The sequence below is a fragment of the Streptomyces sp. NPDC031225 genome (genome assembly GCF_055570355.1).
In genome coordinates, this window is record NZ_JBVIHJ010000018.1 from 28,795 (window position 1) to 143,458 (window position 114,664).

97 protein-coding genes and 15 pseudogenes (1 of these 112 cut by a window edge) are annotated in these 114,664 nt (G+C 68.5%); 75 read left to right on the forward strand and 37 right to left on the reverse strand.

The genetic code is table 11. The features are described from left to right. Positions 1-169: 169 nt before the first annotated feature. The 4 genes from ACZ48Z_RS28195 to ACZ48Z_RS28210 are packed head-to-tail and all read left to right on the forward strand — an operon-like array spanning position 170 to position 3,843. On the forward strand, positions 170-703 hold the full coding sequence (locus tag ACZ48Z_RS28195) for a hypothetical protein (protein WP_468738693.1): 534 nt from the start codon (positions 170-172) through the stop codon (positions 701-703). After that, positions 690-1,937 carry an efflux RND transporter periplasmic adaptor subunit gene (locus ACZ48Z_RS28200; RefSeq protein WP_468738694.1) on the forward strand — a complete coding sequence of 416 codons (1,248 nt, stop codon included), beginning with the start codon at positions 690-692 and terminating at the stop codon, positions 1,935-1,937. Before ACZ48Z_RS28195 ends, ACZ48Z_RS28200 begins: the two co-directional genes overlap by 14 nt. Then, positions 1,934-2,626 (forward strand): ABC transporter ATP-binding protein, encoded by a 693-nt coding sequence (locus tag ACZ48Z_RS28205; RefSeq protein ID WP_468738695.1) that lies wholly within the window; start codon positions 1,934-1,936, stop codon positions 2,624-2,626. The genes ACZ48Z_RS28200 and ACZ48Z_RS28205 overlap by 4 nt, the downstream gene beginning before the upstream one ends. Further along, positions 2,623-3,843 (forward strand): ABC transporter permease, encoded by a 1,221-nt coding sequence (locus ACZ48Z_RS28210; protein WP_468738696.1) that lies wholly within the window; start codon positions 2,623-2,625, stop codon positions 3,841-3,843. The genes ACZ48Z_RS28205 and ACZ48Z_RS28210 overlap by 4 nt, the downstream gene beginning before the upstream one ends. A gap of 93 nt (positions 3,844-3,936) precedes the next feature. Here the strand turns inward: ACZ48Z_RS28210 and ACZ48Z_RS28215 are convergent, their stop codons facing one another. After that, entirely contained in the window at positions 3,937-4,521 is a 585-nt protein-coding gene (locus ACZ48Z_RS28215; protein WP_468738697.1) for a hypothetical protein, read from the reverse strand. Between the two features lie 187 nt (positions 4,522-4,708). On the opposite strand from ACZ48Z_RS28215, the gene ACZ48Z_RS28220 reads away from it, so the two are divergent. From ACZ48Z_RS28220 to ACZ48Z_RS28235, 4 genes are read left to right on the forward strand one after another with little or no spacing between them, the layout of a single operon-like run. Continuing rightward, positions 4,709-4,891: a hypothetical protein gene (locus ACZ48Z_RS28220; RefSeq protein WP_468738828.1), complete on the forward strand. Its 183-nt coding sequence runs from the start codon at positions 4,709-4,711 to the stop codon at positions 4,889-4,891. A 56-nt stretch (positions 4,892-4,947) separates the two neighbouring features. Next, on the forward strand, positions 4,948-5,304 hold the full coding sequence (locus tag ACZ48Z_RS28225) for a PRC-barrel domain-containing protein (RefSeq protein WP_468738698.1): 357 nt from the start codon (positions 4,948-4,950) through the stop codon (positions 5,302-5,304). 49 nt (positions 5,305-5,353) lie between these two features. Continuing rightward, positions 5,354-5,524 (forward strand): hypothetical protein, encoded by a 171-nt coding sequence (locus tag ACZ48Z_RS28230; protein WP_468738699.1) that lies wholly within the window; start codon positions 5,354-5,356, stop codon positions 5,522-5,524. 55 nt (positions 5,525-5,579) lie between these two features. Further along, entirely contained in the window at positions 5,580-6,092 is a 513-nt protein-coding gene (locus ACZ48Z_RS28235) for a DUF1003 domain-containing protein (protein ID WP_468738700.1), read from the forward strand. Positions 6,093-6,398: 306 nt separating this feature from the next. On the opposite strand, the gene ACZ48Z_RS28240 is transcribed toward ACZ48Z_RS28235, so the two are convergent. Then, positions 6,399-7,751 (reverse strand): glycoside hydrolase family 43 protein, encoded by a 1,353-nt coding sequence (locus tag ACZ48Z_RS28240; RefSeq protein WP_468738829.1) that lies wholly within the window; start codon positions 7,749-7,751, stop codon positions 6,399-6,401. Between the two features lie 170 nt (positions 7,752-7,921). Beyond that, positions 7,922-8,469, reverse strand: a pseudogene (locus ACZ48Z_RS28245) (xylosidase); the annotation flags it as partial. A 787-nt stretch (positions 8,470-9,256) separates the two neighbouring features. Here ACZ48Z_RS28245 and ACZ48Z_RS28250 point away from each other — a divergent pair. From ACZ48Z_RS28250 to trhA, 3 genes and pseudogenes are all read left to right on the forward strand, one after another. Further along, the gene (locus ACZ48Z_RS28250) at positions 9,257-10,699 is read left to right on the forward strand and encodes a non-reducing end alpha-L-arabinofuranosidase family hydrolase (RefSeq protein WP_468738701.1); all 1,443 of its coding nucleotides are present in this window, start codon (positions 9,257-9,259) and stop codon (positions 10,697-10,699) included. Between the two features lie 174 nt (positions 10,700-10,873). Next, on the forward strand, positions 10,874-11,020 hold the full coding sequence (locus ACZ48Z_RS28255) for a hypothetical protein (RefSeq protein ID WP_468738840.1): 147 nt from the start codon (positions 10,874-10,876) through the stop codon (positions 11,018-11,020). Beyond that, a pseudogene (trhA, locus tag ACZ48Z_RS28260) lies at positions 10,987-11,623 on the forward strand (PAQR family membrane homeostasis protein TrhA). The gene ACZ48Z_RS28255 and the pseudogene trhA overlap by 34 nt, the downstream one beginning before the upstream one ends. 68 nt (positions 11,624-11,691) lie before the next feature. On the opposite strand, the gene ACZ48Z_RS28265 reads toward trhA, so the two are convergent. Continuing rightward, on the reverse strand, positions 11,692-12,594 hold the full coding sequence (locus ACZ48Z_RS28265) for an SDR family oxidoreductase (protein WP_468738702.1): 903 nt from the start codon (positions 12,592-12,594) through the stop codon (positions 11,692-11,694). 28 nt (positions 12,595-12,622) lie between these two features. Then, positions 12,623-12,898, reverse strand: a pseudogene (locus tag ACZ48Z_RS28270) (Dabb family protein); the annotation flags it as partial. A 250-nt stretch (positions 12,899-13,148) separates the two neighbouring features. Between ACZ48Z_RS28270 and ACZ48Z_RS28275 the strand changes: the two are divergent. Both ACZ48Z_RS28275 and ACZ48Z_RS28280 read left to right on the forward strand, forming a co-directional pair. Continuing rightward, positions 13,149-13,775, forward strand: a complete 627-nt coding sequence (locus ACZ48Z_RS28275) for a TetR/AcrR family transcriptional regulator (protein ID WP_468738703.1) — start codon at positions 13,149-13,151, stop codon at positions 13,773-13,775. Positions 13,776-13,811: 36 nt separating this feature from the next. Beyond that, positions 13,812-14,012, forward strand: a complete 201-nt coding sequence (locus ACZ48Z_RS28280; RefSeq protein ID WP_468738704.1) for a hypothetical protein — start codon at positions 13,812-13,814, stop codon at positions 14,010-14,012. A 26-nt stretch (positions 14,013-14,038) separates the two neighbouring features. Here ACZ48Z_RS28280 and ACZ48Z_RS28285 read toward each other — a convergent pair. Continuing rightward, positions 14,039-15,164, reverse strand: a pseudogene (locus ACZ48Z_RS28285) (IS630 family transposase). 289 nt (positions 15,165-15,453) lie between these two features. Here ACZ48Z_RS28285 and ACZ48Z_RS28290 point away from each other — a divergent pair. Beyond that, positions 15,454-16,692, forward strand: coding sequence for a PP2C family protein-serine/threonine phosphatase (locus ACZ48Z_RS28290; protein ID WP_468738705.1), 1,239 nt, complete (start codon positions 15,454-15,456; stop codon positions 16,690-16,692). 62 nt (positions 16,693-16,754) lie between these two features. Here ACZ48Z_RS28290 and ACZ48Z_RS28295 read toward each other — a convergent pair whose 3' ends face one another. Both ACZ48Z_RS28295 and ACZ48Z_RS28300 read right to left on the reverse strand, forming a co-directional pair. Continuing rightward, positions 16,755-16,943 carry a hypothetical protein gene (locus ACZ48Z_RS28295; protein WP_468738706.1) on the reverse strand — a complete coding sequence of 63 codons (189 nt, stop codon included), beginning with the start codon at positions 16,941-16,943 and terminating at the stop codon, positions 16,755-16,757. 420 nt (positions 16,944-17,363) lie between these two features. After that, on the reverse strand, positions 17,364-17,468 hold the full coding sequence (locus ACZ48Z_RS28300; protein WP_468738830.1) for a hypothetical protein: 105 nt from the start codon (positions 17,466-17,468) through the stop codon (positions 17,364-17,366). 277 nt (positions 17,469-17,745) lie between these two features. On the opposite strand from ACZ48Z_RS28300, the gene ACZ48Z_RS28305 reads away from it, so the two are divergent. From ACZ48Z_RS28305 to ACZ48Z_RS28350, 10 genes and pseudogenes are all read left to right on the forward strand, one after another. Beyond that, positions 17,746-18,927: an ROK family transcriptional regulator gene (locus ACZ48Z_RS28305; RefSeq protein WP_468738707.1), complete on the forward strand. Its 1,182-nt coding sequence runs from the start codon at positions 17,746-17,748 to the stop codon at positions 18,925-18,927. A 173-nt stretch (positions 18,928-19,100) separates the two neighbouring features. Then, positions 19,101-19,322: pseudogene (locus ACZ48Z_RS28310) on the forward strand (sugar ABC transporter substrate-binding protein); the annotation flags it as partial. 103 nt (positions 19,323-19,425) lie between these two features. Further along, positions 19,426-20,622, forward strand: coding sequence for a Gfo/Idh/MocA family protein (locus ACZ48Z_RS28315; RefSeq protein WP_468738708.1), 1,197 nt, complete (start codon positions 19,426-19,428; stop codon positions 20,620-20,622). A gap of 15 nt (positions 20,623-20,637) precedes the next feature. After that, positions 20,638-21,645: a sugar phosphate isomerase/epimerase family protein gene (locus ACZ48Z_RS28320; protein ID WP_468738709.1), complete on the forward strand. Its 1,008-nt coding sequence runs from the start codon at positions 20,638-20,640 to the stop codon at positions 21,643-21,645. 456 nt (positions 21,646-22,101) lie between these two features. Beyond that, positions 22,102-23,271, forward strand: coding sequence for an inositol-3-phosphate synthase (locus ACZ48Z_RS28325; RefSeq protein ID WP_468738710.1), 1,170 nt, complete (start codon positions 22,102-22,104; stop codon positions 23,269-23,271). 179 nt (positions 23,272-23,450) lie between these two features. Next, positions 23,451-24,422 (forward strand): SCO3242 family prenyltransferase, encoded by a 972-nt coding sequence (locus ACZ48Z_RS28330; protein WP_468738831.1) that lies wholly within the window; start codon positions 23,451-23,453, stop codon positions 24,420-24,422. Further along, positions 24,419-24,613, forward strand: a complete 195-nt coding sequence (locus ACZ48Z_RS28335; protein ID WP_468738711.1) for a hypothetical protein — start codon at positions 24,419-24,421, stop codon at positions 24,611-24,613. Before ACZ48Z_RS28330 ends, ACZ48Z_RS28335 begins: the two co-directional genes overlap by 4 nt. Before the next feature lie 88 nt (positions 24,614-24,701). Beyond that, on the forward strand, positions 24,702-25,865 hold the full coding sequence (locus ACZ48Z_RS28340; RefSeq protein WP_468738712.1) for a sugar phosphate isomerase/epimerase family protein: 1,164 nt from the start codon (positions 24,702-24,704) through the stop codon (positions 25,863-25,865). Positions 25,866-26,018: 153 nt separating this feature from the next. Then, positions 26,019-28,139 carry a PQQ-dependent sugar dehydrogenase gene (locus ACZ48Z_RS28345; RefSeq protein WP_468738713.1) on the forward strand — a complete coding sequence of 707 codons (2,121 nt, stop codon included), beginning with the start codon at positions 26,019-26,021 and terminating at the stop codon, positions 28,137-28,139. Between the two features lie 226 nt (positions 28,140-28,365). Continuing rightward, positions 28,366-29,640 (forward strand): prolyl oligopeptidase family serine peptidase, encoded by a 1,275-nt coding sequence (locus ACZ48Z_RS28350; RefSeq protein ID WP_468738714.1) that lies wholly within the window; start codon positions 28,366-28,368, stop codon positions 29,638-29,640. Between the two features lie 105 nt (positions 29,641-29,745). On the opposite strand, the gene ACZ48Z_RS28355 is transcribed toward ACZ48Z_RS28350, so the two are convergent. Both ACZ48Z_RS28355 and ACZ48Z_RS28360 read right to left on the reverse strand, forming a co-directional pair. After that, positions 29,746-30,666 carry a hypothetical protein gene (locus ACZ48Z_RS28355; protein WP_468738715.1) on the reverse strand — a complete coding sequence of 307 codons (921 nt, stop codon included), beginning with the start codon at positions 30,664-30,666 and terminating at the stop codon, positions 29,746-29,748. Positions 30,667-30,688: 22 nt separating this feature from the next. After that, positions 30,689-31,099, reverse strand: coding sequence for a peptidase inhibitor family I36 protein (locus ACZ48Z_RS28360; RefSeq protein WP_468738716.1), 411 nt, complete (start codon positions 31,097-31,099; stop codon positions 30,689-30,691). 288 nt (positions 31,100-31,387) lie between these two features. On the opposite strand from ACZ48Z_RS28360, the gene ACZ48Z_RS28365 reads away from it, so the two are divergent. Next, positions 31,388-31,819: a helix-turn-helix domain-containing protein gene (locus tag ACZ48Z_RS28365; protein WP_468738717.1), complete on the forward strand. Its 432-nt coding sequence runs from the start codon at positions 31,388-31,390 to the stop codon at positions 31,817-31,819. A gap of 344 nt (positions 31,820-32,163) precedes the next feature. Continuing rightward, positions 32,164-32,520: a hypothetical protein gene (locus ACZ48Z_RS28370; protein WP_468738718.1), complete on the forward strand. Its 357-nt coding sequence runs from the start codon at positions 32,164-32,166 to the stop codon at positions 32,518-32,520. Positions 32,521-33,170: 650 nt separating this feature from the next. On the opposite strand, the gene ACZ48Z_RS28375 is transcribed toward ACZ48Z_RS28370, so the two are convergent. From ACZ48Z_RS28375 to ACZ48Z_RS28385, 3 genes are all read right to left on the reverse strand, one after another. After that, positions 33,171-33,383 (reverse strand): hypothetical protein, encoded by a 213-nt coding sequence (locus ACZ48Z_RS28375; RefSeq protein ID WP_468738719.1) that lies wholly within the window; start codon positions 33,381-33,383, stop codon positions 33,171-33,173. 477 nt (positions 33,384-33,860) lie between these two features. Continuing rightward, positions 33,861-34,289: an ester cyclase gene (locus tag ACZ48Z_RS28380; protein ID WP_468738720.1), complete on the reverse strand. Its 429-nt coding sequence runs from the start codon at positions 34,287-34,289 to the stop codon at positions 33,861-33,863. Between the two features lie 555 nt (positions 34,290-34,844). Continuing rightward, positions 34,845-35,102, reverse strand: a complete 258-nt coding sequence (locus ACZ48Z_RS28385) for an effector-associated constant component EACC1 (protein ID WP_468738721.1) — start codon at positions 35,100-35,102, stop codon at positions 34,845-34,847. Between the two features lie 165 nt (positions 35,103-35,267). Between ACZ48Z_RS28385 and ACZ48Z_RS28390 the strand changes: the two genes are divergently transcribed. Both ACZ48Z_RS28390 and ACZ48Z_RS28395 read left to right on the forward strand, forming a co-directional pair. Then, the gene (locus ACZ48Z_RS28390) at positions 35,268-36,017 is read left to right on the forward strand and encodes an SDR family oxidoreductase (RefSeq protein ID WP_468738722.1); all 750 of its coding nucleotides are present in this window, start codon (positions 35,268-35,270) and stop codon (positions 36,015-36,017) included. A 279-nt stretch (positions 36,018-36,296) separates the two neighbouring features. Continuing rightward, a complete protein-coding gene (locus ACZ48Z_RS28395; protein ID WP_468738832.1) occupies positions 36,297-37,001 on the forward strand; it encodes an NADPH-dependent F420 reductase in 705 nt (234 codons plus the stop codon). A 446-nt stretch (positions 37,002-37,447) separates the two neighbouring features. Here the strand turns inward: ACZ48Z_RS28395 and ACZ48Z_RS28400 are convergent, their stop codons facing one another. Then, positions 37,448-38,350, reverse strand: coding sequence for a helix-turn-helix domain-containing protein (locus ACZ48Z_RS28400; protein ID WP_468738723.1), 903 nt, complete (start codon positions 38,348-38,350; stop codon positions 37,448-37,450). Between the two features lie 172 nt (positions 38,351-38,522). Between ACZ48Z_RS28400 and ACZ48Z_RS28405 the strand changes: the two genes are divergently transcribed. The 23 genes and pseudogenes from ACZ48Z_RS28405 (at position 38,523) to ACZ48Z_RS28515 (ending at position 70,999) form a co-directional block, all read left to right on the forward strand. Continuing rightward, entirely contained in the window at positions 38,523-39,539 is a 1,017-nt protein-coding gene (locus ACZ48Z_RS28405) for a zinc-dependent alcohol dehydrogenase family protein (protein ID WP_468738724.1), read from the forward strand. A gap of 113 nt (positions 39,540-39,652) precedes the next feature. Then, a complete protein-coding gene (locus ACZ48Z_RS28410) occupies positions 39,653-40,549 on the forward strand; it encodes an alpha/beta hydrolase (RefSeq protein ID WP_468738725.1) in 897 nt (298 codons plus the stop codon). A 183-nt stretch (positions 40,550-40,732) separates the two neighbouring features. Then, the gene (locus ACZ48Z_RS28415) at positions 40,733-41,398 is read left to right on the forward strand and encodes an SDR family NAD(P)-dependent oxidoreductase (RefSeq protein ID WP_468738726.1); all 666 of its coding nucleotides are present in this window, start codon (positions 40,733-40,735) and stop codon (positions 41,396-41,398) included. 17 nt (positions 41,399-41,415) lie between these two features. Next, positions 41,416-41,958 carry a cyclophilin-like fold protein gene (locus ACZ48Z_RS28420; protein WP_468738727.1) on the forward strand — a complete coding sequence of 181 codons (543 nt, stop codon included), beginning with the start codon at positions 41,416-41,418 and terminating at the stop codon, positions 41,956-41,958. A gap of 181 nt (positions 41,959-42,139) precedes the next feature. Then, positions 42,140-43,396, forward strand: coding sequence for an MFS transporter (locus ACZ48Z_RS28425; RefSeq protein ID WP_468738728.1), 1,257 nt, complete (start codon positions 42,140-42,142; stop codon positions 43,394-43,396). Positions 43,397-43,482: 86 nt separating this feature from the next. Beyond that, positions 43,483-43,683 (forward strand): annotated as a pseudogene (locus tag ACZ48Z_RS28430) (cupin domain-containing protein); the annotation flags it as partial. Positions 43,684-44,079: 396 nt separating this feature from the next. After that, positions 44,080-44,730, forward strand: coding sequence for a (2Fe-2S)-binding protein (locus ACZ48Z_RS28435; RefSeq protein ID WP_468738729.1), 651 nt, complete (start codon positions 44,080-44,082; stop codon positions 44,728-44,730). A gap of 12 nt (positions 44,731-44,742) precedes the next feature. Beyond that, entirely contained in the window at positions 44,743-45,723 is a 981-nt protein-coding gene (locus tag ACZ48Z_RS28440) for an FAD binding domain-containing protein (RefSeq protein ID WP_468738730.1), read from the forward strand. Then, a complete protein-coding gene (locus ACZ48Z_RS28445; RefSeq protein ID WP_468738731.1) occupies positions 45,720-47,915 on the forward strand; it encodes a xanthine dehydrogenase family protein molybdopterin-binding subunit in 2,196 nt (731 codons plus the stop codon). The genes ACZ48Z_RS28440 and ACZ48Z_RS28445 overlap by 4 nt, the downstream gene beginning before the upstream one ends. 150 nt (positions 47,916-48,065) lie before the next feature. Beyond that, positions 48,066-49,196 (forward strand): XdhC family protein, encoded by a 1,131-nt coding sequence (locus ACZ48Z_RS28450; protein WP_468738732.1) that lies wholly within the window; start codon positions 48,066-48,068, stop codon positions 49,194-49,196. A gap of 1,153 nt (positions 49,197-50,349) precedes the next feature. Next, positions 50,350-51,918, forward strand: a complete 1,569-nt coding sequence (locus ACZ48Z_RS28455; protein ID WP_468738833.1) for an arabinofuranosidase catalytic domain-containing protein — start codon at positions 50,350-50,352, stop codon at positions 51,916-51,918. A gap of 186 nt (positions 51,919-52,104) precedes the next feature. Then, on the forward strand, positions 52,105-54,552 hold the full coding sequence (locus tag ACZ48Z_RS28460) for an RICIN domain-containing protein (protein WP_468738733.1): 2,448 nt from the start codon (positions 52,105-52,107) through the stop codon (positions 54,550-54,552). 84 nt (positions 54,553-54,636) lie between these two features. Next, the gene (locus tag ACZ48Z_RS28465) at positions 54,637-55,770 is read left to right on the forward strand and encodes a ricin-type beta-trefoil lectin domain protein (protein ID WP_468738734.1); all 1,134 of its coding nucleotides are present in this window, start codon (positions 54,637-54,639) and stop codon (positions 55,768-55,770) included. Between the two features lie 84 nt (positions 55,771-55,854). Continuing rightward, a pseudogene (locus ACZ48Z_RS28470) lies at positions 55,855-57,327 on the forward strand (glycoside hydrolase family 10 protein); the annotation flags it as partial. 360 nt (positions 57,328-57,687) lie between these two features. Further along, positions 57,688-59,118 (forward strand): arabinofuranosidase catalytic domain-containing protein, encoded by a 1,431-nt coding sequence (locus tag ACZ48Z_RS28475; protein ID WP_468738735.1) that lies wholly within the window; start codon positions 57,688-57,690, stop codon positions 59,116-59,118. Between the two features lie 53 nt (positions 59,119-59,171). Continuing rightward, positions 59,172-60,773, forward strand: a complete 1,602-nt coding sequence (locus ACZ48Z_RS28480) for a glycoside hydrolase family 27 protein (RefSeq protein ID WP_468738736.1) — start codon at positions 59,172-59,174, stop codon at positions 60,771-60,773. Between the two features lie 30 nt (positions 60,774-60,803). Further along, positions 60,804-62,333: an arabinofuranosidase catalytic domain-containing protein gene (locus ACZ48Z_RS28485; RefSeq protein WP_468738737.1), complete on the forward strand. Its 1,530-nt coding sequence runs from the start codon at positions 60,804-60,806 to the stop codon at positions 62,331-62,333. 29 nt (positions 62,334-62,362) lie between these two features. Then, entirely contained in the window at positions 62,363-64,195 is a 1,833-nt protein-coding gene (locus ACZ48Z_RS28490) for an RICIN domain-containing protein (RefSeq protein WP_468738738.1), read from the forward strand. 57 nt (positions 64,196-64,252) lie between these two features. Next, positions 64,253-66,661 carry a ricin-type beta-trefoil lectin domain protein gene (locus tag ACZ48Z_RS28495; protein ID WP_468738739.1) on the forward strand — a complete coding sequence of 803 codons (2,409 nt, stop codon included), beginning with the start codon at positions 64,253-64,255 and terminating at the stop codon, positions 66,659-66,661. Between the two features lie 57 nt (positions 66,662-66,718). Continuing rightward, positions 66,719-68,701, forward strand: a complete 1,983-nt coding sequence (locus tag ACZ48Z_RS28500; RefSeq protein ID WP_468738740.1) for an alpha-L-fucosidase — start codon at positions 66,719-66,721, stop codon at positions 68,699-68,701. Between the two features lie 130 nt (positions 68,702-68,831). After that, a complete protein-coding gene (locus ACZ48Z_RS28505) occupies positions 68,832-70,169 on the forward strand; it encodes a ricin-type beta-trefoil lectin domain protein (protein ID WP_468738741.1) in 1,338 nt (445 codons plus the stop codon). A 63-nt stretch (positions 70,170-70,232) separates the two neighbouring features. Beyond that, positions 70,233-70,604, forward strand: a complete 372-nt coding sequence (locus tag ACZ48Z_RS28510) for a PaaI family thioesterase (protein WP_468738742.1) — start codon at positions 70,233-70,235, stop codon at positions 70,602-70,604. Between the two features lie 161 nt (positions 70,605-70,765). Beyond that, a complete protein-coding gene (locus ACZ48Z_RS28515) occupies positions 70,766-70,999 on the forward strand; it encodes a hypothetical protein (RefSeq protein WP_468738743.1) in 234 nt (77 codons plus the stop codon). 36 nt (positions 71,000-71,035) lie between these two features. Here ACZ48Z_RS28515 and ACZ48Z_RS28520 read toward each other — a convergent pair whose 3' ends face one another. Then, positions 71,036-71,260, reverse strand: coding sequence for a hypothetical protein (locus tag ACZ48Z_RS28520; RefSeq protein WP_468738744.1), 225 nt, complete (start codon positions 71,258-71,260; stop codon positions 71,036-71,038). A gap of 434 nt (positions 71,261-71,694) precedes the next feature. Here ACZ48Z_RS28520 and ACZ48Z_RS28525 point away from each other — a divergent pair, with 434 nt between their 5' ends. Together ACZ48Z_RS28525 and ACZ48Z_RS28530 are read left to right on the forward strand one after the other, a co-directional pair. Then, positions 71,695-73,119: a non-reducing end alpha-L-arabinofuranosidase family hydrolase gene (locus ACZ48Z_RS28525; RefSeq protein WP_468738745.1), complete on the forward strand. Its 1,425-nt coding sequence runs from the start codon at positions 71,695-71,697 to the stop codon at positions 73,117-73,119. Positions 73,120-73,293: 174 nt separating this feature from the next. Further along, positions 73,294-73,413: pseudogene (locus ACZ48Z_RS28530) on the forward strand (TOPRIM nucleotidyl transferase/hydrolase domain-containing protein); the annotation flags it as partial. A 629-nt stretch (positions 73,414-74,042) separates the two neighbouring features. Here ACZ48Z_RS28530 and ACZ48Z_RS28535 read toward each other — a convergent pair. Continuing rightward, a pseudogene (locus tag ACZ48Z_RS28535) lies at positions 74,043-74,475 on the reverse strand (hypothetical protein); the annotation flags it as partial. Between the two features lie 27 nt (positions 74,476-74,502). Between ACZ48Z_RS28535 and ACZ48Z_RS28540 the strand changes: the two are divergent. Both ACZ48Z_RS28540 and ACZ48Z_RS28545 read left to right on the forward strand, forming a co-directional pair. Beyond that, positions 74,503-74,638 (forward strand): annotated as a pseudogene (locus ACZ48Z_RS28540) (IS481 family transposase); the annotation flags it as partial. 55 nt (positions 74,639-74,693) lie between these two features. Beyond that, positions 74,694-74,876, forward strand: coding sequence for a hypothetical protein (locus tag ACZ48Z_RS28545; RefSeq protein WP_468738746.1), 183 nt, complete (start codon positions 74,694-74,696; stop codon positions 74,874-74,876). 98 nt (positions 74,877-74,974) lie between these two features. On the opposite strand, the gene ACZ48Z_RS28550 is transcribed toward ACZ48Z_RS28545, so the two are convergent. The 7 genes and pseudogenes from ACZ48Z_RS28550 to ACZ48Z_RS28580 form a co-directional block, all read right to left on the reverse strand. Beyond that, on the reverse strand, positions 74,975-76,408 hold the full coding sequence (locus ACZ48Z_RS28550) for a glycoside hydrolase family 43 protein (RefSeq protein WP_468738834.1): 1,434 nt from the start codon (positions 76,406-76,408) through the stop codon (positions 74,975-74,977). Between the two features lie 147 nt (positions 76,409-76,555). Beyond that, the gene (locus ACZ48Z_RS28555; protein WP_468738747.1) at positions 76,556-78,046 is read right to left on the reverse strand and encodes a family 43 glycosylhydrolase; all 1,491 of its coding nucleotides are present in this window, start codon (positions 78,044-78,046) and stop codon (positions 76,556-76,558) included. A 313-nt stretch (positions 78,047-78,359) separates the two neighbouring features. Continuing rightward, complete coding sequence (locus tag ACZ48Z_RS28560) at positions 78,360-78,854, reverse strand: class I SAM-dependent methyltransferase (protein WP_468738748.1); 495 nt, start codon at positions 78,852-78,854, stop codon at positions 78,360-78,362. Continuing rightward, positions 78,854-79,219, reverse strand: a pseudogene (locus tag ACZ48Z_RS28565) (response regulator); the annotation flags it as partial. The pseudogene ACZ48Z_RS28565 and the gene ACZ48Z_RS28560, both read right to left, overlap by 1 nt. A gap of 260 nt (positions 79,220-79,479) precedes the next feature. Further along, positions 79,480-80,133 (reverse strand): FMN-dependent NADH-azoreductase, encoded by a 654-nt coding sequence (locus tag ACZ48Z_RS28570; protein WP_468738749.1) that lies wholly within the window; start codon positions 80,131-80,133, stop codon positions 79,480-79,482. A 138-nt stretch (positions 80,134-80,271) separates the two neighbouring features. Continuing rightward, positions 80,272-80,643: a DoxX family protein gene (locus tag ACZ48Z_RS28575; RefSeq protein ID WP_057582123.1), complete on the reverse strand. Its 372-nt coding sequence runs from the start codon at positions 80,641-80,643 to the stop codon at positions 80,272-80,274. A gap of 256 nt (positions 80,644-80,899) precedes the next feature. Further along, positions 80,900-81,511: an NADPH-dependent F420 reductase gene (locus ACZ48Z_RS28580; protein WP_468738750.1), complete on the reverse strand. Its 612-nt coding sequence runs from the start codon at positions 81,509-81,511 to the stop codon at positions 80,900-80,902. Between the two features lie 184 nt (positions 81,512-81,695). Here ACZ48Z_RS28580 and ACZ48Z_RS28585 point away from each other — a divergent pair, with 184 nt between their 5' ends. The 5 genes and pseudogenes from ACZ48Z_RS28585 to ACZ48Z_RS28605 form a co-directional block, all read left to right on the forward strand. Then, positions 81,696-82,169: a MarR family winged helix-turn-helix transcriptional regulator gene (locus tag ACZ48Z_RS28585; protein WP_266649569.1), complete on the forward strand. Its 474-nt coding sequence runs from the start codon at positions 81,696-81,698 to the stop codon at positions 82,167-82,169. A gap of 277 nt (positions 82,170-82,446) precedes the next feature. After that, positions 82,447-83,118 (forward strand): recombinase family protein, encoded by a 672-nt coding sequence (locus ACZ48Z_RS28590; RefSeq protein ID WP_143606564.1) that lies wholly within the window; start codon positions 82,447-82,449, stop codon positions 83,116-83,118. A gap of 426 nt (positions 83,119-83,544) precedes the next feature. Next, positions 83,545-85,053, forward strand: a complete 1,509-nt coding sequence (locus ACZ48Z_RS28595) for an RICIN domain-containing protein (RefSeq protein ID WP_468738751.1) — start codon at positions 83,545-83,547, stop codon at positions 85,051-85,053. Positions 85,054-85,121: 68 nt separating this feature from the next. Further along, a pseudogene (locus ACZ48Z_RS28600) lies at positions 85,122-85,856 on the forward strand (IS256 family transposase); the annotation flags it as partial. Positions 85,857-86,102: 246 nt separating this feature from the next. Next, positions 86,103-86,369, forward strand: a pseudogene (locus ACZ48Z_RS28605) (transposase); the annotation flags it as partial. A gap of 530 nt (positions 86,370-86,899) precedes the next feature. On the opposite strand, the gene ACZ48Z_RS28610 reads toward ACZ48Z_RS28605, so the two are convergent. Continuing rightward, positions 86,900-87,025, reverse strand: a complete 126-nt coding sequence (locus tag ACZ48Z_RS28610) for a hypothetical protein (protein ID WP_352392256.1) — start codon at positions 87,023-87,025, stop codon at positions 86,900-86,902. A 228-nt stretch (positions 87,026-87,253) separates the two neighbouring features. On the opposite strand from ACZ48Z_RS28610, the gene ACZ48Z_RS28615 reads away from it, so the two are divergent. From ACZ48Z_RS28615 to ACZ48Z_RS28625, 3 genes are all read left to right on the forward strand, one after another. Continuing rightward, positions 87,254-89,269 (forward strand): glycosyl hydrolase, encoded by a 2,016-nt coding sequence (locus ACZ48Z_RS28615; RefSeq protein ID WP_468738752.1) that lies wholly within the window; start codon positions 87,254-87,256, stop codon positions 89,267-89,269. Positions 89,270-89,388: 119 nt separating this feature from the next. After that, complete coding sequence (locus ACZ48Z_RS28620) at positions 89,389-89,529, forward strand: hypothetical protein (protein ID WP_468738753.1); 141 nt, start codon at positions 89,389-89,391, stop codon at positions 89,527-89,529. Positions 89,530-89,778: 249 nt separating this feature from the next. Beyond that, positions 89,779-90,609 carry a patatin-like phospholipase family protein gene (locus ACZ48Z_RS28625; protein WP_468738754.1) on the forward strand — a complete coding sequence of 277 codons (831 nt, stop codon included), beginning with the start codon at positions 89,779-89,781 and terminating at the stop codon, positions 90,607-90,609. A 265-nt stretch (positions 90,610-90,874) separates the two neighbouring features. On the opposite strand, the gene ACZ48Z_RS28630 is transcribed toward ACZ48Z_RS28625, so the two are convergent. After that, on the reverse strand, positions 90,875-91,738 hold the full coding sequence (locus ACZ48Z_RS28630) for a helix-turn-helix transcriptional regulator (RefSeq protein WP_468738755.1): 864 nt from the start codon (positions 91,736-91,738) through the stop codon (positions 90,875-90,877). 131 nt (positions 91,739-91,869) lie between these two features. Here ACZ48Z_RS28630 and ACZ48Z_RS28635 point away from each other — a divergent pair, with 131 nt between their 5' ends. Then, the gene (locus tag ACZ48Z_RS28635) at positions 91,870-92,445 is read left to right on the forward strand and encodes an alcohol dehydrogenase catalytic domain-containing protein (protein WP_468738756.1); all 576 of its coding nucleotides are present in this window, start codon (positions 91,870-91,872) and stop codon (positions 92,443-92,445) included. A gap of 558 nt (positions 92,446-93,003) precedes the next feature. On the opposite strand, the gene ACZ48Z_RS28640 is transcribed toward ACZ48Z_RS28635, so the two are convergent. Next, complete coding sequence (locus tag ACZ48Z_RS28640; protein WP_468738757.1) at positions 93,004-93,672, reverse strand: TetR/AcrR family transcriptional regulator; 669 nt, start codon at positions 93,670-93,672, stop codon at positions 93,004-93,006. Between the two features lie 145 nt (positions 93,673-93,817). Here ACZ48Z_RS28640 and ACZ48Z_RS28645 point away from each other — a divergent pair, with 145 nt between their 5' ends. The 4 genes and pseudogenes from ACZ48Z_RS28645 (at position 93,818) to ACZ48Z_RS28660 (ending at position 97,658) form a co-directional block, all read left to right on the forward strand. Continuing rightward, positions 93,818-94,849, forward strand: a complete 1,032-nt coding sequence (locus tag ACZ48Z_RS28645; protein WP_468738758.1) for a medium chain dehydrogenase/reductase family protein — start codon at positions 93,818-93,820, stop codon at positions 94,847-94,849. A 105-nt stretch (positions 94,850-94,954) separates the two neighbouring features. After that, a complete protein-coding gene (locus ACZ48Z_RS28650) occupies positions 94,955-95,404 on the forward strand; it encodes a hypothetical protein (protein WP_468738759.1) in 450 nt (149 codons plus the stop codon). 106 nt (positions 95,405-95,510) lie between these two features. Continuing rightward, positions 95,511-96,399, forward strand: a pseudogene (locus tag ACZ48Z_RS28655) (IS5 family transposase). Positions 96,400-96,554: 155 nt separating this feature from the next. Beyond that, positions 96,555-97,658 carry an IS110 family RNA-guided transposase gene (locus ACZ48Z_RS28660; protein ID WP_468738760.1) on the forward strand — a complete coding sequence of 368 codons (1,104 nt, stop codon included), beginning with the start codon at positions 96,555-96,557 and terminating at the stop codon, positions 97,656-97,658. Positions 97,659-97,738: 80 nt separating this feature from the next. Here the strand turns inward: ACZ48Z_RS28660 and ACZ48Z_RS28665 are convergent, their stop codons facing one another. Next, positions 97,739-98,236, reverse strand: a complete 498-nt coding sequence (locus ACZ48Z_RS28665; protein ID WP_468738761.1) for a GNAT family N-acetyltransferase — start codon at positions 98,234-98,236, stop codon at positions 97,739-97,741. 251 nt (positions 98,237-98,487) lie between these two features. Here ACZ48Z_RS28665 and ACZ48Z_RS28670 point away from each other — a divergent pair, with 251 nt between their 5' ends. Further along, entirely contained in the window at positions 98,488-98,928 is a 441-nt protein-coding gene (locus ACZ48Z_RS28670; protein WP_468738762.1) for a hypothetical protein, read from the forward strand. Positions 98,929-99,268: 340 nt separating this feature from the next. Here the strand turns inward: ACZ48Z_RS28670 and ACZ48Z_RS28675 are convergent. Beyond that, positions 99,269-100,186: pseudogene (locus ACZ48Z_RS28675) on the reverse strand (transposase); the annotation flags it as partial. 213 nt (positions 100,187-100,399) lie between these two features. Continuing rightward, entirely contained in the window at positions 100,400-101,602 is a 1,203-nt protein-coding gene (locus ACZ48Z_RS28680; RefSeq protein WP_468738835.1) for a glycosyltransferase, read from the reverse strand. Between the two features lie 496 nt (positions 101,603-102,098). On the opposite strand from ACZ48Z_RS28680, the gene ACZ48Z_RS28685 reads away from it, so the two are divergent. Further along, the gene (locus tag ACZ48Z_RS28685) at positions 102,099-102,617 is read left to right on the forward strand and encodes a hypothetical protein (RefSeq protein WP_468738763.1); all 519 of its coding nucleotides are present in this window, start codon (positions 102,099-102,101) and stop codon (positions 102,615-102,617) included. A gap of 123 nt (positions 102,618-102,740) precedes the next feature. Here ACZ48Z_RS28685 and ACZ48Z_RS28690 read toward each other — a convergent pair whose 3' ends face one another. Continuing rightward, entirely contained in the window at positions 102,741-103,223 is a 483-nt protein-coding gene (locus tag ACZ48Z_RS28690; RefSeq protein ID WP_468738764.1) for a hypothetical protein, read from the reverse strand. Between the two features lie 387 nt (positions 103,224-103,610). Between ACZ48Z_RS28690 and ACZ48Z_RS28695 the strand changes: the two genes are divergently transcribed. Then, complete coding sequence (locus tag ACZ48Z_RS28695; RefSeq protein WP_468738765.1) at positions 103,611-104,228, forward strand: hypothetical protein; 618 nt, start codon at positions 103,611-103,613, stop codon at positions 104,226-104,228. Between the two features lie 170 nt (positions 104,229-104,398). Then, positions 104,399-104,746, forward strand: coding sequence for a response regulator transcription factor (locus ACZ48Z_RS28700; protein WP_468738766.1), 348 nt, complete (start codon positions 104,399-104,401; stop codon positions 104,744-104,746). Between the two features lie 298 nt (positions 104,747-105,044). On the opposite strand, the gene ACZ48Z_RS28705 is transcribed toward ACZ48Z_RS28700, so the two are convergent. From ACZ48Z_RS28705 to ACZ48Z_RS28735, 7 genes are all read right to left on the reverse strand, one after another. Continuing rightward, complete coding sequence (locus ACZ48Z_RS28705) at positions 105,045-107,210, reverse strand: MMPL family transporter (protein WP_468738767.1); 2,166 nt, start codon at positions 107,208-107,210, stop codon at positions 105,045-105,047. 525 nt (positions 107,211-107,735) lie between these two features. Further along, entirely contained in the window at positions 107,736-107,909 is a 174-nt protein-coding gene (locus ACZ48Z_RS28710; RefSeq protein ID WP_468738768.1) for an ASCH domain-containing protein, read from the reverse strand. Then, positions 107,906-108,340 (reverse strand): hypothetical protein, encoded by a 435-nt coding sequence (locus tag ACZ48Z_RS28715; protein WP_468738769.1) that lies wholly within the window; start codon positions 108,338-108,340, stop codon positions 107,906-107,908. The genes ACZ48Z_RS28710 and ACZ48Z_RS28715 overlap by 4 nt, the downstream gene beginning before the upstream one ends. A gap of 435 nt (positions 108,341-108,775) precedes the next feature. Beyond that, positions 108,776-109,696 carry an NADP-dependent oxidoreductase gene (locus tag ACZ48Z_RS28720; RefSeq protein ID WP_468738770.1) on the reverse strand — a complete coding sequence of 307 codons (921 nt, stop codon included), beginning with the start codon at positions 109,694-109,696 and terminating at the stop codon, positions 108,776-108,778. Positions 109,697-110,273: 577 nt separating this feature from the next. Then, positions 110,274-110,633 (reverse strand): HGxxPAAW family protein, encoded by a 360-nt coding sequence (locus ACZ48Z_RS28725; RefSeq protein WP_468738771.1) that lies wholly within the window; start codon positions 110,631-110,633, stop codon positions 110,274-110,276. A 480-nt stretch (positions 110,634-111,113) separates the two neighbouring features. Further along, positions 111,114-111,389 carry a hypothetical protein gene (locus ACZ48Z_RS28730; RefSeq protein ID WP_468738772.1) on the reverse strand — a complete coding sequence of 92 codons (276 nt, stop codon included), beginning with the start codon at positions 111,387-111,389 and terminating at the stop codon, positions 111,114-111,116. Positions 111,390-111,746: 357 nt separating this feature from the next. After that, complete coding sequence (locus ACZ48Z_RS28735) at positions 111,747-112,259, reverse strand: GNAT family N-acetyltransferase (RefSeq protein WP_468738773.1); 513 nt, start codon at positions 112,257-112,259, stop codon at positions 111,747-111,749. A 528-nt stretch (positions 112,260-112,787) separates the two neighbouring features. Here ACZ48Z_RS28735 and ACZ48Z_RS28740 point away from each other — a divergent pair. The 3 genes from ACZ48Z_RS28740 to ACZ48Z_RS28750 form a co-directional block, all read left to right on the forward strand. After that, positions 112,788-113,591: a hypothetical protein gene (locus tag ACZ48Z_RS28740; protein ID WP_468738774.1), complete on the forward strand. Its 804-nt coding sequence runs from the start codon at positions 112,788-112,790 to the stop codon at positions 113,589-113,591. A gap of 136 nt (positions 113,592-113,727) precedes the next feature. After that, on the forward strand, positions 113,728-114,342 hold the full coding sequence (locus ACZ48Z_RS28745; RefSeq protein WP_468738775.1) for a GtrA domain-containing protein: 615 nt from the start codon (positions 113,728-113,730) through the stop codon (positions 114,340-114,342). Between the two features lie 183 nt (positions 114,343-114,525). Further along, positions 114,526-114,664 carry the 5' portion of a zinc-binding dehydrogenase gene (locus tag ACZ48Z_RS28750; RefSeq protein ID WP_468738836.1) on the forward strand. The gene runs 125 nt beyond the window's last position, so only the first 139 of its 264 coding nucleotides appear in the window; its start codon is at positions 114,526-114,528; its stop codon lies beyond the right edge, outside the window.

Below are 114,664 nucleotides of genomic sequence, written 5' to 3' on the forward strand. Positions count from 1 at the left end.
CTCTCTGCCCTCTTTTTTTTTCTCCCCCCCCCCCCCCCCAACCACCCCCCCCCCCCCCCCCCCCCCCCCCCCCCCCCCCCCCCCCCGCGGCCGAAGGCTGCGCAGCCCGGCGAACCAGTGCGGCCACAGCACCAGGTCCCGATCCGCCGCGTTGGCCGCCCTCGGGATGGTGGCGATTTCCGTGCTCACCGCGTGCGGTGGCGGATCCTCCGGTGCGGGCAAGGCCGGTGACACCGACGTGGCCTCGATCTCCAGCCCGGCCGCGAGCGCCGGATCGGCCGGGCCGAGCGTCGACCCCGACTCAGGCCGCCCCCAACTGCGCCTGGACGGCAGCGAGGAGGAACACCGGAGGCTCAACAACGCCTGGGTGTCCTGCCTTCAGGACCACGGAGTGAAGACGTACACGAAAGGCTCGGCGGGCGCCGAATGGATCTTCCCGGGCGTGAACGCTTCGGACTTTCCCGCATCGGCGAAGGTCTGCGCCTCGAAGCAACCACTTCAGCCTGTGGAGACGGACCCGAAGAAGAACCCGCATTACGCGGATGACTTCCGCGAATGGATCAGGTGCATGAACTCCAAGGGGCTCAAGGTTGTCGGGCTGCCCGACAACGCGGGCTGGAACTACGCCTCCGACAACCAGCCGGCCAATTCGGATGAGATCGAGGGCAGTTGCCGGCTGGAGGCATTCAGTGCGAAGAAGTGAGCACGCTCAGGCCGACGAGCCGCCCGGCAGCGCGGCGCCGGGGAAAGCGCGGAAACGGGTCGTCATCGCGGTGGCCGCACTGCTCACGGCAGGCGTGGCGGGGGTCAGCCTGGCCGGGGTGAGGAGTGGTGGGAAGCCGTCGGGCGCCGCGGCGAGCGGTGCGCCCCGGGTGAGCACCGTCGCGGTGGTCAGGACCGACCTGTCCAGCACCCTTTCGCTGAACGGAACCCTGGGCTACGGCAGGACCGTATCGGTGAAGGGCGGCAAGGAAGGCCTGGTCACCCAGCTGCCGGCGGTGGGGGCCAAGGTGTCCAGGGGCAGGTCCCTGTACCGGCTGGACGATCGTCCGGTGCCGGTGTTCTACGGGACCACACCGCTGTTCCGACCCCTGGACACCAGGGGCCTCATGGGCAGGGACGTCAAGGTGGTCGCGGACAACCTCAGGGCGCTCGGCTACGACATCGGCGCCCAGCCGGCGTCGGGCAGTTGGGTCGCGCAGCGGCCGGAGCCGACCGGCGCCGCGAGCGCCTCGCCGTCCTCCTCCCCTTCGGCGCCTTCCTCACCCTCGCCGTCCCCGTCGCCGTCCTACGTCCGGGTCAAGCCCGGCGAGGGGGTGCTCACCGCCTCCCTGATCGCGGCGGTCGGGCGGTGGCAGACCCAGGTCGGTATGCCCTCCACCGGGGTCCTCGGCGCCGGCGACGTGGCGGTGCTGCCGGGCGAGGTACGGGTCGGTGCCGTACAGGCGCAGCCCGGCGACCCGGCCACCGGAACGCTGATGTCGGTGACCGGTACCGCCAAGTCGGTGTCGGTGCCGCTGGACGCGACCGACGTCGACTCGATCCAGCAGGGCGACGAGGCGACCGTGACGCTGCCCGACAACTCCGAGGCCCATGGCACCGTCTCGGCCATCAGCACCGATGCCCAGGCCGCCGACCAGGCAGGCGGTGACTCCGGCGGCACACCGCAGTTGGTGGTGACCGTCTCGCTGCCCAGCACGGCGGCGCTGCGCCGCCTCAACTCCGCACCCGTAAAAGTGCAGTTCACCGGGCAGACCAAGAAGGGTGTGCTGGCCGTGCCGGTCGGCGCGCTGCTCGCGCTGAGCGGCGGCGGTTACGCGCTCCAGCTCCCCGGCGGCCGTCTGCTGGCCGTCGAGACGGGGATGTTCGCCAAGGGACTGGTGGAAGTGAGCGGCACAGGCATCACCGCGGGCACCAAGGTGGCAACGGCCTCATGACCGACCGCACACGTCCGGTACTCGCCGTCCGCAACGCGAGCATGGCGTATCCCGGCGGGGTCAACGCGCTGGACGATGTCTCGCTCGCCATCGGGACCGGTGAGCTGCTGGCCATCGTCGGACCTTCCGGGTCCGGCAAGTCCACTCTGCTGAACATCATGGGCACCCTGGACCGGCCGACGAGCGGCACCGTGGAGATCGGCGGCCGGGACGTTTCATCGCTCTCCGACCGGCGGCTGTCCGCGCTGCGTGGCCGCCGGCTCGGATTCGTCTTCCAGCAGTTCCATCTCACCGAGGGGCTCACCGCAGCCGAGAACGTCGCCACCGGTCTGCTCTACGCGGGTGTGCCGCGCGGCCGGCGCCGTCCGCTGGCGCTGGAGGCGCTGGCCCGGGTCGGCCTGGGCCACCGGGCCGGACACCTCTCGCACCAGCTCTCCGGCGGTGAACGCCAGCGCGTCGCCATCGCCCGGGCCCTGGTCAACAACCCCGCGCTGGTGCTCGCCGACGAGCCCACCGGCGCGCTGGACACCGCCAACGGACGGGCCGTCCTTGAACTGCTGACCGAGTTGAACGACGAGGGCACCACCATCGCGATCATCACGCACGACCGGGACATCGCCGAGCGGCTGCCCCGCCGGGTGGAGATCCTCGACGGACGCCTCGTCACCGACACGTATGAGGGGTCATGAACACCACCGTCACCGAGGCGAACAACAGGCCGGTACGGCTGGCCCCGCTGGACCTCCTGGGGCTGGGTCTGCTCGGCATCCGTACCCGCAAGATGCGGGCCGCGCTGTCGGCCCTTGGCATCTCGATCGGCATCGCCACCATGATCGTCGTCACCGGGATCCCGGCCTCCAGCCAGAAGGCTCTGCTGAACGAGCTCTCGGCGATGGGCACCAACATGCTCCAGGCGCAGCCGGTCCCCAATCCGAACTCACCGGTGCTGCTCCCGCCGGAATCGGTGGACATGGTCCGCCGTATCGGTCCGGTCACCATGGCCAGCGCCGTCGCCAACACCCATGCCACCGTGCACCGTTCGGACCGCGTCGACCCCAACGACTACGCCGGACTCACCATCCTGGCCAGCGAGGTCGACCTGCTCCCGGCCATCAACGCCGAGGTGCGGTCGGGCCGCTTCCTCAACGCCGCCACCGAGAGGTTCCCCACCGCGGTGCTCGGTTCGGTCGCCGCCACCCGGCTCGGCTTCGCGAAGCTGAACGACCGGGGTCCGGCCCCGGAGATCTACATCAACGACCGCTGGTTCACGGTCATCGGCATCCTTGCCCGGACCCCGCTCTCCCCTGACATCGACCGCTCGGTACTCGTCGGATGGGACGCCGCCCGCGCCCAGTTGAAGTTCGACGGACACCCCACGGTGATCTACATCAAGGCCAGGGAATCCGCCATGGAGGCGGTCCGGGGCGTGCTGCCCGCCACGGTCTACCCGGAACTGCCCGGCATGGTCCAGATCAGCCGCCCGTCCGACGCGCTGGCCGCGAAGCGCGCCACCCAGACCACCTTCTCCGCCCTCTTCCTGGGACTCGCCGGAGTCGCGCTGCTGGTCGGCGGTATCGGAGTGGCCAACACCATGGTCATCTCGGTCCTCGAACGCCGCCGTGAGATCGGCCTGCGCCGCGCGCTGGGCGCCAACCGGGGCCAGATCCGCGGCCAGTTCCTCACCGAGTCCGTCGTACTGTCCGCGCTCGGCGGCGTGGCCGGTACGGTCCTCGGCGTCCTGGCCACCGTCGGCTACGCCGCCTACCAGCACTGGCCGCCGGTCGTCCCGCTCACCTCGGTGGCGGAAGGGTTCGGCGGCGCCGTACTCGTCGGCATGATCGCCGGTGTCTACCCGTCCATCAGGGCCGCCCGCCTCACCCCCACGGAGGCCCTCGCGTCAGCATGAACGGCATGAACGGCATGAACGGCATGAACGGCATGAACGGCATGAACGAAGGGCGTTGGGCCGTTGGACGGCCCAACGCCCTTGCGTATCCGCCTACTTCTGGAAGGCCTTCACCTGGCAGGCGGTTTCGATCTCGTTGAAGTGCGGAGGATTCGGCTGGCTCGGGTCGAAGGAGTAATCGGAGTCGCCGACCATGGTGGCCCTGACGCCGTGGGCGTTGAGGCACTTCACCATGACCCGCAGGTCGTCGGAGTAGTCCGGATTCTTGGCCGGGTCCAGCTCCGGCGGCGTAATCGGCTGCTTCGACGCGCAGGCCTTCGCTCCGGCCTTCTCGGCCGGGGTGGTCGGCGCACCCTTCAGCGGCCCGCCCTTCGCCTTCAGGCAGGCGTTCCAGCTGTCCCACATCCGGTCGGTCTCCTCGGTGGAGCTGTCCAGCCGGATGACGGGGCGGCCGGCGTCGGGGTCCGTTGTTTGCGTCGGTGTCCCAACTGCCTTGCCCGGGCTCGCGATCGAGGCGACATCGCTGTCGCCGGCACTGCTTGTGTCACTCCCGCTGCCCGAGCCGCCGCCACCGCACGCGGTGAGGACGACGAGGCCCGTTGCGCCGATGGCGGTGAACAGGGCTGCCCGCGCGGAGCGGCCGGGAACCGGCCGGCTGCGATGAGAGGGGTTCGTCATGGCGGCCACTGTGGCCGAACGACATGAGGATCCTGTCAGGTTACTGACAAGGGCCTGTCTGAAACCGGCCGAGCAGCCGGCCCCGGGCCTCCGTACGAATAGTCGGTTGCCGACAGGGAAGGCGCCCGGCAACGGCGTAGCCACCGCGATCGGGCGTGGGCCGCCCACCACCGATGGGACAAGCTTGATGTTGGCTTTCGCGGCGGCTGTGCTCTTGGGCATCGCCTTCATCATCAACGCCACCGAAACGTCGACCGACGTGATCTTCGGTTCGACGAGCCTGCTGTACCTCGGCCTCACGCTGCTCGCCCTGCATGTGGCCGGTGTCGGGACCGGTTGGTCCGGCAGGGGCCGCAGCCGTCGCCGCTGAGCGGCGTTCACCGACCATCACACGGCGCAGGAAGCAGGGAGTGGAGGAGACCGGTCATGATTCACGCGGCGGACGTCCGAGAGTGGCGTAATCACGATGTCGTTGATGACGGCGGGCAGCGGATAGGCGTACTGGAAGCCGTGTACGTGGACACCGCCACCGATGAGCCGTCCATGGCCACGGTCAGGACGGGGCTGCCCACCCGGCGCCGGCTGGTCTTCGTCCCTCTCGACGACGCGATCGTCGGTCCGGGCTACCTCAAGGTCCGGTACGCCAGGGCGCAGGTGCGGAAGGCTCCGTCGATCGGCACGGACGACGTACTCCCGGCCGGGGACGAGGAAGCGATCTTCCTGCACTACGGGAAGAAATACCAGGCGGGTGCGGGGGGCGAACGACAGCTGGCACGCCGCTGATCGCCCGGGTACGGGCTCAGGGCTTCAGATCGAAGGAGGTGTTCGCGCAATGGTGCTTTTCCTGCTTCTCGTCATTGTGGCCGTCGTACTGGGAATCGTCGGCGCGGTCGTCCACGGGCTGGGTTACCTCCTTGCCATCGGCTGCGTGCTCCTGGTGGCGGATGTGGTCTTCGCCGCCGTGCGCTGGTCCCGGCGGACCGCCCGGCGCCCCATCCGGTGACCGCGGCGGACCGGCTGGTGTCGGGGCCGGTGGCACCGTCCGGCACTATGAGCGCATGAGCCCGGTCTCCGATTCCGATGGAAGCCCCTCCCGCGCGCGCAGGACCGCCCGCGTCGCGCACGAGGGGGACGTCTTCGCGCGGATGCGCACCACGCAGGACCGGGTCGCGGACACGATCACCGCGTTCGCCGGGACCATGCTCTTCGTCTACATCCATGCCGCGTGGTTCGCCGTCTGGATCGCACTCAACGAGGGCCTGCTGGGCTCGGCAGGGGTCTTCGACCCGTATCCGTTCGGGCTGCTCACCATGGTCGTCAGCCTGGAGGCGATCTTCCTGTCGACCTTTGTGATGGTGAGTCAGAACCGGCAGGCCGCGCGGGAGAACGTGAGGGCCGACCTGGACTTCGAGACGAACCTGCGCTCGGAGGTCTGGGCGGTGCACATCGGAAAGGCGCTCGGCCTCGACCCGGAGGAGATCGAGCGGCGGGTCCAGGAGATCTCCGCCCAGAGCCGCGCAGGCCTGGACGGCGACTCGAAGGCGTCCCCGGTCGACCCCCGCTCGCTCTAGCCGCTGCGGTACCGGCCGATTCGGCCCGTCCGGCGCTTGAAGGACAACACCGGCGCGCCGCCACGTGAGTGTGCGGCATGAGGGTGAGTCCGCGGGGCGGGGCGGGTTGCGGGGAACCACGGCCGCCGGACTGGCGGCTACAGCCTGCGGAACGCAGGTCGGGCCAGGACTCGTCCCGGCACAGCGCGACGAAGCGGGAAGCCACGGATTCCCGTCCGAAGACTGTGCCGCTGCGCGGCACAGTCTTCGGACGGGAAGGCCGGAATCTTTGGCCTTCAGCCCGAGGCGCAAGTCGACGTGGTGCGGTTACGCGGCGCGGGTGAACTGCCACCAGTTCACGTTGAAGAGGTAGCCGCTGCCGCCGGTGAACTGCAGGTAGAGGTCCTGGGTTCCCGTCGCGCCGCTCACGGGGCAGGTCACCGTGGTCCAGGCCTGCCAGCCGCCGGTGTTCGGCACACTGCACCGGCCCACGACCGTCCCGCTCGGACTGCCCAGGCGCAGCTCGACGGTGCCTCCGCCGGTGGCGGAGGCCACGCGCGCGGTGAAGGAGGAGGCGCCGGCCCCGAAGGCCACGCCCTTGACCTTGATGGAGTCGCCGTTTTCGATCCAGCCGACATCCATTCCGCCGTCACTGGTCCATTCGGTCTCGATCCCGGAACCCCAGGCGATCGTCTCGGCCTCCTGGCGTACGTACGGGTCAAGCGCACCGACCTGGGGTGCACCGGTGCTCGTCATGTTGATCGTCGGGATCGTTCCGTCAGCGCTGTAGGAGAACTTCTCCACCGCGACCGAGCGGGTGAAGCCGCCGCCGCCCGGGAGGGCGCCGTTGTGGTAGAAGAAATACGAGTTGCCCTGAAAGTCCACGATGCCCGGGTGGTTGGTGAAGCTGGTGCCCTGGGCGGGCATGACTGTTCCACGGTAGGTCCACGGACCGGTCGGGCCGGGTGCCGTGGAGTAGGCGATGAACTCCGAGCAGCACCTGGCCGCATACACCATGTAGTACAGGCCGTTGCGCTTGTAGACCCAGGGTGCTTCTTCGTACAGCGTGGGACGGTCGGGGTTGTCGGTGCGGGTGCCGAAGCCCGCGGTGGTGAGCGGGATTTGGACGGGGCTGCCTGCGTAGGACGTCATGTCCGCGTTCAGCTTGACGTACCACAGGTTCGGATTGCCCCAGTACAGGTAGGCCTGGCCGTCGTCGTCGATGAAGACGGTCGGGTCGATCTCACTGTTCTCCACCAGCGGGTGGCCGAGGGCGTCCCGGAACGGTCCGGTGGGGCTGTCCGCCACCGCCACGCCGATGGCCATTCGGCCGGTCGCCCGGGCCGTCACCGGCACGTACCAGTAGAACTTGCCGCCCCGTTCGACGGCCTGGCCCGCCCACGCGTCGGCGGACGCCCAGCTGAAGGTGGCCAGGCTGAGCGGCGAGCCGTGGTCGGTCCAGTTGACCATGTCGGCGGAGGACCACACCCGCCAGTCCTTCATCACGAAGGAGGAGGTGGAGCCGTCCTCGTCGTGCCCGGTGTAGAGGTAGACCCGCCCGTTGTACACCAGTGGGGCAGGGTCGGCGGTGTAGACGTTCTGCACGATCGGGTTGTCGGCCCTGGCCGCGGTGGGATGCACCGCGGCGGGAAGAACGGCGAACGCCAGCAGGAGGCCCATCACCCAGGCGGCTGCCCGCGTGAGTCTCGTACCGGTGGCGGGTGATCTCACTGCGGTCGGGTGAGCCGTTGGCCCGTGGACGGCGGTACTGGCCATGGTGTGGTCCTTCCTGGTGCTGCGGGTCGGGGACTGAGCAGCTGGTCAGGTGCGGGGGAGGAACGTTGTTGCGCTCAGGGCGTGGTCGGCGCGAACCGTGCGATACGGACGGAGATGCCGAGTGTCTGCGTGGCGTGGTTGGAAAGGGCGAAGCGGTAGCCCGTGAAGAACTGCCAGGTGTGGCCCTCGGTGAACGCGGGCCCCAGACGGGTGAAGCCGGTGCCGTCGGTGATGTGGGAGAAGGTTCCTGGGCGGGAGGCGCCGGGGCGGATGCCGGCGGCCGCGCGCAGCCTGATGCGGCCGCCGTGACGTTGGCGCTCGCGACTTCGGCCGGTGGTGCTCCAGTCGCTGTCCGTCGCGGATCGTCGCGTTGTCCAGCTGGGTGGTCGCGTTGGAGGTGGGTCCCTGACTCCGGTGGGTGAGGGTATTGGGGGCCCAGTACAGGTGGTTGGTGGCCGTCGCGGTGCACAGGGCCAGGCCGTTGTTGACGGACCACTTGTCGTGGTCCGGATTGTGGTTCTCCTCCGGTCAGCGGGGTGACCTGGCGGGGTGGGGGCGGCAGGGCGGGGCTGGGGTACGACGTGCCCCAGGCACGGCCTACGAGTTGGACGACGGGCAGGCCGCGCCAGGCCTAATAGGAGGACCACGGCCGCGCGGCACAGGTGCGGGCGCTCCATGGTGCGGGTGACGTCACACGATGCTCCAGGAGGCGATCGGGGCTCGCCGCACGAACGCCGGGTGCACCCTTCCAGGTCCGGGACTTGGCGTGTGGGGGAGAGCCTTAACGGTACGGATGATGGGGGTGCTGTCATGCCCGGCATGTGCTCCATGTGCGAGCCGCTGCGGGCCGGGATGTGTTCGGTATTGCGAACGTGAACCGATCCTTCGGACGGCTTGGATCCTAGGAGTTGAGAGCGGGCAGCACAAGATCCTTGATCGACCCATTCATGCCGAAGGCTGAGGAGTGGGTCGACCGGTCACAGCGCATGGTGCGAGCCGACAAGTTCACGAACGGCTCCAGCTGCTGGGTTCACCGGGGACGAACAGGCGACGCGGCGGGCGGCGCGCGAGCGAAGGGGACGTTGGACCGGGCGGCAACCTTTTCGGGAGCGGCGGCAACCAGTACTGCAACGGTGCCTGTCCAAACCCGCGCCCGCACAGCTACCTGACCCTCAGTCGAAGTCCCGTGCAAGCGCGGGACTTGAAGCCGCCTGGTTTGAGCTTGCGAACGTTTCTGCCACCGGATCTTGCGAGAAGTATTGACGTGATTCATGGGATGTCTAGCATTCTCTCGATCGACACGTCGACCCTTGTTCGTTATGCCGAACATGCGGTCGTATCGCACCGGCATCCGGACAGCCTCTGACGGGGAAGACCGGAGTCGCTTGCTCAAGGATGACGAGGTCCTTATGCGCAGACGTAGTTCCAACCGCAGACGCCCGTCCGCGGTGCTCGGCGCCGTGGTCGCGGCCCTGGCCGCGTTGGCGGCGCTGCTCGTCGCCGGCCCGGCCCAGGCGGCCACCACCAGCGACGTGCGCGGTGTTGATTCCGGCAAGTGTCTCGATGTGTCGGGCGTCAGCCAGACCGACGGTGCGAACGTGCAGATCTGGGACTGCCACGGCGGAACCAACCAGCAGTGGACGCTGACGGACAGCAGCCAGCTGACCGTGTACGGCAACAAGTGCCTGGATGTCCGGGGCGGCGGCACCACGGCCGGGACCCCGGTGCAGATCTGGACGTGCAACGGCAGCGACAACCAGCAGTGGCGGGTGAACCCCGACGGCACGATCGTCGGCGTGCGGTCCGGGCTGTGCCTGGATGTCTCGGGCTGGGGCAAAGTCAACGGCACGGGAGTGCAGATGTGGTCGTGTACCGGCGGCGCCAACCAGAAGTGGACCGGCCTGTCCGGGGCGAGCAACGCGTGTGCTCTTCCGTCGGCCTACCGGTGGACATCGACCGGCCCGCTGGCGCAGCCGAAGGCGGGGTGGGCCTCGCTCAAGGACTTCACCAGCGTCGTCTCCAACGGCAAGCACGTCGTCTATGCCACGACGCACAACACCCTCGCCGGTGACGACGGGCGCTGGGGATTGACGACCTTCAGCCCCTTCACGAACTGGTCCGACATGGCCACCGCCACCCAGAACACGATTCCCTTCGACGGCATCGCGCCGACGCTGTTCTACTTCGCCCCGAAGAACCTCTGGGTGCTCGCCTACAACGGGGGTTGGCCATACAGCTTCTCCTACCGCACTTCGAGCGACCCCACCAACCCCAACGGCTGGGGCCCGCAGCAGGAGCTGTTCACGGGCACCCTTCCGAAGGGCGGCCCCCTCGACGTGACCCTCATCGGCGACGACACGAACATGTACATGTTCTTCGCCAACGACGAGGGCGACATCTACCGGTCCAGCATGCCCATCGGCAACTTCCCGGGCACCTTCGGCTCGTCCACGAAGATCATGAGCGATACGCCGCTCAACCTGTTCGAGGCGCCGGAGGTCTACAAGGTCCAGGGTCGGAACCAGTACCTCATGATCGTCGAGGCCCAGAACTACACCGGGTATGGCCGCTACTTCCGCGCGTTCACGGCCACCAGCCTCGACGGCACGTGGACACCGCAGGCCGGGGCCGACACCGTGACCAACCCCTTCGCCGGCAGTGCCAACAGCGGCGCGACGGCCTGGACCAAGGACATCAGCCACGGCGATCTGGTTCGCACCAACCCCGACCAGTCCAAGACCATCGACCCCTGCAACCTGCAGTTCCTCTACCAGGGGCGCGACCCCAGCACCGACGGCGGGGACTACGGCCTCCTGCCGTACCGGCCGGGAGTGCTGACACTGCAGCGCTAGCCGGTGGCGTGACACAGGTCCGCCTCCGGTGTTCCTGACGCTCGCGGGCAACGACGTACGCCGGACGCCGAACTGGGTGAGCGTCACAGCGAGCGAGCGAGCGATCAGGAAGGAGTGGAGTTGGAGCGGCGGGCTCGGTGCAAGGCCGAGCCCGCCGCCACGTGGAGAACCCGGATGCTGGCGGCCTCGTCCTGGTCGACCGAGGATGTCCTGTTCCTGGAACGGCTCTCGGCCCCCAACTCGGTGATCAACTACATCCGCATCGCTGGGCGCCTGTCCCTGCACGCATCCCCCTGGCCCTGGCCGGAAGCATCGTGCTGATCGCCGTTTCGCGTACGGGCGCGGCGGTGGCGGCCTGCGCGGTCTACGCGGTGTCGGCCTGCCTGTTGTTCGGTACCAGCGTGGTCTACCGCCGTGGAACGTGGGGTCCGCGCGGGGACGCGGCTCCGAGGCGGCTGGACCACGCGAACGTATTCCTGTTCATCGCGGGCACCTACACACCGCTGGCGGTACTGCTTCTGCCCGAAGGCCGGCAGAGAGTGCTGCTGACGGTGGTGTGGGCGGGTGCGCAGGCCGGGATCGCCTTCCGCGTACTGTGGATCGAGGCTCCCCGCTGGCTGTACGCGCCGTGTTACATCGCGTTGAGCTGGGTGGCCACCTTCAATCTGCCCGACTTCGCGCGCACCGGCGGTGCCGGCGTCGTCGTCCTCGTCATCGCCGGCGGTCTGCTCTACACCGGGGGCGCCGTCGTCCACGGACTCAAGCGCTCGAACCCCTGCCCGGCCTGGTTCGGGCGCCGTCGTCCACGGACTCAAGCGCTCGAACCCCTGCCCGGCCTGGTTCGGCTTCCACGAGGTCTTTAACGCCCTGACGGTCGCCGCCTTCGCCGCGCAGTCCACCGCCATCCTCCTCGCAGCCACCTAGTGCCGTGACCAGGAATGTTCACAGTGTCGGCGGCCATGCCGTCGGCCTGCCGGTGTGGCGGTGGGAGTTCAGCCGACCTCGTTGCGGACGGAGGTGTCGAGGTCGGTGGCGGTCAGGCCGAAGGTCTCGGCGGTCTCCGTCGCGTCCATGTGGAACGGCGCGTACCACTGGTAGTCCATCTCGGCCATCTCGCGGGCGATCGGCACGATCAGCCCGGCCGTACGCGTCACGGAGCGCGGTATCTGGATCAGTTTGACCGGTGGCCGGCCTGCCGCGACGGCGTAGCGCCGCGCCAGCTCGCGAATGGTGACGGCCGGTGCGGACGGCACGTGCCAGGGTCGGCCCCACGCGCGTTCTTCCGAGGCCAGCGTGATGAGGGCCTGTGCCATGTCGCCGTTGAAGGTGAAGGTGTGCGGCATGTCCAGGTGGCCGGTGATCCAGGCCGCTTTCCCCTTCTGCAGGGCCGACTTGATGAGCAGGGAGTAGATGCCGTTGGCGTCCTTGCCGATGTAGTCGGAGCCGCGGACCTCGACGGTGCGGATGCTCGCGGCGAGGGCCTGTTCCCACATGCGTCTGCGCAGGCGGCCCTTGTGTCCGGTGGCGGCCATGGGGGTGTGTTCGTTCATCCGGCCGCCGGGCTGCGGGCCGTAGGCGTAGAGGCTGCCGGTCAGCGCGAGGACGGCGTCGTTCGCCTCGGCGGCGGTGATGGCCGCCGTCTGCAGGGGTGGCAACAGGCGCTCCCACACCGTATATGAGGGTGGATTGGCGCAGTGGTAGATCACTTCCGCGCCGCGGGACAGCTCGGTCAGGCGGGACGGGTCGGACGCGTCCGCGGCGACCCGGTCGACCAGCGGGTGCTCGGGGCCGGAGCCGCTGCGGGTGACGATCCGGACGCTCTCGCCGCGCTCGGCGAGCAGACGAGCGACGTTGGTACCGATGGAACCGGCACCGATGATGACGTGCTTGGCCATGACGGTTTCTCCTTCTCCGGGGTATCGGTCAGTTGTCCACGCCGGAGCCGGTATAGGTGGGCACGTCGGCGAGCATGACGGCGATCTGCGGGTTGAGCTCGTTGCGCCGCCGGTGCAGTTCCTGGATCTTGGCGTTCAGGTCAGGGTCGTCGTCGTCACTGACGTCGAAGATCTCCAGCCGTTCGACCAGGTGCAGCCCGAGGTGGTCGGTCTGGTAGGTGGTCGGGTGCGTCAGGTAGGCGAAGAGCCCGTCGAGATGTTCGACGACGAACACCGCGCCGTACGTGTAGTCGCCGCCGTGGTCGCGGCCGACGACGAAGGACTTGACGGCGGGGTTCGACCGGCCCTGATCGCGCCAGCCTCCAGCACCCCCTCGATCTGCTCGGGCGTCGCAGTGGCCTTCATCGTGACTCTGTTGATGTGGTAAATCATGACTTAATACCTGTTTCTAACGCTGTTAGATTTCCTAACGGCGTTAACTATGACGCGCGCCGTCGGCGCGGTCAAGGCGGTGACTAGTGTTCGAGGACACCATCGAAGCGAAGTGACGGACCATGCCGACCAGCACGAGACGGGCCCGCGAACGGGCGAACACCCGGGAGCGGATCATCGAGGCCGCGCTGCACGTCCTCGAGACCGAGGGCATCGCGGCCCTGACGATCCGGCGCATCGCCACCGATGTCGAATATTCCGCGCCCGTCGTCTACCAGCACTTCGCCAACAAGGACGCGCTCGTACTGGAGCTGGTCGCGCACGGTCACCGCCTCATGCTGAGCGAGTTCCGCCAAGCCGCGCAGGAGCCCGATACGGACCGGCGCATGACGCGCATTGCGTCGCAGTACGTCCGGTTCGCCGGCGAGCACCCCCACCTCTTCCAGGTCATGAACGACCCGATGGTCGACGCGGACGAACGCCGACGCGTCGCCGAACCGGTCATCGACGTCCTCAAAGAGCTGCTCACCACCTGGTCGGCTGCACACGACGTGGTCCTGGCCGATTTCGACCAGGCTTGCGAGATCCTCTGGGGCACGCTGTACGGCATCGCGTCGCTCAGTTACCTCGGCAGCGTCGGCAACGATCGCGCCCGCCACCTCGCCGAACAGGCGCTTCGCACGATCCTCCTCGGCTGGCGAACCGAGACGCCGGCGAACGGTCGACCGGCGAGCAGCCGCGTGCTCTGACCGCTGTGGTTCGCCGGGTTCAGAGGGAGGACCGGAGTGTTCGTCGAGATCGTCTTCGTGGAGCTGCCGATCGATCGCGACCACGTCCAGGAGGCTCTGGAGACGGCGTTCGAGCTCGACGGCGAGGTCACCAGCGCGGGCAGCGGCACGAGTCGTTGCCATCTTGACCTTGAAATCGCGGAGAGCCGGACCCGACCGCGGCCCTGGAGCGGCTCCGGGCGGTGCTGTCCGAACTGAAGTCGCGGACTGCGCGAGGTTGAACGTCAGCGAAGGTCGGCCGCCCTCCTCGCTCGTCCGCCCCATCGGATGCCCTTCTCACAGCGGCTGCGGGCGCGCTCTCGACGCTGGGCGGCAAGGACGGCGGGGTGGCGGGCGTTGGCGTTGCGCCAACCGAGATAGGCGTGGGGGCCCGGGTCTGTGTGGTGTGGTTGCGGTGGTTGGAGTTGGCGATGGTGAACTGTCGCAACGGCCCGAAGTGGGCCTCGATAGGGTTGGCCCAGGACGCGTAGGTCGGCGTGAAGCACAGCTCGACCCTGTTCTTCTTCGCCCAGCGGCGGATGGTGTCGCCGTTGTGGGCGGACAGGTTGTCCCGGATCACGTAGATCGGGGCGCCGTCCGGGCGAGCGGCCCGGATCGACTTCAGCGCAGCCAGGGTGTTCGCGGCGCCCTTCTTGCGACGGTTAACGCCCCAGAGGGTGTCGTCGCCGAACGAGTAGCAGCCGTGGAAGCACCTCACTCCGTGAGTGCGGTGGTACGTCGCGGGATGCCGCTCGGGTCGGCCTTGCTCGGCCCAGCACGACCCGGCGGTCGGGCGGATGCCCAGGGGCCCGAACTCATCGAACGCGAACACCCGGTCCGGGAAGCGGTCCAGGACGTGCTCGATGCGGTCGAGCTTGGCGTCGCGCTCGGGGTCCGGTGACTCTTTCCAGGTCTTGGTGCGCTGGAAGGTGATACCGCGGCGGGCGAGCAGGCACCGTAGTGCCTCGCGGCCGATCCGGATCACACGCCCGTGCACTTTCCGCAGGTAGGCGGCGAGTTTACGGATGGACCAGCGGGTGAAGGGCTGGCCGAGCTTGGTGGGGCGGGTGGTGGCCGTCTGGATCACGAAGTCCTCGTCGTCAGGACTAGCAGGCGGGGACGGCCGCCCGCCCACCGAGGGTCCAGGCAGGCCAGCCCGATCTCGTTGAACCGGTGGATCACATTGCGCACGGTGTCCTCGTCGGCCTGCACCAGCTGGGCGATCACCGGCACCCGGTTCCCGCCGGCCGAGGCCAGCAGCATCATCGCCCGCCGGTAGCGCACCGAGCTGGTGCTGCCCCGGCGCACGATCTGCTGCAGCCGTTGCCCCTCCTGGTCCGTCAGCCTGCGCACACGGACGGGCTCAGCCACCGCGCCACCAGCGGTCGGATCGGATGTCCCCGCACATCCAACCGCCACGACCACCAACCCGGCGAACCTACGCGGTCAGAGCACTAGTAACGGTGTTTGAGGGCAGAAGCCGGGCCCGGTGGTGCATTGTGACCTGTCCGGGTACCGGGATCGGTACTGACCTCTCGCGCCTTTCCGGGCGAAGCCCTGAGCGTCATCGAGCAATGGAGAAATCGCTGTGACTGTAGAAGGGCCGGATGTCGGGCGGGTCTCTCGACTTCCCCGGGGCGAAAGTGGCCGGGGCGGGGCGATGACGCTGGCGGGGACGTTGGAGGCGGCGGAGGCCGCGGCGCCGGTGGAGTCGCTCGATGTGGTCGCGCGCATGCTCCGGGAACGCCTCGGAGCGGTGTCGGTGTCTTTCCTGATCACCGACTTCACCGGCAGTTCAGTCGTACGGCTGGGGGCGGCGGGCAGCGTCGACACCGACGAACCCGCCCAGCGCATCAGGCTGCGGGGCACCCTGTACGACGATGTGATCCGTACCCAGCGGCCGGGCCTGGAGGACGAGGGCGAGGGCAGTCTGGTGCGGATCGTGGCCCCGGTCACCAACCGCGGGGACGCCATAGGACTCCTCGAACTGTTCATGCCGGCGGCGCCCGACGCGGAGGTGATGCGCGAGATCGGCGAGACCGCGCACGCGCTGGCGTACATCATCATCGCGAACCGGTCCTTCACCGACGTGTACCAGTGGGGACGTCGGACCAAGCCCCTGAGTCTGGCCGCGGAGATCCAGCACCGGCTGCTCCCGGCGTCGCTGGCGTGCGAGGCGGCGCAGTTCGCGGTGGCCGGAGCGCTGGAGCCGGCCGACCACGTCGGGGGTGACACCTTCGACTACGCGATCGACCGGGACACGGTCCAGCTCTCCGTCACCGATGCCATGGGTCACGACGTCGAGGCCGCGCTGCTGGCCACCCTTGCGGTGGGCGCCCTGCGCCGGGCACGGCGGGCCGGTGCCGATCTCGCCGAACAGGCCCGCCAGGCCGACCAGGCCATGCGCGAGCACGGCCACAAGGGCTACGTCACCGGCCAGCTCCTGCGTATCAGCCTGATCGACGGCAGGACCGAGTTCGTCAACGCCGGGCACCCCTGGCCGCTGCGGATGCGGAACGGCCAGGTGCGGGAGATCACTCCGACTGTCGATATGCCGTTCGGCTTCGATGCCCCTCACACCTACCAGGTCCAAGCGCTGGACCTGCGTCAGGGCGACCGGCTGGTGATGCTGACCGACGGCATGCTGGAGCGCAATGCAGGCAGCCTCAACCTGTCCGACCTGATCGTGCGCACCCGCCCGTTGCATCCCCGCGAGGCCGCCCGCACCCTCATCGCGGCGATCGTCGACGCCAACGACGGCCACCTGCAGGACGACGCGACCGTCATGTGCCTGGACTGGCACGGCACCAACCACTTCCAGCGGGACGCCGCCACCGGCGCCGACCTCACCGACGCCTCACACGCGTCAGGGACGGGACGGACCACTCCCGGGCAGTGACCTTGGGCGATCGGCGGCGACCCGGCCAAGCAGCGGGAGGCCCTTGCTGCGCAACGTCGCTGTCAGAAGGTCGGGATGTCGGCGGGGGAGAGGTCGGGGCGGGTGCGATGCCGGCGTGCGGGGTGGCGCCACCGACCGAAGGCATCGCGGGCGACGTCGACGCCGACTTTCACCACCAATTCGGGCTCCACCAGCGCCGCGGCCGCCGTACAGGCGCATGGGTCGTGGGAGCCCTGCGATGCCAACGGCATCGAGGGCAGCGGGATCGTGGCCGCACGTAGGGCCCTCAAGATCGTGGCCGCACGTAGGGCCCTCAAGCACGCCGACGGCGCCGTCCCCGACGTTGCGCCTCTCCGCCAGGAGGACCTTGACGCGACGGCCTGACCGTCGCCGACAGGGCCCCGGCTTCCTTCGCTTCCCGGGCGGGCGGCAGCTGCGCCATCTCCTCCTCCTTGCCCGCGGCCCCGGCGACGCCCCACCCAGGCCCCCAGCGCTTTGACCATGTCTAGTACCACCTGCTGCCGGGGCGCGGAGAGGGGAACGGCCATCACACCCAGGCCGGGGCGGAGAGGCAGACGATCACGAGGAGAGGGAGCATGCGGACAGTGACGAGATGCGCCTTGGTTGCTCCTGGCGGGAGGGGTGGGAGGGACGGCATCGGAGGACCGCTTTCAAGTCGAGAACCGAGCCGCCGAGTTGTGGTGTTCAGTCACATTCCGGGACCCGAGCCCGACGGCCAGGTGGGTCTTTCCGATCCCGGGCGGTCCGAGGAGGATCTACGTTCTCCGCCCCGTCGTACGGAGTCGCGGTCGCGGACGGTGACGAGCGTTCCGGCGCTGCAGGTGGGCGGCCATACTCCGGTGGGTTCCCGACTACCCCGGTGGTCGCCAAAACTTTGTCCTGAGTGTGGATAAAGAAGGGTCATCTTTGCGAGTAAGTACTTCCCACTCTGGATAATCGTTGTTACGTTCCTCTCCGGCAGCCTGACGACGCAGTCGGCGGAGACAGGCGTCCTGGGCCCAGGCGTGGGTGAGGGGAGGAATCGTGAGGCGGATGACTGCTCGACCTGAGAACACCCATCAGGCGCGCCTGCTTCGTCTGCTGCGTGACAACGGGTCCAACTCCCGTGCCCAGCTGGGTGATCTGGTGGACCTGTCCCGTTCGAAGCTGGCGGTCGAGGTTGACCGGCTGCTGGAGACGGGGCTGGTTGTCGCGGACGGGTTGGCCCCGTCTCGGGGAGGCCGCCGCTCGCACAACATAAGGCTCGCGCCGACCCTGCGTTTCCTCGGCGTCGACATCGGGGCCACATCCATCGGTGTCGCCGTGACGAATGCCGAGTTGGAGGTCCTGGGGCACCTGAACCAGCCCATGGACGTCCGAGAGGGCCCGGTCGCGGTCTTCGAGCAAGTCCTGTCCATGGCAGCGAAGTTGAGGGCATCGGGGCTCGCGGAGGGGTTCGACGGTGCCGGTTTCGGTGTCCCGGGTCCGGTCCGCTTTCCCGAGGGTGTTCCGGTGGCTCCGCCGATCATGCCGGGCTGGGACGGCTTCCCCGTGCGGGAGGCGCTCAGCCAGGAACTCGGCTGCCCGGTCATGGTCGACAACGACGTGAACCTGATGGCGATGGGGGAGATGCACGCGGGCGTCGCTCGTTCCGTCGGTGACTTCCTCTGCGTCAAGATCGGCACCGGTATCGGCTGCGGCATCGTCGTCGGCGGTGAGGTCCACCGCGGGGTGACGGGCAGTGCCGGCGACATCGGTCATATCCAGGTGGAACCGGAAGGCCGCGCGTGCGTGTGCGGCAACCGGGGTTGCCTGGAAGCCCACTTCAGCGGTGCCGCGTTGGCCGGTGACGCTGAGCAGGCCGCGCGTGAGGGGCGCTCGGCACACCTCGCCGCCCGGTTGGAGACAGCCGGACGTCTGACCGCCGAGGATGTGTCGGCCGCCGCGACGGCCGGGGACCCGGTGGCCCTGGAGCTCATTCGCGAGGGCGGGAAACGCCTCGGGCAGGTCATCGCGGGGCTCGTCAGTTTCTTCAATCCTGGGCTGGTGGTGATCGGTGGCGGCGTGACCGGGCTGGGGCACACGTTGCTGGCCAGTGTCCGGACCCAGGTGTACCGGCAGTCCTTGCCGCTGGCCACCGGCAACCTGCCCATCGTGTTGGGGGAGTTGGGGCCGGCCGCCGGAGCCATCGGCGCGGCCCGACTGATCAGCGACCACGTCTTCTCGCCGGCCTGACCGCCGGCCGACCCCGTCGGCAGCGGATCACCACCGGCGCCGGCGCAACCCGGTGGCGCCGCCTGCAACCAGGCACCGCCACCGAGCGGCAGCACAACCTTCTCGGCGCTCCGATACCCCGGTGCGCTGCGGCAACCCCGCGACGCCCCAGCCATATCAGCAGAGCCACAGGCGCAACGATGGACGCCATCAAGGCGGGCAACAGCGTGCTGAAGGCGACCGTCCTGTACCCGCCGGCCATGGCCGCCTCCGCGATCGATCTCGCCCGGGCGCTCGGCCAGGGCAAGGGCATCGGCGGTCTCGCCGAGTTCGAGATCCCGTCCTCGCTGACCCTCTACTCGGCCGTGGTCACCAAGGACAACGTCGACCAGCACCTGCCGACCGGTTTCATCTGACCGGACCGGACCGGACCGGACCGGGCCGCGCCGGAGCGCACCGGACCTTGGGCCCCGCCCGCACCACGACGAGTCAGTGACACTCCGACCAGGAGGAATCCGTATGGAACAGTGGGACAGTCGGACCGCACCGCCGGTACTCGGCGTGGGGATGGTCGGCTACGCGTTCATGGGCGCCGCGCACTCCCAGGGGTGGCGCACCGTAGGGCACGCGTTCGACCTGCCCCTGCGGCCGGTCCTGGCCGCGGTCGCCGGCCGTGACGCCAGCGGCGTGCGGGCCGCTGCCGACAAGCACGGCTGGGCCGCGGCGGAAACCGACTGGCGTGCCCTCATAGCCCGCGACGACGTACAGCTCGTCGACATCTGCACACCGGGCGACAGCCATGCGGAGATCGCGATCCCGGCGCTGGAGGCGGGCAAGCACGTGCTGTGCGAGAAGCCGCTGGCCAATTCGGTCGCCGAGGCGGAGGCCATGGCCGCAGCCGCCGAAGCAGCCCGCGCGCGCGGACAGTTGTCCATGGTGGGCTTCAACTACCGGCGCGTCCCCGCCCTCACCTTCGCCCGCCGCCTCGTCGCGGACGGCAGGCTCGGCACGCTGCGCCATGTACGGGTCAGCTACCTTCAGGACTGGCTGGTCGACTCCGACTTCCCGCTGACCTGGCGGCTTCAGCGGGAGCACGCGGGGTCGGGGGCCCTCGGCGACCTCGGCGCGCACATCGTCGACCTCGCTCAGTACCTGGCGGGCGAGGTCCTGGTCGGTGTCTCCGCCCAGATGGAGACCTTCGTCGCCGAACGCCCCCGCCTCGACGGGGCATCCTCCGGCCTTACGGCATCCGGGGGTCCCCGGCGCGGACCGGTGACGGTCGACGACGCGGCCGTCTTCACGGGCCGGCTTGCCTCGGGAGCCCTCGCCACGTTCGAGGCGACCCGGATGGCGACAGGGCGCAAGAACGCCCTTCGGCTGGAGATCAACGGTGAGTTCGGTTCGCTCGCCTTCGACCTGGAGCGGCTCAACGAGCTGTCCTTCCACGACCATCGGGAGCCCGCCGCCACGGCGGGGTTCCGCAGGATCGTCGTCACCGAGGCCGACCACCCCTATCTGGAGGGCTGGTGGCCGCCGGGCCATGTGCTCGGCTACGAGCACACCTTCGCCCACCAGGCCCGCGACCTCGTCGAGGCCATCGCGTCCGGCACCGACCCGAGGCCGTCGTTCGCCGACGGCCTCCAGGTCCAGCGCGTACTGGCTGCGGTGGAGGAGAGTGCTGAGAAGAACTCCGTCTACACACCGATAGCCGTCTGAGGAAGGCCCGGAGAAATGCCACGTCGATTCACGCTCTTCACAGGTCAGTGGGCCGACCTCCCCCTCGAAGAGGTCTGCCGTCTCGCCCGCGATTTCGGCTACGACGGACTCGAACTCGCCTGCTGGGGAGACCACTTCGAGGTAGACAAGGCCCTTGCCGATCCGTCCTATCTGGACTCCCGGCACGCCATGCTCGACAAGTACGGACTCAAGTGCTGGGCGATCTCCAACCACCTGGTCGGGCAGGCCGTGTGCGACGCCATCATCGACGAGCGCCACCAGGCGATCCTGCCCGGCGAGGTGTGGGGCGACGGAGACCCGGAAGGAGTGCGCCGGCGCGCCGCGGACCGTATGAAGGACACCGCACGGGCCGCGGCCGCCTTCGGCGTCGACACCGTCATCGGCTTCACCGGGTCCGCCATCTGGCATCTGGTCGCCATGTTCCCGCCCGCCCCGGAGTCGATGATCGAGCGGGGCTACGAGGACTTCGCCGAACGCTGGAACCCGATCCTCGACGTGTTCGACGCGCAGGGTGTGCGGTTCGCGCACGAGGTCCACCCGAGCGAGATCGCCTACGACTACTGGACAACCCAGCGTGCGCTGAAGGCGGTTGGTGACCGGGCGGCCTTCGGTCTCAACTTCGACCCGTCGCACTTCGTGTGGCAGGACCTCGACCCGGTCGGTTTCCTGTGGGACTTCCGCGACCGGATCTACCACGTCGACTGCAAAGAGGCCCGCAAGCGCCTCGACGGCCGCAACGGCCGCCTCGGCTCCCATCTGCCCTGGGGCGACCCGCGCCGCGGCTGGGACTTCGTCTCCGCCGGACACGGCGACGTTCCCTGGGAGGACGTCTTTCGCATGCTGCGCTCCATCGACTACCAGGGCCCGATCTCGGTCGAGTGGGAGGACGCCGGCATGGACCGTCTCCAAGGCGCACCCGAGGCGTTGATGACCCTCAAGAAGTACGACTTCGAACCCCCGTCGGCGTCCTTCGACGCTGCCTTCGGAGGCGGCGACAACTAGGCGCTCCGCGGCAAGAGGCGTGAATCGGCCCGGCGTTGACAGACCGTAATGGGAAGCCGCCGGGCTGATCAGTCATGCCTGGTCTCGCCTTTGTCCTGCTCCTGGAAGAAGTTCGTCGTTTCGCTGCGCAAGGGGTTCCGGCCAAGGACGAACGGAGCTACGGTCCCTTCGTGCACAGGAACCACACAGTGGTTCGCAGCTGACGACCCGTTCAGGCCGTACGAGCACCCTGGTGCGGCCGACCAACCGAGGACGGCCCTGCACAGCGCAGGGCCAAGAACCCTCAGGCACCGCGCACTTCTCAGCGGCGGCCCCTTGCCGCCCCCTCGCACGCCGCGACCGCGCGCAACACGGAGCAGCTCTCCGGGCCGCGGCCGAAGCCGTCCCAATGCCGACGGCGGGCGGAAGGCCCTTGAGGCCCCGCCCACCGTCCGCCAACCACATCGGAACATCGACATGGCAGGGAGGCAGCCCGTGAAGAACGACGGGAACGGACCGGAGCCCGAGAACGGCGGGCGGACCGTACGCACCGGTGTCTGGTTCGTCGGAGCCCGCGGATCGGTGGCCACCACCGCCGTCGCCGGATGCGCGGCGGTCGCCGCCCAACTGCGGCCGCCGACCGGCATGGTCACCGAGACCGCCCCCTTCGACGGCACCGGCCTGCCGCCCCTGTCCGCACTCGTCTTCGGCGGCCATGACACCACCCACAGCCCGCTGCCCAAGCGGGCCGAACACCTCACCGACGCGGGCGTCCTGCCGCACGGGCTCGCCTCCGCCGTGCGCGCCGAACTGCAGGCCGCGGACGAGGAGATACGGCTCGGCGGCCCGCTCCCGGACGACGCGCGAAGCGACGAGGAACTCATCGAGGACTTCGCGGCCGACCTCACCTCGTTCCGCGTGCGCAACGCACTGGCACGGGTGGTCGTCGTCAACGTCTCCTCCACCGAGCCGCTGCCCGCGCCCGACGCCGTACGGCTGCCACCCAGTTCCCTTTACGCGGCCGCCGCCGTGCGAGCCGGCTGCCCCTACGTCAACTTCACGCCGTCCACCGGGTTGCGCACCCCGGCCCTCACAGCCGCCGCCGCGGCCGGCGCACTGCCCCACGCGGGCCGTGACGGCAAGACCGGCCAGACCCTGTTGCGCGCGGTGCTCGCCCCGATGTTCGTGCAGCGCGCCCTGGAGGTCCGCGCCTGGTCCGGCACCAATCTGCTGGGCGGCGGCGACGGGGCGGCCCTGGCCGATCCGGGCGCCGCCGCGGCGAAGAACGCCGGCAAGGAACGCGTCCTGGCCGACACCCTCGGCCACACCCCACAGGGCGAGGTGCACATCGACGACGTGCCCGTGCTCGGCGACTGGAAGACCGCCTGGGACCACATCGCCTTCGAGGGCTTCCTCGGCTCGCGCATGATCCTGCAGACCATCTGGCAGGGCTGCGACTCGGCCCTGGCCGCACCGCTCGTCCTGGACCTGGCCCGCCTGGTGGCCCGCGCCCACGAGGTGGGCCTGTCCGGCCCGCTCAGTGAGCTCGGCTTCTACTTCAAGGACCCCGACGCGGGCCCGTCGGGTCTGTCGGAACAGTTCTCCGAGTTGCTGTCGTTCGCCGACCGACTGCGGGAGGCGCAGTGATCCGCTCCCTCCTGGCCACCTTCGCCCCACCCGCAGCGGCGCGGACCCTGAAGCCCGCTTCACCTGCAGCGGCGCGGACCCGGAAGCCTGCTTTACCCGCAGCGGCGCGCACCCGGAAGCCCGCGCCACCCGGCGAGGACCAGGTCCCCGCGAGCTGCCCGGCGGGGCGCGGGCGACGGGTGTGGCTGCGGGACTGGGCCGAACTGCTGCGCGTCTCCGCGCTGTTCACGGTGCCCGGCGACGCGCTCGCCGGAGCCGCCGCCACCGGTCTGCGGCCCGGCCGGGGCACGGCGTACGCGGTGGGCGCCTCGCTCTGCCTCTACGAGGCGGGCATGGCGCTCAACGACTGGGCCGACCGCGACGAGGACGCCGTCGAGCGCCCGCATCGGCCCATCCCCTCCGGCCGTATCTCGCCCGCGGCGGCACTCGGGGCGGCCGCAGTCCTGACCGCGGCCGGACTCACGCTCGCCGCCCGCGCCGGGCGCCCCGCACTCGCGGTGGCGTCGGCACTGACCGCCACCGTCTGGGCGTACGATCTCCGGCTGAAGCACACCCCCGCGGCCCCGGCGGCGATGGCCACGGCCCGCGCCCTGGACCTCGTCCTCGGTGCCACGGCCACCATGTCGGCGCCGCGCGGGCAAAAGAAGGCGGAGATCGGCCGCCCGTCAGTGACCGCGAGCGCGGAGCTCGCGTCCCTGACGGCCCCTCAGGGCCCAGGTGCCAGTCAGCCCGTCACCCCCGGAGTCGCCCTGCGCATCGGCACCCCGGCCGCCGCGCTGGCAGCCCACACCTACGCTGTCACCGCCGTCTCCAGGCACGAGGCGTACGGGGGCTCCACGCGCACGCCGCTCGCTGCCCTCGGCGCGACGACCGCGCTCGGCCTGTTACTGGCACACACACCTCCCTCGGCACGGCCCCTAGCGGCACTGGCGGCCACCGCCTACGTCCGTACCTGCGCCCTTGCCTACCTGCACGCCGCCCTCAACCCGTCCGCGCCGCTCACACAACGAGCCGTCGGCGGCGGGATCCGCGCCATGATCCCGCTCCAGGCCGCGCTCGCCGCCCGATCCGGTGCCCGCCTGACCCCGCTGGCCGTGCTGGGGCTCGCACCCGTCGCCCGCGCGCTCGCACGGAGGGTGAGCCCTACATGAGCAAGCCCGTGCCCCTCGCCCCGCTCGCCCCCGACGTCGCGGCCCGCTGGTACATCCGGGAACTCGGCGACGTACCACTGCGGCGGCAGCGTAAAAGCGCCGCCACCTCCCCACGAGCGACGACTGGGGTCCGCTCGTCCTGCTCTCCACCCCCCGCGCAGTATCCGGCCGTGGAGCGGCCACCGAAGTGAAGTTCCTTCTCCTGTGGCTCGCCGGCCTCGCCGGAGGCGGAAGCCGCACGGCACCCGCAGCACCGCGACGACGAAAGAGAGAACCACTGTGACCGCGTTCAACGACGAAGCCGTCACCGGCGACGCCCTGCGTCGCACACTCGGCGTCAGCCGCCGCCGCTTCCTCAGCACCTGCACGGCCGTCACCGGGGCGGCGATCGCGGCCCCGGTCTTCGGCGCCGCGCCCGCCCTGGCGCAGAACGGATCGCAAGCCGCCGGTCATGACCACGGCCGTTCCGCCTTGGTCCCGCCGCACAAGCGCGGCATCATCCTCTACACCGTCCGGGACGCGATCGGCCGCGACCCGCTCGCCTCCGACCTGCCTTCCGGCTTCCGCGAGGTGTTCAAGCAGCTGTCGCGGTTCGGCTACCGCCAGGTGGAGTTCGCCGGCTACGGCCAGCACGCCAACGCCCCCGGCGGCGCCGACCTGGGCACGGTCGAGGGCGCGAAGCTGCTGCGCTCCTGGCTCGACGCGTACGGGCTGCGGGCGCAGGGAAGTCACGGCTACATCCCGCCGTCCTGGCCGCTGACGCCCGCCGACCGGGACACCTTCAAGCGTTGGCTGGAGATAGCCAACATCCTCGGCATGGAGCACATGGGGACCGGCGCCGACCCCGCCAACACCCCCTACCGGGCCGACTGGGACGTCGCCGCGCAGAAGTGGGACACCCTGGGCGCCCTCGCCTGCCGCGAGGGCATCAAGCTCTACACCCACAACCACGACAGCGCCTACGACTTCCTCCTCGACGGCGGCCCGCTCGACGCGCAGGGCCGGCCGACCCGCAGCTCCGGCATCCGCAAGCTGGAGTACTTCCTGAAGGTGACCGACCGCAAGAGCGTCCATCTGGAGCTGGACGTCTTCTGGGCGCACGTGGCCCAGTACAAGTTCCACACCTACACCGCCCACGACGGCTCCCAGCGCGAGCGCGTCTTCGACCCGGCCGCACTCGTCGAGCGCAACAGCACCCGCTTCCCGCTCTTCCACGCCAAGGACGGTGTCCTCAACCCGCAGAGCGGCCTGGGCTACGACATGGTGCCGTTCGGGACCGGTGACATCGACTACCGGCGGTTCTTCACCCGGGTGGGAGCCAAGAACTACCGCAACCCGATGGTCGAGCAGGACAACGCGCCCAGCACGACCGTGCCCGGACAGTCCCTGGACTTCTCCCGCATCGGCTACGACAACCTCGCGGCCCTGCGCGCCCGTCACTGACGGAACATCACCCGCCTTCCCCGCACAGGGGCGCTCCGATGCCCAACGTACGGAGCTCTCCTGGGACTTGACGACTTGACCCACCCGCACCCCGCACCGGTCGGTGGCCGCGGACCCTGTCCGTGGCCACCGATCAGACCGAAGGAGTTCTGAGTGCGCAACAGACGGATCGTCACCCTCCTGGGGGCAGCCGCCCTGGCCGGAGCCGTCGGGCTCCTGCCCCTCTCCCCGGCGCAGGCCGCCAGACCGGACCCCGCACCCCCGGCCTCGTCGAACTTCCAGAAGGTCACCCTCAACGACCGCCCCGGCGAGCCCATGGCCCTCGCCGTCCTCCCCGACCGGCGGGTGCTGCACACGGCACGCACCGGAGAGGTCCGCATCCACGACCCCAAGAGTGGCGTCAACTTCCTTGCCGCCGACCTCAAGAAGAGCCCCGCGGGGCTCTACCAGCACGACGAGGAAGGCGTACAGGGCATCGCCATCGACCCCGGCTTCGCCAAGAACCACTGGGTCTACCTCTACTACTCGCCGCGCCTCGACACCCCCATGGACGACCCGGCCACCCCGGGCGTCAACGAAGGCGACGCACCGCAGTTCGGCACGGACGCGGACTTCGCCAAGTACAAGGGCGTCACGCGCCTGTCGCGGTTCAAACTCGTGGGCAACAAGCTCGACTTCGCCAGCGAGCAGAAGGTCATCGACGTCCCCGCCGACCGAGGCATCTGCTGCCACGTCGGCGGCAAGATCGACTTTGACGGCAAGGGCACCCTGTTCCTGTCGACCGGCGACGACTCCAACCCGTTCTCCTCCGACGGCTACGCCCCCCTCGACGACCGCGCCGACCGCAACCCGGCCTACGACTCGCGGCGCACCGCGGGCAACACCAACGACCTGCGCGGCAAGGTCCTGCGCATCCAGGTCAAGCCTGGCGGCGGATACCGGATACCGCGCGGCAACCTCTTCGCACCGGGCACCGCGAAGACCCGCCCCGAGATCTACGCGATGGGTCTGCGCAACCCGTTCCGTTTCGGCGTCGACGACAAGACCGGCGAGGTCTACGTCGGCGACTACTCACCCGACGCCCAGAGCGCCAACCCTGACCGTGGCCCCGCAGGCCAGGGCCGCTGGATGGTCATCGACCGCCCCGCCAACTACGGCTGGCCGTTCTGCGTGACCCAGGACATGCCGTACCAGGACTACGACTTCGCCACCCAGAAGTCGAGCGGCGCCTTCGACTGCGCCAAGCCTGTCAACGACTCGCGTCACAACACCGGCCGCAGCGTGCTGCCCCCGGTCGAGGACGCGGAGATCGTGTACGGCTACGGGGCGTCCGCGGAATTCCCGGAACTCGGCACAGGCGGCATCGGCCCCATGGGCGGCCCGGTGTACCAGTACGACAAGCGCAACAGGGCCCAGAACCGCTGGCCTTCGTACTTCGACGGCAAGCCGCTCTTCTACGAGTGGACCCGCGACCAGATGAAGGCCATCACCCTCGGCAAGAAGAACCAGGTCCTCAAGATCGAGGACGCGATCCCCACGATCACGACGGACGGCCCGATCGACGCCGAGTTCGGCCCGGACGGAGCGCTCTACGTCCTCGAGTACGGCACCGGGTACTTCGCGGAGCTGCCCGAGGCCCAGCTCTCCCGCATCGACTTCACCCGCGGCAACCGCACCCCGGAGCCCAAGGTCGCCGCGGACCTCGTCAACGGCACCAGCCCGCTGACCGTCCAGTTCTCCAGCGCCGGCACGAAGGACGCCGACGGCGACGCCCTGCGCTATGCCTGGGACTTCGACGCCGACGGCACGGTCGACTCCAGGGAGGCGAACCCGAAGCACACGTTCACCGAGAACGGGGTCTACGACGCCACGCTGAAGGTCACCGACAGCACCGGGCGTTCGGCCTCCGCGTCCGTCCCCGTCGTCGTCGGCAACAAGGCGCCGGTCGTCTCGCTCACCACCGACCCGGCCCCGCACGGCGGTACCCCGTTCCACTGGGGTGACACGGTCACCTGGCAGGTCACCGTCACCGACGACCAGCCGGTGGACTGCGCCAAGGTCAGCGTCTCGTTCATCCTCGGCCACGACTCGCACGGCCACCCGCTGTCGACGAGCAACGGGTGCTCCGGATCGTTCAAGACGTTCGTGGACGGCGGTCACTCCGGCTCGGACAACCTCAAGGCCGTCTTCAACGCCAGCTACGCGGACACGCCCCCGGCCGGCCTGCCGTCCCTCTCGGGCAGCGCCGAGGTCGCCCTGACACCGGCCGACTGACCGGCAACACCAACATCGCGACGGGGCGCCACTGCGGGGCGCCCCGTCGTCCCATCAGGCCGTTGAACGGACCGAAGACGGTGTGCATACCGCGGAGCCGACAGTCGGCCCGTTGCGTGCGCCACGCCGGCTGAAGTTCGACCGCTGGCTCTCCTCGGCGGCGGGACCGCCGGGTTCGGCGGCGCATGGCCGCAGTGAAGCCTCCGCACCCCCACAAGGAGTTCACATGGCAACACGAATCAACCGTCGCACCCTTCTGGCCGCCGGCGCGGGCGCTGCCGGCCTGTCCCTGCCCGGCGTCGCCGCGTACGCCGACGACCGCGCGACCACCAGCGTGAGATTCACCCTGAACGCCCAGGTGCTCGACGGCGGCGAACAGGTCACCTCGATCACCCTCAAGACGGCCCGGCTCGGCCCGATCGATCCGACCGGCCTGACCACCAGCACCTTCAGCGTGCACGCCAAAGCCACCAGCCCGATTCCCATCGACGCCGACGACGCGATATTCAGCGAGTACGACCTTGACCGCACGGTGACGGCTGTCCGGCTCGACGAGCGCGGCGACATCGTGCTCGAGCTGAGTCACGGCGAGGGCCAGACCGGGGGCGGCACGCTCGGCTACATCGTGGGCAGGGGCCGCAACGTGATGCTCGACCTCTCCTACACCCTCACGCAGAACGCCCCGATCACCTTGCGCGATCACCGGTCGATCACCATCGGCGCCTTCGTGCAGAACCCTCACCTGTCGGACTCGGAGGTGGACGCCTTCAGCTCCCACATCTCCGGCTCGGGAATGAAGTACCGGTTGTACGCACCCGCTGGTTCCCACCCCTCCCGAAAGAACAAGCGTCCGCTGATCGTCTGGCTGCACGGCGGGGGAGAGGGTGCCTCATTACCCGACGGCTACTACGACAACGAGACCACGCTGCGGGCCAACCGGGGCGCGCTGGGCTTCGCCACCCCGCAGGCGCAGCGCATCTTCGGCGGCGCCTACGTCCTCGCCCCGCAAAGCACCTCCTACTGGATGGAGGACGGCCCCCGCTTCGCACCCCTCATCCACGAGATCATCAACGACGTCACGCGCAGGAACCACATCGACCGCAAAAGGATCTACGTCGCGGGCTGCAGCAACGGTGGCTACATGAGCATGAAGATGACCACCGTCCACCCGACCCTGTTCGCCGCGGCCGTGCCGATCTGCGGCGTGGTCACGTCGTTCCCGGCCGGAGGCGCGCCGCTGATCCCCGACAGCGAGCTGGCCCAGATCACCACGCCCACCTGGCTCGTTTCCTCCCGCGACGACACCACCGTGGAACCGCAGGCCAACACCGTCCACGCGCACGATGTGATCCCCGGCTCGCTGATGACGCTCTACGACCATGTCGTCTGGAACGGCTACCAGTTCCCGGGCCACTTCTCGTGGATCTACGTCGCCCGCAACGACCCCAGCGCCAACGGAACGCACATCTGGCAGTGGATGGCCGGCAGGCATCGGCGCTGAGAGGACGACGGACGGCCCCTTCGGTGCGACCGTCGCAGGGGCGTCCGCTCGCCCGGATACGCGCGCGGAAGTCAGGGCGGAATCGGCGCTCCCGTCCCCGATCTGCTAGCCCACGCTGTGTGACTCGGCCCGGACCAGCGCTCGCGCCTTGGGCAGTGCGGCCAGTCGACGGGACCGGAACTCTCGTATCCACCCGGTGAGTTCGGGACCCTCGCTCGCGAACCGGTGCTGTTCCAGGGCCACCGCGGTGGTGAGCAGCCGATGGTCCCGTCCGCACTCGGCGTCGGCCGTGGCCACGCGGATCTCCGCCGCCCGGCCGCCCTCGCGTGCAGCGCTCTGTGCGCCCTGTCTGGCCTCCTGAGGGGTGGCGAAGGAGAAGCCGCGGTTCGCCATGCAGGTGCGCCAGCCGCCGAGCGCCGACCGGTAGGCCTTGGCGTCACGTACATCCTGGGCGATGTGTCCCTCCACGTTGGCGGTGACGTGCTGGCTGATCAGATAGCCGCGCAGGTCGTCGCCGTACAGGCGTCTGCGTGCCTCCGCGACGCACCCGTCGGTGGCGATCACCAGGCCCTGCCCATCGGGGAGTTCGACCTGCGGGCGGCTGTCGGCAGTGCCGTACAGGGCGGTCTCGTAGGCCCGCTGGGCGTCGGGCGAGAGCGTGCGCTGGTAGGTCTCGTTCGGGTCGGCGGAGTTGGAGTCGGCCGGCCGCTGTCCGGCGGGGGTCTCGCTGTAGCCGTATCCGTGGGCCCGGGCGGCGGCGATGTCTGCGGTGCCGTAGCGCTGCTCCGCCGCGGGCCGCGAGGAGGCGGCGAGCGGTTCGGCGACGAACCGCAGACCGGAGCGGGCCATGCACGTGTGCACGATCAGGTCTTCGGCGTACAGCAGCCGGGCGTCCTCCGCGGGGGTCAGCGACCTGGGCAACGGCCCGGTGCCCGTGGGTGTGTTGGGCACGGACCCGGGGCCGACGGCGGCCGGCGTGGAGCAGCCGGCCGCCGTCGCGATCACCACGGCGAGGCATGCCCCCACGAGTGATCGATGGGAAGGCATGTCAGCAGGCCGCCGCGTCGCTGGTGCTCCACGGCCAGTCGTTGCTGCTGCCCGCGTTGTACGCGACGCGGTCCCGCCCGTCGGGGTCACCGGTGCCGCGGGCGTCCGCGCTCCAGTTGGCGCTGCCGAAGTTGGGGTCGACCCAGATGCGTGCCCAGCGTCCGCTGGTGCCGTTGTTGAACCACGAGGCGTTGATGTTGTCGCGGTTGAACGCCGACCAGTAGCGGTTGCAGTCCTGCAGGTACGAGTGGCTGCCGCTGTAGTTCAGTCCGCTGTACACGCACAGCGCCCCGGACGGACAGCCCGAGGGGGCGGCGGCGAGTGCGGCGGCGGGCGGGGACGCGGTCAGCATGGTTCCGCCTGCCAACACGAGTGCTCCGGCGATGGTGCCGATGGTCTTGGTGTAGCGCATCGATTCTCCCTCTCGACGTACTGGTGGGGCTGCCGGTGACAGATGGACTCCGGCGGGCCCGTGCAGACGGTTTCAATGCCGTGCGACGGGTGGCAACGGACCGGCCCGCGGTGGGATGGTGGGACGTGGGGAGACGGCTCAGCGGGGCACTTCGGCCCCGGCTGGGACGGGGGTGGGACTCGGCCGCGGACACCTTCCGCGCGCCAGACCGGTCTCACAAGTCCCTTCATCCGAAGGCCAGTTCACGTTCACACGCCGGCTCATCGACCTGCTGACGGGGGAGCGAACATGGAAAGAACGGATACGGCTGAGCGATTAGCGGCGCATCTGCGGATGCTGAAGAGTCGTGCGGGGGTGAGCTTCGCGACTCTGGCGCAGCGGACCGGGACCAGCCGCTCCGCCCTGCACCGCTACTGCGCGGGGGACAAGGTCCCCATCGGCTTCGGCCCTGTGCACGCGTTCGGCACGGCCTGCGGGGCGACCCAAGGGGAACTGCGGGAGGCGCACCGGCTCTGGGCGCTCGCGGACGCCGGGCGCTGCGCGACAGTGCCCGACGCGGAACCCGCCGAGGCCGCGCCGGCGACCGACGCCCCCGTGCCCTGGCGATGGGTGCTGCGGGGGACGGCGGCGGCCGCCGCCCTCACAGCCGCCTTCGCGGTCCTCCGCGGCAGACAGCACCACGCCGGACCGTCCGCCGGGGTGGACGCGGCGGTGTCCTAGGCCGTGTACCGAAAGTGGCTGGTAGCGAGCTGTGGGGCATGCTCGAGGAATCCGGTAGCTGCTCGTCTCGCAGGCCTGCGATGGTGTCTGTCATGGATTCTGAGCCGCGTACTGATCTCGCTCGTCACCATGATCCAGGGGGTTGGTTGGCTCGGTTCGCGGGTCGGATACTTGTGGTCTGTCCGCGATGCGGGGGCCGTGCTCTCGTGATTCCCCGGCCTGGCCTTTCTGGTCCCAGATACTTCAGCGAGCTCCTGTTCCAACCACGTCGTCTGGTTTGTGGAGGGTGCGGTACCGTCGCCGACTGGAAACCAGAGGCGCAGGGGGCTGGGCTGGTCGGCGCGGTGCTGGGCGGCAGCGAGGATCCGTTCTTCCAGCGGCCGCTGTGGCTGCAGACCCGTTGCGCCGGTCACATCTTGTGGGCCTACAACGAGGAGCACGTCGACGAGCTGGCTGCCTACGTCGAGGCTCGGCTGCGCGAGCGGGGCGGCGTGCGGCCGACGATGTCGATGTTCGCGCGACTGCCAGCGTGGATGAAAAGGTCGGACAATCGCTCGGAAGTACTGGCTGGCCTTGAGACGCTGCGGGAGCTGGCGAAACGGATGGCACCTGCTGACCGCTCCGATGCCGCGCACGGGCGCGGTGACCGTCCTCGAGCGCACAGGAGTATGTACTTCCGGGGCGGCCCTTATGAGTCTTGAAGTCCCTGTTCACAGCCATTCGCCACCATCGTGATCGGAAAGTAGGAGAACGACTTCGACACCGAACAGGCCCGCAAGGTCCTGCACTCCCGCAGTGCCACGCCGCCGCAGGGCGAGTTGGACACCGCCAAGGTCGGCGCGGGCGAGTAGCCGTGCCCGTCGAGTGCAGTCACCCCTCGACGGCATACGTCTCACTCACCGACGGCATCCTCCAGGCCGCCGTGCGCCAGCACAGATGAGGGCCTGAGGGGCTTTCCCGTGACGACGCCCAGCGTCTCCTTCTCGATGACCATCCGGCTCCGAGTCCCGCGGCAGGTAACGCGGTCGTTAAGCTGACGGCCACGATGGAGGCGCTGGGCGGTCCAGTCACCGCCCTCGCCTCGTCAGCCGCCTTCCCTGAGCTTGTCCTACCGTTTCGGGGCTGCTTTCGTGTATGTCCACGGCTGAGCGGAGGCATGATCGCACATGCGTCGTCGGGGCTGACTGTCGTCTCCTGCGGCACATCACGCCCAGCAAGGGAAGATCACGCAGCCGTCCGGCACAACTGAAGCCTTCGGTGCGGAGGAGGTCGTGCGCCGGAGCGATGCAGGACTGCGTTGCTCCACATCGGACATGTGGCAGCGATCCCTGTTGTTCTCATGGACGTCGTGTCAGGGGCGTGCGCCTGCGCAGAGAGCGTGACGGTAGGCCCGTTCGTCGCCGTCCTCGAAGACGGTGAAGACCGCGCGGTCGAAGCGTCCGGGATGTGCTGCGATCCAGCCGGCGACGGTGTGCAGCGCGACCGGTGCGGCTTCCTGCTTGGGGTAGCCGAAGAGTCCGGCGACCAACGCCACCAGCACCGACGGCGGCACCAACTGGACCACCGGCACAACAGCGACCAACCACTACGCCGACGACACCGACAGTCCGGCCTGGACCGCCGACTCCTCCGGCACGATCACCCGCTCCGTCCTGGACCCGGCCGGCGCCCTGGGCGCGACGACATCCGCAAGCGGCGCCATCACCCTTCAACTCGCGGACCTGCACGGCGACATCGCAGTCACCCTGGCCACCGCCACCACAACCGCCACCGCCTACTACTACGGCGAGTACGGCAACACGACGAACACCTCACGCTGGATACGCGAACGCACCCCGTACCCCTGCAGCGTGCGGCCAGGTCGCGCTGGACGATGCTCAGCGTGCCACCCCACCCGTTACAGGCCTTCGACCTGCCGGAGTTGGTGTGCACCAAGGCACCGGGGACCTGTGCGGATACGAGGTGGCAGAGCTGTGCGCTCAGCAGGTCCAACTGTCCGAGGCGGCGAGCAATTGTCAAGATCTGTGGATCGAGTCTTGGATCAGTGCTCGGCAGCGGCTCGTTCTAGCTGAGTGGTGATGCCCTGCCGGTCGATCTGGATCCAGTACTCGACGATCAGGCCGTCCACGACGCGATAGACCGCACTGGTCACCGCGGTGATTTGCGTGCCGGTGGGCGGGTACTGGTCGATCGCTCCTATGTGTTGCCCGACCTGGATCCAGCGGGCGTAGACCCGATCACCGTCAGCAAGGAGTTCGTCCACGCTCAGCGTGAAGGCGCCATAGGCGTCAAGCATCTCCTGAACGTGCTCGGCGTACTGCTGCGGGGTTCGCTCCACGACCACCGGTGCTTCCGAGACGACCTGGTGGGCCCGGACCCGGTCGGCCATGTAGCGGTCGGCCCGGTCGGGGTGCAGTCCCGACCGAACCTGCAGAAGGAACTGGTGGACTACTTCTTTTGCGCTGGTCATCGACACATTCTGGCACCGTGGTCATGCGGCGTCGGCCTCGGGGCGTTCGACGAGGTGGCCGTTCTCGAAGCGGTCACCGGCGCGGACGCGGGCGACGAGGTGGGGTGCGGTGATCGCGCGCCAGCGTTCCTGGGCGGACTCGGCAGTGCCACTGTGGCAATCGGCAACGCACCCACTCGATCAAACGAACGCATAAATGAGTAGTACTCATCTTGGGTCGTCTACCGTCCATCTCCTACTGATCATTCGAGGGGGTGAGGTACGCAGGCAGCGAAGGCGGAGGAGGCTGCAGGCCGGATCGAGCAGGGTCTGGCGGGGATCAGCGCGTCGCTTGGAGCGGATGCGGAGCCGTTCGAGCTGGGGCGGCCACGCGGTTTGCGCGCTCGACAACCCAGCGCACCTTGCCCGTCCGAGATTCGTGGACGCCGCCGCGTCGGCACACCTGCCGACGCCTCAGCTCATGACGGCTTCGGGCGACCACTGCCCGACGGAGGTGCTTGTAGCGGCTCGTGCACACCAGCACCGCCCTGGTGGCCCCCGGGTCGGGCAGGACCCTCACTGAGTGCCGCCCTCATCGCTACCCGAAGCCTCGAGCCGGCGGACCGCCCGCTCGATCTCCTCCTCCAAGCAGTCCGTCAGGGCGACGACCGTCCCTCCGCGGCGGATCTCCACCCGCGGCCGCTGTGGCCGGGACTGCCGCCATGCCACCAGCGCCAGCACGAACGATGCCGCACTCCACCCGTTCCCCGTCACAAGCTCGAGCACATCGAGCGCCGTGCCCATCTCCCCCGGGGCCGGAACACCACCCCGCACCTTGACCGCGACAGACCGGCGCGAACTGGATGGGATGGGTCCACTCCACCAGGCAGAGACCGCCGATCCATGGATAAACCGTCCTCTCCCGCCCCTGCGCGGGCGCCTCTACGGTCACGTCCGTAGGCCCACACCGGCCCACCGCAACGAAAGAGCGAGACCCCCATGAAGATGAACGGCAACACGATCCTGATCACCGGCGGAACCTCGGGCATCGGGCTCGGCCTGGCCCTGCGCCTGCACGAGGCCGGCAACAAGGTGGTCGTCGCCGGCCGGCGCAAGGAACTCCTCGACGAGATCACGGCCGAGCACCCGGGCATCGACGGGCTCGTCCTCGATGTCGCGGACCCCGACTCGATCGCCCGGGCCCGTGAGACCGTGGCGGCGAGCCACCCGGAACTGAACGTCCTGGTCAACAACGCGGGCATCATGCTGCGGGAGAACCTTCTCGACCCGGCCGAACTCAGGATCGCCGAGGATCACGTCGCGACCAATCTGCTCGGCACGATCCGGATGACGTACGCCTTCTTGCCCCTGCTCGCGGGCAAGGACGACGCGGTCGTCATGAACGTCACCTCCGCGCTGGCCTTCGTCCCGTACCCGAGCACCCCTACCTACAGCGCGACCAAGGCCGCGCTGCACTCCTCCTCCGAGAGCCTGCGTATCCAGCTCGCCGGTGCCGACGCCGGCGTCCAGGTGATCGAGATGGTCCCGCCGGGGGTGCGCACGACCCTGCTGGGTCAGGAGGACAACGACCACGCCATGCCGTTGGACGACTTCCTCACCCAGGCGCTCGACCTGCTGAGAGAGAAGCCCGACGCGAAGGAGATTGTTGTCGAGCGCGCGAGGTTCATCCGCGACGCGGTGGCCGCTGGCTCCTACGACGACGTCCTCGCCATGGTCGCCAGCAGCTGACCGACCTGTAGTGGCCTACGCGGAACAACCGCAAACGGGCAGGTCCTGTTGGGCCACATCATGGGCGAACGCAACTGGAACGCCTCGGGGGAGGGCCTCACCGAAGACGCGGAACGGTGAGGAAGCGTCTTCGGCGTCGCCACGCTCGTCGCACGGGAGGCGCCCCGGCTCCGTCCTGAGTGCCGTCGGGCAGGCGAGCGCCTGGCCGACACGGTCCACATCGTCGTCTCGGCCAGGCCGGCCGACGAGGCCCGGGGCCGCTCCCAAAGCGTCGGCGCCATCGGCGGAAACCTCGCTGCCAAGCTCAGCGCGGCCGGTCACGACGTCCAGGTGGCCGACGCCCGCGGCCCCGAGGCCGTCCGGGCGGAGGTGCTGGAATCCGGGGCCCGTGCGACGGACCTCGCCGACGCCGTCCAGGGCCGGGACGTCATCGTCCTGGCCATCCCCTTCGGGGTGGCGGGAGAGCTGGCCGGCCTGTTCGCCTCGGTCCCCGCCGAGACGGTCGTCATCGACACCTCGAACTACTATCCGTTCCTGAGCGGGCAGATCGAGGCCGTGGACAACGGCGAGGTCGAGAGCGTGTGGAACGCCAAGCAGCTGGGGCGCCCCGTGGTCAAGGCGTGGAACGCCGCCCTGGCCGAAACCCAGCGGATCCGGGGCGTGCCGGCCGGAACGCCCGGCCGCCTCGCCATCCCCGTCGCCGGCGACTTTGAGGAGGCGCGGCGGGTGGCGATGCAGCTCGTGGACGAGACCGGCTTCGACCCCTACGACGCCGGTACGCTGGCCGACTCCTGGCGTCAGCAGCCGAACAGCCCCGCCTACTGCACCGAGCTGACCCTCGACGAGCTGCCGGCGGCCCTGGCCGCGGCCGACCGCGTCAAGGACGCCGCCATCCGCGACAGCCTCCCGGAGCGCCTCGCCGCCCACCCGGCCACGGCCACCCTGGACGACGTCGTCGAGATGAACCGAGCTGCCCACCGCTGAGTCACCCGACAGGGCTCTCGCCTCTTCGGCGGGTGCACGCAACGGCACGAGGGCGGCAGCGCCGCCGCGCCACGAACGACAAGACGAACACGAAGAGCGCGCAGTCCCCCGCGCGTCCACCAGCCTGCCGGTGGCGAAGTCGCTGCGCGACTGCCCACCGTGCTGTACAGCAATGGTCACATCCGGTGCCGGTACCGAGGCGGTTTGCGGCCCCGCCGCACGGCTCGGCGCGAAGGTGATCCGTACCGGTCCGGCAGTCGGTTGCTACCGGCGAAGCCGACGGGGCGGCGTTTCGAGATCTGCTGCGCGGCGCTCGCCGGTCGGCCGTGATCTCGGTGCGCGTCGGCCGAGGAGACGGAGATGCCCATCAGCTGCGGAGGGCATCTCGTACCAACCGGGCGCGGGCCTCCCTCTGTGCCGGGCGTCCGGCCCGATCCAGGCTGTTCCTACAGCGGTGGCCCGTCGCGGTCAGCTGAGGGGGATGAGGCCGACAGGTCCTGGTCGGCGGCCCAGGAGGCCAGGATGCGTAGCCGTTCGTGGGTGGGTGAGCCGGGGGCGGCGGTCCAGACGGTCAGGTGCTGGTCGGGGTCGGTGTTGGCGGTGAGGGTGTCCCAGTCCAGGACGAGTTCGCCGACGACCGGGTGGTTGAGGGTCTTCGTGCCCACGGTGCGGGCGGCGACGTGGTGTTCGCCCCACCAGCTGGCGAACTGCGCGTCGCGCAGGGACAGTTCACCGACCAGTTCGATGAGGCGGGGGTCCTCGGGATATTTCGCGGCCTCCATCCGCAACTGTGCCACGGAGATCTGCGCGGAGGTCTCCCAGTCGGCGTACAGGGTGCGCATGGCGGGGTCGGTGAACTGGATCCGGGGATAGTTGCGGTGCTTTTCCGGGATGCGGGAGAAGTCGGTGACCAGGGCGGCGGCCAGCGCGTTCCAGGCCAGGATGTCCCCGCGCCGGCCCTGCACGACGGCAGGGGTGGCGGTGAGGTCGTCCAGGACGCGCTGCAGTTGTGGCTGGACCGTCTGCCGACTACGACGCCGGGGGCGGGTGGTGGTCTTGCCCGCCAGCTGGAAGAGGTAGCCGCGCTCGTCGTCGTCCAGGTGGAGTACCCGGGCCAGGACATCCAGCACGGGCGCCGATGCCTGCATGCGGCCCTGTTCGAGGCGGGTGTAGTAGTCGGTGCTGATGCTGGCCAGTTGGGCGACCTCTTCGCGGCGCAGCCCGGCCACCCGGCGGGGCTTGCCGGTCTGGGGCAGGCCGACCGTGCGAAGGCTCAGCTCGGAGCGGCGCTTCCTGAGGAATTCTCCCAGCTCATTGAGGGGGACGTTGGCGGTCATGTTTCCCAGCATGACACCGATTCCACCCGCGAAAGGGGGGAGGATTTGCTCCCAGGATGTTCCCTTCCCGGGATGAATTCCTCCGCTTTTCGCATGTGCTCTCGCGTGTGAGGCTCGATGTCGAGCAGCCGACAACGACCCCGGCTGCGCGCTCACCGATCCTCGCACCGAAGGAAACACCACCATGCGCGGAGCAGTCATCTACGCCCCCGGCGACGTGCGCTTCGAGAACCTCGACGACCCGAAGATCCTCCAGCCGACCGACGCGATCATCCGCACCGTCGCCACGTGCGTCTGCGGCTCGGACCTGTGGCCCTACCGCGGCGCGGAACCCATCGGCGACCCGCACCCGATGGGGCACGAGTACGTCGGTGTCGTCGAGGAGGTCGGCAGCGAGGTCGACCAGGTCAAGCCGGGCCAGTTCGTGGTCGGTTCCTTCGCCACCTCGGACAACACCTGCGTGAACTGCCTGGGCGGCTGGCAGTCCTCCTGTCTGCACCGCGAGTTCATGAGCACCTGCCAGGCCGACTACGTGCGCATCCCCAACGCCCACGGCACCCTCGTCGCCACCGACGAGCACCCGGACGCCGAGGTCGTTCCCAGCCTGCTCGCCGTCTCCGACGTGATGGGCACCGGCTGGTACGCCGCCCTCGCCGCCGAGGTGAAGCCCGGCTCGACGGCTGTGGTCGTCGGTGACGGCGCGGTCGGCCTGTGCGGTGTCATCGCCGCGAAGGAACTCGGCGCCGAGCGGATCATCGCGATGAGCCGTCATGAGTCCCGGCAGAAGCTCGCCCTGGAATTCGGCGCCACCGACATCGTCAGCGAGCGTGGCGACGAAGGCGTCGCCCGCGTCAAGGACCTCACCGGCGGCATCGGCGCCGACTCCGTGCTGGAGTGCGTGGGCACCGCCGAGTCGATGCGGCAGGCTCTGCACTCCACCCGGCCCGGCGGCAACGTCGGCTTCGTCGGCGTCCCCCACGACGTGGCCGTCGACGGTCAGGAACTGTTCTTCTCCCACGTCGGCCTGCGTGGCGGCCCCGCCCCGGTCCGCCGTTACCTGCCCGACCTGATCGACCGAGTGCTGTCCGGTCACATCAACCCCGGCAAGGTCTTCGACCTCACCCTGCCCCTCGAGCAGGTCGCCGAGGGGTACAAGGCGATGGACGAGCGCCGCGCCATCAAGGTCCTCCTCAAGCCCTGACCCCCAGAGCGTGACCGACTGCCCCCTGTCGAGCACCACAGAAATGGGACCAGGAAACGTCCGCAACAGACAACTACATCTTCGACCTGGACGAGAACGTCACCCGCAAGCCGGTGTCGTACGAGAACAGGTACGGGGTCAGCATCTCCGCGGACCTCTACCAGCCGAAGGACTTCGACGCCTCCCAGGAACACCCCGCGATCATCGTCGGCGCGCCGTACGGGGGAGTGAAGGAGCAGGGCCCGGGCATCTACGCCCAGAACCTGGCCCGGCGCGGCTTCGTGGCCCTCGCCTTCGACCCCTCCTACAACGGCTACAGCGGCGGCGACCCGCGACACGTCTCCTCCGCCGACGTCTTCACCGAGGACTTCCATGCGGCCGTCGACTACCTGGGCACCCGTGACTTCGTGAGCCGGGACCGCATCGGCGTCGTCGGCATGTGCGGCAGCGGCGGCTTCGCGCTCAGCGCGGCCCAGGTCGACCGGCGCATCAGGGCGGTCGCCACGGTCGTCATGTACGACATCGCCCGGGTCTCCTCGGAGGGCTGGCAGGGCTCCCTCACCGCGGAGGAGCGAGGCGCCATGCTCGACGCGATCGCCGAGCAGCGGTATGCGGACTTCGAGGCCCACGCCCCTGCCTTGACCCCGCGGGGCGCGCCCATCGGGTTCGACGAGAACACCAACCCGGTCGGCCGTGAGTTCGGCGAGTTCTACTCCACTCCGCGGGGCTACCACCCGAACTCCATCACCCAGTTCACGATGTCGAGCGGCATGTCGTTGATGAACTTTCCGCTGCTGTCGAAGATCGAGTGGATCTCGCCGCGGCCCATCCTGTTCGTCGTCGGCGAGAACGCCCACTCGCGGTACTTCAGCGAGGACGCCTACGAGCTCGCGGCTGAACCGAAGGAGTTCCACGCCGTCCCGAACGCCGGCCACGTCGATCTGTACGACAGGACGGACCTGATCCCGTTCGACAAGCTGGAGGAGTTCTTCAGCAAGAACCTGACCTGATCGCACGCCGCACGCCGCACGCCGCACGCCGCACGCCGCGTACCGCCGCACCGGACGACGCGGGGCGCACATCGTCACCGACCCTCAGCCCCCTGCCCCGCACCCACACCGTCGGGCCGCGTCACCGGCAGCGCTGATGTGGGCGGGCGCCCACCCCACCTCACCGAAGAAAGGACGAACCCCATGACGACCTTCGCGCTCATCGGCGCCGGCCCAGGTCTCGGGCTGGCCACCGCCCGCCGCTTCGGAAGCGCCGGCCACACCGTCGCCCTCATCGCCCGCAGCGCCGGGCGCCTGCAGGAGATGACCGCCGAGCTGGCCCGCGACGGCATCCGGGCTCGCAGTTTCACCGCCGACGTCCTCGACATCGAGTCACTGGACGCGGCCCTGTACGCGGCTGCGGCCGATCTGGGCCCCGTCGAGATCCTGCAGTACAGCCCCGTGCCCCGCGCCGACTTCATGAAGCCGGTCCTCGACAGCAGCGCCGACGACCTCGACGCCCCGCTCGCCTTCTCCGTCAAGGGCTCCGTCACCGCCGTGAACGCCGTCCTGCCCGGCATGCGCGCCCTCGGCCGCGGCACCTTGCTGTTCGTCAACGGCGCCAGCGCCGTACGACCCAACCCGAAGGTCGCCGGCACCTCCATCGCGTTCGCCGCGGAGAGCGCGTACGCCCGCATGCTGCACGACACGCTCGCCTCGGAGAACATCCACGCCGCGCAGCTGATCATCCCCGGAGCGATCCGGCCCGACGCCGAGCACAGCAGCCCCGATGTGCTGGCGCAGCGGCTGTACGACATCCACCAGCAGCGCGACGGCTTCCGCCATTACGCCGAGCCCCTGCCCGACTGACCCCGGGAACGACACCCATGAACGCGGCCACCCTCCCTGCCCTCGCCCGCGCCGCCATGGCCACCGCCGTCCTCCTGACCGTGGCGGCCTGCACCGACACCTCGTCGGCCTCCCCGCCCGCGACATCCTCCGCACGGCAGCAGACACCGACGGCCCAGGCACCCACCACACCGCCCGACACAAACACCGCACCGTCCGACAGGAACTCCGATATGGACATCCGGGTCACCCTCGACGGCCGTCCCGTCGACGCCACCCTGAACGACAGTCCTGCCGCCCGTGACTTCGCCGACCTGCTCCCGCTCACCCTGGACCTGGAGGACTTCCATCAGACGGAGCGGATCGCCGACCTGCCGCGCAGGCTGACCACCTCCGGCGCTCCCGAGCCGGCCGCGCCCAAGGCCGGAGACCTGACGTACTACGCGCCCTGGGGCAACCTGGCCCTCTTCTACCGCGAAGGCGACTCAGCCAACGCCGACCTGCTCATCCTCGGCCATATCGATGCCGACACTGACCGGCTTGCCGGGGCCGACCGCATCACCATCGAAGCCGCGCCCTGACCCGCCCGACTGCTCGCCCCTCAGGGGACGTCCTCACGAGAAGGGGGGAGAGGATCCTCCCCTTTTCGATTAGTTCGCTCCATGGAACCGTGAAAGACGTGGCCGCGCCGTCTGCAGTCCGCTGTGACGGCCCAGCCGCCACCATGACCCCCCGATTTCCACCTGAGGAGAGACCACACGTATGCCTTCCGCGTCCGGGACCAATCCCGGCAAGCTCCCGTTCGTCGTCTGGGTGCTGGCCGCCGGCACCTTCCTGATGGGGACCACCGAGTTCGTCGTCGCCGGCCTGCTGCCTGAGTTGGCAGGTGACCTCGGAGTCAGCGTCTCCCACGCCGGCCTGTTGATCACCGCCTTCGCCATCGGGATGATCGTCGGCGCACCGACGATGGCCATGGCGACGCTGCGCCTTCCTCAGCGCCAGACGCTGATCCTGGCCCTGTCCGTGTTCTGCCTCGGACACCTCGTCGCCGCCCTCAGCACGTCCTTCACGGTCGTCCTGGCCGCCCGGGTCGTCACCGCCCTGGCCACCGGAGCGTTCTGGTCCGTCGGCTTCGTCGTCGCCACCACCGCCGCGGGCCCGCACAACGCGACCCGCGCCACGGGCGTCATGATCGGCGGCCTGACCCTGGCCAACGTCATCGGCGTGCCGATCGGCTCCTTCGCCGGCCAGTTCACCGGCTGGCGCGGCCCCTTCTGGGCCCTGGCCGTCCTCTCCGGGCTTGCCGCCGTGTTCATCGGCCGCTTCATCCCGGCCCAGGAGCGGCGCGTCGAGGTGTCCCTCCGCGCCGAGGTCAGGGCTCTGCGGCAGGGTCGGCTGTGGCTGGCGCTCGGCGCAGCGATGCTGATCATGGGCGGTGTCCTGGCGACGTACACCTATGTCACGCCGCTGCTGACCGACCGCGCGGGCATCCCCGCGGGCGCCGTACCGCTCGTCCTGATCGCCTTCGGCGTCGGCGCCCTGGGCGGCACCACCACCGGAGGACGCCTGGGCGACCGGCGTCCGATGGTCACCACCATCACGGCCGCCGTGGCCACCGCCCTAATCCTGTTCCTGATGATCCCGCTGTCCGGCAACCCGGTCACGGCCACGCTTCTCGTCTTCCTCATGGGCCTTACCGGCTTCACGGTCAACCCGGTGGTCACCGCGCTGGCGATGCGCTTCGCGGGCGATGCCCCCACCCTGACCTCGGCGCTGACCACGTCCGCCTTCAACGCCGGTATCGCCGCCGGTTCGCTGATCGCCGGTACGGCCCTGGACTCCTCCCTCGGCCTGACCGGCCCGCCCCTGGTCGGCACCGTCATCGCGGCCCTCACACTGCTGCCTCTGAGTGCCCTCGCCGTCCACGGCTCTTCCCGCAAGGGCCGGATCGTGGCCCGAAGCAGCACTTCCACGCAACGGCGACGCGACGAACCCGCGCAGGTGCCGTCGCAGCACTGACTCAGCCCCGATCCGCGTCCTGCCGATCCGAACCCGACGACGTACCAGCATGCGAGAGGAATCCGCACATGACTGCGAGCCACGCGGACGGCACCGTCCTCGAGGCCCACCCCGGCGAGACCGTCGCCTGCCCGCCGAACGAGGACCACTGGCACGGCGCCGCCCCCGACCGGTTCATGGAGCACATCGCCATGTGGGAGGGCACGGGCGACGACACCCCCGAGACCGCCTGGGCCGAGCCGGTCACCGACCAGCAGTACAACGGTCCCCGCACCCGCAACCAGTAGTCCCGGCCCATCGATCACGCGATCCGGGATCGCTCAGGACGTCAGGGGATCCCGGATGAGGGCCGTGTCAGTGGTCTGCCGGACCGGACGATCAGTCCACCACGCACAACGACGTGGGGAGCGACGAGGGCGCAACCATCATCGGGGCGGCGACGCGGCTCTGTCTTGCCTCTCCCGCGCGACCGTGCCCCCAATGATGTCGGCCAGTCGCTCCTGATGGAGCTTAAAGGGGGAGAAAAGTCTCCCTGCCGCGAGAGTTGCCGGTGGTGCAAGACTTCCCGCGAGACCAGCCCCCTGTCGAGGCGAGCGGTCACCCGATGCCCGTGGTGGCGACGATCCCGCCTGCTGTCCCTCTGTCGTGCACGACGGATCCGTCCGTGATGCGAAGGCGTACGTATGTCTGCTGAACTCCCTGAATTCGACGTTCCTCCCCCCACCGGAGCCGGCGATCCCTCCCCGGCGCCCACTAGGCGCACGTTCATCGCCACCAGCACCGCGGTCGGCGGTGCCGTGGTCGCGGGCGGTGTGATCGGCGGGACGATCCCCGCCGACGCGCAGGAGGTGAGGGCTGTGGAGGCGCCGCCCTCCAGTCGTGTCTCCCTGACGGTCAACGGCACCCGTCAGACCGTGACGGTCGACAACCGCACTTCTCTGCTGGACCTGCTGCGCGAGCACTTCGGCCTCACCGGCTCGAAGAAGGGCTGCAACGCCGGGGCCTGCGGTGCGTGCACGGTCCTGGTCGACGGCCGCCGGGTCAACTCCTGTCTGACGCTCGCGGTGCGGCTCGTGGGCACGGAGGTCACCACGATCGAGGGTCTGGCCGAGGGCGATCGACTCCACCCGTTGCAGCAGGCGTTCATCGACCAGGACGCGTTCCAGTGCGGCTACTGCACTCCAGGCCAGATCGTCTCCGGTGTCGGCTGCATCCAGGAGGGTCACACCGGTTCGCCGGAGGAGATCCGGGAGTGGATGAGCGGCAACATCTGCCGCTGCGGCTGCTACGTCAAGATCGTGCGCGCGGTCGAGAAGACCGCGCGCCGGAAGTAAGGAGCGGCCGCCATGCATCCCTTCTCCTACACCCGTGTCTCCGACACCCGCGAAGCACTCAAGGCCGGGCGCGGCGGCGGGCGTTACATCGCCGGGGGCACCACCCTGGTCGACCTCATGCGTGAGACCGTCGAACGCCCCGAGACCCTTGTCGACATCGCCGGCCTGCCGCTGGGCGCGATCACCGTCACCGAGCGCGGGGGCTTGCGCATCGGCGCCCTGGTGACCATGTCCGAGGCAGCCGCCCACCCCAAGGTGCGCGCCCTGTACCCCGTCGTCTCCGAGGCGCTGGAGCTGAGTGCCTCGGCCCAGCTGCGGAACATGGCGACCATCGGCGGCAACATCATGCAGCGCACCCGGTGCCCGTACTTCCGGGATGTGACGGCCGACTGCAACAAGCGTGAGCCCGGCTCCGGTTGTGCCGCGCTGCACGGCTTCAACCGCGGCCACGCGATCCTCGGCACCTCCGACGCCTGCGTGGCCACCCATCCGTCCGACGCGGCCGTTGGGTTCGCCGCGCTGGAGGCGCGGGTGCACCTGCTCAGCCCGGACGGGGCACGCCAAGTCCCCTTCGCCGACTTCCTGTTGCGGCCCGGCAGCACGCCACAGCGCGAACAGGACCTGCGGAAAGGCGAGTTGATCACGGCAGTGGAGATTCCCGCTCTTCCGCGCCCGCTCAGGTCCGGCTATCTGAAGGTGCGTGACCGGCAGTCGTACGAGTTCGCCCTGACGTCAGCAGCCGTCGCGCTGCACGTACGCGGCGGGGTGATCCGCGAGGCCAAGGTCGCCGCCGGGGGAGTGGGCACCGTGCCCTGGAAGCTGCCCGCCGTCGAACAGCACCTCGTCGGTCAACGCCCCTCGCGGGCCCTGTGGTCGGCCGCTGCCGCGAAGGCGGCGGACGGCGCCCGTCCCCTACAGCACAACCGGTTCAAGGTCGAGCTGCTCAAGCGCACTGTCGAACGCCAGCTGCGCGTCGTAGGAGGTACCAAGTGAGCCCCCAGCCGCAGGCAGCCGTGGGTGCGCCGCTGTCCCGGGTGGACGGCCGGCTCAAGGTCACGGGCAAGGCGTTGTACGCCGCCGAGCACGATATCGACGGGACCGTGCACGCCGTGATCGTCGACGCGAGCATCGGCCGTGGCCGCATCACGTCTATCGACACCGGCGCCGCCGAAGCCCTTCCGGGCGTGCTGAAGGTGATTCACCACCGCAATGGCCCGAAGCTGCCGTACCGCGACAACTCGGGGTCGAACAACCCGCCCGGCCGACGACTTCGCGTCTTCCAGGACGACCGCGTCCTCTTCCACGGACAGCCGGTTGCCGTCGTGGTGGCCACCAGCCTGGAGACCGCCCAGCACGGTGCAAGCCTGGTCAAGGTCGGTTACGACGCCAAGCTGCCCTCGACCGACCTCACCGAGGCCGAGCCTGACGAGCCGACCCGATACGCGCGCGGCGACGCCGAGACGGCCCTGCGCGCGGCGGCCGTGCGACTGGACCTGACGTATCGCACGGCGCGCAACCACCACAACCCGATGGAGCCGCACGCCACCATCGCCCGCTGGGACGGCGACCAGCTCACCGTGTGGGACAAGACCCAGTGGGTGGTGGGCACGCAGACCGAACTCGCCGCGGTGTTCGGCCTGGACACGGACGCGGTGCGCGTCATCTCACCGTTCGTCGGCGGCGGTTTCGGCACCGCGCTGCGCTGCTGGCCGCACGTGGTCGCCGCCGCGCTGGCCGCCCGTGAGACGAAGCGACCGGTCAAGCTCGTCCTGAGCCGCAAACAGATGTACCTCGGGACCGGTTTCCGGCCCTCGTACGACTACCGCCTGCGACTGGGCAGCGACCGGCGCGGCCGTCTGACCGCCGCGGTGCACGAGCTCGACGCCGAGACGTCGTCCTACGAGACGTTCACCGAGTCCATCCTGGCGGCCGGGCAGATGCTCTACAGCATGCCCAACGTGAGCCAGGCGTACAGGACGGTGCCGCTGGATCTGCCCACGCCGCTGTACATGCGCGGCCCCGGCTTCCAGACGGCCTCCTTCGTCATCGAGTCGGCCATGGACGAACTCGCCCACCAACTCGGCGTCGACCCGATCGAGCTGCGCCGGCGCAACGAACCGAACGAGGACGAGTCGTCCGGGCTGCCGTTCTCCACCCGCCGGCTGCGTGAGTGCTACTCCGTCGGCGCCCGCGAGTTCGGCTGGCACCGCCGCAGCCCGAAGCCCCGCTCGACGCGTGAGGGCGACTGGCTGATCGGCAGGGGCATGGCCGCGGGTGTCTACGACACCGCGCGCATGCCGGCCCAGGCGCGGGCTCGCCTGGATGCCGACGGCACCGCGCTGGTCGAGGCCGCCGCCACCGACATGGGGCCGGGCACGTACACCTCGCAGACCCAGGTCGCGGCCGACGCCCTCGGGCTGACCGTGCGCGCGGTCACCTTCCGGCTGGGGGACTCCCTCTACCCGCCGACCCCGCCGCACGGCGGCTCGATGACCATGGCCAGCGTCGGCTCCGCCACCCTCGACGCCTGCAACAAGGTCCGCCGCCAGGCGATCGAACTGGCCGTCGAGGACCGCGAGTCACCGCTGTACGGGGTGGCCGCCGGCGATGTCGTGGTACGCACCGGCCGACTGCACGTGAAGAACAATCCGGCCCGCGGGGAGACGTACCGGCGGCTGTTGGCCCGCAATGACCGCACCCACCTGGAAGCGGACGGCTCCTTCGCGCCGCCGTCGGGCCCGGAGCGGCACTCCTTCTACGGCTACAACGCCACCTTCGCCGAGGTGGCCGTGGATGCCACGCTGGGTCTGGTGCGGGTGCGGCGGCTGCTCGGCGTGTACGACGCGGGGCGCATCATCAGTCCCAAGCTCGCCGACAGCCAGGCCCTGGGCGGCATGGTGGGGGGTATCGGCACGGCCCTGCTGGAGCACACGGTCACCGACCACCGCGACGGGCGGATCGTCAACGCCAACCTCGCCGACTACCTCGTGCCCGTCAACGCGGACGTCCCCGACCTCAAGGCGATCTACCTGGACGGCGAGGACCGCGAGGCGGACCCGCTCGGTGTCAAGGGACTCGGTGAGCTCGTGATGATCGGCGTGGCGCCCGCCCTCGCCAACGCGGTCTTCAACGCCACCGGCCGCCGCATCCGTGAACTGCCCATCACCGCCGAGGCGTTGCTCTGATCCCTGAACCTCCGCCCGGCGGGGTGCATACCGCTCGTCCGGCAGCCTGCCCCGGCTGCCGGACTTCCCAGGGCCGCCGCCTGACGTTGCCCCGCGTCGTGGCGGCGGCCCGCTCACCTTCCGATCCTGGTCCCGCCGTGGAGAACTGCCATGCTGAACATCGCGGACACACTGCACCGCTGGTGCCGCCAGGCACGCCCCTTCGCCCTGGCCACCGTCGTCGGCGTGCACGGCAGCGCCCCGCTGCCGGTCGGCACGTCGGTCGCGGTGGACGAGGACGGCGATGTGGTCGGCAGCATCTCCGGGGGCTGTGTCGAGGGCGCGGTCTACGAGCTGTGCCGACAGGTGCTCCGTGACCGGGGCGCCCCTCAGCACGCCTGGTTCGGCTACTCCGACGACGACGCCTTCGCCGTCGGCCTGACCTGCGGCGGCGAACTCGATGTCTTCGTCCAGCGCATCGATCCCGCAGCCCGGCCGCACCTGTCCGCGGCCCTCTCCGAGATCAACCTAGGGCGACCGGTCGCCGTGGCGCAGGTCGTGGACGGCCCGGAGCCCCTCCTCGGTTCCACACTGAGCGTGCTCGGCGGTGACCATGCCGCCTACGGGAGCGTGGACGACGGCCCGGCGAACCGGGCGGTGGCCGACCAGGCCAGGGCCCTGCTACGGGCCGGTCGCACCGCCCGCGTCGACATCGGCGGGGAGGGGGGCGGATGCCCCGAACGGCTGTCCGTCCTCGTCCACGTCCATGCGTCCCGGCCACGTCTGCTGGTCTTCGGCGCCGTCGACTTCGCCGCAGCCCTCAGCCAGGCCGGCCGCTTCCTCGGCTACCACGTCACCGTGTGTGACGCCCGCCCCGTCTTCGCCACGCCCGCACGCTTCCCCCACGCCGACGAGGTAGTGGTCGACTGGCCCCACCGCTACCTGGAACACACCGAGGTGGACGAGCGCACCGCCGTATGCGTCCTCACCCACGACGCCAAGTTCGACATCCCCCTGCTGCGGCTTGCCCTCGGCCTGCCCATCGCCTACGTGGGGGCAATGGGCTCCCGCCGCACCCACGACGAGCGCCTGCGCCTCCTGCGCGAGGAGGGCGTCACAGCCGACGAGTTGGCGCGGCTGCGTTCCCCGATCGGCCTCGACCTCGGAGCCCGCACGCCCGAGGAGACGGCCGTCTCCATCACCGCGGAGATCATCGCCCAGGTCCACCAGGGCACGGGCCGACCTCTGACGCGGATGAGCGGCTCGATCCACCGGCTGCCGAGGTCGACGAGCTACCGATAGGCACGATCCGTCCGGCAAGCACCCGGTGCCGCTCAGCGGTAGTCGCTGAGCATGGCCAGGACTTCGTCGCCGAGGACGAGCACCGTGCTGCCGGGGTGCTCGGTCGTTGTCCGGTCCACGGAGCCGTGGTCTACGTGCTGGTCTTCCCCAGCCGGCCCGCGCTGCTGATACCTGCCGCACTGACGCTCGGCGCAGCAATGATCGCGACGGGGCACAAGACCTGGACCGGGCTGCGCAGGCAGGGATCAGCGAAAGCCGTCGGGCGGAGGCACCCCGCAAAGTCGCCCGCAGGCACTGTCACCGCCGCTGCCACCGAGGGGCTTGCCTCGCGCCGCGGACTCGTTATCTTTGCGCCGCAGAGCCGCAGAGCCGCAGAGCCGCAGAGCCGCAGAGCCGCAGAGCCGCAGAGCCGCAGAGCCGCAGAGCCGCAGAGCCGCAGAGCCGCAGGATGCCGTAGCGCCCTACTGCCGCACCGAAGCCGAACACTCTGAACGCCCGACCGCCACGAGTACGCAGGGAGCAACACGCCGGGCTGCCGGGCCCGTCACGCCCCTCGGCGTCTCACACCCTCCGTGGAGGCCGGAATCGAATCGGTTCCGCGCAAGCGCTTCGACGGGATGTTACGACCGGCGGAACATGGGGTCAATGGCGTGCGGCACAGCGAAGGCGGTGCCCACGCACGGATGAAGGACCGGCGCATCAGCCGGTTCGGTGCGCGCTGACCCCTCGTCAGTCATATTCGACGGCCACGCTCCTGCTCAGAAGCGTTGCAGGGGTGCGCCCGAGTGAGCGGAGCCCGGACGTCGATCGGACCCCCGCGACCCGCCGCGCCGCCCCGACGACAGCGCGCACCACCGCTCGTCCACCCTCACGCCGAACCTGCCTGAGCGGCCCGGTGGAAGGGAATCCGGGAAGATCGGCGATCGAACCGATTCCGCGCACGATGCGGACGGAGGATGTCCGGACCCTTGACAGCCCCACGGAATCGGGAGCACCGTCTCCCCCCGAAACCTCTCTGCAATCCCACTGCAAGAACGGCACCTTCAAGCGCTGCCGCATGCGTCAGCGCTCCCAGCACCAAACCCGACTGGATCCGCCGGCACGGTAGGGAGATCGGATGGGAACGACAGGTACCACAGGGACCGAACGCCACATGCTGTTCGGGCGCGGTGGCGTCCAACGACTGCTCGCTGCGATACGGCGCCGCGGAAGGCCGGGAAGTGGGCCGGACCAGGCATCTGTCCGTTCGTGGGAGCGCTCCCGCACCTCTCGGCCGAAAACATTCGCCCGAGCGGGGGCAGCCGCCGTGCTCGCCGTCGGCGCGCTGGCCGGCGCCACGGCCACGACCGGGACGGCCCGGGCCGCCACCTCCGGACCGTGTGATCTCTACGCGGCCGGCGGAACGCCCTGTGTGGCGGCCCACAGCACGACGCGCGCGCTGTACGCCTCGTACAACGGGCCGCTCTACCAGGTCCGGCGCGCCTCGGACAACACCACCCGCGACGTCGGCGTCCTGAGTGCGGGCGGGTACGCCGACGCCGGCGCGCAGGACTCGTTCTGCTCCGGGACGACCTGTCTGATCTCGATCATCTACGACCAGTCCGGGCGCGGGAACAACCTGACCCAGGCGCCCGGCGGCGGTGCCGCGGGTGGTCCCGACAACCTCGCGAACGCGACGGCCGCGCCCACCACGGTGGGCGGTCACAAGGCCTACGGCGTCTTCGTGGCACCCGGTACGGGATACCGCAACAACCACACCAACGGCATCGCGACCGGGGACAACCCCGAGGGCATGTACGCGATCTTCGACGGCACGCACTACAACGGCGGCTGCTGCTTCGACTACGGCAATGCCGAGACGGACAGCAACGACGACGGCAACGGCACCATGGAGGCCATCTACTTCGGCAACATCAAGGTCTGGGGCTACGGTTCGGGCAACGGCCCCTGGATCATGGCCGACCTGGAGAACGGCCTGTTCTCCGGGGTGAACCAGCACTACAACGCGAACGACCCGACCATCAACTACCGGTACACGACCGCCATCGTCAAAGGCGGCCCGAACCACTGGGCGATCCGCGGTGGCAACGCGCAGTCGGGCAGCCTGTCCACGTTCTACGACGGCGTGCGCCCCAACGTCTCGGGCTACAACCCGATGCGGAAGCAGGGCGCCATCATCCTGGGCATCGGTGGTGACAACAGCAAGGGCGCCCAAGGCACCTTCTACGAGGGCGTGATGACTTCCGGCTACCCGTCGGACGCCACCGAGAACGCGGTTCAGGCCAACATCACCGCGGCCGGATACAGCAATGCGACCGGCGGGACGGGCACCGGCGCGCTGCACGCGGTGGGCGCGGGCAAGTGCCTGGACGTGCCGAACTCGTCCACCACGGCCGGCACGCAGCTGCAGATCCGGGACTGCAGCGGTGGCGCCAACCAGAGCTGGACCCGCACCTCCTCCAACCAGTTGACCGTATACAGCGGCAGCAGCCAGATGTGCCTGGACGCCTACAACAACCAGACCACCGCCGGCACCAAGGTCGTGACCTGGCCGTGCAACGGCGGTGCCAACCAGCAATGGCAGCTGAACTCCGACGGCACCGTCACCGGCATCCAGTCCGGCCTCTGCCTCGACGTCACCGGCGCCTCCACGGCCAACGGTGCCCTGGCCGAACTGTGGACCTGCAACGGCGGTTCCAACCAGCGATGGAACCTCAGCTGAGGGGAACGGCTCCAGCCCGTGGCCGGGTTCACCGCCGGCCACGGGCCTTCACCGACCCAACGCCCATGACCCGCTCCCCTCGCCCTGAGCGGAGGAGGCGGGTCATGCAGCGGCCCCGGCGGATCCGGCGGCCGAACAACCACTGGGCCCCACACCAGGCGCCACCGCCCCCACTGGAGGATGACGATGTCCCGAGCCAGAGCGCTCCGCGGTCTCTGGGCCGCCCCCGTAGCTCTGTTCGCCTTACTGGCCGGGAGCCTGCCCATGGCCGGGGCCGCGTTCGCCGTACCGGCCGAGCGCCAGGCAGCGGCCGCTGATCTGTACGTGGCCCCGGATGCGGCTCCCGGCGGGAACGGCACGGCCGCGCAGCCGTTCGCGACGATCGACCAGGCGCGGCAGCCCGCGCACCGGCTCGCGGCCGACGCGGACGTCGTGGTCCACCTGGCCGGTGGCACCTACCGGCAGTCCAAGCCGCTGGCCTTCGGCTCCGGCGACGGCGGCCAGAACGGCCACACGATCACCTACCAGGCCACGTCCGGGCAGCAGCCAGTCGTGAGCGGCGCCCAGCAGATATCTGGTTGGCAGGTACATGATCAGAGCAGCAACATCTGGTCGGTCCATGTGGGCACAGGCGTGAACACGCGTCAGTTGTACGTGAACGGAAAGCAGGCACCGCGCGCGGCGATCCAGGTGCCCCGCGCCGGCTTCACCTTCACCCAGACCGGCCTGACCTTCACCGACTCCTCCCTCGACTACCTGGCCGGTCTCTCGGACCAGAGCCACATGGAAGTCGAGAGCCTCAACTCCTTCACCGACCGCTACGCGCCGGTCCAGTCGATCAGCGGCAGGACCATCACCATGCAGCAGCCCGCCTGGAACAACAACTCCTGGGGCTACGACACCATCAACGCGCCGTTCGCCGGCGGGACCATGTACCTGGAGAACAACTACGCGTTCCTCAAGCAGGCCGGACAGTGGTACCTCGACTCGTCCACCGGCGACCTCTACTACCGCGCCCAGGCGGGGCAGAACCCGAACAGCCTCGACGTGGAACTGCCCCGGCTGCAGAGCCTGTTGGGCATCAGCGGCAGCTACGGCTCACCCGCGACCGGCCTGGCATTCACCGGCATACGGTTCACCGGGACCTCCTGGCTGGGCCCGAGCGGACCCGAAGGGTACGCGGACCAGCAGAGCGGCGCGCACATCACCGGCAACTTCGCGATGCCCGCCAACTGGCTGAGCACCTGCAAGTCGGGGTGCACACAGTTCGAGGCCACCCGGAACCACTGGGTGCAGATGCCCGCGGCCGTCCAGGTCTCCGCCGCCACCGGCATCACCTTCTCGGGTGACACGTTCTCCGAACTCGGGCAGGCCGGACTGGGCGTGGGCAACGACGGCGTCGCCACGGCCTCCGGCACCGGACTCGGCGCGAACGGTGTCACCATCACCGGCAACACGTTCAGCGACATCGCCGGCAGCGGCATCCAGGTCGGCGGCATCCAGCCGGACGCGCACCACCCGGCCAACCCCCAGATGACCAACCAGAACATCACCATCAGCAACAACAAGGTCAGCGGGGTGGGCACCGACTACAAGGAGACCGCGGGAATCCTGTCCACCTACGTCACGAACGCGACGATCACCCACAACCAGTGCGACCACCTGCCCTACGACGGGATCGACATCGGCTGGGGCTGGGGAATGAACGACCCGGGCGGCAGCCAGGACTACGTCAACCGGGGCACGTACAACTACCAGCCGATCTACAGCACCCCCACGACGCTGAAGAACAACACCGTCTCCCACAACCTGGTCTTCGACACCAAGAACGCGATGTTCGACGGCGGCAGCATCTACAGCCTGTCCGCGGCCCCCGGCTCGGTGATCTCCGACAACTACATGTACGACAACAACCGCACCACCGCGCTGTACCTCGACGAGGGCTCCCGGTACCTGAAGGTGTCCGCCAACGTGGTGCAGGACGCCGGCAACTGGGCGCTCACCAACGCCAACGCCAACAACCACACCGACGACAGCACGTTCTCCGGCAACTGGTACAACGGCGGCAACACGTACGTGGCCACCGGCCCTCCGCACAACAACGTCCTCACCGGCAACGTCCTGGTCAGCGGCACCAACTGGCCTCAGGGCGCCCGAGACGTGATCCAGCAGGCAGGCGTCCAGCCCTCGGGCGGCGGCGGCTTTCCCGCGGGCTACCACCAGTTGGTGATCGGCAGCGACAGCCTGTGCCTGGACGTGTACGCCAACTCCACCGGCGCGGGCGCCGCGATCGACCAGTGGACCTGCAACGGGCAGAGCAACCAGCAGTTCGAGTTCGTGCCAGTCTCGGGCGGCTACGGGCAACTGCGCGCGCAGAACTCCGGACAGGTCGTGGCGGTGGCGGGCGGCTCCACGACCGCCGGTACGCCGAACATCGTGCAGCAGACCGCGGGCGGATCGTCCAGCGCTCTGTGGCTGCCGGTAGCGCAGTCCGACGGTTCGTACTCCTTCAAGAACCAGAACAGCGGCCTGTGCCTGGACGTCTACGGCGGCGGCAGCAACCTGGGCCAGCAACTGGACCAGTGGCAGTGCAAGAACGCACCCGGCACCAACCAGGACTTCACCCCCCGCTGACCTGCTCGCGCCTCTGAAGCGCCTGCACCGACCGGCGGTTCGTTCACCCCCCACCCACTGTCCCGCACCCAGTGAGGAACGCTGATGAAGAAGTACTGGGCACCCTTGGCCGCAGCGCTGGCGGCCACCCTCGGAATGGGCGCCGCATGGCCCGCCGCGGCCACCGCCGCAGAGGCGCCGCCCTCCGCCACCCGGGCCGCCGCGCCCACGCCCCTGCGCCTGATGCCGTTGGGCGACTCGATCACCTGGGGCGTCGGCAGCCCGTCCGGGAACAGCTACCGGAGCTTTCTGGCGAACAAGCTGACGGCCGAGGGGCACACCCTGGACTTCGTCGGCTCGGGGCGCAACGGCACCATGGCCGACCCGGACAACGAAGGCCACTCCGGCTGGCGGATCGACCAGATCGCCGGCATCGCGGACTCCGTGCTGGCCCGTTACCGGCCGAACGTGGTCACCCTGGAGATCGGCACCAACGACCTCAACGGCAACTTCCAGATCCCGACCGCGGCCGACCGGCTCCACGCGCTCATCGACCAGATCACCAGAGCCGCACCCGACGCGACCGTGCTCGTCGGCACCGTGATCATCTCCACCAGCGGCACAGAGGAGGCCAACCGGCCCGCTTTCAACGCCAAGTTGCCCGGGATCGTCCAGGCCGAGCAGGCTGCCGGCAAGCACGTACGTCTGGTGGACATGAGCGCCCTGACCGCCGCGGACCTGTCCGACGCCCTGCACCCCAACGACAGCGGCTTCGGCAAGATGGCGGACGCGTTCAACGCGGGGATCCAGGCCGCGGACGCGGCAGGCTGGATCAAGCCGCCGGATTCCGCGGCCGGGCAGGTGCGCTCCGGGATCGCGGGGAAGTGCCTGGGGGTCAACGGCGGCAACAGCGCCAACGGGACCGCCGCGGAGATCCGGTCCTGCGACGGCTCCGCCGCGCAGACGTGGTCCGCACGCTCCGACGGCACCCTGAGGGCGCTCGGGAAGTGCCTCGACGTCACCGGCCGCGGCACCGCCAACGGCACCAAGATCGAGATCTGGGACTGCAACGGCGGCACCAACCAGCAATGGCAGACGTACAACGGCGGCTACCGCAACCCGGTCTCCGGCCGTTGCCTCGACGACCCGGGCGCGTCCACCACCGACGGTACGCAACTGGTCCTGTGGGACTGCAGCGGGGGAGCCCACCAGCAGTGGACCGCTCTGCCCGTGTCCTGAACCCGTGACACCACTCCAGCGCGGCACCGGCCCGTGGCCGGTGTCCGTCCCTCTCACGCACCCGCACAAGGAGGTTGATCCTTCATGTCCTGGCTCAACGACGCGTCTCTGCTCCGCAGGGCCCTGGTCTCGGCCACCGGCCTGTTGGCCGGCACGGCACTGGCCCTGACCGGACCCGCAGGCCTCGCGGCGCACGCGGCTTCCGGCACGCTGGGCGCGGCCGCCGCCGACAGCGGCCGCTACTTCGGAACCGCCGTGGCTGCCGGAAAACTCGGCAACTCGACGTACTCCACGATCCTCGACCGGGAATTCAACATGATCACCCCGGAGAACGAGATGAAGTGGGACACCACCGAACCGTCCCGCGGCAACTTCAACTTCGGCCCGGCCGACCAGATCGTCAGCCATGCCACCGCGCACGGGCAGCGGATGCGCGGCCACACCCTGGTGTGGCACTCCCAACTGCCCGGCTGGGTCAGCTCCATCGGTGACGCAGGCACCCTGCGCAGCGTGATGAACAACCACATCACCACCGAGATGAACCACTTCAAGGGCAAGATCTACGCCTGGGACGTGGTCAACGAGGCGTTCGCCGACGGCGGCAGCGGTCAGCACCGCAGCTCGGTCTTCCAGAACGTGCTCGGCAACGGCTTCATCGAGGAGGCCTTCCGCACCGCCCGGGCCGCCGATCCCTCGGCCAAGCTCTGCTACAACGACTACAACATCGAGAACTGGACCGACGCCAAGACCCAGGGCGTCTACAACATGGTCAGGGACTTCAAGGCGCGCGGTGTGCCCATCGACTGCGTCGGCCTCCAGAGCCACTTCGGCGCAGGCGGCCCGCCGTCGAGCTTCCAGACCACCCTGTCCAACTTCGCCGCCCTCGGCGTCGACGTCCAGATCACCGAACTCGACATCGCCCAGGCCTCGGCGACCGCGTACGGGAACACGGTCCGGGCGTGCATGAGCGTTGCCCGCTGCACCGGTATCACGGTGTGGGGGATCAGGGACAGCGACTCGTGGCGGACGGGGGAGAACCCGCTGCTGTTCGACAACAACGGCAACAAGAAGCCTGCCTACGACGCGGCCCTTTCCGCGCTGGGCGGAGGGACGGGGAACCCGGGGGGAGGCATCGTCTCGGGCCAGGTGTACTCGCTGACCGACGTGGCCGCGGGCAGGGTGCTGGACGTGCCGTCCGGACAGACGGCGAACGGCACGCCCGTGCAGGTCTGGGATGCCAACGGCACTGCTGCGAACCAGCAGTGGCGGGCGAGTCAGAACAGCGACGGCTCCTACACGCTGACGAACATCGCCAGCGGGCGGGTTTTGGACGAGCCCGGCGGCCAGACGGGCAACGGCACCCGGATGGCGATCTGGGACGCCAATGGCGGTGCGAACCAGCACTGGCGGGCGAGCGTCAACGGCGACGGTTCGTACACCCTGATCAACGTCGCCTCGGGCCGGGCGCTGGAGATCCCCAGCGGGCAGACCGGCAACGGGGCCCCGGTCCAGATCTGGGACTCCAACGGCGGCGCCAACCAGCACTGGAACTTCAGGTGAGGTGACCCGGAACGAACACCCCGCGTCCGGTACGGCGGCCGTCGCCGGACGCGGGTTCCGGCATGCCCTCATAACGGACTGACCTGGGGCGATACATGGGATGGATCAGCATCTGATTGGGAGTGTCGTGTGTATTGACTCGTTCGTGGACCTGTGGAATCACTATGACATGGGATGTCTGAGTGGTTCCTGTGGGTGCTCTCGATTGCCCTCGCCACCATCCCGTTCGGCCAGGCACAGCACTCTCTGTCACCTTCCCCCACCTACGCGAGGAACAGAATGCGGCCTTCACTCCTTTCCCGTCGCAGCCCCACGGCTCGCAGACGACGCTTACCGGCGTTCGCGGTCACAGGCGTGATGGCGCTGCTGGCCATGATGACGGCGACCTCGCAGACATGGTCCGCCCCGGCATCGACACCGGCGCCCTTGGTGAGTTCGGCGTCGGGGCGGTGTCTGGACGTCAAAGGCAATGTCGACACCCCGGGAACGGCGCTGGACATCCAGGACTGTGACAATCAGCCGAACCAGGCGTTCGAGTTCACCTCGGCGGGCGAGCTGAGGACGATGAGCGGCACCCGCTGCGTGGACGCCTACGACAACCGGACCGCGCCGGGCACCCCGGTGATCATCTGGTCGTGCAACGGTCAGCCGAACCAGGCGTGGCGACAGAACTCGGACGGGTCCGTCACCGGTGTCCAGTCCGGCCTGTGCCTGGACGTCAACGGGGCGGGCACGGCCAACGGCACCGCGGTCATCCTGTGGACCTGCAACGGCCAGAGCAACCAGAAGTGGACCACGTCGACGACTCCGCCCGCGCCCGGTGGGTCGGGCCCGTGCGACCTCTACTCCGCGGGCGGCACTCCGTGTGTGGCCGCGCACAGCACGGTGCGGGCGCTCTACGGGTCGTACGGCGGCAGCCTGTACCAGGTCAGGCGCGCCTCGGACAACGCGACCAGGAACATCGGTGTGCGGGGGGCCGGCGGCTTCGCCGACGCGGCGGCGCAGGACTCGTTCTGCGCGGGCACCTCCTGTGTGATCACGGTCGTCTACGACCAGTCCGGACGCGGCAACGACCTGTGGTACCAGGGATCGGCCCAGGTCCCGGGATCGAGTCAGAGCAGTCCCGCGAAAGCGACCTCGGAGTCGCTGACCGCCGGGGGCACCAAGGCGTACTCGCTGTACATCAATCCCGGGAACAGCTACTGGCGGGACGGTCATCTGACGGGCGTGCCGACCGGCAGCGCGCCCGAGGGGGCGTACATGGTGACCAGCGGCACCCACGTCAACAACGGCTGCTGCTTCGACTACGGCAACAGCGAGACGACACGGAAGGCCGACGCGGCCGGGGCGATGGACGCGATCAACTTCGGCACCCAGTGCTGGTTCGGCGGCTGCTCGGGAAGCGGCCCCTGGGTGCAGGCCGACCTCGAATGGGGCCTGTACTCCGGGGGCAGCCAGTCCTGGAATGGCAACCAGCGAGCCTTCACCAGCAAGTTCGTCACCGCGATGCTGAAGAACAACGGGACGTCGAGGTTCGCCCTCAAGGGCGGCAACGCGCAGTCCGGCAGCCTGACCACCCTGTGGGACGGCGGACTTCCCGGCGGATACAGCCCGATGAAGAAGCAGGGCGCCATTGTCCTCGGCAGCGGCGGTGACTGCTGCAAGCCCGGTGGCGGCGCCAACCTGAGCGCCGGCACCTTCTATGAGGGCGCCATCGTCGCCGGCTACCCCTCCGACGCGACCGACAACGCGGTGCAGGCCAACATCACCGCGGCCGGATACCGCTGAGTCCTTCTGTCCCACGGCGAGTTCTGCCGCAACCCGGCCCAGGAGGCAATGACATGCACATGATCACCCGGATGTTGGCGGTCGCGTTCTCCATCGCGCTGTTCTGCATGGGCGTACCCCTCGTCTGTCTCGGCACGGCGCAGCCCGCCGCCGCGCTCGGCAACGGGCTGGCACTGACCCCGCAGATGGGCTTCAACGACTGGAACGCGTACGGCTGCAACGTCTCCGAGTCGCTGATCAAGTCCACCGCGCAGGCGATGCACACCAACGGCATGCAGGCAGCCGGCTACTCCTACGTCAACATCGACGACTGCTGGATGACCCACAACCGCGATTCCGGCGGCCGTCTGGTGCCGGACCCGGCCAAGTTCCCCGACGGCATCAAGGGCACCGCAGACTACGTGCACTCGCTGGGGCTGAAGCTGGGGATCTACGAGGACGCGGGCACCGCCACCTGCGCCGGGTATCCGGGCAGCCTGGGGCACGAGAGCACGGACGCCCAGTCGTTCGCGTCGTGGGGCGTGGACTACCTGAAGTACGACAACTGCAACAACAACGGGGTGTCCGCGCAGAGCCGGTACACCGCGATGCGGGACGCCCTGGCGGCCACGGGCAGGCCGATCCTGTACAGCCTGTGCAACTGGGGCCAGGACAACGTGTGGACCTGGGGCGCGGGCGTGGGCAACAGCTGGCGCACCACCGGGGACATCAGCGCCAACTTCGCCAGCATGCTGTCGATCTTCCACAGCAACGTGGGACTGGCCTCCTACGCGGGACCGGGCCACTGGAACGACCCGGACATGCTGGAGGTCGGCAACGGCTCGATGACGGCCACCGAGAGCCGCAGCGAGTTCAGCCTGTGGGCGGAGATGGCCGCACCGCTGATCGCGGGCACCAACATCCCCTCGGCCAGTGCGGAGACCCTGTCCACGCTGACCAACTCCCGGGTGATCGCGGTCGACCAGGACCCCCTCGGCAAGCAGGGCACCATGGTCTCCTCCTCGGGCGGCCGGGACGTGCTGGCCAAGCCCTTGGCCAACGGGGACGTGTCGGTGGCGCTGTTCAACGAGACGGGCTCGACAGCGACCATCTCCACCACCGCGGCCGCGATCGGCAAGACCGGGGCGTCCGCCTACACCCTGACCGACCTGTGGTCGGGGGCGTCCTCCACCACCTCGGGCACGATCAGCGCCTCGGTCCCGGCGCACGGCACCGTGATGTACCGGGTCGCGGGCGGCACCAGCGGCGGCGGCACCAGCGTGACCGGCGCGGTGCACGCGGTGGGTGCGGCCAAGTGCCTGGACGTACCCAACGCGACCAGGACCGCCGGCACCCAGGTGCAGATCTGGAGCTGCAACGGCGGCGCCAACCAGACCTGGACGCACTCCGCGTCCAACCAGTTCACCGTCTACTCCGGCAGCGACCAGATGTGCCTCGACGCCTACAACAACCAGACCACACCGGGCACGAAGGTGGAGATCTGGTCGTGCAACGGCCAGAGCAACCAGCAGTGGACGCTGAACGCCAACGGCACGATCACCGGCGTCCAGTCGGGCCTGTGCCTGGATGTCGCCGGAGGAGCCACCGCCGACGGAACCCTCGCCGAGCTGCGGACCTGCAACGGCGGCAACAGCCAGCGGTGGACGTTGGGATGACTCCGCATTCGAACCCCGGAGGAGGTCTCCATGCTCGAACCAGCCGGTGATCGCCGAAGCAGGCGATGGAAAGCCGTGCTCCTTGTCGCCCTGGCGATGGCCGTGGCCGCGTTCGGCGTACCGGCCTTCGCCACATCCCCGCGGGCCGGTACGGCGGCCGTCGCCCGTCCGGCGGCCCACAGCGTGGCGGACGCGTCGCTCCCGTGCGACCTCTACGCCGCGGGCGGTACGCCGTGCGTGACGGCACACGCCACGACCAGGGCGCTCTTCGCCGCGTACAACGGGCCGCTGTACCAGATCCAGCGGGCCTCCGACCACACCTACCGCGACATCGGAGTGCTCAGCGCCGGCGGGTACGCGGACGGCGCGTCGCAGGTGTCGTTCTGCGCGGGCACGTCCTGCACGATCACGAAGATCTACGACCAGACCACCAAGCACAACGACATGCCGATCTCCTGGGGCGGCTACTGGAAGGGGCCCGGGCCGGGCGGGTCCGACGTCGGCGCGGACGCCATGGCGCTGCCGGTGACCGCGGCCGGCCATCAGGTGTTCGGCGTCAAGGTCACCCCCGGCGTGGGCTACCGGCTCGACCACGCCGCCGGGGTGCCCACCGGGGCCCAGCCCGAAGGCATCTACATGGTGACCTCGTCGAACTACACGAGCCAGTGGTGCTGCTTCGACTACGGCAGCGGTGAGAACTCCCACACCGACACCGGCAACGCCACCATGAACGCCATCTACTGGGGCACCGCCTGCTGGTTCGGCGGCTGCACCGGCAGCGGCCCGTGGGTCGAGGCCGACCTGGAGAACGGCATGTTCCACACCAACACCGGCTCCAACAAGGACCCGAACAACCCCGGTGTGCACTACCCCTTCGTCAGCGCGTGGCTGAAGAACAACGGCACCACCAACTTCACTCTCAAATACGGCAACGGCGCGAGCGGCGGCCTGACCACCACCTTCTCCGGTCCCCTGCCGAACGGCTACTCACCGATGAAGGTCGACAGTTCGGTCCTGCTCGGCACCGGGGGCGACAACAGCCCCAACGGCGTGGGCGAGTTCTTCGAGGGCGCGATCACGGCGGGCTATCCCTCCGACGCCACCGAGAACGCCGTCCAGGGCGCCATCACCGCGGCCGGCTACGGCGCGGGGGGCGGTGGCGGTACGTCGACCGCGCTGCACGCGGTGGGTGCGGGCAAGTGCCTGGAGGTGCCCGGCGCATCCACGACGCCGGGTACGCAGACGCAGATCCGGGACTGCACCGGAGCGGCGAACCAGACATGGTCCAGGACCGACTCCCGCCAGCTCACCGTGGACTCGGGCGGCAGCCGGCTGTGCCTGGACGCTTCCAACCAGGGCACCGGCCCCGGCACCAAGGTCATCACCTGGACCTGCAACGGCCAGGCCAACCAGCAGTGGAACGTCAACGCCAACGGCACCGTCACCAGCGCCCAGTCCGGCCTGTGCCTGGACGTGACCGGCGCCGCCACCGCCAACGGCACCCCCGTCGAACTGTGGACCTGCAACGGCGGGTCCAACCAGCAGTGGTCACTGAACTGACCCCGTGACACGTGACGCAGGAGGACCGAATGAGGGCGAGAGCGAGACAGGGCCGTCTGGTACTGGCCGTCGGCATCGTCTTGGCGTTCGTGCTGCAGCTGTCGGCGACTGCCGAGAGCCGGGCCGTCTCGGGCGAGGCGCTGAGCGTGAACCTGGCGTCGACGCGGGGCCCGTCGACCGGCGTGGGTGAGGGGTTCCTCTACGGTTTCACGCAGGACGGCAGCCAGCCGGCGGATCAGTTCATCAAGCCGCTGGGGATCAACGCGTTCCGCGGCGGCGGCTGGTTCTCCGGCGGCTGGATCAGGGACAACTACCAGTACGGATCGGCCACTCGGGCCGACCTCGACTCGATCGTCGCGCAGGCGAAACGGCTCACCCAGCCGCCGTACCACGCCCAGTACCAGGTCCTGGTCAGCGACATCTACGGCGCCAACGGCGGCCAACCGTCCAACACCAGGTACCCGTGCGACAACGGCGACTGCTCCAACTGGATCGGCTTCATCGACTCCACCGTGGGCGCACTCCAGGCGTCGGGGCTGAAGTTCGCCTACGACATCTGGAACGAGCCGGACATCTCCGCCTTCTGGACCCGCGGGGTGAACAGCGCCCAGTACTTCCAGATGTGGGACACCGCCTACCGGGAGATTCGGCGCATCGCCCCCTCGGCGCAGATCGTGGGACCGTCGCTCGCGTTCACCCCGCAGAGCAACCCGGGGGAGTGGCGGACCTGGCTGGCGCACGTGAAGGCGGCCGGCACGGTCCCGGACATGATCACCAACCACGACGAGGGTGACGTCGACGACCCGGTCACCGTCTCCCAGTCCCTCAACAGCGCCCTGACCACGGCGGGTATCGGCCCGCTGCCGCTGTCCGCGAACGAGTACCAGCCCGCCGACCGGCAGACCGCCGGGGTGACGGCCTGGTACCTGGCGCGGTTCGCGCAGTCCGGGTACACCAACGCGATGCGCGGCAACTGGGTCTGCTGCGTCACCCCCAACCTGACGGGTGTGCTCACCCAGAGCGGCGGAACCTGGCAGCCGACCGGCAACTGGTGGGCGCTGCGCGACTACGCCGACATGACCGGCACCCTGGTCGACACCTCCGGCCAGGTCGGCTCCACCGCGATCTCGGCCTCCGAGGACCCCACCAACAAGCGCGCGGTGGCGATCATCGGCGACGCGAACGGCAACTCCGGTACTTCGTCCGTGACCTTCAACGGCCTGGCGTCCGTACCCTGGCTGACCAATGCGGGCAGCGTGCACGTCACGGTGCACCGCATCCCGGACCAGGCCCCGCTCGCCGCGCCCCAGACCGTCTACGACCAGAACCTGAGCGCCTCGGGCGGCTCGATCACCGTGCCGTTGACGTTCCAGGGCGCGCACGACGCGTTCGCCGTCTATCTCACCCCGGCCACCTCCGGCGGCGAGGGCTTCCCGGCCGGCAACCACCAACTCGTCGTCGCCAACAACAACTTGTGCCTGGACGTGTACGGCGCCTCAAGCAGCGCTGGGGCCGCGATCGACCAGTGGACCTGCAACGGGCAGAGCAACCAGCAGTTCCAGTTCGTGCCGGCCTCGGGCGGCTACGGCGAACTGCGCGCCCAGAACTCCGGCCAGGACGTCGCGGTGGCCAACAGCTCCACGACGGCAGGCACCCCGAACATCGTCCAACAGCCCCCCGGCGCAGCGGCCAACGGCCTCTGGCTGCCTGTCCGCCAGTCCGACGGCTCCTACGCCTTCCAGAACCGCAACAGCGGTCTGTGCCTGGACGTCTACGGCGCCGGCAGCACCGCGGGCCAGCAACTCGACCAGTGGCAGTGCAAGAACGCACCCGGTACCAACCAGGACTTCTTCGTCCGCTGAACCGTCCGCTGGTCCGCACCGGCCGTGGACACCCCCCACCTGCGAAAGGAACCCACCGTGTCAGCAATCGCACGGCTGCTACGGCGCCTGCGTGTCCCGACGGCCGTGGTCGCGGGCCTCGTCCTGGCCGCCGGCGGCGTCGTGGGCACAGCCGCCGCCCCGGCCCGGGCGGCCACCGCCATCACCCTCAACGGCGCGTCCGGCGGACGGACCTTCGACGGCATCGGCGCGATCAGCGGGGGAGGCGGCAACAGCAGACTCCTGATCGACTACCCCGAACCCCAACGCGGCCAGGTCCTCGACTACCTTTTCCGGCCCGGCTACGGCGCCTCCCTGCAGATGCTCAAGGCCGAGATCGGCGGGGACACCAACTCCACCTCGGGAGCCGAGCCCAGCCACCAGCACACCCGCTCCGACCTGAACTGCGACCGGGGCTACGAATGGTGGCTGATGGAACAGGCCAAGGCCCGTAACCCGAACATCAAGCTGTACGGGCTCGCCTGGGGCGCCCCGGGCTGGATCGGTAACGGTAACTTCTGGTCCACCGACATGGTCAACTACCTCGTCTCGTGGCTGGGCTGCGCCAAGCAGCACGGACTGAGCATCGACTACCTCGGCGGATGGAACGAGCGAGGCTACAACGTCTCCTGGTACCAGCAGCTGCGGAGCGCCCTCAACAGCAACGGCTACGGCAGCGTCAAGATCGTCGCGGCCGACTCGGACTGGTCCGTGGCGAACGACGTCAACTCCAACCCGGCGTTCGCCTCCGCGGTGAGCGCCATCGGCACGCACTACCCGTGCGGCTACCGGTCGTCCCAGTCCACCTGCTCGGTGCCGGCGGCCGCCATGTCGTCCGGCAAGCCGCTGTGGGCGAGCGAGAACGGCTCGGACGACTACAACGGGGGAGCGCAGGCCATGGCCCGCGGCATCAACCGCGGATACATCGACGGACGCATGACCGCGTACCTCAACTGGCCGGTGGTCGCCGCGCTCACTCCCAATCTGCCGTACCCCACCATGGGCATGGCCCTGGCCGCGCAGCCGTGGTCCGGCTCCTACTCGGTCGGAAAGAACACCTGGGTGATGGCGCACACCAGCCAGTTCACCAGCCCGGGATGGCACTACCTCGACGCCTCCAGCGGCTACATCGGCGGCAACCGCGCCAACGGAAGCTACGTCTCGCTCAAGTCCACGAACAACTCCGACTACTCCACGGTCATCGAGACCATGGACGCCGGCAGTGCGCAGACGCTGAACTTCAACGTGACCGGGGGACTGTCCACCGGAACCGTCCACGTCTGGTCCACCGATGTCGGGTCCGCCAACCCGGCCGACCACTTCGTGCACACCACGGACATCACCCCGGCCGGCGGCGGATTCAGCCTGACCGTCCAACCCGGCCACCTCTACACCCTGACGACCACGACCGGACAGGGCAAGGGCACCGCCACCGGTCCCGCCCGCAGCGCGCTGAAGCTGCCGTACAGCGACTCCTTCGACAGCTACACCACCGGCACCGAGGCGAAGTACCTCATGGACTGGCAGGGCGCCTTCGAGACGGTGGGCTGCGGCGGCGGCCGCAGCGGAAAGTGCGTGCGCCAGATGAGCCCGCAGAGGGCGATCACCTGGGACTCGCTGACCGATCCGCACGCCCTGCTCGGTGACGTGGGCTGGGGCAACTACACCCTCACGTCGGACGTGCTGCTGGAACAGCCCGGATACGCCGAGCTGATCGGCCGTGCGGGCGGGCACGACTACGACCGCACCGGCGGTCAGAACGCCTACCGGCTGCGGGTGAGCGACACCGGGGCCTGGTCGATCCTCAACTCGAACACCAACGGCACCGTCACCACCCTGGCCCGCGGCACGACCGCGGCGCTGGGCACCAACCGGTGGCACAGCCTGGCGCTCACCTTCGCCGGCACCACGATCACCGCCGTCATAGACGGCGCCACGGTCGGTTCCGTGAACGACGGCACCTGGGCCGCCGGACAGATCGGCTACGGGACCAGCCAAGGCGAGACGGCACAGTTCGACAACCTGTCCATCACGCCCGGCAGCGGCGGTAACGACGGCGGCACGACCGGCGCGATCGTCGGGGCGGGCTCCGGCCGGTGCGTGGACGTGCCGAACCAGTCGCAGACGGCCGGCACCCAGGTGGCGCTGTGGGACTGCAACGGCGGCAGCAACCAGCAGTGGACGAACACCTCGGCCGGTGAGCTGCGGGTCTACGGCAGTGACTGCCTGGACGCCGCGGGCCAGGGCACCAGCCCCGGCACCAAGGTGGACATCTGGGGCTGCACAGGCGGCGGCAACCAGAAGTGGACGATCCACGCCGACGGCACGATCACCGGTGACCAGTCCGGCCTGTGCCTGGACGCCACCGGCGCCGGAACGGCCAACGGCACCCTGCTGCAGCTGTGGACGTGCAACGGCAGCAGCAACCAGAAGTGGACGCGCGACTGATCCCGTGACCGGCGGCCGGACTTCCTGAGCCTCCCCGATCCCTCTGAAAGGCCCCACATGACTTCCTCGTCCCTGCCGATCAGCCGGCGCCGACTGCTGGCGGCGGCCGGCGCGGCGACGGCCTACGGCCTGCTGCGGTTCGCCCCGGAGGCCGCGGCCACCGACGGCCCCGCAAGCTACACCCCGAGCTGGTCCTCCGTGGACCAGCACCCCCCGGCCCCGGCCTGGTTCCAGGACGCCAAGTTCGGCATCTACTACCACTGGGGTGTCTTCAGCGTCCCCGCGTTCGGCAACGAGTGGTACCCGCGCAACATGTACATCGGCGGCTCGTCCGAGAACAACCACCACAAGTCCACCTACGGCGACCCCTCCGCCTGGCCGTACAACAACTTCATCGACGGTGCCCGTGACAAGGCGGGCAACTTCGTTCAGTTCGCCCCGAAACTGGCCTCCCAGGGCGGCAAGTTCGATCCGGACGCCTGGGCTCGGCTGTTCAAGGCGGCGGGCGCCAAGTTCGCCGGCCCGGTCGCCGAACACCACGACGGCTTCTCCATGTGGAACAGCCGCGCCAACCCGTGGAACTCGGTCCAACGCGGCCCCAAGCTGGACCTGGTGGGGCTGCACGCGCAGGCCATCCGCGGACAGGGGCTGAAGTTCATGGCCTCGCTGCACCACGCCTACCACTTCAACGGCTTCTACGACAACGTGCCGAACCAGTCGGACCCGACGCTGCGCATCCTCTACGGCCAGCAAGGCTCGGCCGCGGAGAACAAGCTCTGGTACGACAAGCTGGTCGAGGTCATCGACGGCTACCAACCGGACCTGGTCTGGCAGGACTTCGACCTGCACCTCGTCCAGGAGTCCTACCGGCTCCAGTTCCTCGCGCACTACTACAACCAGGCCGTCGCGTGGAACAAGGACGTGGTCGCGACCTACAAGGACGGCCTCAACAACAAGGGTGAGGTCTTCGACTTCGAGCGCGGCGGCCCGGCAGGTCTGCTCACCCCCTACTGGCTGACCGACGACAGCATCTCCTCCTCCAGCTGGTGCTACACGGTGGGCATCGGCTACTACTCGACGCAGGCACTGCTGCACTCGCTGATCGACCGGGTCAGCAAGGGCGGCAGCATGCTGCTGAACATCGCTCCGATGGCCGACGGCACCATCCCCTCCGGGCAGCAGTCCATCCTGCTCGCCATGGGCGACTGGCTCGGCCGCTTCGGAGAGGCGGTCTACTCCACCCGCTCCTGGCCCAGTTACGGCGAGGGCCCCACCAAGATGGGCGGCGGCTCGTTCAGCGGACCGGTGGCCGGCAAACCACAGGACATCCGGTTCACCCGCAGCCGGGACAACAAGGTCCTGTACGCCACCGCGCTGGGCTGGCAGGGCGGCACCATGACCGTCACGACGCTGAACTCGAACCAGATCAACCTCAGCAGCCTGACGGGTGCCCAACTGCTCGGCAACACCGCCGGCACCTACGTCAACCTGCCCGCACCGACCCAGGACGCATCCGGCCTGCACCTGACCATGCCCTCGTCCAACCCGCCCTTCAGCGCCCTGGCGTACACGGTCAAGCTCACCTTCTCCGGTGAGATCCCCGTCCTGGGCGCGCCGGGCGGCTCCACGACCTGGGTGAGGATCGCCAACGTGACCAGCGGACTGGTGCTCGACAGCGGGGGCAACGTCGCTTCCGGCTCCAACCTCAAGCAGTGGAACTACGACGGCAGCACCAACCTGCAGTGGCAGCTGATCGACCTCGGCAACGGCTACTACCGCATCATGAACCGCACCAACGGCATGGCCGCCGACAGCTGGGGCAACACCGCCAACGGCGCTCCCGCCCGCCAGGAGGCGTGGAACGGCGGCAACAACCAGCAGTGGTCCCTCACCAGCCTCGGCGACAACCGCTACCAGATCGTCAACCGTGGCACGGGCACCGCCCTCGACGGCAGCGGCAGCACCACGGCCGGCTCCACCACGGTGCTGTGGACCCCGAACTCCAGCACCAACAACGCGTGGACCATCACCGGCGTGTGAACCGGCGCTCCCCGTACGACAGAAGCCCTCGACGACGGAAGAACTCGACGACGGAAGAACTCGACGACGGAAGAACTCGACGACGGAAGAACTCGACGACGGAAGAACTCGACGACGGAAGAAGGAGAGCATGGAACGTAAACCGCTCCTATTGTCCATCGCGGCCGCACTGCTTCTCATCCTGACCACCGCGGGCACCTCGTTCAGCAGCGCCTTCGGCGCACCCGCACCGGCCACGAAGTCCGCCGCGGCGGCGAGCGCCGGATGCGGCAAGGCACCGACGCTGACCAGCGGCAACCACACGATCCAGAGCGGCGGCCAGAACCGCAGTTACATCCTGCGGGTCCCGGCCGGCTACGACAGCAACCACCCCTACCGGCTGGTCTTCGGCTTCCACTGGCGGGGCGGCACCGCGAACGACGTCGACTCGGGAGGCACGGACGGCTACAACTGGTCCTACTACGGCCTCAGGCGCCTGGCGGACAACGCCAACAACAGCACGATCTTCGTCGCCCCCCAGGGCAACGGCAACGGCTGGGCCAACCCCGGCGGCCAGGACGTGGCCTTCGTCGACGCCATGGTCAACCAGATCGAATCGGGCCTGTGCGTCGACACCACCCAGCTGTTCTCCGCCGGCTTCAGCTACGGCGGCGCGATGTCGTACGCCCTCGCTTGCTCCCGGGCGACGGTCTTCCGCGCGGTCGCGGTCTACTCCGGCGCGAACCTCAGCGGCTGCAACGGCGGCAACCAGCCCATCGCTTACATGGGACTGCACGGCCTCAGGGACAACGTGCTGCCCATCCAGTCGGGACGAGACCTGCGCGACACCTTCGTCCGGACGAACGGCTGCACCCCGCAGAACCCGCCCGAGCCGGCCAACGGAAGCCTGACGCACATCATCACCACCTACTCAGGATGCAGGTCCGGATACCCCGTCGTCTGGGCCGCGTTCGACGGAGCGGGCCACGACCCCGGACCCATCGACGGCTCCACCGGCGACGGCTGGCGCACCTGGACGTCGGCGGCGGTGTGGCAGTTCTTCTCCCAGTTCGGCTCGAACCAGCCGCCGCCCCCGCAGTCCGGCAACCAGGAGATCGTCGGCCAGCAGTCGGGACGCTGCCTCGACATCAACAACTCGACCACGGCCAACGGCACGCAGGCACAGCTGTGGGACTGCAACGGCGGCTCCAACCAGCGGTGGACCTACTCCACCGGAAAGCAGTTGGTCGTCTACGGCAACAAGTGCCTGGGTGTCGGCCAGGGGGCAGGCAACGGCACCCCGGCGGCGATCTGGGACTGCAGCGGACAGGCAGACCAGCAATGGAACGTCAACGCCGACGGCACGATCACAGCAGCGCAGTCGGGGCTCTGCCTGGACGCCAACGGCCAGGCGACCGCCAACGGGACGAAAGTCCAGCTGTGGAGCTGCTCGGGCGGCGCCAACCAGCACTGGCGCCTGCAGAACTGAACGATTGACGTCCTGAGTTAGCGACGATAAGTCAACGTCGTTAACTCAGGACGGGAGTAGCTCGTGGTCACGCTTGAAGCCGAAGAGGTCTACGCGCTCGCGCCGTACGCCAAGACGCTCGGAGTCGAGTTCCAAGAGATCAATGCGACCGGCGTCCAAGCCGGGCTGGCGCACGATCTCTCCCTTTCCACGGTGGGCGGCGGCCTCCACGGAAGGGCGTTGATGGGGCTCGCCGATGTGTGCGCTGCCGTGTGCGCCGCCCTCAACGGGCCGGTCGGCGCCGCACCGGCCACCGTGGAGTCGAGCACGCATTTCCTTCGCCCCGCACGCACGAGCGTCGTTGCGACAGCCCGTCCCCTGCGTCTGGGGCGCAACACCGTCATTGAGGTCGACGTCCACGATGAGAAGGGCGAACTGTGCGCCCGGGTGACCTAAGTGGTCACCGCCGTTGTGCCGAAGGCACCCTGATACATGTCGGCGACCGGTTCCCGGGTGCGCGCCGCCAAGGGGCAGGGCGGGCTGCTCCGAAACCAGCTCCCCGACATCGCCGATCAACTACTGGAGGACGGGGGCGCCGAGGGGTGACGATTCGTGCCGTGGCGACACGTGCGGGAGTCAGCCCGCCTGCCGTCTACCTCCACTTCGCCTTGAAGTTGTGTGACGGCATGCACGGGGCGGTTTCTCTGCTGATCCACCAAGAGCGTGATGCCTGGCCTCCGGACCGCGATCGCTACGTCAGACGGGCGGCATCCTCTGCCGTCCACGGCGCGCTTCTCACCGCGTCCCACACGTCCGGACCCTCGGTAGCCGACGTGACGCAGTCGGGCTGACTCCGGGTGCCTGGACGGCATCCGGGGCCGGTCAGGTCAGACGGCGGTGCCGGTCACCGCGCCGGCGTTCTTGGTCACGCCGTAGGTCACGGTGGCGCCGCTCCAGAAGTGGAAGAGCGTGTTGTCCCGCAGGGCGTTGAGGAAGTCGGAGGTGAGCAGGAGCCCGTTGCCGGAGTAGTCCGGGCTGAAGGACACGTTGAACTCCTGGTAAGGACTCCAGTTGACGGGCCCGGCGTTGGAGCCGGTCGCGTCGGTCAGCACCGGCCTGTCGGATCCGGGCGGTTCGGTTCGAGGCCCGCGGAAGACTCTCGTGCACTCCCTCATCGCATCGAATGTTTCGGGAGTCTTGGCGAATCATGCGAGATGTATTGACGCCGCTCTACGGTTCCCTATCATCCAGATTGCTCGGTAGTTCGACTGCTGTTCGGTATGACGAACGAGAGGGCCGCTGCACCCGCACAGCAGGACGTCACCGCACACACCTGCCGCCATGCTTGAGTCGCAAAGGGTATGCCGCATGATGCATCTGTCATGGTCGCGTCAAGCGTGCCGTCGCAGCCGTGCGCCGACGGCCGCCACCGGCCCTTCGCCGCTGCCTGGGTGCCGCGGACCGCTACGAACCGCACCATCTCGACAGTCCGGCCGGCCTTCGCGAGGGCAGCCGGAACCGCTCACTCGAGGACAACGAGGTCCCCATGCGCAGACGTAGTTTCGACCGCGGACGTGTGTCCGTGATGCTCGCCGCCGCGATCGCGGTCCTGGTCGCGTTGGCGGCGATGCTCGTCGCCAACCCGGCTCAGGCAGCCACCAGCGGCGCCTTGCGCGGTGTCGCCGCCGGCCGATGTCTCGATGTGCCGAACTCCAGCCAGACCGACGGTACGTACGTTCAGATCTGGGACTGCTCGGGCGGGACCAACCAGCAGTGGACGGCGACGGACAGCAACCAGTTGACCGTGTTCGGCAACAAGTGCCTCGATGTTCCGGGCCACGCCACCGCGGCCGGTACCCGGGTGCAGATCTGGACCTGCAGCGGGGGTGCGAACCAGCAGTGGCGGGTGAACTCCGACGGCACGATCGTCGGCGTGGAGTCCGGACTGTGCCTCGACGTCACGGGCTCCGGTACGGCCAACGGCACGGCGGTGGAGATCTGGACGTGCAACGGCGGCAGCAACCAGAAGTGGACCGGCCTGTCCGGGACAACCCCGCCGGGCGGCGGCAACTGCGCTCTGCCGTCGTCGTACCGGTGGACGTCGACGGGAGCGTTGGCCCAGCCGGCGAACGGGTGGGTCTCGCTGAAGGACTTCACCAACGTGGTCTACAACGGCAAGCACCTGGTCTACGCGTCGAACGTGTCGGGATCGTCGTACGGCTCGATGGCGTTCAGTCCCTTCACGAACTGGTCCGACATGGCGTCGGCCGGCCAGACCGGTATGAGCCAGGCCACGGTGGCGCCCACGCTGTTCTACTTCGCACCCAAGAACATCTGGGTGCTGGCGTACCAGTGGGGGGCCTGGCCCTTCATCTACCGCACATCGAGCGACCCCACCAACCCCAACGGCTGGTCCGCACCCCAGCCCCTGTTCACCGGCAGCATCTCCGGGGCCGCCCCGATCGACCAGACCCTGATCGCCGACGACCAGAACATGTACCTGTTCTTCGCCGGTGACAACGGCAAGATCTACCGGGCGAGCATGCCGATCGGGAACTTCCCCGGCAGCTTCGGCTCGTCGTACACGACGGTCATGAGCGACACGGTGAAGAACCTGTTCGAAGCACCGGAGGTCTACAAGGTCCAGGGCCAGAACCAGTACCTGATGATCGTCGAGGCTCGGGGTGCGAACGAGCAGCGCTTCTTCCGCTCGTTCACGGCCTCCAGCCTGAACGGTTCGTGGACCCCGCAGGCCGCCACCGAGAGCAACCCCTTCGCGGGCAAGGCCAACAGCGGCGCCACCTGGACCAACGACATCAGCCACGGTGACCTGGTCCGCAACAACCCCGACCAGACCAAGACCATCGACCCCTGCAACCTGCAGCTCCTCTACCAGGGCAAGTCCCCGACCGCGAGCGGCCCCTACGACCAACTGCCATGGCGGCCGGGCGTCCTCACCCTGCAACGCTGACCGTTGACGGATGCTCATCGTGTCGAGGAACCCCAGCCGTGCGTCGGCCGGGGTTCCTCCGCACGGCCGCTGATTGCGCCTCGCGCATGGCCGAAGTCAGGGGTGCCTGACGTGCAGGGCAGGCAAGCGCTGGGCGAGACCGGCACGGCGTTCTTCGCCACCTTGGTGCTCCTCGTGGAAGGACCGCGCGACGGCACCCTCATCCCTCACATCGCGCGCACCCTCAGCCCGCAGTGGGACTTCGACAAGCAGGGGACGGCGATCGCCAAGTTCGAAGGCAAAGGAAGCATCGAGCGATACCGCCGCTTCTTCAAACGCTTCGAGATGAGAGTCGCGGTCGTCGCGGACCTGGACGCCGTACTCGACGGGTTCGACAAACTCGGCGCGAGCGCCGGCTGTCGGCAACTGCGCGACAAGGTCGTCTCGAAGGTCAACGAACTCGTAGAAGACGAGGGCGCCAAGGTGTCCGTCGGCACGCTCAAGAGCCTGAGCAGGAGTGGTACTGCACGTGCCCTGTGGGACCATGCACAGCTCAAGAGCACGGAGCATGCGGAAGGACTGTGCGCGTTCGAGGAGTTGGACGCAGCGGTGAAGGCATTCATCGCCCGCTCCGCCTCCGGCACCGCTCGGCGGATTCTCGAAGAAGCGGAGAACTCGGAGCTGGAGAAAATGAAGCTGGAGCTGCTGACCATGCTTCGCCGCGAAGACATCTGCATCTGGGAGCGGGGGCGATCGAGGCCTACTACCCGGAACTTCAGCCCAATGAGTCGAACAACAAGAACGACCGGGCCCGCGTGTTCTGTGAGCACTACACCACGGCCGATGCCATCCGCGGGCTACCGGTGTTCAAGGAATTCTCCAAGCGCTTGCCGCGCGCGAGGTCCGGCTTTTGACCTGCGACACCGGACAGCACATCCGCGGACGGGCCGCTGGCCTGAAGGTAACGAAGGTCCCAGCGAAGGACCCCGGACGGTTAGGCACAGGAGCGTGCTCAGAGCGGTGTGGTGCGACAAGCCCACCGCGAGTGCGCCAGCAGGCGCGCCCTTGCCCGGCCTGCCAACTCCTTGACCACGGCCTTGACTTGACTGGCCAGACGAGCGGTACGCGCTGGTATCGCTCCAGCACCCCGGCACCTGCTCGCGGAAGGTATGGCGGCAGCCACGCGTGGGACACACCAGACGCCGCACCCGCACAAGGAACACCACCCCCCAACGGTCCAGATGTCCGGCGTCCGAGCCCGCACCAGGATCCGCCCCCCTCGTCGGCCACCTCCTCAACGACCAGCGGCGACAGTCCCGAAAACACGACGTCTACAGGCTCGTTGACATTCCGCCCGTCATGCCAACGACCCGCCACCACGCTCAGTCACCGCCGAAGACCCTCCGGGCGTCGGTCACCACCGCAAAGCGGTGGGCCTGTCGCTCCAGCCGACCGCACCACAGTCCGCGTCGCACGCCGACCCGCACCGAGCGGCGCATCATCAAGTCCACGGCTGCTAGGGCGGTGGAGTCCGCCAAAGCGCCGGTCTGCTGCACCACCCTCTTCCCGGTGCTGTGGACCTTGGACACCGAGGATTGGAAGCCCCCGACGCGGCGAAGGTCACCCGGAGCGTCATCGACAAGGCCAAGCGCAACGACGTCGTCCTCATGCACGACATCCACGCCACGTCGGTCGGCGCTGTCCCGCGGGTTTTGCGCACGTTCACCGCCCAGGACTGCCGCCTCGTGAACGCGAGTCATCCCGCGCGCCACGTGTGACGCGCGGGATGACTCGCGGGTGGGATGCCGGCGCCTTGCCCGCTGGGGGGCGGGCGCGGGCGGGAGGGCGCCGTGAGGGCGCCGGCATCCCGGTCGGGTCAGCTCGTCACGCGGAAGGTGGCGTCGCCGCGTCCCGTCGCGTTGGTGATCGGGTCAAGCCGCAGTTGGTAGGAGTAGTGGCGGATGTAGCGGTCGGGGTAGTTGTACGACTGGAACGACGACCATGTGGAGTCGGCGAGTCCGGCGACCTGGCGGAAGGTGGCGTCCTGGGCGAACTGGCTGGTGCCGTCGTTGTAGGCCAGCGAGAAGTCGAAGTTGGTGTGCCGTAGGAAGTATCCGGGGAAGTTCACCGACTCGAAGGAGACGGTGCCGGAACCGGCCAGGCCGGTCCGCAGCCGGAACTGGGAGTCGTCGACGGGGCTGACGTTCGGGTCGATGCGCACGTCGAAGTTGGTGTGCCGCACGTACCGGTCCTGGAAGTTGTACGACTGGAGCCGGTTGATCGCGGTGTTGGGCCAGCGGGCGAGGACGCGGCTCTCCTCGGCGGCCGTCAGGTTCATGATCCAGCCGTGGCGCTTCTTGGTGCCGCCCATGTTGTAGCTCGTCGTCGCCTGCTTCTGGTAAGCGGCCGGGTTGGACGGGTCGGTCGTCAGGACCGGCATGTAACCGCCGCTGGTGGCGTACTGGTCGAGGTAGAGGGCCCATTTGTTGGTGCCGTTGAACTTCATCCACATCGGGCCCTCGACCTGGGAGCCGCTGAGGCCGACGCCGGAGAGGTCGCCGAGGGTGGTCCACGTGCCCAGGATCGAGTTGCTGCCTTCGAGCGTGATCTGGCCGTCGCCGGAGGCGCGTACGTAGCGGTAGTTGCCGACGCCGGACGGCACTTCGATGATCTGGGTGTCGATGATGCCCTGGGTGCCGGGGCGGTCGATGTAGACCTGCGGGGTGGTGATGGTGCGGAAGTCCGTCGTGTGGGCGGAGTAGATGCGGTGCTTCGTCACGCCGTTCAGCGGCGCGTTCGTCGCCCAGTACAGGACGTAGTCATTGCTCGCCGGGTCCCAGATCGCCTCGGGCGCCCACGCGTCACCGGCGCCGGGGATCGCGTCTGCGACGTTCAGGAGCCGCGGCTGCGACCAGGTGGCCAGGTCGGTGGACTCCCACACCACCAGGTTGCGGCTGCCGCTGGTCTGGGCGTCACCCCATCCCTGCCCGCAGCCGATGCACAGGTCGGTCGCGATGATCCAGTACTTGCTGCCATCAGGCGACCTCACGAATGCGGGGTCGCGCACCCCCTTCGTACCGACCGTGGAGCGCAGGACCATGCCGCCGCCGTTGAGGTCGTTCCAGTGCAGACCGTCCGTGCTGTGTGAGAGGTACATCTGCTGATTGGTCGACCCCTCCCCGGTGAAGTGCACCATCAGGTAGCCCGGATCAGCGGCGGCGGCCCGCTGCGGTGCGGTCAGGGTTTGGCATGTGAGGAGCAGGCCGACGGCGACCAAGAGCGTCGCCAGCCGTGAGAACAGCGCGGATATGTACATTTTTTTGTCTTTCTGCGAGTGCCTTGATCACATGAGAGTGGGGTCCGCGGACCGTCCAGCCGACGGCCGGTGCTTGTTCCAGGGACGTCTGGGTCTGCCCGGGGGATCAGCGATGACGCCGGCCAGGCGCGTGTGTGGCTTTCACGTTCGTGACCACTGGAAGCTGGCGGCGGTGCCGCAGGTGCGCTGTTCGAGCAGGGCGGCGTCCGCGGTCGAGGCGCCGACGACGTTGACGCACTTGCCGCTGTGGCGGACTTTGAGCTGGTTGTATCCGTTGACGGCGACCCACTGGAACTGCTGGTTCCGGCCGGAGTGGCAGGGGTACTGGATGATGGCGGCCCCGTCGGCGGTGGACACGTTGTTCACGTCCAGGCACTTGCCGCTGTTGAGGCTCTCGATCTGGAAGTAGCCGTCGCCCACGTCGACGAAGCGCCACTCCTGCCACGGCTTGCCGTTCGAGGCGTACTGGCCGATCTTCGCGCCGTTGTCGGTATTGGGTGCCTGGACGTCCATGACCTTGCCGCTGTTGCGGTTGGTCAGCCGGTAGTACGTCACCACCGGCTCGCCGGACGGAACGGTCAGCGCGGTGCCCGTGGCCACCGGCACGCCGAGGTTCGGTGACCCGTCCGCGTTCCAGGTGATTTTCTGGATACGGGTGGTGCGGGTGGTGCCGCAGCCCTGGGACGACGAGGAGTTGGCGTGGTAGACGATCCAGTCCTCGGTGCCGTCCGGAGACTGGAAGAACCCGTTGTGGCCCGGCCCGTACACGCTGTTCGTGTCACTGCGCTGGAAGCCCGGCTCCGTGCTCTTGACCCAGGAACTCGCGCTCAGCGGGTCGCTGCCGGTGAGGGTGAGCAGGCCCAGCTTGTAGTCCGGGCCCTGGCAGGCGCTGGCCGAGTAGGTGAGGAACGTCTTTCCGTCGTGCTGCACCGCGACCGGGCCCTCGTTCATCGGGGTGCCCTGCTTCTCCCAGGAGTAGGTCGGGGTGGAGATCTGCGTACGGGATCCGGTCACGGTCCACGGATCGCTCAACTCGACGATGTAGATGCTCGGATCGGATCCGGCCCACTGCGGCGTCGGCACCCCCGACCAGGTGAAGTAGAGCCGGCCGTTGATGGTGACGACGCTGCCGTCGATGCCCCACCAGTCGTTCGCACCGAAGATCATGCCCTTGTACGTGTACGGGCCGAGCGGGTCGGTGCCGGCGCTCTCCAGCACGTGCACGCGCTGGTCCTCGATGTCGCCCGTACCGGCGGAGTAGTAGATGTACCAGCGTTTGCCGTTGGGGCCGTCGAGCAGGTGCATCTCCGGCGCCCATATGTAGTGGTCACGGCCGGTGGCGTGGGCACTGAACACCGGCACCGGCGCCGCTGCCTTCAGCGCCTCGATCGTGGGCGCCTTCCGCATCGTCAAGGCCCCGCTGTACGGCGTCGTCATCAGGTAGTAGTTGCCGCTGTAGTAGGTCATGTACGGGTCGGCGCCGGAACTGTTGAGCGGGTTCGTGAACGTCGCCGTGGCCGCCTGCGCGCCGGGTGCGGTCATCGCCGTCCCGAACGTCAGACCGCCTACGAGGGCGGCGAGAGCCGTCGCCGTGGCGCCCAGCCGCCGGAGGAGAGATGAGCATTTTCGCACCCGAGTACTTGAACTGCCCATGACAGAAACGTCCTTGTTCGCGTCGGGGAGCGTAAGCGCGGTGTTCTTTCTGAACGGGTTGTCGTGCAGGGCCGTGTGCTCGGACGCCGTCGCCTTTCAGCCACGACCCGGGATAGCGGGGGTGGTTGTGCCGTTCGTCCGATTGAGGGGTGGCGGACGACCAGAACCCGTTCAACGCAGTCGCTTGCGTAGGTCGGATACGCGAGCGGGTGAGAGCAGCGGCCCATATTGTTCGAAATTTAGAATGCCGTTTGGAATTTCGGCCAGACGCTATAGGGACGGTAAGAAGGTGTCAAGACGGCTGGCGAAGAGGGGCCGGCTGCCGTGGCCGTGTGTTCGGCAGAAAGCTGTTACGCGACCGTCCGGCAAGGGGTCGCCGCATCCTCGCTGGTAATCTGCGGCGCCAACCGTCGCTTGTCGGAGAGTCGTTGAATTTGGGATCAGCCGTGTCAGCCCGGTGAGCCCCAGTCCCCACTTTCATGGTCCCGGGCATGGGCGATGGGTCCAGGATGTCGTATGACCAGAGGTGCCCTGTGCCGTTGTCCCGCAGGGCCTGGAGGATCCAGGTGGTGGACCAGCCGTGGAAGGTGCCGATCTCGACCCGCGTCTCCGGTCGGGCCTCGCGCAGCAGGAGATAGGTGATCTCCGCCTCCAGGTCGTCGAGTTGGGCCATCAGCGAGGTCGGCGGTGGGAGCGGTTTCCGCTGCTTCTCGCGGACCCGGTCGAGGTCGGCGGCGTAGGTGCGGTACAGCCGGACGATGTGGTCGGTGTCGATGGTCAGGTGCATGTGACGGACGGGGCGAGCAGCGCGTCTCCGGCGGCGATCACCCGGACCGCCCGGACGAGTTCGGGGATGGGCGCGTCCTTGAGCAGGAAACCGCTGACTCCGGCCTGCAGAGCCTCGTAGATGTAGTAGTCACAGTCGAAGGTGGCCAGGATGATCACCTTGGGCGGTGCGCCACACCCGGCGGCGGGTCGAGCAGTCGCCGCGCGGCCTCCAGGCCGTCCATCTCCGGCATCCGTACGTTCAGGCACACGTCGGGGTGAGTGTTGCGACTGACGTCGATGCCGAGCCGGCCGTTGAGCGCCTCACCCACGACGTCGATGCCGCTACGCGGTCAGCACCGCGGCGAACCCCGAACGCACGTTCATGCCGTGCTCGACCGGCCAGCTCGTCAGCAGGTCGACCCGCTGCGTAGTCCAACGGTCACCGACCAGGTTGTAGACCCGGTTGGTCCGGCTCGGGTCTCGCCCGGCAGCGCCGGCCGCCTCGTCGATTCGCCGGTTCGCGTCGTCCAGCTCCTCCGGGGCGAGAAATTCCTTCGAGGGCAGCCAGCCGCCTGTCCCCGCTGGAGTGCGCCCACGGCGGCCGTGAAGCGTGCTTCACGGCCGCCGTCCGGAGGGCGCTGTTTCTAGGCGGCGATGCGGTGGGCTATCGCCTTGGCCGTGGAGGCTGCGTCGTCCAGTGCCTGCTGGCGGGAGGCTTCGAAGAGGGGGATCAGCTGGGACATCGCCGGGTTGTGTACGGCCATCGTGAGTTCCGGGACGATGAAGTTCAAGTCCAGGGCGAGCGCGTCGGCCAGAACGGCCGTGAGGTAGTTCTGCACGTATTCGTAGCTCTCGCGGGGCGTGCCCGGGGCGTAGGAGCCGCCGCGGCTGGCGACGACGGTGACGGGGGTGCCCTTGAGCCTGGAGCTTTCCACGCCGGCGGTGCGGCCGACGAGGACGATGTTGTCGAGCCACGCCTTGAGGGTCGAGGGAATCGAGTAGTTGTACATCGGAGCGCCGATCAGTATGGCGTCGGCGTTCTCCAGCTCGTCGATCAGCGTCAGCCGGTGGGCGAGGGCGGTGGCCTGGGAGGGGGTGTGCGTGGCCGGGTCGGTCTGGCCGGCGGTGTGGGCGTCGGCGGTGAGGTGCGGTACGGGGTTCGTGGCGAGGTCACGGTAGATGACCGTGCCCTCCGGGTGGTGCTCCTGCCAGGTCCGGCGGAAGGCGGCGGTCACGGCGCGGGAGGAGGAGGCGTCGCCGGAAAACAGCGAGGAATCGAGATGCAGAAGAGTGGCCATGGGATGTTCCTCAGGTGTAGCAGTGGTCGGGAATGCGGATGATCGGTGACGGTCCGCGTGGCGAGGGCGGTCTCGCGATCACCCGGCCGGGTTTGCCGGGCGGAAGGTGAGCTGTGGCGCCTCGGATTCAGGCGCTGGTCAGGAGGCGAGGACGAGCGTGGCGGCGGCAGCGATCGCGATGACGGTGAGGATGATGGGTGCCATCGCGTTGCCGCGGGTCTCGGGGTTGGCGTAGTCGCCGGACTTGGCGTGGAAGCCGACGGCTCCGACGAGCAGGACTGCGAATCCCAGGGCGGCGGCAACGCCGATGGGCTGCCAGAAGAGACCGGCGATGAGCCCTGCGGCTGCGGCCAGCTCGGCCAGCCCGATGAACCGGACCAGCGGGGCGCTGAAGCCTCCGGGAGACTGCAACTGGGCTGGAATGCTGCCCTTGAGCAGGGCTTTCGGTAGTCCGGCGGCCAGCCCGACAACGGCGAGCAGAACGCTCAGTACGGCGGCGAAGACAAACACGGGTCATGCCTTTCTGGTGAGTGATTCGGACCGCCCGAGCTGTGCGGGACCGGCATCCGTGGAGGATGGGTGTGCCAGGGGTTTTGCTGCTCACGCGTGAGCGTTGCTGAAGTGCGGTCTCATCGATGGAGAGCGCTGCTGCGCGGCAACCCGGCCGGGCGCCGGCCGCCGCGGTGCGGCCGGTGACGGCAGACGCTGAGGCGGGACGGCTCGTCGGCGCCGGCCGCACCGCCTGTGGAAGGCGGAACGCGGCCGATCAGGTGAGGGGCTGTTCGGTGAAGTTCCTGAGCACCAGTACGCCGGGAACCTCGATGAGGCGTCCGCCTTCGTCGATCCTGCCGAGTTCCACCGGCGACAGGCCGAGCGTGCGGGCGAGCTCGGCGATCTGGGAGCTGGCCTCCCCGGAGTCGCTGGAGACGAAGACCACGCGCTTGCCCTGGCCGGAGGGCACTTCGGTGGCGAGCGTCTGGGCGGGAAGGTGGTTGAAGCCCTTCACGATCTGGGCGCCGGGCAGGACCTCGGCCGCGTACTGCGAGGAGAGCCGACCCTTGAGGATGTCGCCCGCGTTGGGCGCGTAGTGCGCGTTGGTGGTGTCGACGACGATCTTCCCGTTCCAATCTGGCAGGGCGTTGCCGAACGTCTCGACTGCGCCGAACGGGATGGCCATGAAGATGACGTCGCTCGCCAGCGCCTCGGTGAGCGTCACGGCCCGGACCGTGGAACCCCAGGAGGCGGCGAGTTCGCTGATCGAGCCCGGTCCGCGGGTGTTGGCGATGCTGACCTCGACTCCGGCCCGGGCGAAGACGCGCGCCAGCGCCGAACCGATGTTTCCGGTGCCCACGATGGCGTAGCGGGTGTCTGCAGACATGAGTGCTCCCTGTTCCAGTAATTGCTGAAGGCTGTCGAGGCGGCAGAGCAGCTTCGTCGTCCGGCCTGTCGTCGCCGCGTTTCTGTAGGCGGCTCCGACCTCCGCCAGTCCATTTGGTTGAGGTGTTAACCAAACCGTACGACGGACTGGTTAACATGTCAACCAAAGCGGTAGGGTGGGCTTCATGGACGAACCGCGATGGCTGGACGAGCGTGAGCAGCGGGCTTGGCGCAGCCTCATGAAGATGCAGGCCGGCCTGTCCGAATACATCGAGCGGCAGCTGCGCACCCACAGCGGGCTGTCCACCGCCGACTACCAGGTGCTGGCGCACCTGTCCGAGGCGCCCGAGGGACGCCTGCGGTCGTTCGCACTCGGAGATGCGCTGCAATGGGAGAAGAGCCGTCTGTCGCAGCATCTGACCCGCATGCAGAACCGCAACCTCATCCGCCGCGAGCGATGCGCGACCGACCAGCGAGGGGCCGTCGTGGTCATCACCGAACAGGGCCGCACCCTCGTCGAGGCAGCCGCCCCACTCCACCTGGCTGACGTGCGCAATGTGCTGATCGACCACGTGACCCCTGCGCAGATGGACCTGCTGATCGAATTGGGAGGCCAGGTGGAGGCGCGACTCGCCGAGATCGATCAGAAACCGGGATGACCCCTTGCGTCCCTGCCGGGCTGCCGCCGACCGTGCCGTCAGAGTCTCGCCCGGGGTGCTGATGAGGGCCCGGCATCGCACCAACCGCCCTTACTGCGACACTCCGATCCAACAAAGAAGACGATGCGGGTCGACGAGCCTCGCCTTCAAAAAACGAACGTTTTCTGAAGATCACCGTGCGGGGGTCCGCACACCCCGCAGCCCCTTCAAAAAACCCTTCAAAAACCTGGGTCATTCAAGAACCCTCGACCACCGTTTTCTGACATGATCCGGGGTCGTGAGTGACACTCCGGAGCCGTCCGGCCACCCCGAACTCCTCGTTGCCGAACCGCTTGTCTGCACCGAGATCAAGATCGGGTACGCGCGGGTGTCCAGCGGCGGACAGAAGCTCGACCGGCAGATCGACGCCCTCACCACCGCCGGATGCCGGAAGATCTTCTCGGACAAGAAGTCCGGCAAGAACGCCCTCCGCCCGGAATTGAAGGCGTGCCACGCCTTCCTCGACGCTGGTGACACCCTCGTCGTCCCCTCGCTCGACCGCTACGGCCGCAGCCTCCAGGACCTCATCAACATGGTCGCCGAACTCCGGACGCGCGGGATCGGCTTCACCTCGCTGCACGAGAACCTCGACACCACCACCCCCGGCGGCCGGCTCGTCTTCCACGTCTTCGCCGCTCTGGCGGAGTTCATCCGCGAACTCATCGTCCAGGGCACCCGCGAGGGCCTGGCCGCCGCCCGCGCCCGCGGCCGGGTCGGCGGGCGCCCCACCGTCGCTACCGAGGAAGTCATCCGCGCCGCCCGCGACCTGCTGCCCGACCCCGGCCGCTCCATCACCTCGATCGCCAAAATGCTGGGCATCTCCCCGGGCACCCTCTACAACCACATCCCCGACCTCCAAGACCTGCGCGCCTCCGCCGTCCCCCACCAGCTCGACGCTGCGGAACGGTGACCCCACGTGCCGATCCGTCCCTAGAACCGCGAGCGTTGTCCCGCCGACTGGCCGGACATCTCCAACGCCATCAACGAACGCGCCGGCTGGCGGTGCGAGTGTGAAGGCGAGTGCGGACGCGGCAGTCACCCCGGCCGGTGTCCCAACCGGCACGGACAGCCCGTGAACGGCACCGGTTCGCGGGTCATCCTGACGACGAGAGCGCGCACCTCGACCACATGCCGGAGAACTGTCACCCGGCCAACCTCAAAGCCATGCCAGGGCTGCCACCTGCACTACGACCGTAACCACCACGCCCGCACCCGGGCCCAGACCCGGCATACCGCGCTCGAAACCGGCGGGCAGCTGACGTTCGAGTTGTAGGCGAACGCAGCAAGATCAAGTGCTTAGCGTTACTGGCTGTTCCGCTGGTCCCCAAGGCCGGGTATGGAGGGCCACTACCAGCAGGACCTGCAGACCTTCCAGAGCTGGGGCTTCGACTACGTCAAGATCGACTGGTGCGGCGGCCGCGTGGAGGGCCTCGACCAGGAGACCCAGTACAAGCAGATCGCCGCCGCCAACGAGGCCGCCTCGGCCGTGACCGGCCGCAAGCTCGTGCTGTCCTTCTGCGAGTGGGGCACCGGACTGCCCTGGAACTGGGCGACTGGTTACGGAGACCTGTGGCGTACCAGCGGCGACGTCATCCTGTGGGGCCAGAACCCGACCACCGCCATGATGCTCACCAACTTCGACCAGGGCCTGCAACCAGCCGCCCAGCACACCGGCTACTACAACGACCCCGACATGCTGATGACCGGGATGAGCGGCCTGACCGCCGCCCAGAACCAGCTGCACATGGGCCTGTGGGCGATCTCCGGGGCCCCTCTGCTGGCTGGCAACAACCTGGCCACGATGAGCACGGAGACCCGTGACATCCTCACCAACCGCGAGATGATCGCCATCGACCAGGACCCGCGCGGGCTGCAGGGTGTCAAGGTCGCCGAGGACACCCGGAACCTGCAGGTGTACGGCAAGGTCCTCTCCGGCACCGGCAAGCGCGCCGTTCTGCTGCTCAACCGCACCGGCTCGGCGGCGTCGATGACCGTGCGCTGGGCCGACCTCGGCCTCACCTCGGCCACCGCGTCCGTACGCAACGTCTGGATGGGCGCCGATGCCGGCTCCATCGGCACCGGCTACACCACGACCGTCCCCGCGAACGACGCCGTCCTGCTGACCGTCTCCGGCATCGAGGCCGCCGGCACCACCGTCGAGGACACCACCACCGCCACCACTCCCACCTTCAATGTCACCGCCTCCACGGCCGGCACGAAGCTGGTGGACATCACCTACGCCAACGGCGGCAGCACCATCCGCAAGGCCACCCTCCAGGTGAACGGCCAGTACAAATACGTCGTGGCCTTCCCGCCGACCGGCTCGGCCACGACCTACCGCACCGTGTCCGTGCTCGCACACCTGGCCAAGGGTGCCAACACCGTGAAGTTCGCAACGGTCTCCGGCAGCACGGCCCCCGACGTCGACGCCCTCCGCGTCCAGGGCATCCCAGGCACCGACGGTGTCGCCCTCGTCGGCTCCGACTCCAGCCGGTGCGTGGACCTTGACAAGAACACCAACGTCAACGGCACCCAGGCACAGATCTGGGACTGCTCCGGCGGACGCAACGAGACCTTCACCCAGACCTCCCGCGGTGAACTCGTCGTCTACGGCAACAAGTGCCTCGACGCCGACAACAACGGCACCACCAACGGAACCAAGGTCATCATCTGGGACTGCACAGGCGGCACCAACCAGAAGTGGACCGCCAACTCGAACGGCACCATCACCAACAACCTCTCAGGCCTCTGCCTGGACGCCACGAACGCGGCAACGGCCAACGGCACCAAGCTGATCCTTTGGACCTGCAGCGGCCAGACCAACCAGAAATGGACCCGCAACTGACCTCCACCACAGGAGAATGAGGGACTGTAAGACGTTCGGTGTAACTCCCGATCATGGAAGATGCATCGATGACCAGTGAGAACGTGTCCGAGTCCGAGGGTGGCGAGTCCACAAGCGCGGTGTCGGCGGAGGCCGTTGACGACCAGTTGATCGAGGAGCTGGTGGGCCGCGCCCAGGCCGAGGGGCTGTAGCTGACCGGTGAAGGCGGGCTGCTCCAACAGCTGACCAAGCGGCTGCTGGAGTCCGCCCTGGAGGGCGAGATCACCGACCATCTCCGCTATGACAAGCACGATCCGGTCGGCAAGAACGGCGGCAACTCCCGCAACGGCAAACGCTCCAAGACAGTACTGACCGACGTCGGGCCGGTGGAGATAACCGTGCCCCGCGACCGCGACGGCTCCTTCGAACCGAAGATCGTCAAAAAGCGGCAGAAGCGCCTGACCGGCGTCGACGAGATGGTCATCTCGCTCGCCGCGAAGGGCCTGACCACCGGAGAGGTGCAGGCCCACCTCTCCGAGGTCTACGGCGCCGAGGTCTCCCGCCAGACGATCTCGACCATCACCGACCAGGTCCTGGAGGGCATGGCCGAATGGCAGAACCGCCCGCTCGACACCGTCTATCCGGTGATCTTCATCGATGCCATCCACGTGAAGATCCGGGACGGTGCGGTGGCGAACCGGCCCATCTATGTGGCCCTGGCCGTCACGGTGGAGGGCCGGCGGGAGATCCTCGGGCTGTGGGCCGGTGACGGCGGCGAGGGCACCAAACACTGGATGCACAACTGGATCGAGTACGACAAACGTCAGTTCCGGCAGATCCTCGGCCGTCCCACCCGGGAGATCACGGGCACGCTCGACCCCCACCTGGCCCGCAACCCCGATGACGAATGGGCCCAGCTCGCCACCGCCCAGCTCACCGGCGTCCGCGCCACCCTTGCCCAGCTCTCCCACTAGCCCCCGTCCAATACCGATTACCCTGCCGAGCCCGCCACGCCCGCTGCCGCCCGTCGCCGCCGCTACCCGTCCGACACCTCCGTCGCCGAATGGGCCCTTCTCGAACCCCTGCTACCAGTGCCGGCCTGCCAGACCAAGACCGGCGGGCACCCGGAGAAGTGGCCTCGGCGGGAGATCGTCGACGGCATCCGCTACATCGTCGACAACGGCGCGAAGTGGCGGGCTCTGTCTGTGGATTACCCTCCATGGCAGACGGTCTACGGATTCCACTGGCGATGGAACCGGTCAGGAGTCGTCACCTACATCCGTGACCAGCTCCGCCGCCGGATCCGTACCGGCAAGGGCCGATGCCCCACCCGGTGACCCTGATCGTCGACTCCCAGTCCGTCAGCGCCAGAGCGGGCAGCTCGAGGCGCTCGCAGGATTGCGCCGACGGCTTCCTGCCGGTCTCGGCCCATGGAGGGGCTGGTTTGAGGTGGCTTGGTAGGCCAGCTCGGCCAGCTGAAGGGCGTCGGCCAGGCTTGTCTCGTCGGTGAGGTCGATGCTGACGCGGCACTCCCGGTGGCCGGTGGTGAGGGTCCGGGCGGACTTGATGCCGAGGTCGTCGAGCTGCTGCTGGCTGTAGTTGAGCCGGAGGTTGATGGTGCTGTACTCCGCGTAGACGTAGGCGAAGCCGCCAAACCGTGACCCCTGCCGGCGCAGGCGCAGGTAGCGGCTGTAGTCCAGCGGGGCGTCGGGGGCCGATGCCGTCCGCGAACATCCGCAACGACTCCATCACCGTGAACAGGTCATCCGTGCCGTTCCGCATCGAACCGCCCACCGACCTCATCGGCTCGATCTCCAACGCCATGTCCCCAAAGCAAACTGCACCTCGCAACCTGCGCGATCAGTTCCTACGCCCGGGTGACGAGCTGTGCGTACCGCTGCCCGGTGACGTTCCCGATCCGGCCGGCCACGCCGGTCATGATGACCACCACCCTCGCCCGGGCCGGCCCGGCCACCACGACGCGACCGGTCAAAGGGGCGCCGGCCCCGGCCACTGTCCACCGTGTCGCGCGCGACAGACCGGCGCAGAGCATGAACCGGAGGCGCTCGAAGCGCTGGAGCCTCCCTCCCAACTACCCTGCAAACCCAAGGCTGTTCGAGATACACGCGGGCAGCCCACGACACCCCTCGGCGCGGTGCACCCCGGCCCCCGGGAATCACCTCCCCTTGGCGAGAGATCGCCACGTCAAACGGAGACATACATGCCCAGCTCTCCCCTGAACCGCCGCACGTTCATCCTCCTCGGTGCCGCGGTCGCCGCAGCAGCCGGCACCCGAACATCCGTGGCCGCCGCGGCGACCACCCCCGCGGCGCTCGCCGGCACGCCAACACCGGTCCGGATCGTCGACGACGAGGCGACCCCCGCCACCCGCGCACTGTTCGCGTACCTGAAGCGGCAGCAGGGCAAAGGCATCCTGTTCGGCCACCAGCACGACCTCACCTACGGCTTCACCTTCACCACCCCCGACGGCAGGGCGTCCGACACCCGGGCGGGAGTGGGTGACTACCCCGCGGTCTTCGGCTGGGACACCCTCATCCTGGACGGCGACGAGCGTCCCGGCGCCAAGGGCGCAAGCGAAGCCGAGAACATCGCCGCGCTCAGCCGGTGCATCCGGCAGGGAGACGCACGCGGCGGGATCAACACCCTCAGCGCTCACATGCCGAACTTCGTCACCGGCAAGGACTTCCACGACACAACGGGCCGAGTGGTCAGCCAGATCCTTCCCGGCGGCCCGAAGCACACGGAATTCAACGCCTTCCTCGACCGCATCGCAAAGGCAGTCAAACGCGCACTGCGCCCGGACGGCACCGCCATCCCGATCGTCTTCCGCCCCTTCCACGAGAACAACGGAGCCTGGTTCTGGTGGGGCGCCGGCCACACCACCCCGGCCGAGTTCATCGAGCTGTTCCGCTACACCGTCGAGTACCTGCGCGACACCAGGGGCGTCCACAACCTGCTCTACGCCTACTCGCCCAACTCGAGTTTCGCAGGAGACCCGGCCGACTACCTGAAGACCTACCCCGGCGACCGATTCGTCGACGTCCTCGGCTACGACTCGTACGACGAAAACGCCGGACCGACCCCCTGGCTGGACGCAGTGGTGAAGGATCTGGCGATGGTGGTCCAGCTGGCGAACGAGCGAGGCAAGGCCCCGGCCTTCACCGAGTTCGGGGAGGGCGGCACCGAGATCCGCAACCAGCAGTGGTTCACCCAGCTGGCGCAGGCCATCGAGGCGGACCCGCTCGCCCGCCAGGTGACGTACATGCTCACCTGGGCCAACTTCGGAGGCACCAAGCGTGCCTATGTGCCGTATCCGGGCCACGTCCTGTTCCCAGACTTCGTCAAGTACGAACAGGACCCCTACACCCTGTTCGCCGCCGATCTCCGGGGCGTGTACTCCGCTCACACCACCGCTGTCAAAAACGCCCCGTTCATGCACCTCGTGACCCCTACAGACCGACAGCGCGTAGCCGCCCCCAAGACCACCATCCGCGTGCGTGTCACACCCGCGAGGGCGAGCCAGGTCACCTACTCCGTGAACGGCGGACGCGCCAGACAACTGTGCCTCGACACCGACGGCTTCTACTCAGGCGACTGGTCGATCGACCCGGCCCTGCGGAACAACCGCTCAGTGACCCTCACCGTGAGCACACGGTTGGACGGCAAGACGCTCACCGACTCAGCCGTGGTCCTCCTCGGCGAGCTCGCACCCCTGCCTGCCGGCTGGGTCGACGACTTCGAGGGATACGCCGCAGACGACACCGCCCTGAGCCAGGCGTACACCCACGTCAACTCCCACACCCTCACCCTGTCGGCAGACCACAAGTCCTCGGGCTCCTACGGACTGGCCTACGCGTACGACTTCACCGGCTCCGAGTACACCGGCGCCGGCAAGCCGCTCGACGCCGACTGGTCCGCCTTCACGTCCCTTGCGCTGTGGTTGTGGGGCGACGGTTCCGCAAACGGCGGGGCGCTCCAGATCGTCGCCGGCGGTGTCGATTTCTGGTACCAGGTTCCGCTGTCCGACACGAGCGGGCAGGAGGTCAGGGCACCCTTCAGCGAGTTCACACCCGCTCCCTGGGACACCGAACACGCCCAAGCCGTGCTCGATGCGGCTCACCTCGCCGAGGTGACCGCGTTCAATCTGTACCTCGTCCACGGGAGCGGTGCAGCCACCAAGGGCACCGTTTACGTGGACAACATCAGAGCCGAATGACACAGGCCCGCCGTAACCCGCGTAATAGTCAATACCTGTGGACCATGTGATCGGTCCGGTCAACTTCGGCTGGATGGATTTTTAGCAGCTTGTCCCCGTTGTCGTGTTGCTCAGGCCGTGTGACCGGCGATGTCCAGGATCTGTTGGTGGAGTGCGGGGTTGGCGAACAGCGCGGCTCCGGTCTCGGCGTTCTGGCGGCCGGACAGGTCGCTGTAGGTGCCGCCGGCCGCTACGACGTGGGCAAGACCGTGAAACGATGAGGGTCCACAGATCGTGCATGTTCAGCGAGGAGGCCACGACACGCACCCGGGACCAGCCCGGCTTCGTCCGGGGCTCCGGTACGTCGCGGAGCACGAGCCCCGACAGAGGTTCGGTGGCGCTCTGGGAAACGGCGGTAGCAGCAAGCACGGGCCTACGGCCCCCCGGGCTGGGCACCTGGCCCAGCCTCTGTGCCACGGTGCAGCACACAAACTGCTGCCGAAGCCCATCCGGGACTCTAGCTGTCGCGCATGGCAATGGGAGCTCTGCAGGAGACGACGGCCGCAGTGCTCGGGGGCGGTGGCCTCGCCGCGATCGGCTGGATCGTCGGGGTGCTGGCGGCGCTGGAGGAGGCCGGAGCGTTCCGGCTCGACTCCGTGGACCAGGTGATCGGGACATCCGCCGGGTCCGCGGCGGCGGCCGCCGTTCTGGAGGCCGGATCAGCGTCGGCGCTGTACGACAGGATGGTGCGGGGGCCGCGCCGCAGTACGGAGCTGGCGTCGGCCGTGGCCATGGCGGACGTGCTGCCGGCCATCATGGCGATCCACGAGAGCGGGCTGTCGGTTGCGGAGAAGACCGCGCGGTTCGTGGCGCTCTCCCGGGAGCGGTCCGGGGTCGATCCGGCACAGCGGCGGGCAGCGGTCGCCGGGCGGGTGGAGAAGGACGTGTGGCCGAGTGGACGGTTCGGCATCACTGTGGTGCGCTCTGACGGCCGGACGGTGGTGTTCGACTCGGCGTCGGGGATCGGCCTCGTGGACGCGATCACCGCGAGTTGCGCGGTACCGGGGCTGTGGCCCGTGGTGCGCATCGGGGACGAGGAGGAGTACGTGGACGGGGGTACGTACTCGTTCACGAACGCGGAACTGGCGCGGGAGGCGGGGCGGGTCATCGTGGTGCAGCCCATGCCCGAGTTGGTGGCGCACCTGTCGCGGGAGCGGCAGGAGGTGCTGGAACGGGCGGTGGTGATCGAACCGCCGCAGCGGGCGCGCGTCGGGTTGGGGACGGATCCGTTCGATCCGGACGTGCGGGGCGTGGCGGCGGTTCTGGGATACGCCGACGGATGGGCGGCCCGGCGGATCTGACCGTCAGGGCTGGTGAGATGCCGACGACGCGGGTTTCGACCAATAACGAAAGTCCCGGTGGGGCCCGCTATTGGTTGTCGTGGCGGGCTGTGGCCCGGACTGTGATGGGGCAGGGCCCCGACGGTGAGGTATGTCGCGGTCGGGGCCCTGCCCTTTGTGCTGCTGGTTGTTCTCCGGGGGAGCTGGGGCGGCGCTGGGCCTGGGCGGGTGGCTGAGGCCCACTGTGCCGACCTGGAGCTGGCCCGCAGGGGTCGATTCTGGTGGGTCAGCGGGCGTCCAACTGGCCGGCGAGCTGTTGGAGTCGCTGGGCGTGGGGGCTGCCTTCGGCGGCGGTGCAGACCATGAGCGCGGGGCCGGGGTTGCCCGGTATCGGGTAGGCGTCCCAGTCCAGGTTCAGTTCGCCGACCCGGGGATGGTTCAGGCGCGTCTGGCCGCGGGTCGGTTCCTCCACGTCGTGGAGGGTCCAGACCGCCGCGAACTCGTCGTTGTGGACGGCGAGTTCACCCACCAGCTCGACCGCGCGCGGGTGGCCGGGATCGGCGGCGACCTGGGTGCGCAGCATCCGGATCAGCTCGGCGACGGTGGCCGCCCGGTTCGGGCAGGTCCGGTCGGCCCCGGGGTGCAGGAACAGTGCCAGCAGGTTCCGCTGCGGCTGCGGCTGCCGGGTGAAGTCGCCCAGCAGGGCGCCGCCGAGCGGGTTCCAGGCCAGTACGTCGAGGAAACGGCCGACGACCAGGGCGGGCGAGGTCATGGTGCGCAGCAGTCGTAGCGTGGTGTCCGGTACCTCCTCCGGCTCGTACGAACGCGCCGGGTGGCCCGGGGTACGCGCGGCGGCGGCGAGGCTGTGCAGGTGCCGCGACTCCTCGGCGGAGAAGTTCAGGGCGCGCGCCAGGGCGTCCAGTACCTGCTCGGAGGGGCGGACGTCGCGTCCCTGTTCCATGCGCTGGTAGTAGTCCGAACTCACTCCGGCCAGCAGGGCCAACTCCTCGCGCCGCAGCCCGGCGACGCGCCGTCTCCCGCCGGGCTCCAGACCGACGTCCTCCGGCCGCAGCCGAGTTCGACGGGTGCGCAGGAACTCCGCGAGTTCGCGCCGGGGGTCGTCCGTCGGGGCGTGCGGGGCGTCGGTCACGGCAGCAGTATGCCGTCCGCGCGGATCGCGAGGGTGGGTCTGCCAGACCGAGGAAAAGGAGAACGACCGTGATGTCGCGTGCGGGTTCCAGCATCGGAGGCATCCCAGCCGGTCACGGAAGGAACAGCGACATGAAGGCCGTTCAGATCACGAGTTTCGGCACTGGGGACATCCTGCGGATCAACGACGTGGACCGTCCAGTGCCCCGCGCGGGTGAAGTACTGGTGGCGGTCGAGGCGACCAGCGTGAACGGCCACGACGTGATCGTCCGCGCGGGGGAGTTGAAGATGGTGTCGGGGCGCCGGTTCCCGATCGGTACGGGGCTGGACTTCGCGGGCACGGTCGCCGCGGCCGGCGCCGGTGTCAAGGCTTACCAGGTCGGGGACCGGGTGTGGGGCATGGTGCACCCGCGGCAGCGGCACTCGATCGCTGGAGCGGCCGAGTACGTCGTGGTGTCCGCGGACCGTGTCTCCCACGCCCCGGCGGACCTCTCCTCGGTCGAGGCGGCCTCCCTGGTGGTCACGGGTTCCACGGCACTGATCGCGCTGCGCGACAGCGTGCACCTCGCGGACGGGGAACGGGTCCTGGTACGGGGCGCGGCCGGCGGAGTCGGCACGGCCGCAGTGCAGTTGGCGCACGCCATGGGCGGCCACGTGACCGCGCTCGCCCACGACCGGCACGCCGAGCTGCAGCCAGAGGTTCACTGACCAGCTACCGGCCGCCCCGGGCGTCGGCCTCGGAAAGAAGGTCGTGGGCGAGAGCATTGACCGCTTCGACCCCACCTGGCGGTCAAAGCGAAACAGGGGCGTCCCGCTGGTCTGGGCCCAGGCGCGGGCCTGAGGTGTGTAACCGGCAGCGGAGAAGAAGACGCCTGTCTTGCCCTCGTGGTCAGCGGCGCCGTGCAGTTGTTGCACGGTCGGGCGACCACGGCCGCTGATGACGTCGAGGCCGCCGTCCGCACCGACGGGTGTGGCGACCGCATCGGCGAAACCCAGGTAACGCATCTCCTCGACGGCGATGAGTTCGGCGTCGCGGGCCTCCCGGATGAACCGCTCGGGTGGCCTGCTGGAAGGAAGTACGAAGACGAACGGGACGACGATCCGGAAGATCGGGTCATCAAGCTCAGAGGGCCTGTTGCGTTCGTCGACCGGCACAACTGGGGTCCGAGCAGGGAACACGAGAACGAGCTGCGGGCAGCCCATGAGACGGCAGTCCAGCGGCTGCGCAGCCGCGGACCGAAACTGCGGTCAGTCTTCGCGGCGCCGTCAGGGGGTGAGCAGGGTGGCCAGTTCGGCGGTGAAGAGCATCTCGGGGTCGAAGGCCATGCCGGTGAAGTGACCCGCGAGTTCCAGAGAGAGGATGCCGTGCAGGCGGGTCCAGAAGATCAGGGCGCGGTGCAGGCCGGGGGCTGCGAGGGGGTGTCCGTCGGACCATGTGCGGTGGGATTCGAGGTGGGCGGCGAAGGGCGTCGCGGGGTCGGCCGGGGGCACAGCGACGGCAGCCGAAGGGAGAGCGGCGACGGCGTCGAGCAAGATCCCCATGATGTCGGAGGCGATGGCGGTGATGTCGTCCGGCGCGTGGTAGCCGGGGACGGGTGTGCCGTAGACGAGGAAGTAGCGGTGGGGGTCGTCCAGGGCCCAGCTGCGTAGAGCCTGCGCCAGTGTGGCCAGGTCGGCGCCGGACGCCGCGGCCGCTCGGAAGGTGTCGGCGAGGCTTTGGTACGCATCCCTGATCAGCTCGGTGATCAGCTCGTCGCGACCGGCGAAGTACCGGTAGAGCGCGGGGCCGCTCATGCCCATCCGCTTGGCGATCGCGTTGAGGGAGAGCGCGGACGCGCCGGCCGTGGCGATCTGCTCCCACGCGCGCTCCTTGATCTCCGCGCGCACCTGGGTGCGGTAGCGCTCGCGAGGGGTCTTCGGGTCCGTCTCCGCCATGATCTGCACCTTCCGCATCCGCGTAACCGCACTCTCTCAACATCTAGTTAGATGCTATCACGATAGCGCTTGCCTCTCACGTATTTGAGTTATAACCTCTAACTAACGCGAAGATGCCTAGCGAATCACCGCAGTGGAGGTCACCGTGCACACCGAAGAACTCATCGAGGTCGTCCTGCCGGGCAAGGTCGAGCCCGAAGGGCTGCAGATCCGGCGCGGAGCCGTACCGACCGCCGGGCCGGGCCAGGTCCTGATCCGTATGGAGGCCACCGGGGTCTCCTTCGCCGAGCAGCAGATGCGCCGCGGCCGGTACTACGACCAGCCGCCGTTCCCCTTCGTACCCGGCTACGATCTCGTCGGCACGGTCCTGGCGACCGGCGAGGGCGTCCGCCCCGACCTGGCCGGCACCCGGGTCGCCGCACTGGTGAAGGTAGGCGGCTGGGCCAGCCACGTGCTCGTCGACGCGGCCGACACCGTGGAGGTCCCCCTGGGGATCGGCGCGGCGGAGGCCGAGACCATGGTGTGCAACGGCATCACCGCCTGGCAGATGCTCCACCGCAAGGCATGCGTCCGCGCCGGGCAGACGATCCTGGTGCACGGCGCCAACGGCGGTGTCGGCACGGTCCTGGTCCAACTCGCCCGGGCTGCAGGCGTGAAGGTGATCGGCACCGCCTCCGCCCAGCACCACGACGGGCTGCGCGAACGGGACGTCAGCCCCGTCGACTACCGCACCGGGGACATCCCCGCACAAGTCCGCGCACTCGCTCCCGGCGGAGTGGACGCCGTCTTCGACCACGTCGGCGGCCGGGGCATCACCGACTCCTGGCGCCTCCTCGCACCCGGCGGCACCCTCGTCTCCTACGGAACCGCCTCCACCCGGGACGACGAGGGATCCAAGCAGTGGCCCGTACTCAAGCTCCTCGGCCGGATCTGGCTGTGGAACACCCTGCCCAACCGCCGCCGCGCCTACTTCTTCAACGTCTGGGCCGGCCGCGCCCTGACCAAGAACCGCTTCAGGACCCGCCTGCGCGCTGACCTCACCCAGGTCTTCGCAGCCCTCCAGCGCGGCGACGTCTCCGCCCGCGTCGCCGCCCGGTTCCCCCTCGCCCGCGCCGCCGAGGCCCTGCGCCTGGCCGAATCCGGCACCGTCACCGGCAAGGTCGTCCTCAACCCGTAGCTCACCCTCCGGCGACAGCTCACCACGTGCCTTGCCGTCCTCAGCGAAACCCGGGGAACCACCCCCAACACCGACGCTGCCCCACACCACACACAGGAGGTTGCCATGCAGGTCAAAACCACCGCGCCCACCGGTCACAGCCCCACAGCTCGGGCAGACACGATCGGCCGCTGGCTGCTCGTCATCGCGACGCTCGCGACCGTTGTCGCGTTCATCAACGGCGTCACGCTCATGAAGGACGCGCCCGATTCCCGGATCTGGGTGGAGGGGTGGCGCACGTCCGCCTACCTGGTCTTCGCCGGAGTGTTCGCTCTCCTCGCCGCAGCACCGCGCGCCCAACGGGGTGTGTGGGAGCTGGTCATCTGCCAGAAGACCGCGCTCGTCATCATGGCTGTGGTGATGGGAGACGTACGTGAGGCGCGCACGGCCGGTCTGACCGACCTAGGTCTTGTGCTGGTCGTCATAGCGGCCTACGTGCTGTGCCGGGGCTGGTGCGGCTGGCGCACGAGCACGGCGGAGCCGGTCGGCGGCTCAGCAGCCCGGCCGGCCGCGTGATTCCAGCGCGGCGGCGTCAGAACTCACCGACATCAACTGTCCGCCGACACCACTGGAGTTAGGGCGTGTTGCGAAAGTGGATCAAGGTCGTGGATGATCACGCGTCGTGGGGCGTGGAGATCTGACGAACGGCCAGTGGGCCTGGCTGGAGCCGTTGTTGCCGACGGGCAAGAAGCCGGGCCGCCCGCAGACGTGGACGCGGCGGCAGCTGATCGACGGCATACGGTGGCGGACCAGGGCCGGTGCGCCGTGGCGCGACGTGCCGGAGCGGTATGGGCCGTGGGACCGGGCCTACGACCTGTTCCGGCGCTGGCAGCGGGACGGCATCTGGAAGCAGATCTTTGTCCAGCTGCAGGCCGAGGCCGACGCGAAGGGGCTGATCACCTGGGACGTCAGCGTGGACTCCACGATCGCGCGGGCCCACCAGCATGCTGCCGGGGACCGCAAAAAGGGGCCGAGCACAAGGAGCCTTCTGGTGGCGTCGACACCGAGCCCGACGACCACGGCCTGGGGCGCTCGCGAGGCGGGCTGACCACGAAACGCATTTGGCGGTTGAGCAGGGGCAGAAGCCGTTGTCGCTGTTGGTCACGGCAGGCCAGCGACACGACAGCCCGCAGTTCCAGCCGGTCCTGGAGGCCATCCGGGTGCCCCGCCTCGGCCTGGGCCGGCCGCGCACCCGGCCGGACAAGGTCCGCGCTGACAAGGCATACGGGTCACGCGCGCACCGCGCCTACCTGCGTCGGCGTGGCATCCGCTGCACGATCCCGGAGAAGGCCGACCAGGTCCGCAACCGTAAGAAGCGTGGCTCCCGCGGCGGCCGGCCGCCGAAGTTCGACGAGGCCGACTACAAGGAGCGCCACGCGGTGGAGTGCGGGATCAATCGCCTCAAGCGCCACCGGGCTGTGGCTACGAGATACGACTGTGAGGATGTTGGGGTGCCGCCTTGGGTGGTGGTCTGGCCCGCGATACGACTGGCCCTGGTGCCTTGCGTTTGATCTGCCGGCTGCTGCCTGAGGCGGTGCGCTGTCACCGAAACGGTGGGCGTGTCCCGATAGGGGCCTTCGCGACAGGCACCGTCACAGTCCTGACCGCCACACCGTTCCGGCGTCAGCCACCGGCGTTTCCCGAGGCGATCAGGAGACAGGCGACCATGCCCAGCATGATTCAACAGAGCCATCCACGTCACGACACAACTGATCAGCACGAACAGGTCCTGCTCGGAGTCGATACGCACAAAGATGTCCACGTGGCTGCGGTCATCACTAGCACCGGTCTTCTGCTGGACACGCGAAGCTTCCCCACGACCCGGGAGGGCTATCGCCAACTGCTGTCCTGGGCACGTGCTTTCGGGCGGTTACGGCAGGCCGGAGTGGAGTGCACCGGCTCCTACGGAGCCGCCCTCACCCGCTATCTGCACCGAGAAGGCATCACGGTCACCGAGGTCAACCAGCCCGACAAGGCCGCCCGACGCCGACACGGCAAGTCCGACTCCATCGATGCGGCAGCCGCCGCCCGGGCGGTCCTCTCCGGCCGAGCCACAGCCACCGCTAAGACGACCGACGGCCCGGTGGAGACGATCCGGCTGTTCAAGATGGCCAAGACCTCCGCGGTCAAGTCCCGGTCCATGGCCATCAACCAGCTCAAGGCCGTGCTCGTGGCGGCAGAGCCGGCCTTGCGTGAGTCACTGGCCGGGCTGACCAACCCCAGACTCATCCGCCGGTGTTCGCAGCTGCGGCCCGCGCCCGGCGCGGGGCCGCAGGCGGCATCCCGCCACACTCTCCGGCTCCTGGCCAAGCGAATCCTGCATCTCACCGAGGAGATCAACGACCTCACGGCACGGATCAGCACAGCGATCGATGCCTGTGCACCCAAGCTCCTGGAGCTCTACGGTGTCGGTCCGGACACGGCAGCAGCCTTGCTGACCGCGGCCGGCGACAACCCCGACCGCCTGGCGAGCGAGGCCTCATTCGCCGCCCTCTGCGGTGCCAGCCCCGTGGAAGCATCGTCTGGAAAGACCCAGCGCCGCCGACTCAACCGCGGCGGCGACCGCCAGGCCAATTCAGCGCTCTACACCATCGTCATCGCCCGTTTGCGATGGGACACCCGCACCCGTTCTTACGTGGAACGACGAGTCAGCGAGGGCAAGACACGACGCGAAGCCATCCGATGCCTCAAACGCTACGTGGCCCGCGAGATCTACCAAGCCCTGCTCACATACAGAAAGCAAGCCCCGGCACCAGTCCCCGCCGGTTGACATCCATAGGGGCATCAAGCTCGCTGTCCGATACGAGGCAACCGTGCTGGTCGCAGCCATCAACGAGTGGCTGTGACCACTCACACGGCACGCTCCATGCACACCAGTTGATCCCGTTCCTCCCATGATTCGGCGACGGTGAAGCCGAGCCGCTCATACAGGGCGATGGCACCTGCCCGCCACTTCCACACGGACAGCCGTACCGTGCTGACGCCGCTTTCCGCGGAATGCGCAAGCGCGGCGCTGACCAGGCCGGACGCGATGCCCCGGCTCCGGAATGCCGGGTCTGTCCAGAGCCTCTTGACCTCCGACCGCCCATCGACGGGGGCGGTCACCACCAGGCAGCCCACGGCTGTTTCGCCGCTCAGAGCCATCAGGACAACATCATCGGCAAACGCGCCCCGCGGGTCCAAGATTTCTGCCCGGTAGCGGTCCGGCAACCCATCCACATCGACAGCGGCCTCGCCCTTTTCGGCCTCCGTCCGCAGATGGTAGGCCGCCAACAACTCGGCCAACCGATCCACGGAAGGGCCCTGACCTGGCCAGCGGACGATGACAACCTCGCATTGATCAGTCATTGCGCCAGCATCACACGACCCGTACCAGACACCGAACGGGCCCCTTGATCCACTTTCGCAACACGCCCTAGAACCCACCCACCACTGGCCTCAGAACTGATCTACAAAGCCAGGTGGTCGTGACGACCCTTGTGACACCGGTGACAGGACCGCGACAAGAAAGCCCACAACTGTCAGTGGGGCTGACCGGTCTCACTCCGCGTGGACGGCATCGACCGACCGTCCCGCCATACACCAACAGGGGGAACACCATGAAGTCGATCCGCCGCAAAGCAGCCACCGCTGGCGCTCTTGCCATCCTGGCCGTGGGCGGCATGCTCGCCGCGACCGCGCCAGCCTCGGCTGCCACGTCCGGCGCCTACAACGGGGCCTGCGGCACGGGTTACGAGGTCTTCACCTCGACTCCGATCAAGTCCACTCAGACCACCGTGGCCGCCACCACGTACGTGGCCTACAGCTCAGCGGACAAGCAGTGGTGCGCCGTCACGGTGCGCAGCAAGCCCGGTGCCCGCGTGTTCATGGAGGTCACTCTGGACACCTGGCCGACCAGCAGCATCCCTGAGAGGGACGCCGGCTCCTACACGACCTTCGCCGGCCCGGTGTACAAGGACCTGCCCAAGGCCGGCCTGTGCATGACCTGGAGCGGTTCGATCGACATCAACTACAACTCCGACCGTGGCCTGTGCCCCTGACCTGACGGCTGCCGGCGTGGCCGGCCTCCGGGTCGGCTACGCCACCTGCCCCGCAGCGGGAACACTGCCCGCCACGTCGCCAGCACGGTCGCCCCATGTGTCTCCAGCAGACTGCAGCTCGACGAGCCAGAGCGGCTGGTGTACAGACACGGCACACAGACGTCGGACGCCCGACTGTCGTCTTCGCCAAGGGCACCTGCCCATGGACCTGGAGCCATTCATCGCCCAGCTCCTGGCCAAGTCCCGGCTCAGCGGCCCGCCTCCGCCGGAAGGGCTCGGGATGCCCAAGAAGATCAACGACCGGCACTTCGGGGCCACGTGGTCAGCGATGAGTTTCCTCGCCTGCCTCCGTCGGGAGGGTGCCGTCGGCCGCGGCCCACGATGAGCGGTGGGTCAGCTTGGGGTGCAGCCGGTCCCAGGTGCGGGCTCTGGCGGCACCGTAGAGACGTGTGTCGGTGACCGTTTCGGTGTCCGGGGTGCCCCAGGTGTCAGGCTGTCCGAAGACGAACTCGCTGCCGTGCCGGGGTGGGCGGCCCATCGTGTGTGGCTGCCGGGGCGGGACAGTCCGGCGCAGGACCCGGTCGGAACGCATCCGGGCGAGTACTTGGACCGGCAGGTTGCTCAGCAGGAAGGCAAGGCGTGGTGCGTCATATCCGGCGTCCGCGATGACGAGGACGTCCGGGTCGCCCTCCTGCCACTGTCTGGCGGTGATCAGTCGATGGAGCAGATCACGCAGTTGCCGGGCGGTGACGGTGGCCAAGTCGTCCCCGGGGGCCAGGCGGAGTGCGTCCAGGGGTGCGGTCCATGAACTGCGGCCCGGCTCGATGGCGCAGATGATCGAGTACGGCCAGCCGGGGACAGGGATGTGCTGGTCTTTGCCCCGGCCGTAGGTGTGGCACAGGATCCGCTGCGGTGAGGTGTGGGCATCGGGGCGTAGCCAGCAGGTGATGTCGATGGCCAGGACCAGCCGGCCGTCGGCAGCCCGTGGCAGTGGCACCGCGGCCAGGGCCCGCTGCAGCCGGCCGGTATCAACCCGACCACGGGCGAGGGCGGCGTAGAGCCCGCCATGGCCGCGGTGGTGTTCGCCGACCAGTGACAGCTCGGCCAGCGACCTCACCGGCCCGTCACCGCACAACACGGCATCAGCCAGCTCGAACAACGCATCCGAACGAGCGGTGAGACAGGAGTAGAACTCGCCCCGGAAGCATGACAGTCGGGCCAACGGCTCTCGCCGGGCATCGCGATGCAGCAGACTCATCCTCACGGCCTTCGTGCTGGATGTGTGTGTTCCTTGGTCGGAGCACATGTTCAGGCGAAGGCCGCTTTGGCGTACGGCAGTTACCGAACCGAGTGATCAAGTTCGAGGCGCCATTCGATGTCGAACGTTAAAGATCAAGTTAGTCAACGCCCGCACCGAGCCTGCGACCGTTCCCAGAAGCAGTTGCCCAACTCAATTAGCGCGATCCAGTCGTCAACGCAGTGCGTTGACGAGCTTTACGGTCGCGCTGAGACCATCTTCCTCTTGCATAAGGCGGGCGGCGCGACCAGTCCTCTCTCGATACCGTGGCATCTCAGAAATAGCGGTCGAGACTCGCTTCATTGTGAGCTTGCCGGACAAAGGCCGCGGCGAAAGTCCTTGCACATGAAGAATGTTTCCCCAAAACGGCTGATCGGCTATGAAAGGCAAAATTACAGAAACTGCTCCCGATTGCAGCGCAGCATGCACAGTTCCTGCACCACCGTGGTGGATCGCGGCAATTACCTTCGGCAAAACCAGGGAATGCGAAACTTCAGCCCGAACGAGAATGTCACCGCCACTCAAATCATCTGGAATTTCCAGGCCGCCCCAGCCAGTAGCAATTACGGCACGATATCTACTAGCCCGGATAGCGGTGACCAGGGAGCGGGCTCTAGCGATTGGATCACCGGAAGCCATAGACCCGAATCCAACGTAGATAATCGGCGACGCTTCCTTGTCGAGAAATTCGTTCAACTCCGCGTCAGGCGTGCCGGCTTGAGACAGACTCCCCCAGGCTCCGGTAATCTGCGTTGTGTCTGGCCAGTCGATCGGGCGGGGCAGTATCGTGGGACTCACTGGAACGACTGTAAGCGCAGGCTCTGCGAGTTTCCCTCGAACAGGCAGAGCAAGCTCTTGCCGGATATTCCCTAGAGATTCTGCAAACATTCGCTGAGCCCCAGCACTTGCCTTATAAGTCATTCGATTCAGGGGACCGAGATTGCGGGTACTAACACCCGCCGAAGGAAACGCCTTGGTGGGCGTTACGCTTGGCACGATTTCAACGAGGACGTACGGTATATCGAGTTTAGCTGCAGCGATTTGAGCTGAGAGGATTTTCGGGTGATGCACAATAACATCGGGACGATATTTTATCGTCTCACGTGCTGCCGACGAAAGTATCGCCGCCATCATCGGCTTCATGACGGTCCGAAATGTGCGCATCGCGACCCATGGCGAAACACCTTGAGCCGCAACGAGTTTACGAAAGTCTCCGTCTAGGCATACAACGTCAATGTTGGCCGCACGAGCTTTGTCGGCAAACTCCCTAGTCACACCTAGGCGCACTTCATGGCCTTCCGTGACCATTCGGCACGCCAAGGAAATGAAGGGTTCGACGTCTCCTCGACTTCCAGCCGTCAATAGCATTATTCGCATGATGTCACTATCGCGCACCAACTCGTAAGCCGCCTGAGTAATCACTACTCAGCCCCGCCGTCAGGCTGAACGGCATCCGCTTCGGCGTCAGTCAGCCCGGTTCGCCGCAGCGCGCACACTGCTGACCTTCGGCGTCGGTCTCAGCCGCAGCAGCCCTGAGTCGGTGTCGAGCCGTGCCGAGCGCGAGGGCGACGGGCCGGCTGCAGCCCGGCGTGTGTGCCGCGGCGGCAATGACCACGACCGGCCCTGCCGATCGCAGGGCGCCTCACGCTGCAGGACAAGCCGGTCGCGCTCGGCTCGCCCGCCGGGCCGCGGAGGTACGGATGCAGGTCCCCGGGCGGCATGGCAGCGAGGGTCTGCCGGAGCGGGAATCAAAAGATGACGAAAGTGAGACAGAGTGGTAGACGTATGCTGGGCGCGCCCAGAGGTGGCTCCGAGTAAACGCCTGCCTGCCGTGCAGGCATTGCTCCGCGGCCGCCGGTAAGGAAGGCCGAGGATGAAGAAGACCGGTGTCGGACGGTATCCGCTGGCGGGGCGTGATGCGGAGCTTCGACTCTACCGAGCCGCGCTGGCCGACCCGGAGTGCCGGGGTTTCGCGATTTTCGGACCGCAGGGCGTCGGAAAGTCGAGGCTGGCTGATGAATGCCTCAAAGCAGGTGCAGCGGAGGGGCGGAAGGCGCTCCGAGTGACTGCCACCAGGGGAGCCTCGACCGTCCCCTTCGGCGCTGTCGCGCACCTCATTCCCGTCGGAGTGGCCGCTACCGATGTCGCCACGGTGTTCGCGGGCATCGCGGCCGGTCTCGATGGGAAGGGAAAGGGAACCCTGCTTCTCGTCGAGGATCTTCCCCTGCTGGACCAGTCCTCCCTCATCATCGTCCAGCGCCTTTCCGACGTAGGCAAGATATTTCTGATATCGACCATACGCGACGGAGAGCGTGAAAATCCGGACTCGGATTCCCTCGCTATGGGATACGGCTTCCGGCAGGTAAACCTCAAGAATCTCAACCAGAATTAAATTCACCGCTTGCTCGAGTCCACCCTTGAAGGAGCCGTGAGCCGGCGCACTTCGTACGAGTTGCACTTGAAGAGCGCAGGGAACCCGCGGTTTCTCCGTGAACTCGTCTTCGCCGCACTCGAGTCACGGGTCATGAAGAATGACGGCGAGGTCCGGGAACTGGAACCGGCGGCAGAGTCTGCTACGAAAACGCCGCATCTCACCGATCTCGTCGAGTCCAGGCTCTCGGCCATCTCCGCCGAGGGGCGCGCTCTTCCTGAGGCGATCTCTGTATGCGGCGAAGTCTCCCTCGACGGTGTCGTGCCCCGCGAGAAGCAGGACGGCTCGCTGATGGAACTCGAGTCCGAGGGCCTGGTGAATATTGCCCTCGATGGGCGGCGTACACGCATTGACCTGGCGCACCCCATCTACGGTGAGGTTCTCCAGAGGAACATGCCTCCTTTCAAGAGGAGACGTGTGTACCTCAGTCAGGTCGCCGCGCTGGAAGCTCCTGGGCTTCGGCGTCGTGAGGACTTCTTCCGGTCCGTTGCCTGGCGTGTCGAGGCGACCGGATCGGCAGAGACGGATCACCTTGTCTCGGCCGCCAGGCTCGCCCGGGATGCCCACAGCTACATCCGGGCCGTGCAACTTCTGGAGGCCGTGTCGCAGCCGGAGAGAACTGCTGCCTGTCTCCTGCTTCTGGGGCCACTGCCTTGCTCAGGCCGGCCGGCCGGACGAGGTCGAGGTCGTCTTCGTCCAGGCTCAGAGGCTGGCTGCCGGCGAGGACGAGATCCTCGACGTCGCTTTCGCCCGGGTGCAGAACCTGTTCTGGGTCCAGGGCGGCAAGGCTGAGGCACTGGACGTGATCGCCGAGGCCGCCCGGCATGCCCGCAGTTCATCGGCGCTGTTCGGATTCGCTCTGCCGAGGCCACCATCCGCATCGCCTGCGGTGATCCGCAGGCCGGTCTGGACGCCCTCGGTGAGATCGACTACGACGTCGAGGATCCGGCAGAGATGAACGTGCTGCTGCTCAGTCTCATGTACCAGTCTCCGGGACTGACCATGACCAGCCGTACGGACGAGGCCATCAGCACCGCCGAAAACGCGTACAAGATCAACCTCAAGCACCACGACCAGGCGCTGTACCTGCACCCTTCTGGTCAGCGCAATGGCCTGATCTTCGCGCTTGCCGAGGCCGGCCGGCTGTCGGAGGCCCGGGCCGTGGGCAACCTTGCCCTGGGGGAGCTCATGGCCGCGCGAGCCCAGGTGCCCCATGTGTGGACGGCGCTGCAGATGGCACGTGCTGAATGGCTTTCAGGCCATCCGGGCTCGGCCAGGCACTGGTACGCAGAGTCGGTCGCCCTTGCCAGGTCGCACGGTCAGACGCTGGCCATGCGACCCGCCCTGTGCGGCCTCGCGGCAGCCGCCGCACAGGTGAACGACACCGCCAGTGCGCGGAAGGCCCTTGACGAAGCGGCGCAGTACCCCCGTGTCGGCCTGTTTGTCGGAGAGGACGACCTCGCCACAGCCTGGCTCCACGTCGCCTACGGGAAGCTCGCCGCCGCGCGCGAGGTACTGGAGGCTGCCGCGGCTTCGGCACGTGCATCCGGAGTTCTGAAGCCGCGCTCCTGACCGATGTCGCCCGACTGGGCGGCGCACGGCAGGCAGTGCGAAGACTCGGCGAGCTCGCAGACGTCTGCGACTCGGCATTCACCCGCGCTCGGGCGGATTATGTCGGAGCACTGGCGGCAAACGATCCGCCGGCCTTGGAAGGTGCGTCCGCCTCGTTCGAGAATATGGGCGTGGACCTGCTCGCTGCGGAGGCGTCCGCGGCTGCTGCTGCGGCGTGGAAGCGCGCGGGCGAGTCCCGCAAGTCCACCGTCGGTGCCAACCGGACCGCTCAGCTTGCTGTCCGGTGTGAAGGTGCCCGCACTCCCGGCTTGACCACGGCCCTCGAGCCGGCTGCGGCACTGACGACCCGTGAGCGAGAAATCGCTGTCCTGACCAGCTCAGGCGCCTCGGCGCAAGCTGTGGCAGAGGCCCTCTCGATCTCCCGGCGGACCGTGGGAAACCACCTTTACAGCATTTACGGCAAACTTGGCGTTTCTACTCGCGCAGAGCTCAAGAAGGCGCTGGAGACACCGAACTGAGGCGAGGCACTCGTCTCGTGCGGTGTGCCTAGCCCGGTCGATCAACACCCCGGCAGGGGCGCCTGACGTGGTGTCGGCCGAACCGCCGGCAGCGAAGCCGGTGTCTTCGCCTGCACGTCGAGAACCAGTGGGTGATGGCCGTGCTGTCCGCAGCGACAGCACGGCCATCCTTTCAAGCGGCGGCAGCTTCGTCTCCACGGGTTGCCGCTTTCCGGGGCGCGCCTCGAGCAGATGGTGCTCGGGTGTGTGCGGTGCCGCCGACCGCACAGAGGCCCCGAATCTCCGGATCGTCCCTGGCTCAGACGGGGATCAGTTCGCGGTCCTCGTCCGAACCGCCCGGGCTCTGGGACACTTCCTTGTCGAGCTGTTCGCCCTCCACATCGACGTTGGGCAGAGTCCGCTCCAGCCAGCGCGGCAGCCACCAGGCCCGTCGGCCGAGCAGAGCCAGCACGGCCGGAACGATCGCCATGCGGACCACGAAGGCGTCGAAGAACACCGCGATCGCGAGACCGAAACCGATCATCTTGATCATCTGCTCGCTGGATCCGATGAAGCCCGAGAAGACCGCGATCATGATGACCGCCGCCGCGACCACCACACGGGCACTGTGACCGAAGCCGGTGACGATCGCCTCCCCGGGGCGCTGGCCGTGGACGAAGGCCTCCCGCATCCGTGTTACCAGGAAGACCTCGTAGTCCATGGCGAGACCGAAGACCACGCCGATCATGAAGATCGGCATCATCGACATGACCGGACCGGTCTGCTCGACGCCGAACAGCGAGCCGAGCCAGCCCCACTGGAAGACGGCCACGACGGCGCCGAGCGCGGCGACGACCGAGAGCAGGAAGCCGAGCGCTGCCTTGAGCGGCACGAGCACCGAGCGGAACACCACCATCAGCAGGAGGAAGGCGAGGCCGACGACCAGTGCGAGGTAGGGCAGCAGGGCGTCGCTCATCTTCTGCGAGAAGTCGGTGTTCAGCGCGGTCGCACCGGTGACGTAGACGTGGTCGCCGCTCTTGTCCCGGATCTCGTGGACCAGGTCCTCGGTGGCGAGTGAGGACGGCCGGTCCTTCGGGATGACCGTGATTATGGCTGTGTCGCCGGCCTTGTTGAGGGTCGGCTCGGTGACGGCGGCCGTGCCGTGGAGACTGCGGATGAGCGTGATCGCCCGGTCGGCCTCGGCTTTGCCGCCGTCGACGACGACCGTCAGTGGGCCGTTGAAACCGGGACCGAAGCCTTCGGAGAGCAGGTCGTAGGCCTTGCGCTGGGTGGTGCTGACGGGCTGCGAGCCGTCGTCGGGCAGGCCGACCTCCAGCGAGGCGGCCGGCAGGGCGATCGCGCCGAGGCCGACGACGCCGATGAGCAGGACGGCGACCGGGTGGCGGAGCACCAGGCGCGCCCAGCGGGCGCCCGCGTTCGGCTTGCCGGAGAGGGCCCTGCCCTTGCGGACCTTGCGCCCGAGCACTCGGTCCCCGGCGAAGCCCAGCAGGGCCGGAATCAGGGTGAGAGCGATGAGCACGGCGATGACGACGGTGCCGGCCGCGGCGAAGCCCATCTTGGTGAGCAGGGGGATGTTGACGACGGCCAGGCCCACGAGGGCGATGACCACGGTCAGGCCGGCGAAGACCACGGCCGAGCCCGCAGTGCCGGCGGCCCGTCCGGCGGCCTCCTCCTTCTCGCGTCCCTCGGTGAGTTCTGAGCGGTAGCGGGAAACGATGAACAGTGCGTAGTCGATGCCGACCGCGAGGCCGATCATCATGGCGAGCGTCGAGGTGGTCGTGCCCAGGTGGAGGGCGGCAGCCAGCGCCGTGATCGTGGAGATGCCGATGCCCACGCCGACGAGCGCGGTGAGCAGCGGCAGGCCCGCGGCGATCAGCGACCCGAAGGTGACGACCAGGACCACCCCGGCGATCACCACGCCGATGATCTCCCCGGCGCCCGTCTCCGGTGTGGCCTGCAGCGCGGTGCCGCCGATCTCGACGGTGAGCCCGTCGTGCCGGGCCTGCGCGCCGGTCTTCTTCAGGGCGTGGAGGGTGTCGTCGGTCAGCTCCATGGAACCGACCTTGTAGGTGACGGACACGTACGCCGTCGAGCTGTCCTTCGACACAGCCTGCGCCGTGTACGGATCGGTGACGGAGGCGACCTGCCGGGAGCCGGACTTCAGCGCGGCGACCGCGCCGGTGACCTCGGCCCGGGGACCGGCGTCCGTCATCTTCGCGCCGTCGGGCGCCTTGAAGACGACGCGGGCGGTGGCGCCGTCGGCACTGCCGCCGGGGAAACGCTCCTCCAGCAGGTCGAAGGCCTTTTGGGCCTCCGTGCCGGGGACGGAGAAGGACGACGAGGTGGCAGGCGGCGCGGCCGCCGCGGCGAAACCGGCGAGCGCCAGCAGAGCCACCCACATGAGGGCCACGATCCGGCGGCGCCGAAAGGCCAGCCGCCCCAGTTTGTAGAGAAACGAGGCCACGAGGGCTCCCTGTTCATCGAGGGGGACGAGAGGAACAGGGTCGGCCTGCCTCCTTGACCACTCAGGTCACAGAGCTGCGCCGCACATCACGTGCGGGGGTCCTCTCAGGCACTCATCGTCCTTCCGGCTCTGAGCCCGCCACATGAGTAAACGATGCCTATAAGTCCCGCCGGGCATGGCAGGTTCGCCGGAGGATGTGCCGGCGGATCATGATGCTCTGGTTCTTCTGGCCGATGTGGTCGGTGCGGCCGAGGACAGGGTGGTGAGCGGGCCTCATGGCCGGGGGAAGAGAGGGGTCCGGGGCGGTGGGTTCGCATCACCCGCGCCTGCGGGAAGAGCCGGACTGTCGCGGCCCGCTACGTCTGCGACAACCTCCTCGCCGACGCCCTGCGCCGGTGCCGGCAACCGCCTCGCCGGCATCCTCCACGGCTGCCTCAGGACCCGCACCCGCGACGACGAAGCGAACGCCTGGACCCACCAGGCTGTCTGATGCTCGGCGACGGAGAGCCCAGCGGGCCCGCCCCCTCAGGGAACCTCAGCGAGCCGGAAGGCCAGACACACCACAGAAGTGTGATCATCGACGGGGGTGCCCATGCTGCTCCAATAGCGCCGATGACCGGCGCGCCACTCCTCGAGAGAGGCATCACCCTCGCCTTCGGCCTCGGCATGCTGCCATGTCACCTCGATGAAGGGCTTCACTTGCCTCGGCGGCGAGGAATGGGCAAGCCCATCTGCTCAAAGTCGTGTGAGCAGTCCATGAGGCGGCCGGGGTCGCTGCCGGCAAGGGTGGCCGCGAAGCGTGCCCGGGCCTGGGTGAGTGCTCCGTCGCAGTCGGAGGCGGGTTCGGTGAGGCGGTGCTGGGCACCCGGGGCGTCACCGCGGCGTGCGATGTCGGTGAGCAGGAGGACCTCGGACAGGGTGTGGCCGGTGCGGCGAGCGTGGTCAGCCGCAGTGTGCGCGACGTCGTGGGCGCGGCTGAGGTTGCCTCGGGCCGCGTGCAGCCAGGCGGTGCTGAGCATCTCCTCGCCGACCATGAAGTCGGTCGGGGAGTACTGTTCAAGATCCGGGAGCAGGGACTCTGCCGTGTCCGTGTCGCCGGTCAGCGCCGCGCAGGCGATCAAGCCCGACACGAAGTGCCTGGTGGTCCTGGTGTGCTGGTGCGTGCGAGGGCGGCGGTCTCCGCGTACCAGCGGCGCGTACTGGACGGGTGCCCGGCCACCTACTCCGTTCGTGCGCCGTAGTACGAGCTACTGGTGCGCGAGGGAAGCGTTCTTCAAGCCGGCCTGCCCCGACATGCTCCAGGACCTGCCCGAGCCCATGGCCGCCGCCGTGACGCTCACTGCAGCCGGCTTCACCGCAGAGTCCCTCCAGGACGCTCATGGTCACGGAGATCGCCGCACTGCCGAAGGGCACCCTTTGATCATCAGGGGTCGCGTCGTTGCTTGCCGTCGGGTAAACCAGCCAACTGCCGCCGTGCTCGGACGAACCACTCATCTCGTCACCGAGAAGGCATCAGCCCTGGATCCGTCAGGGTTTCGGGCGTCTGGCGTGCCCACTGCCTTTCGTTACGGAACCAGAATGATCTTCCCGGTCGTTCGTCCCTGCTCACCGAGGCGGTGTGCATCAGCTGCTTTGCTGAGCGGAAAAACCGTGCCGACATGGACGGTAAGTTGGCCGTTCCCGGCCAGGTCGGCCAGAATCTCCAGATCGGAACGGTCAGGTTCCACCAGCATGAATTCTGCCCGAAGGCCGTTCTGCGCAGCCCAGTGGACTGCTTCCGCATCGGTGCCGTTCAGCGCCACCACTCGTCCGCCGGCCACCAGTGTGCCGGCCAGCTCCCGGATTTGGCCGGCGACCGTGGCGAGGAGAATATCCACATCACCGACCTGCGAACCCACCTCAACGCTCTGATAGTCGATGACCTCGTCCGCTCCAAGTTCCCTGACGAAGCCGTGTTTTGCAGCGCTCGCTGTTGCGATGACGTGAGCGCCGCGACTCTTGGCGATCTGGACGGCGAGGTGTCCCACTCCTCCGGCTGCGGCCGGAATGAGCACCCGCTGGCCGGCCTGAAGTCCGGCGGTGGCCACCAGGGCCTGCCAGCTGGTGAGACCGGCAAGAGGCAGGCCGGCCGCCTCCACATGGCTCATCCCGGACGGCTTGAGGGCCAGATGTCGTGACGGAGCGGTCACATAGTCCGCATAGGCTCCCGCCTCCTGGGGGAACCGAGGCATGCCGAAGACCTCGTCCCCGGGCGTGAACCGGGTCACCCCGGGGCCGACCTCCGCCACCACTCCTGAGACGTCCCAGCCGACAGAGAAAGGCGGATCTCCCAGGCCTCCGCCACTGCGTACTTTCCAGTCGACGGGATTGACCCCCGCCGCCTTGACCTCAACGAGAACTTCTGTTGGTGCAGGTACCGGAATTTCGGCTTCGACGGTTTCAAGGACTTCTGGACCACCGAGTCTGCTCTGGATTACCTTGTACATATATTGATTAATTCCAGATTGAAGTGCAGATGGCATGAGTACGGCATACTCAACGACAGGCGCTCTGGATCTGTAGGTGAAAGTCGAGTTTTGACATGGCGTCCGTGGTTTGCTGCATCGGTCTTGTCGGCGCGGCCATCACCGTAGCCCTGGCTTTCGCACGAGAGGGCATTTCGTGTGACTGCAGACGAGGCCCGCCGGGAGACCAGGCGCAGGCAGAACGCAAGGCGCCGATCCTGTCGCCCGACGACCAGCGGAAGCGTCGAGGCGACAGGGATGGCCGGGACGGATGCGGGGGAGCCGATGACCGCTTCCCGGGCGTCCTCGCCGCCTGCGTCGGGGTTGGCCGCTGGACGGCGCGGGTGAGGCGTTGCCGGGCGGCTGCCCCAGGATTACCCGGCCGACACCACAGACGCTCCCACCCGCAGCCGTCACCACCACGTTCCCGGACCGCCTCCAACGGCCGCCCGGACCGCTCGCCCGCAGTCCCGTGAACGTGTCCATCTACACCCGCTCATCCCTCAAAAACCCAGCTATACAAGGTAGATGCCCCGATCGTGACCTTCTGCTGCAGGCTTTAGATTCGGGCGTCAGCGGGTTCCTGCACCGGCTGACGACTCTCCACAACTGTGTTCGGCCGCCGGCCGGCCATGCGGCATCCGAGACAGTCCGTGTGGCCGCCGCGCGCACTCAGATCGCGCACACGCCAGTCCCACTGGTCGTCGGGACGAGGGCCGCTCGGCTTGCCCCATCCGGCTAGGTGGAGCACCCACGTGATGCCCGCAGCGAGTACCACGGTCGCAGCCCCAGTAGCGATAACGAGAGCCGAGGCGGCTATCACGCCGATGCCGGCGATCCCGAATCCGACCAGGGCGATGAAGGTGCCGGTCCATCCCGCCACCGTGTGACCCAGGTCCACATGGCCGTGCGCACTCATCAATTCTCCCAGGGTTCATGGCAATGAGCCGGTAGCCCATGCGCACAAGCAACGTTGGACCGCTCACGAGGTCACCGGATGAGTAAGAGGTACTCGTTTCATCGGCACGGATCTCTTGCAGGCGACTGTGCAGGGACCTGAAGCAGGGCTTCGGCATAGCGGCGTGATGCCCGGCTTGTGATCATCCGAAGCCGAGGAGTACGAGGGGCGCCGGTGGTCGCGGACATTACGGCCGAGGCCGGCCGCGATGCGCACACACCCGGCTCCGCAACTCGGTCGAGCGCGCCTTCGCCCAACTCAAGTCCTGGCGGATCTCCAGCCGTGCCCGCTGCGGCCCAACCGCCCGACGTCACTCGCCTGAAGCCGCCCTCACCCCGGAGAAGCACCGCCGAAGAAGCCGATTGGTCATTCTGAGCGCTGCGTACGGCACATGGACTGAGGCTGGTGTCTCGTTGCTTCTGCCCCGCAGACGCAGGGGGATCATGAGCCGCCAACCGCTCGGGGGGCTACGGCGCGCAGGGAGTACATGATCGGCAGATGGGTGTCACTGAAGGGGAACCGGTACATGCCGTCGGAGCCTTGAGGCAGGATGTGGCGGCCGTCGGACTCGGTCTCTGTGTGCTCGCCGTCGCCGAGTCGCTCGACGAGCAGCCCTGCCGAGGCGGCAGCTGTCACGATCTCGCCGAGCGAGTAGGGGTACTGGACCGTCTCCTGCGGCGCCATCTCGGCGTTCGGATCGGCATAGGAGCCGCTCATGGCGGCAAGCTGGGGCTCGCCTCCGCCGTAGGCGGGTCCGGTGAGCTCGTGCAGGGTCAGCCGGTGGCATTCGGCGAATCCGTTCTCTGATCCCTTTCGCCTACTGCTTGAGCGAGGTATCGCACGACCGCTGTGCGTGGTACCGGACCAGTTCGATCAGTTCCAGTGGCGCAAACGCACCGTAGTGACGGAAGGCTTACCTGCACCTGCTGATCGACACGATCGGCCTACCTGCGCGATGCCGACGTTCCGGCCGCCCATCCTCGGCGGTATCCCAAGGTCGCAGAAGACCAGGACGTACAGGTCTTTCCCTGCAGAGGAATACCTCGCTGAACGAGACGAATTACCCCGTATATCTCAGGTGAGTTGCTTGTGCATGATGATGCAGGGGCGGCCGTGCTGGTTGTCGGCGCGCCGGTCGATCTCCCGCCAGCCCAGATGACTCCAGAAGGCCAGGGACGTCGAGGTGTTCGCCAGCACGGCTAGCCGAACGCCATCCCGGCCTTCGTCGCGGAAGCGTTCTTCGACGAGTCCGGCCAGCAGTCGGCCGATGCCTCGGCCGTGGATCTCGCCGTGCACCAGCAGCAGTCCGATCCAGGGCTGGTCGTCGGCGGGATGACGGTCGAGCAGACAGAGGAGGCCGACGAGTTGCCCGTCCTCGTCGCGGGCCATCAGAACCTCGCAGCCCTCAGTGTTTGCCTCTTCCCGCAGGTCGGCTTCGACCCGGTCGGCCGGAATGTGCTCGGGATCGTATTCGCCGGCGGCGCGGCAGTATTCGGGGTTGGTCGCGTAGAGATCGACAACCTCGGCGATCTCCTGCGGGGAGAAGCCGAGCGGAGCAAGCGTAAGCATGTGGGCCAGGGTAGTCATCCGTGGCCCTGGCCAGCGACTGTGAGAAGGCGGGTGTCCGTGTTCAGGTCGTGAGGACCGACCTGAACACCCTCCGCACTGGGACACACGAAAGGAACTGCGGGAGCGTGGTGTGCCCGCAGCGTCCGGATAAGCAGAGATTACTCATACCCGCTGACCGAACTCACGGTTGACTCACCTTGCCTGCCCGCCGAAAAGCAGAGCAGCGCCGAGGCGTGGGCCATCCCCGGTTCGTGAGAGCCGCCGACCCAAAACGGCGACCCATGCGCGGGGTTGGGGCCCTTGCCGCACCCCACGAGGCGTGCGGATCACCGAGCCGGCAGGGCAACCGCGCTCCGCCGCACAGCGGCCCGCGATTCCTGATCCCGCCCGCAACACCCCGGCTGTGCTGCTCGGCCAGCCCGCCCCGCAGGCGATAGCCGGCGCCGCCCGGCGACGCAACAGCACCACAGAAGGAAGAAGAACAACGCGATGAAAAAGCTCATAGCCCCCCTGTGTGCAGCGTCGACAGCCGTCGTCCTGGCATTCATGCCGACCACGGCACAGGCAGCCGGAATCGAGGACGGCGCACCCCTGGTGGCCGCCGAGAACGAGATCATCGACCAACTCGCGGCACTGGGCTGGCCGGGACAGGACCCGGAGAACTTCTATCCCGGTGCCGGCGCCCACGCGGACTCCGCCACAGCCACGGTCGTCTGGGGCACGCCCGGGAACCCCAGCTCCTATCAGGTCGAGGCCAAGTGCGCGCAGTTCCTCACCGCCTCGATGAAACATGCCTACTCCTGGGCCACCGACGCGTGGTTCACCTCTGGTATCGGCTTCCGCAGCCCGACCTCGGAGCAGTACTACGACGCCTTCACCGACACCTCCGCCGGCGGCGCGCTCGATGACATGAGCGATCACGTCAACCGCCCCTCCGCGCAGCGGGTCAGCGACCTGCATGCGGGTTCCGTGATCGCGGTGAAATACCTGGACGGCTCGGAGGGCGGAGCGAGCGGGCACATGATGGTCGTGCAGTCCGTGGCACCGTTCGAGCGCGACGGCAACAACGCCACCCAGGAGTACGCGGTCAGGGTCTCCGACAGCACCTCCGCCCCGCACGGCGTCGCCTTCTCCTCCAAGACGTCGCCGCACTGGGCGTTCAAGGACAGCCGGGTCGAAGGCTCTCCAGGACTCACCACGAAAGAATGGAGCGGCGCCGGCCGGGGAACGATCTTCATCCAGGCCGACACGACGACCGGTAGACCGACCGGCTACTGGTGGGGCCGGAACGAGGCCGCGTTCAACACGGTCGCCAACCGCCCCATGGTCTTCGTCGACATCACCCGCTGACGCGTGCGGGGTCGACGCCGCCTCCGCACGCACGCCGCCCCGGTTGCCACTTACCCGAGGGCGGCGCTTGTAGGCAACCTGTTCCGCACCCATCCCCGAGACCGAGGTCCACCCCCGGTCCGGAAGGAAAACCGCCATGAAGTCGCCGCTCACCTCGAAGCCCGACATGGCCCATGAGGCGCAGCGCACAGGCCGGACAGAAGCCGGCATCGACGAAGCACACCAGACCCCGGCTGCTCCCGGCCTGCTCGCTTCCTTCACCCGATTCGTCCTGTGCGGCGGTGGCGTCGGCCTCGCTTCTGGCCCGGCCGTAGCACTGCTGGCCGCGCTGATGCCCTGGGCAGTGGCGAACGCGCTGATCACCGCAGCTTCCACCATCCTCTGCACGGAACTCCACGCACGCTTCACCTTCGAGGCCGGGCAGAGTGCGGGATGGCGCCAGCACTGGCAGTCCGCTGGGTCGGCTTCAGCCGCCTATGCGGTCACCTGCACGGCGATGCTCATCCTGCACATGGTGCAGCCGTCGGCCGGGACGCTGAGCGAGCAGGCCGTCTACCTCAGCGCTTCCGGGCTCGCCGGAATCGGACGCTTCCTGGTGCTGCGCCTGTTCGTCTTCGCCGGCAACCCGACCAAGATGCAGAAGAACAGCTCCGGGGGGTGCTCAGAAAGCAAGCGAGACCGCGTCCTGGTCCACCGCTACTCCGACATGGCCGGATGCTACGCAGCCAGCGAGTCATTACCTGCGGGGTGAGGACGGCCACGACGGTGTCGACCGTCAGGGTGTCACGACCAGTAGTAGATGCTGCTTCAGCTCGCTAGCTGGGTGGGGGCCTCTGAACTGCGACGCCTCAACTAGGGCCTGTTCTAGCCGGCCGCGGCGGGAGGCGTCGGCCACCTCGCCGTTCAGATCGCCAAGGCTCGCGGTGCTTACGTCATCGCGACCGCCAGTGGAGCAAAGCACGATTTCGTGCGGGGCCTTGGCGCCGATGAGGTCATCGACTACACGAGCTCTGTAGTGAGCTCCCAGGTGAGAGACGTCGATGTCTTTCTGGCCACCGTGCCCGGGCAGATCC

What these genes read in the sequence shown, in the direction of transcription:
- ACZ48Z_RS28315 (WP_468738708.1), top strand. Translation starts at nt 19,426, where the DNA reads ATGGAACAGTGGGACAGTCGGACCGCACCGCCGGTACTCGGCGTGGGG.
- ACZ48Z_RS28720 (WP_468738770.1), bottom strand. Translation starts at nt 109,696, where the DNA reads ATGTACAAGGTAATCCAGAGCAGACTCGGTGGTCCAGAAGTCCTTGAA.
- ACZ48Z_RS28485 (WP_468738737.1), top strand. Translation starts at nt 60,804, where the DNA reads ATGCTCGAACCAGCCGGTGATCGCCGAAGCAGGCGATGGAAAGCCGTG.
- ACZ48Z_RS28680 (WP_468738835.1), bottom strand. Translation starts at nt 101,602, where the DNA reads ATGCGAATAATGCTATTGACGGCTGGAAGTCGAGGAGACGTCGAACCC.
- ACZ48Z_RS28435 (WP_468738729.1), top strand. Translation starts at nt 44,080, where the DNA reads ATGTCTGCTGAACTCCCTGAATTCGACGTTCCTCCCCCCACCGGAGCC.
- ACZ48Z_RS28745 (WP_468738775.1), top strand. Translation starts at nt 113,728, where the DNA reads ATGAAGTCGCCGCTCACCTCGAAGCCCGACATGGCCCATGAGGCGCAG.
- ACZ48Z_RS28425 (WP_468738728.1), top strand. Translation starts at nt 42,140, where the DNA reads ATGCCTTCCGCGTCCGGGACCAATCCCGGCAAGCTCCCGTTCGTCGTC.
- ACZ48Z_RS28335 (WP_468738711.1), top strand. Translation starts at nt 24,419, where the DNA reads ATGAGCAAGCCCGTGCCCCTCGCCCCGCTCGCCCCCGACGTCGCGGCC.
- ACZ48Z_RS28560 (WP_468738748.1), bottom strand. Translation starts at nt 78,854, where the DNA reads ATGCACCTGACCATCGACACCGACCACATCGTCCGGCTGTACCGCACC.
- ACZ48Z_RS28660 (WP_468738760.1), top strand. Translation starts at nt 96,555, where the DNA reads ATGCCCAGCATGATTCAACAGAGCCATCCACGTCACGACACAACTGAT.
- ACZ48Z_RS28505 (WP_468738741.1), top strand. Translation starts at nt 68,832, where the DNA reads ATGGAACGTAAACCGCTCCTATTGTCCATCGCGGCCGCACTGCTTCTC.
- ACZ48Z_RS28405 (WP_468738724.1), top strand. Translation starts at nt 38,523, where the DNA reads ATGCGCGGAGCAGTCATCTACGCCCCCGGCGACGTGCGCTTCGAGAAC.
- ACZ48Z_RS28240 (WP_468738829.1), bottom strand. Translation starts at nt 7,751, where the DNA reads ATGGGCCTCCTGCTGGCGTTCGCCGTTCTTCCCGCCGCGGTGCATCCC.
- ACZ48Z_RS28360 (WP_468738716.1), bottom strand. Translation starts at nt 31,099, where the DNA reads ATGCGCTACACCAAGACCATCGGCACCATCGCCGGAGCACTCGTGTTG.
- ACZ48Z_RS28635 (WP_468738756.1), top strand. Translation starts at nt 91,870, where the DNA reads ATGAAGGCCGTTCAGATCACGAGTTTCGGCACTGGGGACATCCTGCGG.
- ACZ48Z_RS28320 (WP_468738709.1), top strand. Translation starts at nt 20,638, where the DNA reads ATGCCACGTCGATTCACGCTCTTCACAGGTCAGTGGGCCGACCTCCCC.
- ACZ48Z_RS28450 (WP_468738732.1), top strand. Translation starts at nt 48,066, where the DNA reads ATGCTGAACATCGCGGACACACTGCACCGCTGGTGCCGCCAGGCACGC.
- ACZ48Z_RS28525 (WP_468738745.1), top strand. Translation starts at nt 71,695, where the DNA reads ATGCGCAGACGTAGTTTCGACCGCGGACGTGTGTCCGTGATGCTCGCC.
- ACZ48Z_RS28210 (WP_468738696.1), top strand. Translation starts at nt 2,623, where the DNA reads ATGAACACCACCGTCACCGAGGCGAACAACAGGCCGGTACGGCTGGCC.
- ACZ48Z_RS28225 (WP_468738698.1), top strand. Translation starts at nt 4,948, where the DNA reads ATGATTCACGCGGCGGACGTCCGAGAGTGGCGTAATCACGATGTCGTT.
- ACZ48Z_RS28460 (WP_468738733.1), top strand. Translation starts at nt 52,105, where the DNA reads ATGTCCCGAGCCAGAGCGCTCCGCGGTCTCTGGGCCGCCCCCGTAGCT.
- ACZ48Z_RS28350 (WP_468738714.1), top strand. Translation starts at nt 28,366, where the DNA reads ATGGCAACACGAATCAACCGTCGCACCCTTCTGGCCGCCGGCGCGGGC.
- ACZ48Z_RS28695 (WP_468738765.1), top strand. Translation starts at nt 103,611, where the DNA reads ATGAACGTGCTGCTGCTCAGTCTCATGTACCAGTCTCCGGGACTGACC.
- ACZ48Z_RS28390 (WP_468738722.1), top strand. Translation starts at nt 35,268, where the DNA reads ATGAAGATGAACGGCAACACGATCCTGATCACCGGCGGAACCTCGGGC.
- ACZ48Z_RS28665 (WP_468738761.1), bottom strand. Translation starts at nt 98,236, where the DNA reads ATGACTGATCAATGCGAGGTTGTCATCGTCCGCTGGCCAGGTCAGGGC.
- ACZ48Z_RS28400 (WP_468738723.1), bottom strand. Translation starts at nt 38,350, where the DNA reads ATGCTGGGAAACATGACCGCCAACGTCCCCCTCAATGAGCTGGGAGAA.
- ACZ48Z_RS28220 (WP_468738828.1), top strand. Translation starts at nt 4,709, where the DNA reads ATGTTGGCTTTCGCGGCGGCTGTGCTCTTGGGCATCGCCTTCATCATC.
- ACZ48Z_RS28500 (WP_468738740.1), top strand. Translation starts at nt 66,719, where the DNA reads ATGACTTCCTCGTCCCTGCCGATCAGCCGGCGCCGACTGCTGGCGGCG.
- ACZ48Z_RS28230 (WP_468738699.1), top strand. Translation starts at nt 5,354, where the DNA reads ATGGTGCTTTTCCTGCTTCTCGTCATTGTGGCCGTCGTACTGGGAATC.
- ACZ48Z_RS28580 (WP_468738750.1), bottom strand. Translation starts at nt 81,511, where the DNA reads ATGTCTGCAGACACCCGCTACGCCATCGTGGGCACCGGAAACATCGGT.
- ACZ48Z_RS28275 (WP_468738703.1), top strand. Translation starts at nt 13,149, where the DNA reads ATGCCGACCAGCACGAGACGGGCCCGCGAACGGGCGAACACCCGGGAG.
- ACZ48Z_RS28420 (WP_468738727.1), top strand. Translation starts at nt 41,416, where the DNA reads ATGAACGCGGCCACCCTCCCTGCCCTCGCCCGCGCCGCCATGGCCACC.
- ACZ48Z_RS28255 (WP_468738840.1), top strand. Translation starts at nt 10,874, where the DNA reads ATGCTGGCGGCCTCGTCCTGGTCGACCGAGGATGTCCTGTTCCTGGAA.
- ACZ48Z_RS28325 (WP_468738710.1), top strand. Translation starts at nt 22,102, where the DNA reads ATGGCAGGGAGGCAGCCCGTGAAGAACGACGGGAACGGACCGGAGCCC.
- ACZ48Z_RS28305 (WP_468738707.1), top strand. Translation starts at nt 17,746, where the DNA reads ATGACTGCTCGACCTGAGAACACCCATCAGGCGCGCCTGCTTCGTCTG.
- ACZ48Z_RS28380 (WP_468738720.1), bottom strand. Translation starts at nt 34,289, where the DNA reads ATGACCAGCGCAAAAGAAGTAGTCCACCAGTTCCTTCTGCAGGTTCGG.
- ACZ48Z_RS28265 (WP_468738702.1), bottom strand. Translation starts at nt 12,594, where the DNA reads ATGGCCAAGCACGTCATCATCGGTGCCGGTTCCATCGGTACCAACGTC.
- ACZ48Z_RS28455 (WP_468738833.1), top strand. Translation starts at nt 50,350, where the DNA reads ATGCTGTTCGGGCGCGGTGGCGTCCAACGACTGCTCGCTGCGATACGG.
- ACZ48Z_RS28440 (WP_468738730.1), top strand. Translation starts at nt 44,743, where the DNA reads ATGCATCCCTTCTCCTACACCCGTGTCTCCGACACCCGCGAAGCACTC.
- ACZ48Z_RS28480 (WP_468738736.1), top strand. Translation starts at nt 59,172, where the DNA reads ATGCACATGATCACCCGGATGTTGGCGGTCGCGTTCTCCATCGCGCTG.
- ACZ48Z_RS28670 (WP_468738762.1), top strand. Translation starts at nt 98,488, where the DNA reads ATGAAGTCGATCCGCCGCAAAGCAGCCACCGCTGGCGCTCTTGCCATC.
- ACZ48Z_RS28365 (WP_468738717.1), top strand. Translation starts at nt 31,388, where the DNA reads ATGGAAAGAACGGATACGGCTGAGCGATTAGCGGCGCATCTGCGGATG.
- ACZ48Z_RS28250 (WP_468738701.1), top strand. Translation starts at nt 9,257, where the DNA reads ATGCGCAGACGTAGTTCCAACCGCAGACGCCCGTCCGCGGTGCTCGGC.
- ACZ48Z_RS28415 (WP_468738726.1), top strand. Translation starts at nt 40,733, where the DNA reads ATGACGACCTTCGCGCTCATCGGCGCCGGCCCAGGTCTCGGGCTGGCC.
- ACZ48Z_RS28650 (WP_468738759.1), top strand. Translation starts at nt 94,955, where the DNA reads ATGCAGGTCAAAACCACCGCGCCCACCGGTCACAGCCCCACAGCTCGG.
- ACZ48Z_RS28205 (WP_468738695.1), top strand. Translation starts at nt 1,934, where the DNA reads ATGACCGACCGCACACGTCCGGTACTCGCCGTCCGCAACGCGAGCATG.
- ACZ48Z_RS28730 (WP_468738772.1), bottom strand. Translation starts at nt 111,389, where the DNA reads ATGAGCGGCTCCTATGCCGATCCGAACGCCGAGATGGCGCCGCAGGAG.
- ACZ48Z_RS28235 (WP_468738700.1), top strand. Translation starts at nt 5,580, where the DNA reads ATGAGCCCGGTCTCCGATTCCGATGGAAGCCCCTCCCGCGCGCGCAGG.
- ACZ48Z_RS28475 (WP_468738735.1), top strand. Translation starts at nt 57,688, where the DNA reads ATGGCGCTGCTGGCCATGATGACGGCGACCTCGCAGACATGGTCCGCC.
- ACZ48Z_RS28615 (WP_468738752.1), top strand. Translation starts at nt 87,254, where the DNA reads ATGCCCAGCTCTCCCCTGAACCGCCGCACGTTCATCCTCCTCGGTGCC.
- ACZ48Z_RS28595 (WP_468738751.1), top strand. Translation starts at nt 83,545, where the DNA reads ATGGAGGGCCACTACCAGCAGGACCTGCAGACCTTCCAGAGCTGGGGC.
- ACZ48Z_RS28215 (WP_468738697.1), bottom strand. Translation starts at nt 4,521, where the DNA reads ATGACGAACCCCTCTCATCGCAGCCGGCCGGTTCCCGGCCGCTCCGCG.
- ACZ48Z_RS28625 (WP_468738754.1), top strand. Translation starts at nt 89,779, where the DNA reads ATGGCAATGGGAGCTCTGCAGGAGACGACGGCCGCAGTGCTCGGGGGC.
- ACZ48Z_RS28465 (WP_468738734.1), top strand. Translation starts at nt 54,637, where the DNA reads ATGAAGAAGTACTGGGCACCCTTGGCCGCAGCGCTGGCGGCCACCCTC.
- ACZ48Z_RS28490 (WP_468738738.1), top strand. Translation starts at nt 62,363, where the DNA reads ATGAGGGCGAGAGCGAGACAGGGCCGTCTGGTACTGGCCGTCGGCATC.
- ACZ48Z_RS28570 (WP_468738749.1), bottom strand. Translation starts at nt 80,133, where the DNA reads ATGGCCACTCTTCTGCATCTCGATTCCTCGCTGTTTTCCGGCGACGCC.
- ACZ48Z_RS28725 (WP_468738771.1), bottom strand. Translation starts at nt 110,633, where the DNA reads ATGAGTGCGCACGGCCATGTGGACCTGGGTCACACGGTGGCGGGATGG.
- ACZ48Z_RS28295 (WP_468738706.1), bottom strand. Translation starts at nt 16,943, where the DNA reads ATGCCGTTGGCATCGCAGGGCTCCCACGACCCATGCGCCTGTACGGCG.
- ACZ48Z_RS28585 (WP_266649569.1), top strand. Translation starts at nt 81,696, where the DNA reads ATGGACGAACCGCGATGGCTGGACGAGCGTGAGCAGCGGGCTTGGCGC.
- ACZ48Z_RS28740 (WP_468738774.1), top strand. Translation starts at nt 112,788, where the DNA reads ATGCCGACCACGGCACAGGCAGCCGGAATCGAGGACGGCGCACCCCTG.
- ACZ48Z_RS28735 (WP_468738773.1), bottom strand. Translation starts at nt 112,259, where the DNA reads ATGACTACCCTGGCCCACATGCTTACGCTTGCTCCGCTCGGCTTCTCC.
- ACZ48Z_RS28640 (WP_468738757.1), bottom strand. Translation starts at nt 93,672, where the DNA reads ATGGCGGAGACGGACCCGAAGACCCCTCGCGAGCGCTACCGCACCCAG.
- ACZ48Z_RS28685 (WP_468738763.1), top strand. Translation starts at nt 102,099, where the DNA reads ATGAAGAAGACCGGTGTCGGACGGTATCCGCTGGCGGGGCGTGATGCG.
- ACZ48Z_RS28290 (WP_468738705.1), top strand. Translation starts at nt 15,454, where the DNA reads ATGACGCTGGCGGGGACGTTGGAGGCGGCGGAGGCCGCGGCGCCGGTG.